The sequence below is a fragment of the Mycobacterium sp. Root135 genome, assembly GCF_001426545.1.
GTDB lineage: Bacteria > Actinomycetota > Actinomycetes > Mycobacteriales > Mycobacteriaceae > Mycobacterium.
Map to the genome: position 1 here is coordinate 515447 of NZ_LMEZ01000007.1, position 112821 is coordinate 628267.

A 112821-nucleotide genomic window follows, 5' to 3' on the forward strand; every position below is an offset into this window, starting at 1 on the left:
GGTACGACATCGGAAAGAAGCTGGCGCCCAAGGGAACCGGTGCCGTGCTCGCCTTCGAGCTGGCCGGCGGGATCGACGCGGGCAAGGCGTTCGTCAACGCCCTGACGCTGCACAGTCACGTCGCCAACATCGGTGACGTGCGGTCGCTGGTGATCCACCCCGCCTCGACGACGCACGCACAGCTCTCCCCCACCGAACAGCTCGCCACCGGCGTCACCCCGGGGCTGGTGCGGCTGGCCGTCGGGATCGAGGGAATCGACGACATCATCGCCGACCTCGAGCAGGGCTTCGTCGCCGCCAGCGCGGTCTCGGACGCCTCTCACACCACGGTCTCGGTGTGAGTTGAGAATCGTCGTGAGAGAAGAAGAGTGACGATCATCGAAGCCCCGGACACTCCCCTGCTGACGCTGCCCGCCGAAGCGCAGATCGGCATCGTCGACGTCGGCCCCCTGACGTTGGAGTCGGGGGTGGTCCTCGACGACGTCCGGATCGCGGTGCAGCGCTGGGGCGAGCTGTCGGAGGATCGCGACAACGCCGTCGTCGTGCTGCATGCGCTGACGGGCGATTCCCACGTCACCGGCCCCGCCGGTCCTGAGCACCCCACCCCCGGCTGGTGGGACGGCGTGGCAGGCCCCGGCGCGCCGGTCGACACCGAGCGGTGGTGCGCGATCGCCACCAACGTGCTGGGTGGGTGCCGCGGCTCGACCGGACCCAGTTCGCTTGCGCCAGACGGGAAACCGTGGGGTTCGCGATTCCCCACGATCACGGTGCGCGACCAGGTCAACGCCGACCTCGCGGCCCTCTCGGCGCTGGGCATCACCCAGGTGGCCGCTGTCGTCGGCGGCTCCATGGGTGGCGCCCGCGCACTGGAGTGGATCGTCGGTCATCCCGAAACCGTCAGGGCGGCACTGGTTCTGGCAGTGGGAGCCCGTGCGACCGCCGACCAGATCGGCACGCAGAGCACCCAGGTGTCGGCCATCAAGGCGGATCCCAACTGGCAGAACGGCGACTATCACGGCACCGGCCGCTCACCCCAGGTGGGCATGGAGATAGCCAGGCGCTTCGCGCACCTGACCTATCGAGGCGAGGCCGAACTCGACGAGCGGTTCGGCAACGACGCCCAGGGCAACGAAGATCCGGTCACCGGCGGGCGCTACGCGGTGCAGAGCTACCTCGAGCACCAGGGCGGCAAGCTGGCCCGTCGCTTCGACGCGGGCACCTACGTCGCGCTGTCCGACGCGCTCAGCACGCACGACGTCGGCCGCGGCCGGGGTGGGGTGGCGGCGGCCCTGGGCAGGGTCACGGTGCCGGTGATCGTCGGAGGCATCACCTCCGACCGGTTGTACCCGCTGCGGTTGCAGCAGGAACTGGCCGACCTGCTCCCGACGTGTCAGGCACTGAACGTCGTGGAGTCGGACTTCGGCCACGACGGCTTCCTCGTCGAAACCGAGGCAGTCTACGAAATGATCAGGCAGACATTGGAGTTCGCGTCCACGTGACCACCGACGAAACGCGGCAGCGCTCACTGTCATTCGGCGAGGAGGCCGCGGCCTACGAACGGGGCCGGCCGTCGTACCCGCCGGAGGCCATCAACTGGCTTCTGCAAAGCGGGGCGCGCAACGTCCTCGACCTCGGCGCAGGCACCGGGAAGCTGACGATCCGACTGGTGGAACGCGGACTGGACGTCATCGCCGTCGACCCCATCCCGGAGATGCTCGAGGTCCTCAGCCGTTCCTTGCCCGACACCCCGGCGTTGCTCGGCAGTGCGGAGGAGATCCCGCTGCCCGACGACAGCGTCGACTCGGTGCTCGTCGCGCAGGCGTGGCATTGGTTCGACCCGGAGCGGGCCATCAAGGAGGTCGCGCGGGTGCTTCGGCCCGGCGGCCGACTCGGGCTGGTGTGGAACACGCGCGACGAACGGATGGGCTGGGTCAAGGATCTCGGCCGCATCGTGGGCCACGAGGAAGATCCGTTCAGCCGTGAGGTGACGCTTCCCGCGCCGTTCGTCGGGCTGGAGCGCCAGCAGTTCGAGTGGACGAGTTACCTGACGCCGCAAGCGCTCATCGACCTGGTGGCGTCGCGGAGCTACTGCATCACCTCACCGGCCGACGTGCGCTCCAAGACCCTCGAAGACGTGCGGACGCTGCTGACCACCCACCCCGCTCTGGTGAACGCCACCGGCCTGGCGCTGCCGTACATCACGGTGGGGGTGCGGGCCACGCTGGCCTGACCCGTTCGCCGACTGCACGCATGTTTGCGGGGTCTCTTGACGTTTGCGTTCAACATGCGTGCGGTCGGCGGATGAATTGGTGCGCAACGGGCTCGCCGCCATGCCCGACGATTGGTGAGTGTCCGATCGACTCGTCGTGGCGACGGAAGCCTTGGCCGACGGCAGCCTCACCCGGCGCGACCTGAGGCGCAGCTACACCAAGCTCCATCGCAACGTGTACGTCCGCAGCGGCGTCGAGCTGACCGCCGTCGACCGGGGCCGTGCGGCGTGGCTGTGGTCGGGCCGGAACGCCACCCTGGTCGGACATTCGGCGGCAGCGCTGCTCGGCAGCCGGTGGGTGCCCGACGACGCACCCGTGGAGATCGTCCACTCCCGCCGTCCCCCGCCCAACGGAATCACCGTTCGCAGCTACGAGCTTCGCGACGACGAGGTGCGCCGGGTCGGCGAGATCGCCTGCACCACGGTCGCGCGCACGGCCTACGACCTCGGCAGGCGACTTCCGTTGGAGAGCGCGGTGATTCGGGTCGACGCACTGCTCAATGCGACGACGGTGACGGCGGAGGCGGTCGAGCTCGTCGCGCGGATGCACCCGGGTGCGCGTGGGGTTCGACGGTTGCAACGCGTCATGGACTTGGTCGACGCGGGTTCGGAGTCACCGCAGGAGACCCGCCTGCGGTTGCTGCTCGTTCGGTCGGGCTTGCCCCGCCCTTCGACTCAGATACCGATACTCGACAACTGGGGCCGTGTCGTGCGGCGGGTCGACATGGGCTGGGCCGAATGGAAGGTCGGCGTCGAATACGACGGCGAGCAGCATTGGACCGGCCCCGACGACTACGCAAACGACATCGATCGGCTGGAGTTCCTTGCCGCCCGAGGCTGGTGCATCGTGCGGGTCAGCGCCAGGCAGCTGCGCTCTGAGCGGGCCCGAGTCGTGGCCCGGGTGCGGGCGGCTCTGCGGGAACGCGGTTTCAGGGGCTGACGGGCCGCCGACTGCACGCATGTTTGCGGGGTCTCTCGACGTTTGCGTTCAACATGCGTGCGGTCGGCGAAGGGTCAGGCGGGGCCGAACCACCGGGCGAGCGCCTCGGGCAGCCCCAGCCCGTCCGGTGAGTCCGTCGCCCACGCCACGTAGCCGTCGGGGCGCACCAGCAGAGCGGCCACCGAGGTGTCGGCGCTGCCGCCCGTCACCAGGTCGACCCGGTCGGCCCACGCGCCCGCGCTCGCCGCGAACCCGCCGCCCGACAGGTCAAGCAGCACGGGCCGCGCATGGTGCAGCAGCTCCGCGAGCCGCGTGCCGTCGTTGAGCGTCAGCTCCGGCGCGAGGTAGCCCGACAGCGGGTGGGAGTCACCGACGGGATAGCGGACGTCGGAGCCCGCCAGCAGGTGCGCCATGTGGTCGCGGACCTGCGACTCGTCGAGCAGCTCGCCCAAGAGCGCCCGCAGCGCAGTCACTTCCGGGCCTGGCGCCATCAACGCCTGCTGAGCCAGCGACTGCATCATCACGCGCTCCCCCACCGGACGGCGCTCCGACTCGTAGGTGTCCAGCAGCCCCTCGGGCGCCCAGCCGTTGACCGCTGCGGCCAGCTTCCAGCCGAGGTTCACCGTGTCCTGCAGACCGAGGTTGAGGCCGGGACCACCCATCGGCGAGTGGACGTGTGCGGCGTCGCCGAGCACGAACACGCCGCCGACCCGGTAGGTCTGTGCCAATCGGGTGTTCGTGCCGTCCATCCGGCGCATCGCATGCGGGCCGGGCCCCTGCGGCAGCTCGAGCGGCACGTCCGCGCCGAGGACTCGCCGCGCGCTCTCCCGAAGGTCCTGCAGGCTCATCGGTGGCGCGTCGGCACCGAGACGTCCTGGCTCGATGGTGGCGAATAGCGTTCGACCGTGCGGCATTTGGAAGAAGACGTAGCCGCCGCGGTCCAGCCGGTTGTGCCGGTATCGAAGCGGGCCGAAGCCGGGAATCTCGTAGCTGCCGTCAGCACGACGCAGTGCGTCGGGCAGGTGGACGTCGGCAAGTCGGGTCACCGTGTCGGAGGTGCTGCCGGGGAAGGCGATGCCGACGGTCTTGCGGACCAGACTGCGACCGCCGTCGGCGCCGACGAGGTACGCGGTGTCGAGGTCATAGCGGTCACCCGGCGCGTCGACGGAGATCGTGACACCTCCGCCATCCTGGGTCAGATCACGCAGCGCGTGACCCCATCTGACGTCGACCCCCAGATCGCGGGCCCGCTTCTCGAGCAGGCGCACCAGCCTGGGCTGCTGGATCATCAGGGCGTGCATCGGGTTGTGCTCGAGCCCGGACAAGAAGATCGGCATGCCTGCGAACATCCACTCCCGCAGCGGCACCGGTGGGCCGTCGGCACCACCGAAGGCGTGGTAGAGGCCCCGCATATCGATCATCCGAACCACTTGTCCAGCAAGGCCGTTGGCCTTCGGCTCCGCCCCGGGACCGGGTTGCGGGTCCAGGACGACGGAATGCACCCCGGCAAGGGCGAGCTCGCAGGAGAGCATCAGGCCGTTCGGGCCTGCTCCGGCGATGACGACGTCGGTCTCAGTCATAGTTCTCCTCCTCGACGCGTTGGTTCCGGCAACCCCGCCGCGACGGCGGCCATGCCCTGGCGGTACAGCGCCGTGATGGCCACGGGCGGATCGGCCGTGGCGTACGTCTCCATTGCCGCGTCGCCCACCGCACCCATCACGGCAGCGACGAGGCGTGGATACATGTCGCGAGCCGGGTCGGTACCGCTGCGTTCGGCGATCGCCTGTACCCATTCGTCGAAGAGGTCCCTCGATATCGCGCTGCGAATCTCTGGATTCATTAGCATCTTTCGAATCTCGGCCAGTTCGGCACGCGACGGTGCATCGCCTCCGTCGCCGGGGTTCTCCGCGAGCTCGGCCTCCATGGGCGCCAGCATCGCCTCGGTGACCGACGTCCACAGGGGTTCGTCCGCGGGCCGCGCACGCAGCGCGTCGATGCCGAGCCGCAGACGCTCGACCTGGCGATAGGCCAACGCCTCGTACTTGCCGGTGAAGTAGTTGTTGAAGGTCCGCAGCGAGACCCCGGCCAGGTTGGCGATGGCTTCCCGCGTGACCTGATCGATGCCGTTCTCCAGGGCCAATCTCAGGGCGGCGTCGCTCAGCGCCCGTCGGGTGTCTGCCTTCTTGCGCTCCCGCAGGCCGCCTGGGGTTGGTTCTGACATGCCGACCACCGTACGCCAAATATTGCACGGTGGGCAAGATTGCCCGGCAGGCAATTCATGCCCGCGGCAGCAGCACTCCGTTGGCGATCACGTCGCGCACCAGTGGCACGCCGGGACGATAGGCCAGGTGGACGTAGGACGGGGCGTCCAGCACGGCGAAGTCCGCCCGTCGACCGACCGCGAGAACCCCGACGTCGTCGCGACGCAGGGCCTTCGCGCCTCCGGCCGTCGCCGACCACAGCGCTTGGGCGGGGGTGAAGAACATGTCGCGCACCGCGACGGCGATGCAGAACGACATGCTGGAGGTGAACGACGACCCCGGGTTGCAGTCCGTCGCCAACGCGACCGTGGCACCCGCGTCGATGAATCGCCGGGCGTCGGGCCAGGTTGCGCGAGTGGAGAATTCGGCGCCGGGGAGCAACGTCGCCACCGTGGTGTCGGCCGCGGCGGCAAGCGCCTCGACGTCCGCGTCGGAGGCGTAGGTGCAGTGGTCCACCGACGCGGCCCCCAACTCGACGGCCAACTGGATGCCCGCACCCAGCTCGAGCTGACCCGCATGCAGACGCGGCACCAGACCCGCGGCCATCCCCGCCTGCAGGATCGTCCGTGCTTCGTCGACGTCGAAGGCGCCCCTGTCGCAGAACACGTCGACCCAGCGGGCCAGCGGCGCGCAGGCCTCCATCATCGGGCCGACGACCAGGTCTACGTACGCGTCGCGGTCGTCGCGGTATTCCTGCGGCACGACGTGCGCACCGAGGAACGTCGTCTCGTCGGTGAACGCGCGCGCCAGCCGCAGTGCGCGAGCCTCGTCGGCGACGGTCAGGCCGTAACCGCTCTTGGTCTCGAACGTCGTCACCCCGCCGCGGAGCAGTTCGCCGGTGAGCCGATCCAGACCGCGGTCCAGGGTCGAGTCGTCGGCCGCCCTGGTCGCCGCGACCGTGGTGGCGATGCCGCCCACCGCGTAGGACTGCCCGCTCATCCGCGCCGCGAACTCAGCGGACCGCTCCCCCGCGAACACCAGATGCGCGTGGCTGTCCACGAATCCGGGGATGACGCTGGCGCCGGCGAGGTCGACGCGGGAGTCGGCGTCGGGGGCGTGCCCCCGTGGTCCGACCCACGCGACGCGGTCACCATCGACGACCACCGCGCCGTCGGTCACGATCCCGAGAACGCTCCCGTCGTCCTGGCTCGGATCGTTGGTGACGAGTTCGCCGATCCCGGTGTACAGCGTGGTCATCGAACGGATCCTTCCATCAGCGCCGAAATGGTCTCGGCCAGTGCGGCACCCACGTCGTCGACGTCAAAGTGCCGCCGATCGGCGACGACGACGCGGCCGTCGACGACGACGTCGGTGACGTCGGCGGCGGTGGCCGCGAACACGACGTTCTCGACGGTGGCGCCACCACCTGCGGTGCGTACCGACTCCAGGTCCACCGCGACCAGGTCGGCGCGCGCACCGACCTGCAAGACACCCGCATCCGTCCACCCCAGCGCGTGCTGGCCGTCGAGAGTGGCTGCGCCGAGCAGTCTTTCGGCCGCGACGATCCCGCGCTCACGGCGGGCCAGGCGCTCGTCGAGTTCGGTGGCGCGCGCCTCCTCGAACAGGTCGACCACCGCGTGGGAGTCCGACCCGAGACTGAACAGCCCGCGGCCCGCCAGCAGCGCGGCGGCCGGGCCGATACCGTCCCCGAGGTCGCGCTCGGTGGTCGGGCAGAAGCAGACCCCGGTCGCGGTGCGGTCGAGATCGGCGAGGTCCTCGTCGGTCAGGTGGGTGGCGTGGACCGCGGTGGTCCTCGGGCCGAGCACACCGGCGTCGCGCAGCAGCGCCGTCGGGGTGGCGCCGTGCACGGCCAGACACTGGTCGACCTCGGCGGTCTGTTCCGACGAGTGCACGTGCAGCGGCGCTTCGTGCGCGGCCGCCCATTCGACGACGGCGGGCATGTGCGCCGGCGGCACGCCGCGTACCGAATGCAGTGCGGCGCCGACGATTACCCGATCATCGGCGGACACCTGGCGGTGAAGTTCCTCGACGCGGTCGGCCCAGCGGTCGCCGCTGCCGTCGCCGAAGCGCTGCTGCGGGCCCTCGGCCAACGGCGCACCGTCGACGCCCGAACTCAGGTAGCACGTGTCGAGCAGTGTCAGCCGCACACCGGCGTCCGCGGCACCGGCGATCAGGGCCAGGCCCATCTCGTTGGGGTCGGCGTAGGGCACCCCGCCGACGTCGTGATGCAGGTAGTGGAATTCGCCGACCGACGTGATGCCGGCCAGCGCCATTTCGGCGTACACGGCGCGCGACAGCCGCCGATAGCCGTCGGGATCGAGCCGACCCGCCGCGCGGTACATCAGATCGCGCCACGTCCAGAAGGAGCCACGATCCCGCTGCGTCCGCGAGCGCAACGCGCGATGGAAGGCGTGCGAGTGCGCGTTCGCCAGACCGGGCACGACGAGCCCAGGGAGCCGCCGGGCCGAGGCAGGCGCGTCGACGCCGACCTCGATCGAGGCGATCCTGCCGTCGGACACCGAGATCGACACCCGCTCGGCGACCATGGCTCCGCCCAGCCAGGCGTTTTCACACCACCAGGTGCTCACCCCACCCACTCCGTCATGACGTCGGCCAGCGCCTCCGCACCGACGTGGCAGTCCGCGGTCTCGGCGTGCTCCGCCGGGGAGTGCGACACCCCGGTCGGGTTGCGCACGAACAGCATTGCCGTCGGCACCTTGGCCGACAGGATGCCCGCGTCGTGGCCCGCCTGGGTGGGCAGCACCGGCACGTCACCGAGACGCGACAGCGCACGCTGCAGCCGGGCCCGCGGACCTTCGGGGAATTCGACGATGGGCGTGACGGATTCGACCGTCACGTGGAGGTCGACGTCGTCAGAGGACGCGAATCCCCCGGCTTCCCTGCTGATCTGCTCGACCAGCGCCGTCAACGTCGCCTCGTCGGCGGCACGGGCGTCCAGCCACGCCCGGATCCGGGACGGGATCGCGTTGGCCCCGTTGGGCGACACCAGCACCTTGCCGAACGTCGCGACCGCCTCGTGCTTGGCCGCCGCCGACCTGGCGGCGTGCACCGAGGACGCGAAGGCCAGCATCGGATCCCGCCGGTCGGCCAGCCGCGTGGTGCCCGCGTGGTTCGCTGCTCCGTCGAAGACGAACTCCCAGCGCCCATGTGGCCAGATCGACGACGCCACGGCGATCGGTCGGTCGACGAGGTCCAGCGCCCGGCCTTGCTCGACGTGCAGTTCGACGTAGACGCCGATGCGCTTGAGCATGGCGTCGTCGACTCCGAGGTGCTCGGGCCGGCGACCGGCGCGCGTCATCGCCTCGGCGAGAGTGACCCCGTCGTTGTCACGCAGTCCACGGGCCCGGTCGGCACCGAGGGCACCGGTCACGAGTTGCGATCCGACGCAGGCGACCCCGAAGCGGGCACCCTCCTCGTCGGAGAATGCCGCCACCGCAACGGGAATCGTCGGCACCACACCGCGATCCCGCACGATGTCGACCGCCGCGAACGCGGAGACGACCCCAAGCGGCCCGTCGAAGGCGCCGCCGTCGGGCACCGAGTCGAGGTGCGATCCGGTGACGAAGGCGCCCGTCGGTTCGCCGGTCCACCCCTCCGGCAGCCACCACGCCCACAGGTTGCCGTTGCGGTCCTCCTCGAAGGACATCCCCCGCGACCCGGCGGAGTCGCGGAACCACTCCCGGAGCGTCAGGTCGGCATCCGACCAGGCGAACCGGCGATACCCCCTGGTGTTGGTGTCCTGGCCGACGTCGAGGATGGCTCCCCACATCGAGTCGAACGAGGTCATTCGCTCTCCTGCATCGGGATTCGCACTCCCCGCGTGGCGGCCACCTCGGCGGCGTACTCGTACCCCGCGTCGGTGTGCCGGATGACGCCCATGCCGGGGTCGTTGGTCAGCACGCGTTCGAGCTTCTGCGCCGCGAGTTCGGTCCCGTCGGCCACCGACACCTGCCCGGCGTGGATGGAGCGGCCCATGCCGACCCCACCGCCGTGGTGAATCGACACCCACGTCGCACCCGATGCCGTGTTCAGCAACGCGTTGAGGAGCGGCCAGTCGGCGATCGCGTCGGAACCGTCGAGCATGGCCTCGGTCTCGCGGTAGGGCGAGGCAACCGACCCCGAGTCGAGGTGATCACGGCCGATGACGATCGGAGCGGACACCTCGCCGGAGGCGACCATCTCGTTGAACTTCAGGCCGGCTCGGTGCCGTTCGCCGTAGCCGAGCCAACAGATGCGAGCGGGCAACCCCTCGAACTCGACGCGCTCACCCGCCATGGTGATCCACCGTCGCAAATGCTCGTTGTCCGGGAAGAGCTCCAGAATGGCCTTGTCGGTGGCGGCGATGTCCTTCGGGTCACCGGACAGGGCGGCCCAACGGAACGGGCCCAGCCCCTCTTCGAACTGGGGCCGAATGTAGGCGGGCACGAAGCCGGGGAAGTCGAAGGCGCGGTCGTAGCCGGCCTTTCGGGCTTCGTCGCGGATGGAGTTGCCGTAGTCGAACACCTCGGCGCCCTTGTCGAGGAAGCCGACCATGGCGGCGACCTGCTTGGCCATCGACTCCTGCGCCTGCTCGGTGAAGTACGCGGGATCCTTGTCGGCCATCTTCTTCATGTCCTCGAGGTCGATCCCGAGTGGCAGGTAGGACAGCGGGTCGTGCGCCGAGGTCTGGTCGGTGACGATGTCGATCGGCGCGTCGCGTTCGAGCAGGGCGGGAAACACCTCGGCGGCGTTGCCAACCACTCCAATCGACAGGGGCCGCTTGGCATCCCGCGCCTCGATCGCCTTGGCCAGGGCGTCGTCGAGGTCGGTGGCCTTGACGTCGAGGTAGCGCTTGGCGATGCGCCGGTCGATGCGCGTCTCGTCGACGTCGACGCAGATGGCGACGCCCTCGTTCATCGTGACCGCCAGCGGCTGCGCACCGCCCATGCCGCCGACGCCACCGGTGAGGGTGATGGTGCCGGCCAGCGTGCCGCCGAACTTCTTCTTGGCGATCGCCCCGAACGTCTCGTAGGTGCCCTGGAGGATGCCCTGGGTGCCGATGTAGATCCACGACCCGGCCGTCATCTGGCCGTACATCGTCAACCCCAGCGCCTCCAACTTGCGGAACTGTTCCCAATTCGCCCAGTCGCCAACCAGATTCGAGTTGGCGATCAGGACCCGGGGCGCCCAGACGTTGGTGCGGAACACCCCGACCGGCTTGCCGGACTGGACCAGCATGGTCTCGTCGCCCTCGAGACTGCGAAGGGTTCGGACCAGCGCGTCGAAGGCCGGCCAGCTGCGGGCGGCCCGCCCCGTGCCGCCGTAGACGACGAGGTCGTCGGGATGCTCGGCCACCTCGGGATCGAGGTTGTTCATCAACATTCGCAGGACGGCTTCCTGTTGCCAACCCTTGCAGGAGATGTCGGTCCCGCGCGGGGCGCGGACGGGGCGGGGTCCGGCGACGGAGGCAGGCCCGGAGGTGGTGCTCATGTCAAAGACGTCCTTTGTCGAATTTCCTAGGAACCGGTGATGCCTGCGCCCGCAAGCCACTTCTTCGCGATGTCGGCGAGGTTGGTGCCCGTGGCGGCCTCGGCGTTCATCGTGATGAGGTCGTCGGTGGTGAGCTTCGCGGAGACGGCGTTGAGCGTCTTGGTGATGGTGTCGGTCTCCTTAGCCGTCTTCATGACCGGGACGACGTTCTCGGAGGCGAACAGGGACTTGTCGTCGTCCAGTGCGACGAGGTCGTTGCTCTTCAGACCGGGATCGGTGCTGAACAGGTTGCCCGCCTGAATCTGGCCGTTGGTCAGCGCCGCCATCGTCAGGGTGCCACCCGCGTCGAGCGTGACGAAGTCCTTGAAGTTGATGCCGTAGACGTCACGCAGCCCGACGACGCCCTGCTGGCGGGTCTTCCATTCCGCCGCCGCACCGAGGACCATTTCGCCGCCGTGCGGTGCCAAATCCGACAGGGTCTTGAGCTGGTACTTGTCGGCGGTGGCCTTGGTGACGGCCACGACGTCCTTATCCTCGGCGGGCGAGGCCGTCAACAGCGAAAGTCCCTGCGGCATCTTGCCGGTCAGCTCGGTGATCACCGCATCCTTGGTCGCGGCGGTCGACTTCGGGTCCAGGTAGCTCAGCATTGCACCGGAGTACTCGGGGACGAGGTCGATCGACCCGTCCTTGAGCGCCGCGATGTAGACCTCGCGGCTGCCGATGTTGAACTGCTCCTTGACCTTGACGCCCTTCGCCTGCAGCGCCTGGGAGTAGATGCTGGCGATGAGCTGGCTCTCGGTGAAGTCCGCGGAGCCGATGATCACCTCGGAGCCGGCCGACCCCTTGTCGTTCCCGTCGCCGGACAGGGGGTCCGATCCCCCACCTCCACACGCGCTGAGGGCGAGCACGGACGTAAGGGCGAACGCCGAAAGGATGGCGCGTCTCTTCATGATGATTCTCCTTGTTGGGCGGTGCCGGGGTGGCACCTAGGCGGCGGCCTGAATAGCGGGATCTGTGGGGACTTTCGACGACTTCTTCGTGGAACGGCGCAGTCCCGGTGACACGACGAGCCTGCCGAACCAGGCGAACCCGAACTCCAGCAACAGCGCGAGCGCGGCGACGAGTATTGCGCCGCCTGCCATTTGGCTGAAGTTGGCCTGCGCGCGGCCGTCGAGGATGAACCGTCCGAGCCCCTGCAGACCGAGGTAGGCCGCGATGGTGGCCGTCGAGACGATCTGCAGGGTGGCGCCCCTGATGCCCGAGAGCAGCAGCGGCAAGGCACACGGCAGCTGCACCCTGACCAGGATCTGTTGCTTGGTGTAGCCCATCCCGCGGGCGGCGCCCACGGCGTCGGCGTCGGCGTTCTGGATGCCGGCGTAGGTGCCGGTCAGAATCGGCGGCACCGCGAGCAGGACGAGCACCACGATGGTCGGCAACACGTAGACGAGTTGACCGGCGACGACTGGCGAGATGATCAGGAACAGCAGGACGAGTAGTCCAAGGGACGGCAGCGCCCGCAACGCGTTCGCCGATCCGGCGACCAACGCCTCGCCGCGGCCGGTGTAGCCGATCACGATCCCCAGTGGCACCGCGATCGCCAGGGCCACCAGCAGAGCCATGCCGGAGTACAGCAGGTGATAGCCGATCTGCGTCGGAATGCCGTCGGACCCGGCCCAGTTGGCGGGGTCGGTGAGCCAGCCGAAGATGTTCACGAGGTCACCGTCCGTTGCCGCCACGGGGTGGCGAGTTTGTTGCCCCAGATGATGAGGCCGTCGAACACCACTGCCAGCACGACGCACAGGACGACACCGGTCACCAGCGGCGTGTAGAGCCGAAGCTGGAAGCCCTGCGTGAACAATGAGCCAAGCTGCGGAATGCCAAGCAGCGCAGCCATCGTCACGATGCTGACGTTGGACACCACCGCCACCCGAAGTCCGGCCGCGATGACGGGGACCGCCACGGGAAGTTCCACCAGCAGCAGTCGCTGCCAACTGCGGTAGCCCATCGCCTCGGCGGCGGCCACGGTGTCGTGCGGTACCGAACCGAGCCCGTCGGCGACCACGCGCACCAGCAGCGCCAGGGTGTACAGCGTCAGCGCGACGACGATGTTGACCGGATCGAGGATCTTGGTGCCGAGGATCGTCGGCAGGATGATGAACAGCGCCAGCGACGGAATCGTGTACAGCAGCCCCGCGGTGCCGACGATGGCCGCGTACCCGCGCCCTGACCGGTGCGCCCACCACCCCAGTGGCAGCGCGAGCAGCAGGCCGATGACGGTAGGCACCAGGGTCAACCACACGTGGCTGATGGTGAGGTCGACGATGCGACCGATGTTGGACGATATCCAGTTCATGCCGAAACTCCCGCGCTCCGAGCGTCCTTGGCCCGCGCGATCGCGTCGATCACGTCGTGGTCGGTGGCCGTGCCGAGCAGTGCCCCCGCGTCGTCGGTGACGACGCACCGGCCGCTCGGACTCGACAGCGCCGAGTTGAGCAGATCGCGAAGGGGGTCACTTCTGCGGGCAGACGTGGCGCTGAGGTTGACGTCACCGTCGGTGACGCGGTCGCCCCGCAGGTTGGCGGTGTCGACCCAGCCGATCGGCGCGTTGGCCGCGTCGACCACCAGGACCCACCTGTCGTGGGATGTCCCGATGGACGAGATGCCCTGTCCCACCTGGATCGTCGGCTCGTCGACGAGGGCGAGCAGGTCGTCGCAGGTGTGGAAGCCCAGGGCACGGTACCCACGGGCGGATCCGACGAAGTCGGCGACGAAGGCGTCCTTGGGGGCGGCGAGCAAATCGGCGGGGGTGGCGGCCTGGGCCAGCGTTCCGCCTTGGCGAAGCACCACGACCTGGTCTCCGAGCTTGAGGGCTTCGTCGATGTCGTGGGTGACCATCACGATGGTCTTGGAGATGTCGGCCTGGAGCCGAAGGAATTCGTCCTGCAACTGGTTTCGGACGATCGGGTCGACGGCGCTGAAGGGTTCGTCCATCAGCAGGAAGGGCGGATCGGTGGCCAGGGCGCGGGCCACCCCCACCCGTTGCTGCTGGCCGCCGGAGAGCTGCCACGGATATCGTTGGGCGAACTTGGCGTCCAGTCCGACGCGTTCGAGCAGTTCCATTGCCGCGGAACGGGTTTGCTTCTTCCCGCCGCCGAGCAGACGGGGCAGGGCGGCGACGTTGTCGACGACCGTGCGGTGCGGAAAAAGACCGGCGTTCTGGATGACGTAGCCGATCCTGCGCCGAAGGGCGACGCGGTCCAGGGTCTGGGTGTCGACGCCGTCGAGTTCGATTGTCCCCGAACTCGGTTCGATCAGGCGGTTGATCATCCGCATGGAAGTCGTCTTGCCGCAGCCCGACGGACCGACCAGGACGGTGATCTTGCCGTTGGGGGCCGTGACGTCGAGACCGTCGACCGCCACGGTCCCGTCGGGGTACACCTTTGAGACGTTGTGGAATGTGATCATGACGATCCTTCTGGGGTGCGTACTTCGGTGGGACTGCTCAGCCGGGCCGACACGTCTGCCGCGGCCGCGATCATCATTCGACCGTACTGCGTCCGTTGATCCGCACTGAGCCGATAGCTCGGAATGACGAGGCTCATCGCGGCGACGATCCTGCGCTGCGAGTACACCGGGCAGGCGATCGCGGTGACGTCGGCCTCGACGCCCCGTTCGACGATGACGTAACCGTCCTCGGACACCTTGCCGCGCAATGCATGTCCGGCCGCCGAGACGTCCAGCGGTACGGTGCGGCCGACCCAGCTGGCGTGACGCACCGAATGCGTGCCCTCGACGATGTTGATGTACACCGCGGTGGCGGCGTGCCCGACGACGCTGAGGTACACCGACTCGCCCGTTGCGGTGGCGAGCTCGTTCATGGCAGGCCCGGCGAGGTCGACCAGCGACTCGTCGCTGAGGGCCTGGGCGCCGAGCTGGATGATTCGGCTTCCCGGGCGGTAGTTGCCGGATTCGTCCTTGCGCACGAACCCGGTGGCCTCCAGGGTGCGAAGCAGCCGAAGGGCCGTGCTCGGGGCCAGCTCGCACTCCCTGGCGGTGTCGGCGAGATTTGCCCCGCCGCGGTCACAGACGCTTGCCAGGAGGGCGAGCGCTCGCTCGACTGTCCGGGTTGCTTGATCGGCCAACGTGACCTCCTCTCGGCACGAAGGGTACGACGGCAGCGTTTCGCGTAACTGCCCTTGTGTTGCTGCTAGGTAAAATCTCGATTCCATCTGGTGGAATCATCAGCCTTCGGTGATGATAGGTCCCGTCGCGCGCCCATGGTGGAAAAACGAGGAGATCCTTGATGATCGAGCTGAGCGGGACCATGACGGTCGGCGACGTCGTGGGGTTGGCCGACGGCCGCGCCGCCGTCTCGCTTCCGGCGGAGGTCGTCGACGCCGTCGACCGCGTGCACGATCAGGCCGCCGAACTGAGTACTCGGATCGCCACCTACGGCCGCACGACCGGCGTCGGCGCCAACCGGATGGCAGCGATCCCGACCGACGACCGAGACTTCGGGATGCGGCTGCTGCGCAGTCACTCGGTCGACGCCGGTGATCCGTTGAGCGCGAGGACGGTTCGGTCGATGCTGGCCGTCCGCCTGATCCAGTTGTGCGTTCCCGGTGCGGGTCTCGACCCCGCGATCCTGACCGGGCTCGCGCGGATGCTGAACGACGACGCCTTGCCCGAGGTGCTGCAGTACGCCTCCATCGGTACCGGTGACCTCGCGGCGCTCGCCGGCACCGCGCTCACCCTGATCGGCGAACGACCCGCCACCGCGCCACTGACGCCAATGCCCCCGTGGGGCGCCGACAGTGCGTTGCCGTTCATGAGCAGCAGCGCGCTGACGGTCGGCCGCAGCTGTCTCGCGGTCGACGAGCTGAACCGTCTCGAGCGCGCCTCGAGCGTGATCTACATGCTCAGTTTCCTTGCCCTCGACGGGAATCCGTCGGCGTTCTCCCCGGTCGCTGCCAGATCGGCCGCCGCCCCCAAGGTGGACACAGTGGCGAGCCGACTGCGGTCGCTGTTCGCCGACGACCTGACCGACCGCCCGCCCGCCCGCATCCAGGACCCCTACGGGCTCAGGGTCTATCCGGTCGCCCACGCCAGCGTCGTCGCATCGCTGGATTCGCTTGTCGCGCAACTGGAACGAACGATGAACTCCGCCCAGGAGAATCCCCTCTTCGACGTCGACGGCGACCAAGTCGTCCACCACGGCGCCTTCTACCAGGCGGCGTTGTCGCTGGAACTCGACGGAGCGACCCTGGCCCTCGCCCTGACCGCGCCCATCACCCATTCTCGGATCAGAATGCTCAACGATCCGGAGACCAACGGCGGCAACGCCTTCCTCGCCGCGGACTCGGACGGGTCGTCGGGACTGATGATGGTCGAATACGTCGCGGCCGGGGCCATCGCCGAGATCCGCAACGCCGCGCAACCGGCGTCGGTCGGGACCCTGGTGCTGTCCCGCGGCGCCGAGGAGGACGCCACCTTCGCATCCCAGGGCGTCCTCCAATTGGAGAGGTCCGTCGCCGCCTACCGCGTCCTGCTCTGCTGCGAACTGGTCGGTGCGGTGCGACTGCTGAGACAGCGGGGCATCGTGGACCGCTTCGGCGGAGTGCTCGGACGCGCGCTCGCGCTCGCCGCCGACCTGCCCCGCGGCGAGGAGGACCGTGACCTTCGAGGCGATCTCGCCACGGCGGAAACCGTTCTCGACGAACTCGGGCGCCTCATCTCGGCGCCGCCGAGCTAGCTGGTGCCGAGCGGATCGATGGTCAGCGCGATGTAGGCCAACGCCGCACTCACCGTTGCCGTGGTGACGATGTCGACCGTCCGCGAGCGCACCACCAGCAACCCGGCCCGGTCGTCGGTCAACGCCAACCGCATGGCCGCCGCCACGCCGACGCCGATCGCCAGCACCAGCGCTCCGCGCCGCCAGTAACCCGCCACCACCAGACCGAACGCGGCAAGCAGGAACAACCCGACCGTCAGGATCGGCCACTGGCCCGCGAAGACCCTGTGCGCCAATCCCCGTGCGGTCACCGGTATTTCGCCTCGTCGAGTTCCACCACGTTGCTCAGCAGGAACGCCCGCGTCAGCGGGCCGACGCCCCCCGGGTTGGGCGACACGTGACCCGCCACGTCCCAGACATCCGGGTGTACGTCGCCGACGAGCGCGCCCGCCGCGTCGCGGCTCACCCCCACGTCGACGACCGCAGCACCCGGCTTGACCATGTCGGCGGTCACCATGTGCGGCACCCCGACCGCCGCGATGATGACGTCGGCCTGCCGCGTCAACGCGGGAAGGTCACGGGTTCCGGTGTGGCACAACGTCACCGTGGCATTCTCGGAACGCCTGGTGAGCAGCAGGCCCATGGGCCGACCGACCGTGACGCCACGACCGATCACCACCACGTGCGCGCCCGCGATCGGCACCTCGAACCGGCGCAGCAGGTGCACGATGCCACGCGGCGTGCACGGCAGCGGCGCCGCTTCGTTGAGCACCAGCCGCCCCAGGTTGGTCGGATGCAGACCGTCGGCGTCCTTGGCGGGATCGATGCGCTCCAGCGCCGCGTTCTCGTCGAGATGCTTGGGCAGCGGCAGCTGCACGATGTACCCGGTGCAGTCCGGGTTGGCGTTCAGCTCGTCGATGGTGGCGTCGAGCGTCGCCTGGCTGACGTCGGCAGGCAGATCGCGTCGGATCGAGTTGATGCCGACCTTCGCGCAGTCGGCGTGCTTGCCGCGCACGTAGGCCTGGGAACCGGGATCGTCGCCGACGAGCACCGTGCCCAACCCGGGCGTGCGGCCCGCGGCGGTCAACGCCGCCACCCGCTGCTTGAGGTCGACGAATATCTCGTCGCGCGTTGCCTTGCCGTCCAACGTCATCGCACCCACGGGCACCATTCTGACACCAGCCCTCGTGAGCCCCTCATTGACACTGCGCCGCACGCCATGGTCAGCTGCCAAAATGGACACTCCCGCCAAAGTGTTCACCGACGTGTTTGGCGAGGCCAAGCTCGGCCCGGTGACCCTGCGCAACCGCATCATCAAGGCGGCGACCTTCGAGGCGTCGACCCCCGATGCGCTGGTCACCGACGATCTCATCCGCTACCACCGGCTGCCCGCCGCAGGCGGGATCGGAATGACGACCGTCGCCTACTGCGCGGTGTCCCCCGGCGGACGAACCGACGGCTGGCAGCTCTGGATGCGACCGGAAGCCGTACCGGGACTGCGCCGCCTCACCGACGCGATCCACGCCGAGGGCGCGGCGATCAGCGCCCAGATCGGCCACGCCGGTCCCGTCGCCAACTCACGGACCAACGGGGCCAAGGCATTCGCCCCCGTGCGCTTCTTCAACCCACTGTCGATGCGGTTCGCCAAGAAGGCCACCAGTGCCGACATCGACGACATCACCGCCGCGCACGCCAACGCCGCCAGGCTGGCCGTCGAATCCGGCTTCGACGCCGTCGAGGTCCACCTCGGCCACAACTATCTGGCGAGCTCGTTCCTCAGCCCGCTGATCAACCGGCGCACCGACGAGTTCGGTGGCTCGCTGGCCAACCGCGCCAAGGTGGCCCGCGGCCTGGTGCGGGCCGTGCGGCAGGCGGTCGGCGACCGGATCGCGGTGACGGCCAAGCTCAACATGTCCGACGGCGTCCGCGGCGGCATCTCGCTGGACGAGTCCCTGCAAACCGCGACGTGGCTGCAGGAAGACGGCGGGCTGGACGCGCTGGAACTCACCGCGGGCAGTTCGCTGCTGAACCCGCTCTACCTGTTTCGCGGTGACGCCCCCATCAAGGAGTTCGCGAACGCGTTCAAGCCGCCCCTGCGGTGGGGCATCCGCATGTCGGGCAAGAAGTTCCTTCGGGAGTACCCATACCGCGAGGCCTATCTGATGGATCAGGCCAAGCAGTTCCGCGCCGAACTCCACATGCCGCTGATCCTGTTGGGCGGCATCACCAATCGCGAGACGATGGACCTGGCGATGGCCGAGGGCTTCGACTTCGTGGCGATGGGCCGCGCCGTTCTCGCCGAGCCCGACCTGGTCAACCGCATCAAGGCCGACGGCGACGCCCACTCCGTGCGGTCCCTGTGCACGCACTGCAACAAGTGCATGGCGACGATCTACAGCCAAACCCACTGCGTCGTGACGGGTGCGCCGACTGCGACGGTTTAGCGAGCCCCGACCTCCGCAGGCAGCGGTGGCGGAAGCGGGGTCGACGGCGTCGTGGTCTCCGGGATCGCACTCGACTGCGTCGGGCTGGTGGAGGTCGAGGGAGCCGACGACGTGGAGGTCGAGGATGACGAGCCGGACGTCGAACTGGGTGCCGACCCGTGGAAGTCGACCATCGACTCGCTTCTGATCTGCGTGCTGCCGCTGCTGATGACCAGTGCGTTCGAGCTCACGGTGTAGGTGATCCCGTCGTTCTCGGCGACGTACCCACGATTGGTCGACGTCGCCGCGAGGATCAGCCGAGCGCCGTCGGTGACCCGAACCCCGCGGTACTGCAGCTGCCCGGAGGACTCGTCCTTGCAGATCGCCACGCGTGAGGTCGCCGTGTAGCCGTAGGCGACCGCGGTGCTCGGCGCGGCGCACCGCGCGGTGGAGTCGACGAAGCCGCGGGTGTCGGTCGCCGGGGGCGCCGCGACGCTGGTCGCCGTGGACGCCGACAGGGCGACCACGACCGCCCCCAGCGCCACTCCCACGAGCCCTAGCCGGTGTGTCTGCTGACGGTTCACGACCTCGCCCTCCACATGCGTTCGTCTCACCCGTCCCATCGTCGCACCGAAGTGGAGTGTCGTGGCGGCACGACGGGAGCGCGTCGCGAGATCAGCGGTCGTGATCGTCGGCAGACAGCTTCGTGACGGGCGCGGCGACGCGGTAGTCGAGGAACTCCGTCATCGTCTCGTCGCGCAGCACCCGAAGACCAGCCGTGAGAAGGAGTTTGCGTTCCGACACCGTGTAGTCGACCGCGTCGGAGCTGGCGCCGAAGCACCCGTTCGACATCGATTTGGCGGGCAGAATCAGTACCGCCCGGTCACTGAGCCGGATGCCGCGGTACTCGTAGTGCCCGCGCCCGTCGGAGCAGATGGCGACGAGCGACAACGCCGTCCGACCCAGCACCACGGCTGTTTGACCGGGGCCGCACCTCGCGGGCGAGTCGACGTAACCCTGGCTGTCCGTCGGCACGGTCGGCGGCTTCGCTGCCGCACTCGGCAACCCCATGCTCGTAGCTGTCGTCACCGCCGTCGCTCCGGCGACGAGAACCGCGGCAACCGCGCTGCACATCGAAGCCACCGCTCTCCCCGGAGCAATCCTCGTCGCCGACATGGCTCTACAACAGCACGCATGACGACGAACTCATAGGGATACGGACCCCGTCGGCATGAATCGTTAACCGTCCGAGACCTGGGCGCGCACATTCCCGTCCGAGCGCGACAATCCGCTCGAGGAAATTTGCCATGCAACGCATTCGAGCCGCGACCCCGGATGGCGGGCAGTGGCATTCGCCGCGGTGCCACGCGCGGGCGCCGGGACCAACCCCGCTTGCGGCAGCGCTACCGATACAGTTGGTTCCGATGACGCGACCTGTCCCGCCCGCTCTGACCGTTCGGTACGACGGCTCGCCCCGCACCTTCTCACCCGGTAACGACGTCGTCGTCGGGCGTGACCTGCGAGCCGACGTCCGCATTGCCCATCCCCTGATCTCGCGCGCGCACCTGCTGCTCCGCTTCGACCAGGGCCGCTGGATGGCCGTCGACAACGGCAGCCTCAACGGGCTGTACGTCAACGGCCAGCGCGTCCCGATGGTCGACATCGCCGACGGCATGGGCGTCAACGTCGGCAACCCGGACGGCCCCCACCTCACCTTCGAGGTCGGCCGCCACCAGGGTTCGGCGGGCACGCCGCCCCAGACCGCCAAGGTGCCGATCGCCGGACGCCCCAGCACGTCGTGGCCCACCCAGACGCCGTCGACCGGATACCCGCGCACGCAGCCGCCCCCGTCGCGGACGCAACCGTCCTACTCCCAGCCGTATCAGCCGCCGTCGCAGTCACAGCCGATGTACCCGTCGGCACCGGCGCCCGCCAGCGGACCGCAGGGATATCGCCCGCCGAGCGCGCCGCACCCGGCCCCGCCGTCCAGCGTCAACATCGATCCGACCGCCACCCAGATGGGTCCGGCCGCGACACCACGGGCACCCGAGGGCAACCTCGCGACCAGCATGCTCAAGATCCTGCGGCCAGGCAGGGCACCCGAAGTTCCGCCCGGCGGCATCAAGATCGGTCGCGCCACCGACAACGACATCGTCATCCCCGACGTCCTGGCATCACGCCACCACGCCACGCTGGTGACCGGCCCCGGCGGCACCCAGATCCTCGACAACCGCAGCATCAACGGCACGTTCGTCAACGGCCAGCGCGTCGACTCCGAGGTGCTGCGCGACGGCGACGTCGTCACCATCGGCAACATCGACCTCGTCTTCGGGGGCGGCACGCTCGCGCGGCGCAACGAAGCCGACGTCTCAACCCGCACCGGCGGCCTCGACGTGCACGGCGTCACCTGGACGATCGAGGGCAACAAGACGCTGCTCGACAACATCTCGCTCTCGGCGCGACCCGGCACTCTCACGGCGCTGATCGGCCCGTCGGGCGCCGGCAAGTCGACCTTCGCCCGGCTGATCGCCGGATACACGCACCCCACCACGGGCACCGTGACGTTCGAGGGTCACGACGTGCACGCCGAGTACGCGTCGCTGCGCTCCAGAATCGGCATGGTCCCCCAGGACGACGTCGTCCACGGTCAGCTGACCGTGCGGCAGGCCCTGATGTACGCCGCCGAACTGCGACTGCCGCCCGACACCAACCGGGAGGACCGCGAACGGGTCGTCATGGAGGTCCTCGAGGAACTCGAGATGACCAAGCACCTCGACACCCGCGTCGACAAGCTCTCCGGCGGCCAGCGCAAGCGCGCCTCGGTGGCGCTGGAACTGCTGACCGGCCCATCGCTGCTCATCCTCGACGAGCCCACCTCGGGTCTGGACCCGGCACTGGACCGCCAGGTCATGACGATGCTGCGCCAGCTCGCCGACGCCGGCCGCGTGGTCCTGGTGGTGACGCACTCGCTGACCTACCTCGACGTCTGCGACCAGGTGCTGCTGCTGGCGCCCGGCGGCAAGACGGCGTTCCGCGGGTCACCCAGTCAGATCGGTCCCGAGCTCGGCACCACGAACTGGGCCGACATCTTCTCCTCGGTCGCCGGCGACCCCGAAGGCGCCAAGCGCAAGTACCTCGAGCGCCACGGCCCTCCGCCGCCGGCACCGCCGAAGCAGGAAGCCGCCGAGCTCGGCAAGCCCGTGCACACCAGCACGATCAAACAGTTCTCGACGATCGCGCGCCGGCAGATGCGGCTCATCATCTCCGACCGCGGATACTTCGCGTTCCTGGCGATCCTGCCGTTCATCATGGGTGTGCTGTCGCTGTCCGTGCCCGGCTCCACCGGCTTTGGTCAACCCAACCCGCTTGGCGACGCACCCAACCAGCCCGGCCAGGTGCTGGTGCTGCTCAACGTCGGCGCCATCTTCATGGGTACCGCCCTGACCGTGCGCGACCTCATCGGTGAACGCGCGATCTTCCTACGAGAACAGGCCGTCGGCCTGTCCACCACCGCCTATCTGCTGGCCAAGGTCTGCATCTACTCGGTGTTCGCGATCGTGCAGTCCGGGATCGTCACGGCCATCACGCTGATCGGCGTCGGGCTGCCCAAGAACGGTCCCCTGGTGCTCGGCGGCGGTGAAGCGTCCGCCGCGCTGGAACTGTTCTTCGGCATGGCCGCCGCGACCATCTGCGCGGCGACGGTCGGCCTCGCACTGTCGGCGCTGGCGCGGACCAGCGACCAGATCATGCCGCTGCTCGTCGTGGCGGTCATGTCGCAGCTGGTGTTCTCCGGCGGCCTGATCCCGGTCACGGGCCGCGCCCCGCTGGACCAGATGTCCTGGGTGACACCGGCCCGCTGGGGCTTCGCGGCCACGGCGTCGACGGTGGGCGTCACCGACATGGTGAAACCGCCGATCATGCCCGACGACTCGCACTGGAGGCACGACTCGGGCACCTGGCTGTTCGACATGGCCATGCTCGGCGCGCTGTCGATCTTCTACCTGTGCTTCGTGCGCTTCAAGATTCGGCTCAAGGCGGGCTAAGCCTTTCCCCGCGAGCAGACGCAAAGCTGCGGGAACACCCGGCGTGTCGCGCACTTTTGCGACTGCTCGCAGGGAAGGGGTTACCCGCCGTGGACGTCCAACCCGTGCGCCACCGCGTAGGCGAGCGCCTGGTTGACGTCGATCTTCGCGCCGCGGACCGCCGCAGTCGTCCAGAACGTGGGGTCGACGCGCGCGCCGCGGAGGTCGGCCTCGTCGAGTTTGACGTTCTGCGTCCGCGCTCCGGTCAGGTCGGCACCCCGTAGCACCGCCTTGCGCAGATCGGTGCCGACCAGGTTGGCCTCGCGCAGCCGGCAATCCGACAGGTCGATGCTGCGCAGGTCGCACCCGCCCAGCACGGCCAGCGTCAGGTCCACCTCGACCATCGTCACGGGCCGCAGCCGGCACTCGCTGAACACCGACCCCAGCAGGGTGCTGTGGCGGAACGCGGTGTGCATCAGCGACGTACGCCGGAAGGTGCAGTTGCGGAAGGCCGACCCCTGGTGCTCGGATTCCGACAGGTCGACGCCGCTGAAGTCGCATTCGGTGAACACCACCCGCTCAGTGCGCAGCCGGCTCAGATCGTCATCGCGGAAGTCGTGACCGGTGTACTCACGGTCCGCCCACTCCTGGTCGAAGGTGCCCACCTGATCAGCCGTGCAACGAACTGAGGTTCATCAGCGCGTATTCGGTGACCGCGATCAGCGCGGCCTTCGCCGAGTTGCGGTCCCGGGCGTCGACGTCGAGCACCGGGATGCCCTCGCGCAGCGCCAGCGCTTGGCGTACCGCGTCCGCCGAATACCGCGGCCCACCGTCGAACACGTTGACGGCGATCAGGAACGGCAGCTTCCGCGCTTCGAAGAAGTCGACCGCGGCGAAACTGTCCTCAAGCCTGCGCACGTCGACGAGGATGATCGCGCCGATCGCGCCGCGGACCAGGTCGTCCCACATGAACCAGAACCGACGTTGCCCCGGCGTGCCGAACAGGTACAGCACCAAGTCGTCGGCCAGGGTGATGCGGCCGAAGTCCATGGCGACGGTGGTGGTGTTCTTGTTCGGGGTGGCGCCGAGCATGTCGAGACCCTGCGACGCGTTGGTCACGATGGCCTCGGTGCGCAGGGGCATGATCTCCGACACGGCGCCGACGAAGGTCGTCTTGCCTGCGCCGAAACCGCCGGAGATGACGATCTTGGTGGCGGATGAGCGCTGGCGCGAAGACCCTGTACCAGACGACGACCTCATGGCGGATGAGCGCCGCTCAGAGTGCCCGTAGGCCACGCAGTGTCCTTCCGATGAGTTCTCGTCGTTCCTCGATGGTCTCCGACGCCGCCAGGGTGGCGTCCACTCGAAGATATCCCTGCGTCACCAAATCCCCGATCAACACGCGCGCAACGCCGAGGGGCAATGCCAAGCGAGCCGCGATCTCCGCGACCGACGGACCGTCGGCGCCAAGCTCCAGGATCTTGGCCCGCACGTCGCTGCGTGGCCATCGGGGTGCGGGCGCGACCTGCAACGCCTGGATCGGCGCCTCGAGTGGAAGGTCGACGAGCGACCGAGTCCGGCCTGCAGTCAGCGTGTAGGGCCGGACGAGGCTCACCTCGGTCAGAGGCTCACTGGGCTCCCAGGCGTCGCGCGACGGAAAGTCCATCGACGCTCACGAACGCTGAGCCGTGCGGCGGGCGGACTGGATCATCGTGCCGACCCGCTCGACCAGGATCGCCATCTCGTAGCCCACCTGCCCGATGTCGCACGACTTGGTCGCCAACGTGGCGAGGTTCGAACCGTCGCCGACCCGCATCAGCAGCAGGTAGCCGTGTTCCATCTCGACGATCGACTGCAGCACGTAGCCGCCGTCGAACAGCTGCGCCGCGCCCGTCGAGAGGCTGGCCAGACCCGACGTCACCGCCGCGAGTTGATCCGCTCGCTCCACGGGCATGTGCTCGCTGGAAGCCATCAGCAGGCCGTCGGCGGACACCAGGATCGCGTGGGAGACGCCCGACACCTCGTGGGCGAACTTGGAGACCAACCAGTCAAGGGAGTCACGCTGGGTCGGACGGGTCATCCTCGAGTCAGTCCTCGTCTGTCGATCGTCCGTCGCGGGCGTGCGACCGGCCGGCGTGCACGCCGCCGAAGTGGTTGCCAATGCTGTTGCGGACGGCTTCGGGGTTGCGCGGGATCACGATCGGGCCGGTGTCGAACGTGGAGTCGTCACGCTCGTCGGGGACGTCCGGCCCGCGGTGGGACCCTCCGTTGCGCCCGTTGCGTCCGTTCTCGCCGGTGGCCGCCGCACCGGGGACCAGCCGCGCACCGGGCTCACGCACCGGCAACCCTTCAGGAGTGCGCTCCTCCACCGGGGCCTCCTCGGCCGCCGCCGCCGCCGACCAGCCCTTGTCCCATACGGTCTGCCAGTCCAGGTCGGTGCTGTTGGCCAACGTGAACGGATCGTCGATCAGCCATTCCGACAGCATGGTGTCGAATATCGAACCGCCAGTGGCTGGTTCGGGCTGGGGTCGCTGCTCTTCCCTGCCTGCGGCGAAGTACGACGAGGTGTCGACGGGGGCGGGCGTGGCCGGCTCGGCCGACGGGCGTTCCTCGGGCCACTCCCGTTCACCCCACCGATTCTCGGATTGGACGACGGGCTCGACGGGTTCGATCGGCGCCGACGGAATGCCGGCGATGCCGCTGGCTCCCGGGTTGCGTTGCGGCAGAAGCGAAATCGGAATGTCGGCATGGCCGTAGGGGTACTCCGGGGTGTCGACGACGTCCTCCTGATAGTCCACGTAATCCTCGTCGGGCGCGTGCGTGGGCACCACGGCGAGATGCGGCTCTGCGGGCATGCCGTAGTCGGCGGGAATCGGTTCCGCCGCGCCTGGGCCGTGCAGCAGCGCCTCGGCGGGAATGAAGACGCCGGCCGTCGTCCCCGAATTCGGTTCGGCGGCAATGGTGTTGCGGAGCCGGACGACGAGACCGTGCTGGGCCGCCAACCGGCCGACGACGAACAGGCCCATGTGCCGGGCGGTGTACGGGTTGACCTCGCCACCCGACTGCAGGCGGGCGTTGGCCACGCGCAAGTCGGCGTCGGTCATTCCGAGGCCGTAGTCGCTGACCTCGACGACCAGACCGCCGTTGCCGGTATGCGCCGCCGTCACCCTGACGTCGGACACCGGCGGCGAGTACCTCAGCGCGTTGTCCAGCAGCTCGGCCAGCAGATGGACGAGATCACCCGCGACGACGCCGACGACTTCGCTGTCCGGCACGGTCGCGGTGACGATCCTGGCGTAGTCCTCGACCTCGGAGGCCGCGGCGTTGACGACGGTGGCGACGGGGACCGGGTCGGCCTGCTCGCGCTGTGGCTTTGAACCGGCCAACACCAGCAGGTTGGCGCCGTTGCGCCGCATCCGCGTGGCGAGGTGGTCCAGCTTGAAGAGACTGTCCAGTCGCTCGGGGTCTTCCTCGTCGCGCTCGAGGCGGTCGATGAGTCCCAGCTGCTGGTCCACCAGAGACCGGCTGCGACGCGACAACGTCTCGAACATGTCGCCGATCTGAAGCTGAAGGCGGGCTTGCTCGCCGGCCAGGAAGACCGCCTGCTCGTGCAGCTCGTCGACGGCGTGCGCGACCTGCCCCACCTCTTCTGTGGTGTACACCGGAACCGGCTGGACCGGCCCCGGCTCGCCTCCCGTGCGCACCCGCTCGATTTCTTGGGCCAGGTCCTGGTGGGCCACCCGGAGGGCGCCGTCGCGCAGCATTCGCAGCGGCCGCACCAGCGAACGCGCCACGAAGAGCACGATGACGATCGCCAGCAGGAAGGCCACCCCGACGACCGCCGAGTCGCGAATCGCCTCCTGCCGCTTGGCGTTGGCCTGGTCCTCGACGGCGGACGTGACGGCCGCGGTCGTCGAGTCGACGACCTTCTCCGCTATGTCGTCGGTGGCCTGCAACGACTGGCTCAAGTCGGGGTTGCCCACCAACCCGACGGCGGGGTCCGACATCAGGGCCATCCGCCTGACCATCTCTTCTTGCAACTTCTGCGCGTCAGGCGAACCGACCCCAAGCACCTGGGACATCCCCGCCAACGTCGACGGTTCGGTGCCGGCCAGGGTGATCATCGAGTTGCGCAGTTCCGGCTCGGGGAGATCGCCGCCGAGGTTGACCAGAAGCTGCTCCATCGCCATCTGACCGCGCGCGCCGACAGCCCGGCTGAGGCCGAGCGCCTCGGCACGGATCTGCTCGTCGTCGACGCGTACCGAACCGTTGATCGCGTCCTCGGCGGACAACAGAATCGGGGCGTACGCGGTGATGCGACCCCGGAGGTCGACGTCGTTGGCCGTGACCCGATCCAGCAGCGCCTGGCCGTCGTCCAGCAGACCGGTCACGCCGGTACGCACGTCGGGTACGACGTCGGTGCCGTTGAGTTTGTTCTGCAGTTTCTGTTTGTCGGTGTCGAATGCGTTCAACGCGGCTTGGGCGTCGCCGCCCGCGGAATTCGCCAACAGGGCGCCTTCCAAGGCCGCCATGTATTCCTCGATCGAGGGCACCAATTCGGCACGGTCGGCGGCCAATCGGAGATTGTTTGCGTCGGCCCATCCCGACTGAACGCGCAAACCGCCGAATACGCCGACCAACACCAGCGGCACCAGGACGATTGCGAGGACCTTCCAACGAACGGGCCAATTGCTCAGCGCCCATCGCGAAGGCCGTTTCGTCTGGCCCGCCGGCTGCCGCGGTGACGTGGCCGGAAGTCCCTGCGCCGCAACGTCGTGCGGTGGTTCGACGAACGCGGTCATCGTGTCGCGGCCGTACGGCCGGTCACTCGGTGACGATTCGTTGATCGCGCGTGGTTCATAAGGCTTCCTGCATCAGTACGCCCGCGTATCGGCAGGCACCGAAGTACCAGTCCGACCGGCAATTTCTCGAGTATGACAGCGATGTGCGGGCGTTTCCACAGTTGTTACTGAACAGGCAGAGTTCGTGACCGTGGCGTTGCGTACTCGTGCGCCACGTGGGCAAATGCCGTTGCTCTTCCGAGATCCAACGTCGAATATGGGTAAAGGGAAGTAATGACCGAGCCCCATGGAGACCAACGCCCGCATGACGACACCGACGAGACGGAACCCGTCACCGGCCCGGGCGGCGACAGCCCCGACCCCGAATTCGGGGACGACGTCACCATTCCCGACCAGGAGACCTGAGTTGGGCTGATCCTCGACCGACGTAGGCTTCCCCGTACTCGCATACCGGGAGGCTCAGCGTTTTGTTCAGGGTCATGTTCAATGCACCGTGCATCGCCCCGAACACGGGCAATGCGATCAGAATGGTCGCCGCCACCGGATGCGAATTGCATCTCGTCGAACCGCTCGGCTTCGACCTGTCGGAACCAAAGTTGCGCCGCGCCGGCCTCGACTACCACGATCTAGCGTCGGTGACGGTGCACCCGGACCTACCGTCGGCGTGGACGGCGGTGATGCCGGCGCGGGTCTTCGCGTTCACCGCACACGCCGAATCGTTCTTCGGCGACGTCGACTTCATCCCCGGCGACGTGCTGCTGTTCGGCCCGGAACCGACCGGCTTGGACGCTGAGACGCTGGCGGACCCGCACGTCACCCAACGCGTGCGGATACCGATGCTGGCGGGGCGGCGTTCGCTGAACCTGTCGAACGCCGCCGCCGTCGTGGTCTACGAGGCGTGGCGCCAACAGGGTTTCAGCGGCGCCGTCTGACTACCAGGAATTCCAATGGCTGAGCTGTTCGGCAGGCAGCCGCTTGGCCTTCTTGAACTCGGTGCCCTTGGTGTAGGCAATCGGGAACAGGCCGCCCTGGGCGTACTTGTCGAACGGAATCCCCAGGATCTCGGCGGCCTGCTTCTCACCGTCGCCGACCAGGTGCAGCGTCGTCCACGCCGACCCGAGTCCGCGCGAGCGCAGGGCGAGCATGAAGCTCCACGCCGCGGGTAGCAGCGAGCCCCAGTACCCGGCGCTCGCTCCGGCGGGCGCCCCGTCCGGGCGGCCTTCCAAGCACGGGATCATCATGATCGGCACTTCGTGCAGATGGTCGTTGAGGTACTTCGCCGAGTCGACGACCAGCGGGGTCCGGTCGTCGCGGCTGTCGCCGTAGGTGGGCTTCTCGGCGTCGAGGTACGGGGTCGCCGCGGTGCGGTAGATGTCGGCGATCGCCTTCTTCTTCTCGTCGTCGTCGACGAAGACGAACTGCCAGCCCTGGGAGTTCGAGCCGGTCGGCGCCTGCAGGGCCAAGTCGAGGCATTCCATGACGATCTCGCGGGGTACGGGCTTCTCGAGATCGAGGCGTTTGCGGACCGAACGCGTGGTCGTCAGGAGTTCGTCGAGCGTCAAATCGAGGGTTTCAGAGGGCATCTTCGGAGACTACATTCGCATTCATGACTGCCGCGCTGACGTCAGAAGTCATCGATCGTCTGAACCAGGCCCACTACGGATGGCTCACCACCATCGCGAAGTCCGGCCAGCCGGTGCCAAAGCTGATCTGGTTCTACTTCGACGGCGAAGCGCTGTTCGTCTACAGCAGTCCGACCGCGGCGAAGGTCGCGCACGTCCGGCGTCACCCGCAGGTGAGCCTCAACCTGGATTCCGACGGCAACGGCGGCGGGATCATCGTCGTCGGTGGCGAGGCGACCGTCGACGCCGAGGGCGTGGACTGCCGCGACGACGGCCCGTACTGGGCCAAGTACGGGCCGGCTGCCGACCAGTTCGGCTTGACCGAATCGATGGTGGACTACAGCACCCGACTGCGGATCAGCGTCGACAAGGTGTGGACGACCCCAACGGCCTGACCCCGCCCCGGAAATACATCAGGCCCTCCCCCGGGGATTGGTCGGGGAGGGCCTGATGGGTTCTTGGGTGTTGCTGGCTACTTGCCGTTGAGGTGGGCGATGTAGGCGGGGCCGTGGTTGCCGTACCAGCCGGGGCCGACGGTGGGGGCCGGGGTGGCGTAGGTGCCGGGGCTGGCGACTCCGGCGAGTCCGAGGGCCGCCGCGCCAACGAAGGTGGCGGTGACGAGGCTGCGGGCGATGGTGTTCATGTCTTTTTCCTTTGTCCGAGTGGCCTTTTGGCCTCTTTTGGTTCCTGGCTGGCCGGTGTGTTCCGGCGATGGGATAACTATGTCTCAGCGCGGGGACGAAGTCTGTCGGGCGACTGGTGGATGGGTCGGATGAACGCCGTGTCCACCGATCGGGGGACGGACGCGCCTACTGGAAGTCGCGCGACTTCGACTTGACCCGCAGGTCGATCGGCCCGAGTCGGTCGGCCACGATGGTGACCGCTCCGGTCGCGTTCTGCACGATGCCGCGGATCACCAGCGCCGACGCCGTCTGTGCCAGCTTGCGATGCCGCGCCCACACCCCCTTGGAGCACATCACGTTGACCATGCCGGTTTCGTCCTCGAGGTTCATGAACGTCACCCCCTGAGCGGTCGCAGGCCGCTGCCGGTGGGTCACCGCGCCTGCGACGAGCACCCGGGTGCCGTCCGGTACCGACAACAGCCGGTTGGCAGGCACGACGCCCAGGTCGTCGAGGCGTTCGCGAAGGAACTGAACGGGGTGACTGTCCGGCGAGACACCGGTGGCCCAGACGTCGGCGGCGGTCAACTCGAGGTGCGTCATCCCGGGCAGGGACGGGACGTGCGAAGACGACCCGACACCGGGCAGCCGGTCGGGACGCTCGGAGGCCGCGGCTCCCGCCGCCCACAGCGCCTCCCGTCGAGTCACACCGAAACAGCCGAGCGCACCCGCGGTCGCCAACGCCTCGGTCTGCGGCACCGACAGCTGCACCCTGCCGGCAAGGTCGACCAGAGACCTGAACGCGCCGTGCGATCGGTCCTCGACGATGCGCTCGGCCAACTCGTCGCCGATGTGCCGCACCGCACCGAGACCCAGCCTCACCTCGAGGCCACGGTTCTCCAGCGTGGCGTGCGCCAGGCTGGCGTTCACGTCGGGACCGTGCACCAGCACCCCGTGCCGACGGGCGTCGGCGACCAACGACTGCGGCGAATAGAAACCCATCGGCTGCGCCCGGAGCAGCGCGGCACAGAACACCGCGGGGTGATGCAGCTTGAACCACGACGAATAGAACACCAGCGAGGCGAACGACAGCGAATGACTCTCCGGGAAGCCGAAATTGGCGAAGGCCTCCAACTTCTCGTAGATCCGGTCGGCGACGTCACCGGTGATGCCGTGCCGCTCCCTCATGCCGTCGTAGAACCGGCTGCGGAGCCGCTTCATCTTCTCGGTGGACCTCTTGGACCCCATGGCCCGACGCAGCTGGTCGGCCTCGGCGGCGGAGAAACCCGCGCAGTCGACGGCCAACTGCATCAGCTGCTCCTGAAACAGCGGAATTCCCAACGTCTTCCGCAGCGCCTGCTCCATCGACGGGTGATCGTAGGTGACCTCTTCCTCACCGTTGCGGCGCCGGATGTACGGGTGCACCGAGCCGCCCTGAATGGGCCCCGGTCGGATCAGCGCGACCTCGACCACCAGGTCGTAGAACACCCGCGGCTTCAGCCGGGGCAACGTGGCCATCTGCGCGCGGGACTCCACCTGGAACACCCCGACCGAGTCGGCGCGCTGCAGCATCTCGTAGACGGCCGCCTCGGACAGGTCGAGCTTCGACAGGTCGACCTCGAGACCCTTGTGCTCGGCGGCCAGGTCGATGGCGTAGTGCAGCGCCGAGAGCATGCCAAGCCCGAGCAAGTCGAACTTCACCAAACCGATTGCCGCACAGTCGTCCTTGTCCCACTGCAGCACGCTGCGGTTCTCCATGCGCGCCCACTCCACCGGGCATACGTCGGCGATCGGCCGGTCACAGATCACCATGCCGCCGGAGTGGATGCCCATGTGCCGAGGCAAGTCCTTGACCTGTAGCGCCAGGTCGATCACCGGTTTGGGAATCTCCTCCACGTCGGGTGAGTCCGCCAGACCGTTCCACTTGCTGAGCTGCTTGCTCCAGGCGTCCTGCTGACCCTGGGAGAATCCCAGTGCCCTGGCCATGTCGCGTACCGCGCTGCGGCCGCGGTAGGTGATGACGTTGGCGACCTGGGCGGCATAGTCACGGCCGTAGCGCTCGTAGACGTACTGAATCGCCTTCTCACGCAGATCGGATTCGATGTCGATGTCGATGTCCGGCGGTCCGTCGCGCGCAGGCGACAGGAAGCGCTCGAACAGCAACTCGTTGGCGACGGGGTCGACGTTGGTGACGCCGAGGGCGTAACAGACCGCGGAGTTGGCCGCCGATCCCCGGCCCTGGCACAGGATGTCGTTGTCCTTGCAGAACCGGGTGATGTCGTGCACGACGAGGAAGTAGCCGGGAAAGTCGAGCTTGGCGATGACGCGCAGCTCGTGCTCGATCTGGGCGTAGGCCTGCGCGGCCCGCTCTGGCGGGCCGTACCGATCCCGGGCGCCGGTCATCACCAGATGGCGCAGCCAGCTGTCCTCGGTCTGCCCCGCAGGCACCTCGAACGGAGGCAGCTTCGGGGCGATGAGTGCCAACCCGAACGCACACTGCTCGCCTAGGTCGGCCGCGGCCGCCACCGCACCGGGGTGCCTGGCGAACAGCCGGGCCATCTCGTCTCCGGAGCGCAGATGCGAACCACCCAGCGGCGCAAGCCATCCGCTGGCCTCGTCCATCGAATTGCGCGCCCGGATCGCCCCCATCGCCATGGCCAGCCTGCCGCGGGTCGGTTCGGCGAAGTGCGCGGCCGTGGTGGCGACGACGCCGACCCCGAACCGCGGCGCCAGGGCGGCGAGCTGGGTGTTGCGTTCGTCGTCGAGGGGGTGGCCGTGATGGGTGAGCTCGACGCTCACCCGGTCGGCCCCGAACCGGTCCACCAGATCGGCGAGCGCGGCGTCGGCGGCGGCCGGTCCACCCGTCGACAAGGCTTGCTGCACATGCCCTTTGCGGCACCCGGTGAGGATCTGCCAGTGCCCACCGGCGGCCTCGGTCAGCGCGTCGAAGTCATAGCGCGGCTTGCCCTTCTCCCCGCCGGCGAGGTGGGCCGTGGCGAGCTCCCTCGACAGACGTCGATACCCCTCCGGCCCGCGTGCCAGCACCAGCAGATGCGGCCCCGGCGGATCGGGCACCTCGGTGCGGGGCACGTTTCCCAGCGAGAGTTCGGCGCCGAACACCGTCTGAACGTCGAGTTCCCGTGCCGCTTCGGCGAATCGGACCACCCCGTACAACCCGTCGTGATCGGTCAGCGCGATGGCCCGCAGGTTCAGCCGGGCGGCCTCCTCGACGAGCTCCTCCGGGGTGCTCGCCCCGTCGAGGAAGCTGAACGCCGAGTGGGCGTGCAGTTCGGCATACGGGGTGGACGTGCCCGTGCGCCGGTGACCGTCGGGCCGCTCGTAGCTCCCCCGCTTGCGGGACCAGGCCGGGCTGTCCCCACCGTCGCCGGTGGGCTCGGGCAGGCGGGACCCGGCGCGGCGCGGCTTGCTGGTGAGCACGCGCTGCATCTCACCCCAGGTCGACGGACCGTCGTTCCAACCCATCCCGCAAATCTAGTCGAACATCAGTTCGAATTCTAGGCCGCGTACGTCACGACCAATGCTCCGGTGCCCGCCTGCACACAATCGAGCAGCCGCAGCGACTGCCGAACGCCAGGGCCGAACAACCGTCGGCCCTCACCCAGCACGATCGGAGCAACCATCAGCACGTACTCGTCGATCAGCCCGGCCTTCGCCAACGACTGGATCAGCACGCCGCCACCCATGATCACCAGATTGGCGTCCGAACGCTGCTTGAGCGCGGCGACCTCTGCGGCGACGTCGCCGTGCAGCAGTTCCGAGTTGGGCCACCGCAGCGTCGTCGCGGCGTTCCCGGAGACGACGTACTTGCGCGTTGCGTTCAGCGCATCCCGGAACGGCCCACCCTGCGCGTTCCAGGACTCGAGCAGATCCTCGTAGCTCCGTCGCCCCAACAACCACTCGAAGCGTGCGGACATCCGCTCGCCCATCGTCGCGGTGACCGTTTGGTCGCTGTACGGCACCGCCCAGCCGCCGTGGGTGAACCCGTCACGGGTGTCCTCGTCCGGCCGCCCTGGCGCCTGCATCACCCCGTCGAGCGTGACCCAATTCGTCACGACGACCTTGCCTGCCACTTGCCCACCAACTCCTCCCGACATGACGATGAGTAATCGCCACCCAGCTTGTCTACCCAGCAGGACTAGTGACAAGGAGACCGTGATGACATCCGCTACGCCCCCGGTCGTCGACCAGGCCACCTGGCACACCGCGCTCGACGAGCTGCGCGCCAGGGAGAAGGCCGCGACCCGCGAACTCGACGCCATCGCCGCGCAGCGCCGCCGGTTGCCGATGGTCGAGATGCCGGAGTACACGTTGACCGGCGCCGACGGACCCGTTGCGCTGGCCGACGTGTTCGACGGCAGGCGCCAGCTCATCGTCTACAACCACATGTGGACCGACGGCGCGGAGTGGCAGTGCGGTGGTTGCACCGGCTTCACGTCGCAGTTCACCCGGCTGGAGTTCCTGGCCGCCTACGACGCCCGGTTCGTCATCGTGACCAACGGTCCCTTCGAGGAGGCCCTGGCCTACAAGGCCAGGGTGGGCAACCAGATGGAGTGGTACTCGTCGTCGGAGAGTTCGTTCGGCGCCGACGTCGGGGCGGCACCCGGCACTGGCTTCGCCGTCAACGTCTTTCTCCGAGAGGGTGACACCGTCTACCGCACGTGGCACACCGACGGTCGCGGCACCGAGCAGCTCAGTCTCAGCTTCGCGCTGATCGACCTGTTGCCGTGGGGCCGCCAGGAGCAATGGCAGGATTCACCCGAGGGTTGGCCGCAGTCGCCGACGTACTCCAAGTGGCTGGACTCCCCCGACATCGCCAAGGTGTACGGCAGCGGCTAACGCAACGGAAAGTCTTGTCCCCGCTCGGATTCCGGCCGCGGGCCGAAGAAGCGCCGGTCGCCCTCGTCGATCGCGACGTCGTTGATGCTTGCTTCCCGGCGGCGCATGAGGCCGTTGTCGTCGAACTCCCAGAGCTCGTTGCCGTAGCTGCGGTACCACTGGCCGCCGGCGTTGCGGCACTCGTACTGGAAGCGCACCGCGATCCGGTTCCCGGCGAAACTCCACAGACCCTTGCGGAGCGCATAGTCCAGCTCGCGCTCCCACTTGGCCGTCAGGAAGTCGACGATCGCGGCGCGACCCGTGACGAACTGGTCGCGATTGCGCCACTGCGAATCCTCGGTATAGGCCAGGCTCACCCGGTGTGGATCGCGGGTGTTCCAGGCGTCCTCGGCCGCCTGAACCTTGACGAGCGCGCTCTCCAGATCGAAGGGCGGGAACGGGGGTTTGGAGTCGTCGGCCATGCCGACCATCATGGCCCCCGCGCTCGTGATCCTGCTGAGTTTCGTCTCGACGGTGGCGGCCCCCGCCAGGGGTGGGTCGACCTCGCACCGTGACAGCATGGACGCGTGACCGAAAACAAGCAGGGAGTCGCCCTCGTCGTCGGAGCGACCGGCATCGTCGGACAGGCACTCGCCACCCAACTCGTCGCCGCCGGCTGGCAGACCTACGGGTTGTCGCGCAGCGGGGGAAGCCCGGTGGACGGCATGACGCCCGTCGCCGCCGACCTGCTGGACCCGGCTGCGCTGCAGCAGGCGCTCGCCGGCGTCGACCCGGAACTGGTCTTCATCACCGCGTGGATGAAGAAGGACACCGAAGCCGAGAACATCGAGGTCAACAGCGCGACGGTCCGCAACGTCCTCGCCGCCACCGGGCCGAAGGGTTCGGTCCGCCACGCCGCCCTGATGACGGGCCTGAAGCACTACCTCGGGCCGTTCGACAGCTACGCCACCGGCGACATGCCCGACACCCCGTTCCACGAATACGAGGAACGCCTGGACAGCCCGAACTTCTACTACGCGCAGGAAGACGAATTATTCGCCGCCGCAGCGCAATACGGATTCGGCTGGAGCGTGCACCGCGCGCACAGCATCTTCGGGTACGCCACCGGAAACGCGATGAACATGGCGCTTACGTTGAGCGTGTACGCCGAGATCTGCCGAGAGACCAACGCTCCCTTCGTCTTTCCCGGCTCCGAAACACAATGGAACGGCCTGACGGACGTCTCCGACTCCGACCTCGTCGGCGAGCAGATGATCTGGGCGGCCACCGATCCGCAGGGCCGCGACGAGGCCTTCAACATCGTCAACGGTGACGTCTTCCGGTGGCGCTGGCTGTGGCCTCAGATCGCCGAGATGTTCGGTGTCGAGCCCGTCGGCTTCGAGGACTCGCCACGCCCGCTCGACGACAGAATGGGTGAGGCGGCAAGCATTTGGCGCACCATCGCCGAGCGGCACCACCTCGCCGAAGCCGACGTCGACCGGCTGGCGTCGTGGTGGCACACCGACGGTGACCTGGGCCGCAACATCGAGTGCCTGACCGACATGACGAAGAGCCGCATGGCCGGTTTCCTGGGTTTCCGCTCGACCGTGGACAGCTTCGCCGACAAGGTGGAGCGCTACCGCGCGTCGAACGTCCTGCCGCGGCGCTAAAGCCCCGTCAGTCCAGGTACTCGGCGGTGCCGTCGTCGAGGACCACGCGCGCGTTCGAGCCGTCGACCCCGGCGGCCTCCGTGCGGAACACCGCATGCCCGGGTTCGGTGCGCCACACCGACGTCGTCAGCGTCTCGCCGGGGAACACCGGCGAGGTGAACCGTGCGCCGACGGCCGTGATCTTCGTGGCGTCGTTGCCCCCGAGTTCGGCCACCAGCACCCGACCCGCAACCCCATAGGTGCACAGCCCGTGCAGGATTGGCTTCGGGAAGCCCGCAAGGTTCTGCGCGAACCACGGATCACTGTGCAGCGGATTGCGGTCCCCCGACAGCCGATAGATCAGCGGCTGATCCTCGGTCGTGGGTAGCGCGACCTTGGCGTCCGGCTCGCGATCCGGGATCTGCGGGGCGACGGGGCGCTCGCCGGGCTGACCGCCGAAACCGCCCTCGCCGCGGATGACGGCCGTCGAGACCGTCTCCGCCACGACCTTGCCCGTCTCCGGGTCGGTGCCGGTGCCCTTGAGCACCAGGATGGCGTTCTTGCCCTCGCCCTTGTCCTGAACGTCGACGACCTCGGAGGTCACGTTGAGCTTGCCCGACGTCGGCAACGGCGCATACAGGCGAATCTGCTGTGAACCGTGCAGCAGCATGGCCCAGTTGAACGACCCCACCTCCGCGGCCGCGGCCCACGCCGGGCACGCGATGACGGCGTAGGTCGGCAGCACCTGCTGCTGGATGTCATGGCTGTTCTCGGTGGTGAACGCCAGATCCTTGGCGCCTGCGCCGACCCCGAGTGCGTAGAGCAGCGTGTCGCGCTCGGTCCACTCGAACGGTTGCGGCGCGGACGTGGCGCCGATGGCGTCGGGGTTGATCGGCATGCTCTGCTCCCTTGAAGGCGGTGGCGGCTCAGTCGGACGATATCGCGACGGCCCCGCGCCGCCCACCGAGGGTTGACCTTTGCCGTAGCAGGGGTGACCATGACTCGCATGCGCTATGTCGTTACCGGCGGTACCGGGTTCATTGGCCGCCGCCTCGTATCCGCGATTCTCGCCAGGAACGACGACGGCGAGGTCTGGGTTCTGGTCCGCCGGGAGTCGCTGTCGCGTTTCGAGAAGCTCGCTACCGAGTGGGGTGACCGCGCGAAACCCCTGGTCGGGGATCTCACGTCGCCCAACCTGGGACTCAGCGAGGCAGCCGTCGCCGAACTCGGAACCGTCGACCACGTGGTGCACTGCGGCGCCGTCTACGACGTGACCGCCGACGACGAGGCCCAACGCGCCGCCAACGTCGACGGGACGAAGGCGGTGATCGAGTTGGCGTTGCGGGTGGACGCCACCCTGCACCACGTATCGTCGATCGCGGTGGCCGGCACCTACCGCGGCGAGTACACCGAAGACGATTTCGACGTCGCGCAGGACTTGCCGACGCCGTACCACCAGACGAAGTTCGAAGCCGAGATGCTGGTGCGCGCCGCCCCCGGTTTGCGCTACCGGGTCTACCGGCCCGCAGTCGTCGTCGGCGACTCCCGCACCGGCGAGATGGACAAGGTCGACGGTCCGTACTACTTCTTCGGGCTGCTCGCGAAGCTGGCCGTGCTGCCGAAGTACACACCAATCGTGCTGCCCGACACGGGCCGCACCAACGTCGTCCCCGTGGACTACGTCGTCGACGCGGTCGCCGAGATCATGCACGCGCCCGGCCGCGACGGTCAGACGTTCCACCTGACGGCACCGAAGTCGATTGGGCTCACACACATCTACCGCGGCGTGGCCAAGGAAGCCCACCTGCCGGACCTTCGCGGCTCGCTGCCAGGATCGCTGGCAACGCCGTTCCTCACCGCCACCGGACGGGCCAAGATCCTGCGCAACATGGCGGCCACCCAGCTGGGCATCCCGGCGGAAGTCCTCGACGTCGTCGACCTCGCTCCGACCTTCACCTCCGACAACGCCGCAGAGGCGTTGCGGGGCAGCGGAATACGGGTGCCCGAGTTCGCCTCCTACGCCCCACTGCTGTGGCGGTACTGGGCCGAACACCTGGACCCAGACCGCGCCCGCCGAGACGATCCCGCTGGTGCGCTGGTCGGTCGCCACGTCGTCATCACGGGAGCGTCCAGCGGCATTGGCCGAGCATCAGCCATCGCCGTGGCCGAACGCGGGGCGCGGGTGTTCGCCTTGGCGCGCAACGCCGAAGCGCTCGACGACCTGGTCGCCGAAATCCGCGAATCCGGCGGCGAGGCACACGCATTCACGTGTGACGTCACCGATTCGGCGTCGGTGGACCACACCGTGAAGGACATCCTCGGCCAGTTCGGTCACGTCGACTACCTGGTGAACAACGCGGGCCGTTCCATCCGGCGGTCGGTGTCGGCCTCCACCGATCGGCTGCACGACTACGAACGCGTGATGGCGGTGAACTACTTCGGCTCGGTGCGGATGGTGCTGGCACTGCTGCCGCATTGGCGTGAACGACGGTTCGGGCACGTGGTGAACGTCTCGAGCGCGGGCGTGCAGGCCAACAGCCCGAAGTACAGCGCGTACGTCCCGAGCAAGGCCGCGCTCGACGCCTTCGCCGAAGTGGTTGGCACCGAGACACTTTCCGACCACATCACCTTCACCAACATCCACATGCCGTTGGTCAAGACACCGATGATCGCCCCCTCGAGCAAGCTCAACCCGGTGCCCGCCATCACCGCGGACCACGCGGCCGCGATGGTGGTCCGCGGCCTGGTGGACAAACCCGCCAGGATCGACACCCCGCTCGGCACGCTGTCCGACATCGGCCATTACTTCGCCCCGGGCCTGTCCCGCCGGATCATGCACCAGTTGTATCTCGGCTATCCCGATTCGCCGGCCGCCCGAGGCGTCACGGCGCCGGCGGAGCACCAGCCGACGCGACGGCCGAGACGGCCCGTCCGCGTGCTCGGCCCGGGCCTGATGAACTTCCGAACGCCGGGACCCGTCAAGCGGGCGGTCCGACTGGTACCTGGTGTGCACTGGTGACGACCCCGCCCTAGTGTTGACGGTGTGACAGAAGTCGTGAGGACGGACGCGGACGCGACGACGCGATTGCCCGTCTTCGCCGACGTGGACACGGGCGTGGACGACGCCATGGCGTTGGCCTACTTGCTTGGCAGCGCCGACGCCGAAATCGTCGGCATCGCCTCGACCGCAGGCAACGTGCCCGTCGACCAGGTCTGCGTCAACAACCTGGGGCTTCTCGCACTCTGCGGTGCCGGTGACATCCCGGTGTCCAAGGGTGCCGACCGCCCGCTGGCGACGCCCTTGCGCACCGCCGAGGACACCCATGGCCCGGAGGGTCTCGGCTACGCGCAACTGCCCGCCTGCGACGGTCGACTGACCGACTACGACGCGGCCACCGCCTGGGTGCGGGCGGCCCGCGAATACCCGGGAGAGCTCATCGGGCTGGTCACCGGACCGTTGACCAATCTGGCGCTGGCCATGCGCATCGAACCGAACCTGCCCAGGTTGTTGCGCCGGCTCGTCATCATGGGCGGCGCATTCGACTACCGAGGCAACACCACGCCGGTGGCCGAATGGAACATCAGCGTCGACCCCGAATCGGGCTCGGAGGTCTTCACCGTATGGGGCGCGGCGTGGGGCTTGGACAAGCCGACACACCTGCCAATCGTGTTGGGGCTCAACCTGACCGAACACGCCGCCATGACACCTGCGATCCTCAGCCGGCTGGCGGCGGCCGCCGGGTCCGCCACCAGCCCGATGAGCGTGCTCGACGACCGAGGCACCCGATCGGCGGCCTCCAATCCGCTGATTCGCGTTCTCGAGGACGCGATGCGCTTCTACTTCGAGTTCCACTTCGACCAGGGCGAGGGCTACCTGGCCCACCTGCACGATCCGCTCGCCGCCGCGGTGGCACTGGACCCCGACCTCGTCACATACCGGCAGGCGACCGTCGACGTCGAACTGACGGGCACCCTGACCCGCGGGATGACGGTGGCCGACTGGCGTGGGCACTGGGGCCGATACCCCAACGCGCACATCGGCGTTCACGTCGACCCGGAGGCCTTCTTCGACCGGTTCATCGCCCGGGTGGGGCCCTTCGCCGCCACGGTGGGCTGACGATTGCGTACCTCCCGCTATTCATAGACCCCCTCCAGGAACCACTGCCGCTGCCGGTAGCACAGCAGCATGGCCCGGTCGACGACGTCTCCTCGACCGCCCGGCTCCTCGATCAGCACCTGCACTCGTGCCGTGCGCCCGGCCTTTCCCGACTCCTGCGGGTCCCACCACCTTTCGTCGACCGGCCATGGACCTGCCCACCATCGCAACCGCCCCGACCTGCCGTCCCCGGTCAGCCGCACCGGGTCCGCCGAGAACGCACCCCGCCCCGTCACCCGCACCGGGTTGCCCTCTGCGTCGAGGAGTTCGACCGGATCGTCGAGCAGCACGGCAGGCGACGGTTCCGGGAGCTGACCCGGCCAGGGCTGGCCGGGGTCGGCCCGAGGGACGGGTTCGTCGCCCAACGGCGTGAAGGTGATGCGCTCGGCGGGCCCACGACCACCGCTGAGCACCGGCACCTGCACCGACTCCGGCCCGAGCAGCCCTTGAACGCGCACCAGCGCCCGGCGTGCCCGCAACCGGTCGTCGTCACCGGAGGAACCCCACAGCGGCAGCTGCAACGCCGAAGCCGACACCACTTCCACCGGCCGAAGCCGCAGGGTGACGATCGGACCGCCGAGCCCTGCGGGGCGGCCCTCGCGGCGGCGGTTCAACCAGCCGTCGAGCTGCCAGCGCACCCGGTCGGCCGTGGCGTCCTCGGTCAGCGGTTCGGCACACCGCCAGACACGGTGCATCTCCTCACCGTTGGCGGTGGTCGCATGGATCGCCAACCGCGTACAGCCGACGCCCGCCGCCTCCAGGCTGCGATGCAGTTCGCCTGCCAGCGACCGGCCGGCGAACGCGGCGGCGTCGACCCGGTCCACGGGGGGATCGCAGTCCATGACCGCGTCGAGCTCCGGTGGTGTGTCGCGACCCGACGGTCCGCGCGCCGACTCCCCTCTGGCGAACCGGTGAGCGGAGATCGCATCGGCCCCAAACCGGGATGCCACGTCGGTGCGCGACAGGTCGGCGAACTGCCCGATGCTTCGAATCCCCATGCGCCACAACAGGTCGGCCAAATCGTCCCGGCCGGGTGCCGACAGACTCGGTTCGGTGGCCAGCTGCCGGATCGACAGGGCGGCCAGAAAGGCCGCGTCGCCGCCGGGTTCGACGATGTACCCGGCGCGAGCGGCGAACACCGCGGTGGCCAACTGGTCGGCGATGCCGACCTGACACTCCGCGCCCGCCGCGGCGACCGCGTCCACCAACCGCTCCGATGCCGCCTGCTCCGACCCGAAGTAGCGGGCCGCGCCCCGCACGGACAACACCAGCAGGCCCGGCCGCAACACCTCCGCGCGTGGCACGACCTCGTCGACGGCCGCCGTCACGCCTTCGAAGTGCCTGGCGTCACGGCCGGGATCGGCGGTGGCCACGTGAACACTTGGGCAGCGAGACTGAGCCTCCCTACGACGCAGACCTCTGCGCACCCCGGCCGCACGAGCCGACGCCGAACATGCCACCACGCGATTGGCCAGTGTGACCACGACGGGATCGGTCGCCGGTAGACCCGCCGCGGCGGCCGCCGCCACCGCGGGCCAGTCCATGCACCAGATGGCCAGCACTCGGCCTGGCACGTCATCCGCCCACTACTCGAGCGAGACCGACGGAGCGGCCGGAGGCCCTGGTGGCCAGTCGCACCCGGCTTATCCGTCCGCATCCGGGGGTGGGGGCCCCGGCGCCGGCGCCCGTCACCTCGAAGCCACACACCTTCGACTCCAGTCGCGCCGAGGCACCGTGCCAGTCGCCGTCGACGACCAGCAGCGTGCAGCCCTTCTGCCGCGCCCTGGCCGTCACCGCACGCGCCCTCGTCGGCGCGACCGACCGTCCGCCAAGGCCGAGCACCACCAGATCCAGCCCGTCCATCAACACCGCGGCCACTTCCACCGGATCGGCGCCGGGATCGGGGATCACCGCGAGCCTGCTCAGATCGGCACCCATCTCGACGGCAGCAAGCAGACCCACCCCGGGCTGACCCACGATCGCCGCGTGCCCACCCGCCGCCGTCACCGCAGCCACCAGTCTGAGTGGCAACGACCGGGCTCCCGACAACACCGCCACCGAACCACGCGGCAACGAGTCCGGCAGCAGTTCGGACAACGATTCCGGTACCGGTAGCAAATTTTCTGCAGCCGGAATCGCGGTGCGCGACGGCATGGATCCGCGGTGCGTCGGACCCGCCGAGGTCGACGATCTTCCGGACACCTCGGCCATCTTGCGTCGAAGGTGTTCCACCTGCTCAGCGCGGCTTTTCCCGGCCTGAGTCACATCCATCACGACTGCCACGAGAGCACCTTGCGCACCATCCGACTCGATCCCTCATTCGAAAATATGTTCGATTGAACGAGTAAACACTCACCCACCGACACCGTCAAGCGGGTCGGACTCTCCGGCAGGCCCCTGTACGCCTCCAGTGAAATACCCGGGTGGCAGTTCCCAGGGTCGGCTAGAGTTTGGTCACCGGAACCCGCTTCGGAATGGGACTGGTGCGCGCGTCCAGCACCAGGGACCGCACGGAATCGCCTCGCGATTCGCCGAAGGACAAGCGTTCGCAATTCGGGGATTAGTAAGGACAGCATCATGAGGTCACATCGCCTGGCTCGCCGTGTCGCGGCCTACGCAGGAGGTGCCGCCGTCGTCGCGATGGTCGGCCTGACAGCAGCGTGCGGCGGCAGCTCCGACAAAGCCCCCGAGACCACCACCCCCTCGACGACCACCGCGCCGTCGTCGTCGGCCCCCTCGGTGACACCCACCGAGAAGTCGATCAACCCCACGGGTGGCAACCTGTTCACGCCTCCGGTCAAGGCACCGCCCGCGCCGACGGCGATCCCCGGCGACAACTGACATCCCGCCCGTTCGCGAATCCGGCGCAGGACCGTCCCACGACCCCATGCCGTCACAGACTCTGACAGCACCACGGACCAGGCGCTCCAACGCCTGGCCGTGGCTGCTGCCCGTCATCATGCTTGCCGTTCTGGCACTGGCCTCTGACATCCGGATCACGCCGGGCACCGGGCGATCCAACATGATCGACGGACCCTTCGCCTCGTTGTTGGCCGCGTCGACCGATCTGGGACCGGCCCGCGGCGATCACGTCCAACTCACCGCGATGTTGCGCGACGACCGTCGCCCCGACGCGCTGATCGGCTGGGCGAGGCAGCACGGCCTCACCGTGCAATGGCGCACCAGCGACGGCTGGGCCGTCGTGGAGGGCGCCCCCGACCGCGTGGCAGACGCACTCGCCGTCGAGGTTCACGACTACCGCGGCCAGCGCGGTCAGGAGTTCTACGCCTCACCGCAGCAGCCGGAGGTGCCGACTCCGCTTCGGGACGAAGTCCAGCAGCTCGGCCGAATCCTCAGTTACACACCGCATCACGAATCGCGGCCGGACATCTTGCCGCTCGACGTCCCCGACCGCGGACTGACGCCAACCGCCCTGCTGAACACCTACAACGCGGCGGGCCTGGCACGCAGCGGATTCACGGGCAAGGGCACCACGATCGTGATCTTCGCGTTCAACGGCTTCGCCCAGTCCGACCTCGACACCTTCGCCGACCTCAACGGTCTTCCGCGGTTCACCCCGACCGTCGTCGGCGATCAACTGAAGGAACCGTACGGCGAGACCACGATGGATCTCGAAGTCGCCCATGCGATTGCGCCCGACGCCAAGTTGGTCGTCGTCAACGCGCGACCGACCGTCGAGGGCGACGGCGCGTTCCAGAAGATCGGGCAGATGCTCGAGGACACCAATGATCAGTTCCCCGGCGCGATTTGGAGCCTCTCGATCGGCTGGGGTTGCGACAAGCTGCTCACCGCAGCGGATTTGGAGCCGGTGCGCTCCGCGCTCGTCGATGCCCACGAGAACGGCACCACGGCGTTCAACGCCAGCGGCGACCTCGCCGGGCTGGAGTGCAAGGGCGGCGACGACTGGGACTCCCCGCCGGGACCTGCCGACGTCGGACTGGATTCCATTGCCTCCCTTCCCGAAATGACCAGCGTGGGCGGCACCACGCTGTCCACCGACGCCGAGGGCAGGTGGCTCGCCGAGCAGGCCTGGTTCGACGTCCCGCTCTCCCAGGGCACCGGCGGGGGCGTGTCGACGCTCTTCGGCCGGCCGCCGTGGCAGCAGGTCGCGTCGGGACAGATTCCGGCCGCCCGCAACACCGGCATGAGACTGACCCCCGACATCTCCGCGGTTGCCGACCCGTTCACCGGGGTGAAGATCGTGCTCAACGGCGACAACGTCGTCGGCGGTGGCACCTCGCAATCGGCACCCATCTGGGCGGGGCTGACCGCGGTGATGACCCAGTTCTTGAAGGAGAACGGCGGTCGGGAGATCGGCGACATCAACCCCCTGCTCTATCGGATCGCCCAGGGCGCGCCGCTGCCCGCCTTCCGCGACGTGACGTTGGGCGGCAACGCCGTTGACACCGCGGGGCCGGGTTACGACCTGGTCAGCGGACTCGGCACCCCCGACGTCGACAACCTCGCCCGCAATCTGCTGACCATCCAGAGGATCGTCCAATGAGTACCGAACCGGACACCGACGACCCCACCCCGGGAATGGTCGAGTGCCGGGTGTGCAAGACCGAGGTACCCGAAGGCGAGTACTGCGGTCTGTGCGGCATTCCCCTCAGCGAGCACCGCGCCGACGGGCCGGGATGGTTGCGGGCCACCGCCTACAGCGCCTCCCCCGGAGAACATCTCTTCCGACCCAACATCGTCAGCTCGTTGTTCCCGCACCTGTCTCCGGGTTCACGCAAGCCGTTCCTCGTCGGCCTCCTGGTCATCCTGGCTGCCCTGGTGGCCACCAGCTTGTTCCGGCTACCGGCGGCGTTGATCACCGTCGCCGCACTGGGTTTGCCCCTGCTGTTCCTGATCTACCTGCAGGAGTCCGACGTCTACGACGACGTCCCCACCGGAACCCTGGTCGCCACGGCGGGATTGGGCATCGGACTCGGCGTCGGATGGGTGCTCTGGACGGGCGCCGTCGTCGCGCAGGCCTACGACGTCGGGCTGGGGATGGGCATCGCCGGATCACGCATCCTGCGCGACGGGCTCGGCGTCCCCATCGGCGGGGTGATCCTCATGCTCGTCCCCGCCCTGGTGGTGAGATTGGTGCGACCCGGCCAGCGAGAAGCCCTGGACGGCTTCGCCATTGGCGCACTCGGTGCCCTGATGTTCACGGCGGCGGCCCAAATGACCCGGTTGTCACCACAATTTGCGGGCGGCATGATCGCGCGCTCACGACCGATGAACGGCTTGATCGTCGAGGCGGGCATCCGTGGCGTGGCCGTGCCGCTGACCGCGGCAGCCGTTGGCGGTCTGATCGGCACGGTGCTGTGGTTCACCCGCCCGGAGAACAAGAAGCACCAGCACCGCCACTACGTCCGACTCGTCGTAGCCGTCTTCGCACTGGTAATTCTGGTGCTCTACGCCGGCCTCGGTCTGGTCGACGTGGCCAGGATGCCCCAATTGCTGCAATTGACATTGCATCTCGGTGTGGCCGCGGCCGCGCTACTCGCGTTGCGGGTCGGGTTGCATCTGGCGCTGCTGCACGAGGCCCACGACGAGATCCTCTCCGACCAACCGTTGCTGTGCCAGCACTGCGGGCACGTCGTCCCCGACATGGCCTTCTGTGTCGCCTGCGGCGCAGCCACCAGGGCGTCCTCACGATCCTCGCGGCAGGCCCGGCGTGACATCCGACCGGTCCGCGTCGAGCCAGGGGCGGACGACGCGTGACGACGATCGTCCAGGGCTACTCGACGCACGCAGGCACGTACACCGCACCGGCGCTGCGCAAGACCTCCCACCGTCGACTCCTCGTCGTATGGGTGGCCGCCATCGGTCTGGTCGCCGCCGGACTCGTCGCAATGTCGGGCGCATTGGAGACGCCGTCGCCCCGGTACGTCTGCCCACCCGATTGCGGACGACCACCGATGGGACTGCCGGTCACGATCAATCCACGCTTCACCGCGCCGGACGGGGCGTTCTCGGTGGCCTACCCGGCGGAGGGCACGGCCTACAACGTCACCGCAGGCGATCGCGGCATTACCGCCGACCTGCTGGCCGGCGACGGCGGCACAATGCGATTGTTCAGCGAGCCAGCTGCCGGCCGCACCCCCGAACAGATCGCCAACCAGCTCGTCAAGGCGACCTTCCCCGACACGAAGATGGCCTACGAAATCCCCAACGCGATGGTCGGATACCAACCGGGCTACGGCCTGGTTGCCGATTGTTGGCCGCAGGGTTCCAACGCGAGTTACACCCGAATGCGGGTGGTCGTCATGGTGGCCGTGAAGAACGACCTCGCCTTGGTGGCCGGGGCCGTGGGTCCGTTCCACGCCTTCGGCCCCGACTTCGGGTCGGGAAAGCCGTCGGCGGCGAACCTGCAAATTGCCCTTGACATGGGCAAATACGTCAACAGCTTCCATTGGCGCGGCGACCCGCTGCGCTGACGACCACCTCCCGGACTGATGTGATCGGGATTTCCCACGGTTAAATGGTGACATTGACAAATGTCACCAATCGCTGTTGTACTTCGGGTTGTGACGACCAATACGATGCCAACGCGGGGCTCCCGGCGATCGCGCGCCGCAGCCACGGTGAGCGGCCTGACGCTGCGACAGATCAGCGCGGCACTGCCGCCCGAACGGGCGTGGGGCCTGTGGGCATCACGCCGGATCGTCGAGCGGATCATGGACTCCTTCGGCCCCTCGCTGGCCGGGACCGACGTCGAGAAGGTCGACGTCCGCCTGCCCGACGGCCGCCGCGTCGTCGGCGAATGGGTGCGAGGCGCGGGGGTGGCCAGCACGGCCGCCAGCGAGTGCATCTACTTCCTGCACGGCAGCGGCTTCGCGCTGTGCTCACCCCGCACCCACCGCAGGCTGACGGCCTGGTTGTCCCGACTGACCGGGCTCCCCGTGTTCTGCCTCGACTACCGCCTCGCCCCGCGGCATCGCTTCCCCGCTGCCGCCGTCGACGCCCGGTCCGGCTGGGACTGGCTCCTCACCGTGCAGGGCTTCGCCCCCGACCGGGTCGTCGTCGCCGGCGATTCGGCAGGCGGGCATCTGGCCGTCGACCTGCTGCTGCAGCCCGACGTCGCCCATCCGGCCGGTCTCGCCCTGTTCTCACCGCTGCTCGACCTGACGTTCGGGCTGGCGCGCGCCAGAGAAGAACTGCGGCGAGATCCCGCGATCCGCGCCGCCGACGCCGCGAAACTCGTCGGATTGTATTGCGCAGGAACGGACCTCACTCATCCCCGGCTCACCCTCGACGTCGCGGGCGGGCGGCGGATGCCGCCGACGCTGGTCCAAGCCGGTGGGGGCGAGATGCTCGTCGCCGACTCTCGGCGATTGGCCGCCGACATCACCGCCGCGGGTGGTGACTGCGAGCTGCAGGTCTGGCCCGATCAGGTACACGTCTTCCAGGCACTACCGAAGCTGACCCCCGAGGCCGTGCCCGCGATGCGGGAGGTGGCGGCGTTCATCGGAGAGTCGTTGCGGGGCAGTGTAATCAGCCGGGTGGCTGGCTAATGGGCATCTTCGGCTCCTCCCCCAAACGTAGCCACGGGGCGGCGGCCGTCATCACCGGAGCGGGTAGCGGCATCGGCGCCGCATTCGCCGCCGAACTCGCCCGTCGTGGCGGCCGGATCGTGTGCAGCGACGTCGACGAGGGGTCGTCGCAAGCCACGGCCGACGCCATCGTCGCCGCGGGCGGGCAGGCCACCTCGGTCCGTTGCGACGTCTCTCAACTCGACGACGTCCGGCAGCTGGCCGAGGTAGCCCAGTCCTGGCACGGCGGTCCGCCGACGCTGGTGGTCAACAACGCCGGTGTCGGGGCGGGCGGTGCCGCCATCGGCGACGTCGAGATGGACGACTGGAGGTGGGTTCTCGGGATCAACCTGTGGGGGCCGATCCACGGCTGCCAGGTGTTCACCCCGATCCTGCGGGAGGCGGGCCGGCCCGCCGGGATCGTCAACGTCGGGTCGGCCGCCGCGTTCGGCGCAGCACCCGGCATGGCGGCCTACAACGTCAGCAAGGCCGGGGTGCTGTCACTGTCGGAGACACTGGCCGCCGAACTGTCCGGCACCGGAATCAACGTGACGGTGCTGTGCCCGACGTTCGTCAAGACCAACATCGTGCAGGCGGGCCGGATCTCGGCGCAGTCGACGCAGTTGGCCGACAAGCTGATGCGCTGGACCGGCTTCACCCCCGAGCGCGTCGTCCGGGCCTGCCTGGACACCAACGACCGCGGTGGCCTCTACTGCATGCCGCAGCCCGACGCCCGAATCGGCTGGGGCATCAAACGATTCACACCGACGGTGTACACCCGTGCCGTCGGGCTGACCAATCGCGCGACCACTTAGGAGACCATCGTGGCAATCGACATGGATGCAATGCTGGAGAAGATCAAGGATCGCCAGTGGGCGCTGGCCGACATCGACTGGGAGGCACCGGGCGCCGAGACCATCAGCGACGAGTTCCGGCCCAAGCTCAAGGCGTTCATGGCCGACCTGTGCTGGATCGAGAACGTCGGTGCCCGTGGGTTCGCCGCGCTGGCCAAGAAGGCGCCGACGCCCGTCCTCGCCGAGATCTACCGCTACTTCCATGCCGAGGAACAGCGGCACGCCAACGCCGAACTCGCCCTGATGAAGCGGTGGGGCATGCTCGAAGACGGTGAGATGCCGGAGCCGAACATCAACATCCGGTTGGCCATACAGTGGCTGGACAAGTATTCCGACGACATGTCACTGTCGATCCTGGGGACCGTCATCCCGATGCTGGAGGTGGCGCTGGACGGCGCGCTGCTCAAGTTCCTGCTCGAAGAGGTCCACGACCCGGTGTGCCACCAGGTGTTCGAGAAGATCAACAACGACGAATCCCGGCACATCGCAGTCGACTTCGACGTGCTCAACATGATCGGCAACGCGACCGCGCGCCGGCTGGCCATCCAATTCGTCGGCAATGTCGCCTCACCGGGAGTGATCCTTGGCATGCTGATGTACGCGCCCCTGCTGAATCGGATGCGCAACAACATCGTCGAGATGGGTCTGGAACCCGAGCGGCTCTACGACGCCATGAAGCGGTTCCGGAAGATGGGCGAGCGCGCCGAGTTCACCCGCCGCGTGCCGACCTATCAGCTGCTGAAGTTCCACTCCAGGCTCGTGGTCAACCCGAACAACCCGTATCACTACCTGGCGAACTCGATGGTCTGGCTGTCCGACCGCTACCCGAACAGCTTGCTCAGCCCCATCCCCACCTGGTTCAAGGAGCTGACCTATGAGCCGGCAGCCTGAGGTGCACGTCTACGACACCCTGATCGTCGGCACCGGGTTCACCGGCATCGGGGCGGCCATCAAGCTGACCCAGGCAGGCGTGGACGACATCGTCATCGTCGAACGCGACCAGCGCGTCGGCGGGACGTGGCGGGACAACACGTATCCCGGTGCGGCATGCGACATTCCGTCGCTGCTGTACTCGTTTTCGTTCGTCGCCAACCCCACCTGGTCACGGGCCTATTCCCCCGCCGAGGAGATCCGGCTACACATCGAAGAGATGGTGGACCGCTTCGACCTGAGGCGGCGCATCGACTTCGGCGTCGAGGTGAACGGTCTGTCCTTCGACGAAGACGCCGGGGTGTGGGACGTGAGGACCACCGGCGGCACGGAGTACCGTGCCCGCACCGTCGTGCTGGCGTCGGGGCCGCTGCCCGATCACAAATGGCCGAACGTCCGCGGGATCGAAACCTACGAGGGCCACAAGATCCACAGCGCCCGTTGGGATCACGACTACGACTTCACCGGCAAGCGCGTGGCGGTCATCGGCACCGGTGCGAGCGCCGTGCAGATCGTGCCGGAACTGGTCAAGCAGGCCGCCTTCGTCAAGGTCTTCCAACGCACGCCGGGCTGGGTGATCCCGCGGCTTGACGTCGCCACCCCCGATCGTGCCCAAGAACTCTTTGCGAAAGTGCCTGCGGTGCAACGGGCAGCGCGACGGGCGTTGTTCTGGGGGCACGAGGTCAGCGCCACCGCGCTGGTCTGGAAGTCGCCGTTGAGCGGGCTCGTCGCCCGGCTCGGCAAGGCACACCTGCATCGCCAGGTGAAGGATCCGTGGTTGCGCAGACAGCTGACGCCGGACTTCACCCCAGGCTGCAAGCGCATGTTGGTCTCCAGCGACTACTACCCCGCCTTGCAACGCGACAACTGCAAGCTGATCGACTGGCCGATCGCCACCATGAGCCCGGTGGGCATCCGCACCGGCGACGGCATCGAACATCACCTGGACTGCGTCGTGTTCGCGACGGGGTACGACGTGCACCTCACCGGCCCGCCGTATGGGGTGACCGGGCTTGGCGGCCGGTCCCTCGGCGACGAGTGGACCCGCGGGGCGCAGGCGTACAAGAGCATCAACGCCAGTGGTTACCCGAATCTGTTCTTCATGACGGGTCCCAATTCCGGGCCGGGGCACAATTCGCTGCTGGTGTTCGTGGAGGGCCAGCTCGACTACGCCGTCGCGGGGATCACCACCATCCTGCGCGAGAACCTGCGCTACCTCGACGTCCGTGCCGACGTTCAGCGACGCCACAACGAGGAGCTTCAGAAGCGTTTGACCAAGACGACGTGGATGAGCGGGTGCAGCAGTTGGTACCTGACGGCCGACGGTTTCAACGCCTCGATGTACCCGGGCTTCGCCACACAGTATCTTCGACAGATGCGTGACTTCCGGTTCGGTGACTACGAGGCGGTTCCAGCGGGTAGTAGGCCTGCCGTGAGCATAAGTTCGTCGGCCTGACATGCCGCCCGCCAAGCCGCCGCGGCAACAAGCGGGCGCCATCTCGACCATCCTCAACGGGCTTCGTCGAGCACCGCGGCAGATTCGGCGGGGCTCCCGCGACGTCATCGAGAACGCGGTGTCGCAGCTGTTCGACGCCGCGGTGCAACCCCACGGCGTCGCGGCGTCCGGCGAGTACCGAATCGAAGAACTCGCACACCTGGCGGGCACGACCACGCGCAACATCCGCGTGTACCGCGACCGCGGCCTCCTGCACCCGCCGCTGCGGGTCGGCCGCATCGCGCTGTTCAACGACACCCACCTGACCCGGCTGCGCCTTATCACCTCGATGCTCGACCGCGGCTACAACATCTCCCACGTCCACGAGATGCTCAGCGCCTGGGAGCAGGGCAAGAACCTGGGCGACATGCTCGGCCTCGAGACCGCGATCGCCGGTAGCTGGGCATCGGAGAAGCCGGACCGGATGTCGGTCGCCGAGGCCAGGCAGCTGGTCGACGACGACGCGGGCTTCGACCGGATGGTCGGCCTCGGCGTCGTCACCGTCGACCACGACGTGGCAACCATCGTGCGGCCCAAGCTGATCGAGGCCTTCAATGAGATCAGGCAGTACGGCGTCAGCACCGACAAGCTGATCGACATTCACGAGCAGACCGCACCGCTCGTCGACGAGATCAGCGGAATCCTGGTGCGTGCCGGAGTCGAGCACGTCCTCACGCGGATCAATCCCGGGGCCGCCCTGCCTCCGGATACCGAAGTGGCCGAACTGATTACGATGCTGGTGCGGTTCCGCACGCAAGCCGTCGCGGCGGTGTCCGCGACGCTCGCGTTCTCGATCGAGTCGACGATCGAATCCTCGGTGAGTCAGATCCTCGGCGACTTGATCGAGAAGTCCGCCGACGAAGAAGCCTGAGCCGGCATCACTCCCACTCGATCGTGCCGGGGGGCTTGCTGGTGACGTCGAGGACGACCCGGTTGACCTCGGGCACCTCGTTGGTGATCCTGGTCGAAATCCGCTCGAGCACGTCGTACGGAACACGGGTCCAGTCGGCGGTCATCGCGTCCTCGCTGGAGACGGGCCGCAACACGATCGGGTGACCGTAGGTCCGGCCGTCGCCCTGCACGCCCACCGACCGGACGTCGGCGAGCAGCACCACCGGGCACTGCCAGATCTGGTTGTCCAGCCCGGCCGAGGTGAGCTCTTCACGGGCGATGGCGTCGGCCCTGCGCAGCGTGTCCAACCGGCTCGCGGTGACCTCGCCGACGATGCGAATCGCCAAACCCGGTCCCGGAAAGGGTTGGCGCCCAACGATTTCCTCGGGGAGACCGAGCTCGCGGCCCACTGCCCGCACCTCGTCCTTGAACAGCAGCCGCAGCGGCTCGACGAGCTTGAACTTCAGGTCGTCGGGCAACCCGCCGACGTTGTGGTGACTCTTGATGTTGGCCGCACCCGTGCCGCCGCCGGACTCCACCACGTCGGGGTACAGCGTGCCCTGGACCAGGAAGTCGATTTCGCCAGTCGACTCCTCGCGCAAGCGCTCGTCGGTGCCTCCACCGTCCTCGACCAGGGTCCGCACCGCGCCCTCGAACGCCCGGATGAACTCGCGGCCGATGATCTTGCGCTTGCCCTCCGGATTGGTCACGCCGGACAGGGCCTCGAGGAACCGTGCCTCGACGTCGACGGTGACGAGATTCGCCCCGGTGGCGGCGACGAAGTCGCGCTGCACCTGGCCCCGCTCCCCGGCGCGCAGGAGCCCGTGGTCGACGAAGACACACGTCAGCCGGTCACCGACGGCGCGCTGGACCAAGGCCGCGGCCACCGCGGAGTCGACGCCGCCGGACAATCCGCACAGGGCCCGGCCGTCGCCGATCTGCGCGCGGACCTGTTCGACCAACGCGTCGGCGATGTTGGCCGCGGTCCACGTCGAATCGATGCCGGCGAATTCGTGCAGGAATCGGCTAAGCACCTGCTGGCCGTGCGGACTGTGCATAACCTCGGGGTGGTACTGCACGCCGGCGAGCCTGCGCGCCCGGTTCTCGAACCCCGCCACCGGCGCGCCGGCGCTGGTCGCGATGACGGTGAAGCCGTCGGGCGCCTCGGTCACGGCGTCACCGTGGCTCATCCACACGGGTTGGCTCTCCGGAAGGTCGGCGTGCAGCTCGCCGCCGGACACCAACATGTCGGTACGGCCGTACTCGCTGGTGCCGGTGTGGGCTACGGTGCCGCCAAGCGCCTGCGCCATCGCCTGGAAGCCGTAGCAGATGCCGAATACCGGAACATCGAGGTCGAAGATCGCCGGATCGAGTTGCGGTGCGCCGTCGGCGTACACACTGGCCGGGCCGCCGGACAGCACGATCGCCGCCGGATCCATCGCCTTGATCTCGTCGACCGTCGCGGTGTGCGGGATGACCTCCGAGTACACCCGCGCCTCACGGACGCGTCTCGCGATGAGCTGCGCGTACTGCGCTCCGAAGTCGACCACCAACACGGGCCGGGGAGATGCCGTTTTCACCCGCTCAGTCTAGTGGCGCACATGCGGGGCCTCGCACCGCCGGACGGCTGACTACACCGCGCGGCCGCGCCACAGCACCGACACGCCCTCCTCGGTGACCTCGATCGCCCTGATGAACTCTTCGTTGTCGAAACCCGGCAGCTCCTGCAGTTCGGCCAGGAGGTCGTGGGCCTCACCGAGCGGCACCGACGTCGTGCGGCCGTCGAGGTAGGTCAGGACGAAGAACGCGTCGTCGTCCCCGGAGTCGGGCGCCGTGGTCATGAACGACACCTGCGCCAGTTCGTCGGAGCTTCGGGTGTTGGGTTGGGCCGCGCGGTGCGCTTCGAGCAGATCCTCGACCTCGCGGCCGAACGGCTGCAGGACGACGGGATCGCGCCCGGGAAGGGTGAATCGGATGGCCCGGTGGACGCCGAGTCGCACCGTACCCACCATGCGGTCGAGGCTTTCCTGGTCGAGTCCCATCAGATTCAGCGGCCACGAGCCGACGAGCCGCTCACCACGATCGGGGTCGGCCTCGTCGGTCTCGACGACGAACAGCCGGGTGGCACCCGCCCCGATCAACGTCCACATCGGCATGCCGCCTGCAAGGTCTTCACGCCCCGACTCCCCCGGCTGGGAGCCCATGCCGTTGCCCACCCAGGTGAAGTTGGCGACGGCGGTCAGCGGCTCGTCTGCGAAGGGCTGGGCCCGGTTGATCAGCAACCGTGCCCGGCGGCGCTGAAGGTAATTCACGGCGTCATTGTCTCAGCAAGGCCTCGGCGACTGCAGCGCTCTCGGTTACCAACCGATGTCGATCAGCCCGCTGAGCTGACCGGTTCGATCGGGAGCCTGCGCAGCGCGGCGGGCGCGTCAGCCGGGACGACGGGATTTCGTGGCGCGATGGGAGTAAGCCGTTCATAGGGCTGGCCCTGCGTCGGCCGCTGGTCGACCTCACCCTTGTTGGGCCACAGCGACGCCGCGCGCTCGGCCTGGGCCGTGATGCTCAGCGACGGGTTGACGCCCATGTTCGCGGAGATGGCCGCGCCGTCGACGACCGACAACGTCGGGTACCCGTGCACCCGGTGGTAGGGGTCGATCACGCCGTTCTCGACGCTGTCGCCGATCGTCGCGCCGCCGAGGAAGTGGGCCGTCAACGGAATGTTGAAGAGCTCGCCCCAGGTGCCGCCCGCAACGCCGTCGATCTTCTTGGCGATGCGGCGGGTGACCTCGTTGCCTGCCGGGATCCACGTCGGGTTGGGCAGTCCGTGGCCTTGCTTGCTGACCATCCGCCGGAAGCCGAACTTGCTCTTCTTCGTGTAGGTGGTGATCGAGTTGTCCAGGTGCTGCATCACCAGGGCGATCATCGTGCGCTCGCTCCAGCGGCGCGGGTTCAGCAGACGCAGGGTGCCCTTGGGGTCGGATTGCGCGGACTGGATCAGCTGCTTCCACCGGGGCACGCCGGTCCCGTCGGGGAGGACGCCGTCGGTCATCAGGGTCTGCAACAGACCCATGGCATTGGATCCCTTGCCGTAGCGGCACGGCTCGATGTGGGTGTCGGCGGTCGGATGGATCGACGACGTGATCGCGACGCCGTGGGTGAGGTCGAGGTCGTCGCGCACCCGGAGCCTTCCCGCGCCGACGATCGACTCGGAGTTGGTGCGGGTGAGGACGCCGAGCTGGTCGCTCAGCTTGGGCAGCCGGCCGGTGTCACGCATCTTGTGGAGCAGCTGCTGCGTGCCCCAGGTGCCGGCCGCGAGGATGACCGTCGACGCGGTGTAGGTGTGCTTCTTCTTGCGCAGCCAGCGACCGGTGCGATTGGTGTGGACCTTCCAGCTGCCGTCGGGCTGCTCGTCGAATCCCGTCACGGTGGTCATCGGGATGACCTCCGCCCCAGCGGATTCGGCCAGCCCGAGGTAGTTCTTGAGCAGAGTGTTCTTGGCCCCGTAGCGGCAGCCCGTCATGCAGGAGCCGCACTCGATGCACCCGGTCCTGGCGGGGCCTGCGCCACCGAAGTACGGATCGGGCACCGTCTTGCCCGGCTCCTTCTTGCCGTCCTCGCCGAAGAACACGCCGACCGGAGTCGGCACGAAGGTGTCGCCGACGCCCATGTCGTCGGCTACCTCCTTGAGGATGCGGTCGGCGTCGGTGAAGGTCGGGTTGGTGACGACGCCGAGCATGCGGGTGGCCTGGTCGTAGTGCGGCATCAGCTCGGCACGCCAGTCGGTGATGTGGGCCCACTGCCGGTCGGCGAAGAAGGGCTCCGGCGGGACGTAGAGGGTGTTGGCGTAGTTGAGCGATCCGCCGCCCACTCCGGCGCCCGCGAGGATCATGCAGTTGCGCAGCAGGTGGATGCGTTGGATGCCGTACATCCCGAGCTTGGGCATCCACAGGAACTTGCGGAGGTCCCAGGACGTCTTCGCCATGTCCTGGTCTTCGAACCGTCGACCAGCTTCCAGCACCCCGACGCGGTAGCCCTTTTCGGTGAGTCGCAGGGCACTGACGCTGCCGCCGAAACCCGAACCGATGATCAAGACGTCATAGTCAGCAACCATATGAACATTATGAACTTACCGGCGGGTAACTAGCTAGACAGGACACCCTAACTTGTAAAGCACCGCGTCCGCGACCAGCGAAATCATGTCAGGCCCCGACCGTCAGGCCGACCTTCTGGAACTCCTTGAGATCGCAGTACCCGGCCTTCGCCATCGACCGGCGCAGCCCACCCACCAGATTCAGCGAGCCGAACGGGTCGTCCGACGGGCCGTTGAGAACCTGTTCGAGCGACGGCCGTTCGCCGCCGGCAACCTGGAGCAGCGCGCCGCGAGGAAGCGACGGGTGCGCCGCCGCGGACGGCCAGAACCAACCGTCACCGAGCGCCTCGGCGGCTGCCGCCAGTGGTGTCCCGAGCACGACCGCGTCGGCACCGCAGGCGATGGCCTTGGCGAGTTCGCCGGAAGTGTGGATGTCACCGTCGGCGAGCACGTGCACGTAACGCCCGCCCGTCTCGTCGAGGTACTCGCGGCGGGCCGCGGCCGCGTCGGCGATGGCGGTCGCCATCGGGACGCTGATGCCGAGCACCTCGTCGCTGGTGGTCACCCCGGCGGTGGAGCCGTAGCCGACGATCACGCCCGCCGCGCCGGTCCGCATCAGGTGCAGCGCCGTCCGGTGGTCGAGCACGCCGCCCGCGACGACCGGCACGTCCAGTTCGGAGATGAAGGTCTTGAGGTTCAACGGCTCGCCGGATCCGATGCGGTCCTGGGCGACGCGCTCGGCGGAGATGATGGTGCCTTGGATGACGAGCAGGTCGATCCCGGCCGCGACCAGTGCCGGCGTGAGCGCTTGGGCGTTTTGCGGGCTGACGCGCACGGCCGTGGTGACGCCGGCTTCCCGAATGCGGGAGACCGCGCTGGCCAACAACTCCGGATCCAGTGGCGCCGAATGGAATTGCTGCAGCAGCCGGATCGCCGCCGACCAGTCGGGTTCCTTCTCGGCGGCTTCCACCACCTGGGCGACCTTGGCCTCGACGTCGGCGTGCCTGCCGATCAGACCCTCGCCGTTGAGCACCCCGAGACCGCCGAGCCTGCCCAGTTCGATCGCGAACTCCACCGACACCAGGGCGTCGGTGGGGTGCGCGACGACGGGAACCTCGAAGCGGTAGGCGTCGAGCTGCCATGCCGTCGACACGTCCTGGGAGGATCGGGTCCGCCGCGACGGCACGATGTTGATGTCGCTGAGCTCATAGGTGCGGCGGGCTGTTCTGCCCATGCCGATTTCGACCATGTCACGCATGTTTGTGTCCCGGATCCCTAGCGCGCGTAGTAGTTCGGAGCTTCAGTCGTCATCGTGATGTCGTGCGGATGGCTCTCCTTGAGCCCCGCCGCAGTGATCTGGACGAACTGCGCCTGCTGAAGGTGCTCGATCGTAGGCGAACCGGTGTAGCCCATCGCCGCGCGGAGGCCACCGGTCAGCTGATGGATGACCGTGGACAGCGGACCACGGAACGGCACCCTGCCCTCGATGCCCTCTGGCACCAGCTTGTCCTCGCTGAGCACGTCGTCCTGGAAGTAGCGGTCCTTGGAGTAGCTCTTCTGCTCGCCGCGGCCCTGCATGGCACCGAGCGACCCCATGCCGCGGTAGCTCTTGAACTGCTTGCCGTTGACGAAGATCAGGTCACCCGGCGCTTCGGCGGTGCCCGCGAGCAGCGAACCGAGCATCGCGGTCGACGCGCCTGCGGCCAGCGCCTTGGCGATGTCACCCGAGTACTGCAGGCCGCCGTCCGCGATCACCGGAACACCATGCGGCGCGCAGGCCGCGACGGCCTCGAGGATCGCGGTGATCTGCGGTGCGCCCACTCCGGCGACGACGCGCGTGGTGCAGATGGAGCCGGGCCCGACGCCCACCTTGACGGCGTCGGCGCCTGCCTCGACGAGGGCCAGGGCGGCCGCTCGGGTGGCGACGTTGCCGCCGACCACCTCGACGCGGTCACCGGCCATGGTCTTGACCCAATGGACCATGTCCAGCACGCCGCGGTTGTGCGCATGGGCGGTGTCCACGATCACGACGTCGACTCCCGCGTCGACGAGCGTCATGGCCCGTTCCCTGGCGTCGCCACCGACACCGACGGCGGCACCGACGAGCAGGCGGCCGTCCTTGTCCTTGGTGGCAAACGGGAACTGCTCGGTCTTGACGAAGTCCTTGACGGTGATCAGCCCGGTGAGCTTGCCGTTGCCGTCGACGATCGGGAGCTTCTCGATCTTGTGTCGGCGCAACAGGCCGAGGGCGGCGTCGGCGGTCACCCCGGCTTGGGCGGTGATCAGCGGCGACTTCGTCATCACCTCGGACACCGGCTTGTTCATGTCGACTTCGAAGCGCATGTCGCGGTTGGTGATGATGCCAACCAGCGAGCCGTGCGCGTCGACGACGGGAAGCCCCGAGATCCGGAACCGGGCGCACATGGCGTCGACCTCGGCCAGTGTGTTGTCCGGCGAACAGGTGACGGGGTCGGTGACCATGCCGGCCTCCGAGCGCTTAACCGTTTCGACCTGCCCGGCCTGCTCGGCCACCGGCAGGTTGCGATGAAGCACCCCCATGCCGCCGGCGCGAGCCATCGCAATGGCCATCCGCGATTCGGTCACGGTGTCCATCGCCGAGCTGACGAGCGGCACCCGCAGGCGGATGCGCTTGGTGAGCTGGCTGGACGTGTTCGCGTTGGCGGGCACCACGTCGGACGCCGCGGGCAGCAGAAGGACGTCGTCGAACGTCAACCCGAGCATTGCGATCTTGGTGGGATCGTCCCCTCCGGTTGACACCGGTACGGCGATGGGAAGTTCGCTTTCAGCGATCGACATGGTGTGGCCTCCAGGTGGCGCAGGACTAAGGGACCATCCTATCGGGGCGACGGGCGACCCTTGGCTGCCACGCACGTTGGCAACACGGTTGGAACACGCGACCCGGGGTAATAGTGCCCTTGTTTACGGCCTCGACGGCTGGCGCGACCCCCGACGTGCTGAGTAGTGTGGTGCTGTGCGTGACCATCTGCCACCGGGTTTGCCGCCCGACCCCTTCGCCGATGATCCGAGCGACCCCACCGCGGCGCTCGACGCACTGGAGCCTGGCCAGCCGCTCGACTCCCAGGAACGCATTGCCGTCGAGGCCGATTTGGCCGATCTTGCCGTGTACGAGGCCTTGCTGGCCCACAAGGGCATTCGCGGGCTCGTGGTCTGTTGCGACGAATGCCAGCAGGATCACTATCACGACTGGGACATGTTGCGGGCCAACCTGCTGCAACTCCTGGTGGACGGAACCGTTCGGCCGCACGAGCCGGCCTACGACCCCGAGCCAGACGCCTACGTCACGTGGGACTACTGCCGCGGCTACGCCGACGCCTCGCTGAACGAGGCGACGACGGAGTCCGACGGATATCGCTGACGGCGTAGTTCGCCCTCGTCACACCCCACCCTGCTAGCCCGGCGGAACCACCGTGGTGGTCGTCGTGGCTTCCGCGGGTGCCGTCGTGGTGGCTGCCTGACTCGGCTGTGCCGGTGCGGCAGGCGCCGGGGGCACCGCTGAACTGGGAGCCACGCGCGGTGCAGATGCCGGCAGTTCGGCAGCCGGCGGCGCAGGCCGTACGACGGGTGGCGCGACGACCGGCTGCGTCGCCTCGGGCTGCCGCGACACCGTCGTCGTCGTGGTGGTGGTCGGCGCCGTCGTGCTACTCGGAGGCGTCGTGGTACTGGGAACCGTCGTCGTGCTCGGAGGCGTCGTCTTCGTCGGCACCGTCGTGGCGCTGGTGGTCGCCGACGCCGAACTCGGCGCAGCGGAGGAACTGGGTGGCGGTTCCGCCACCGGTGACGACGAGGTAGGCGCCGAAGGTGAGGTGGTCGTCGACCCGTCGGACGGCGTCGTCGTGCTCCCCGGCGCATCCGAGGGCGAGGTGACGGTGGTTTCCGAAGATGACGTGGTCTCCGAAGGTGACGTGGTGGACGACTCGGACGTCGAGGACTCCGAAGATTCGGACGTCGTGGTCTGCTCGACCTCGGGCACCGGTAGCCACGTCAACGGCGACGACGGCAGGACGGGCAACGGCTCCCCCGGCGGCAAGGTGGCCGCGGGATCCTGCTCGACGACCTTGTAGGTCAACGCATTCCACTGCTCGACGAGCTGCTGCTTCTGTTCGACCTGGCCCACGTCCTGGACCGCGGTGCTGACGGCGACGAGCTTGTTCTGGGCCTCTTCCCACTGGCCGTCGTCGATGAGCTGCTGCACCTGCTGCAGCTGGGCAGACGCCAACGAGACCTGGTCGTCGCGGGTGGCTTCGTGTTGACCGAACAGGGCGGTCCGCATGCCGTAGAGACCGTCGCCGGGGCCGGCGCCGTAGACCGCGGTGCCGAAGCCGCCGATGCACAACATCGCCGCGGCCACCGATCCGACGACCGCGAGCGACCTGCGGGATCCCGAGCCCTTGCGCCTGCCGCCGTGCAGCGCCTCGACGGCGTCGCTCAGCGAGACCGGCGCGGTGACGGGTGCGTCCCGAACGTCGTCACGGAACGCAGAGAAGAGAGAGGCCAACTCGGCCTCTGCATGGTCGGTCGGATAGGCGGGTTGCTTGGCGGCGAGCGCCTCGAAGAAGCGATCGGCGCGGTTGATCTCGTTGAGTGAGGGGTCTCCGCCGTTGGCGGACCACCGACCGAAATCAGGCATCTTCGCGCCTCGTTCCGGTGAGTTCACCCTTGAGTCGGGCCAGTGCCCGGTGCTGGGCGACCCGCACGGCGCCCGCGGTGCTGCCGACGGCCTCGGCGGTCTCTTCGGCGCTCATGCCGACGACCACCCGCAGGACCAGGATCTCGCGTTGCTTCTCGGGCAGGGTCGCCAGCAATCTGTTCATGCGTTCAGCCGCGTCCGAATCCATCGCCATCTGCTCTGGACCGGCCTCGAGTGAGGGTCGGTCCGGAAGGGTGTCGGTTGCGTCGGCCTTGTTGCGCCCCTGGGCGCGGTGGGCGTCAGCAACCTTGTGTGCAGCGATGCCGTAGACGAAGGCCAGGAACGGTCGTCCCTGATCCTTGTAGCGCGGCAGCGCCGTGATGGCGGCCAAGCACACCTCCTGAGCCACGTCGTCAGCTGACAGACCACTGCGTTCCGCTGACCCGACCCTCGCCCGGCAATACCGGAAGACGATCGGCCGGATGGTCTCCAGCACTTCCCGGAGTGCATCTCGATCGCCGTTAACCGCTCTGGCAACGACACCATCGAGACTGTCTCCCGAAATTGTCATCGTGGGCAGTATCTCCAGCGTTACGGATGGGGCGGATATTGGCGGGTGTGCCAGCTAAAGACTAGTGATCGTGAAGTGACTCGCAGATTCACCGCGCCGTCCACGCGCCGCCTCGGTGGACGACGACGTCGGCCGACGCGTCGCGAACTGCGACGATCTGCGTCGGCGACTGCACCGCACTTCCGATGTCGACGAGCAGGCTGGCCACGGCCCAACTCAGCGGCACCAGCCCGAGCTCCTTGGCGGTGGCCAGCGCATCGTCGGCAACCATGCGTGACGCCTCGATGTTCCCGCTGCTGCACAGCGCGGCCGCCAGGACGACCCGAGACTTGGTGTCGTGCCGCGCCGAGCCGAGCTCCGACGCCAGGTCAACGGCGCGCTCGGCGTGCGCGACCGACGCCGGACCGTCGCCGGTGAACATCGCCAACTCGGCGCTCACCCAGGCCAGGCGGACCGCTAGGCGAGGGTCGCCACTCTCGCCGTCCGCGCGCATCAGGTCACCGGCGCGGCGCAGCAACTGCGCCGACAGCGGGAAGCGACCCAGTCCCAACGCGTCGGCGGCCAGCCCGACCAGCGCGTCGGTTCCCGCGGTGACGTCAGAACCGGCGCCGGCCCAGGCCCGGCCGTCCCATCCGCGGGCGGCGCGGTGTCCGCCGAGCTGCCGAAGGAACGACGCCCGGGTGCTGCACCCGAGCGACGCCAGGGCGCCACCGGCGTTGGTGCGTGCGAGAGTGTCGAGGTCGGTGAGCGCGGCGCCGTAACGACCCTGTCCTCCGGCCGCGACCGCGCGTAGCCACAGCTCCGTCGGGGTCGTCGCCGCAGGCAAAGGCCATCGGCCGGATAGCTCGCCGAAAGCGGCGTCGGCGAAGACACTCATCAGCGGCGACGCTATCAACGCACGAGACTTGCTGAGACCCGGGACGTCCGAGGCAACCCCTGCGCGGCCCCCGCCAACGGATGAACTTTCGTTAACAGTGAATGGTCGCCATGTTGCGTCGACGTCAACTGGAGCATCGGGCCGGTGCGGCCGCACCGAGGCCGTCCCGGGCGCGAACAGCGAAAACGCGCTTTGACGACGGTCAGCCCGTGATGTGAAGTCATCGGTCTCGTTTCGCCCGCGTCGCATTGATGAACGTGATGTAAATTCTCGGCCTGCCCATATGTGGTTGAGCACATGCGCGGGCTATTGACCCATGTTCACGAGCCCTTCTAGTTTGTGTGCACGAGTAGTCATCGGCGACACGAGCTCGGATCGGTTACATGACTCACGCTTTCGATCGTTCGCGAAAGATGCGCGTAGACAGGGGTTTTCCCAATGCCACAGCCGCAGCAGCTGCCAGGCCCCAACGCCGACATCTGGGATTGGCAGATGTCAGGACTTTGCCGGGGCGTCGACTCTTCGATGTTCTTCCATCCCGACGGGGAGCGTGGACGCGCTCGCGCCCAGCGTGAGATGCGGGCCAAGGAGATGTGCCGGAGTTGCCCGGTGGTGACTCAGTGCCGGTCGCACGCACTGGCGGTCGGCGAGCCGTATGGCATCTGGGGTGGCCTCAGCGAGTCCGAGCGCGAGCTGCTTCTCAAGCGGGGCATCCGCCGCAGCGCCTAGCCCCGCAGTGGGCTAGCGGGTGCGTCGCACTAGCCGGATGACCAGGTACGACGCCGCGCACAGCACGACCACGACGGCCAGCCACGGGAGCAACAGGCCGAACAGCAGTAGGCCGCTGCCCACCGCCGAGACCAGGCCGTCCCAGCCCCGTTCGACCTGTCCAAGGAACCCGACGTATTCCCGTGGCGCCGGGCCGCCCGGCTCCTCGGCGTAGAAGGTGACCGACACCGTGCTGTAGTCGACGCGGTCGCCGAGTTGATCACGCTGTGCGCGGAGACTGTCCAGATCCGCCTGACGTTGCGACAGCGCACTCTCCGCGGTGATGAGCGCGTCCGGATCCTTCGCGTCGCGCATGATCGCCAACAGTCGGTCCACCGAGGTCTGCAGGGCGGTGATCCTGGCGTCGAGGTCGACTCGCTGCGCCGTCACGTCCTCGGCCGTCGTCTCGGCGGTCTGAACGGTTCCCAACTCCTTCAACTCCCGCACCACGCCGTCGAGCTTCGCGGCAGGCACCCGCAGGACGATCGACGTGAGGGCGCGCCCGCTCTGAGAGCCGGCGTCCTCGGAGCGACTGTCGACCCGCCCGTTGGCGCGCTCGACGACGACCGCAGCCTTGTCCGCCGCGTCCGAGGTGTTCGCGACGTCGATCGTCATGGTCGCCGTCTTGACGACGTCGCGCTTCGACGTCAGGTCCTGCGGCGGCCCCTGTGGCGGTTCCGGGGCGCCTGCGCTCGCCGTCAATCCGCCGGTCGCAGGGGCGGGGCCCGTGCTCTGCGGTGTGCCCGAGCACGCCGCCAGCAGAATCATCGTCGTCACCGCCAGCGCCCACCGGGTGCGGCTCAACCTGCTCCTGCGGCGGTTCATACCTGGCAACCTAGCGACACGAACGCATCACGACTACTTCTCGCAGTATGTGGGTACAACGCCGGTGCGGGGCGACTACGCCCGGCATTTGCGAATCGTGAGTGTTGCCCTAGACCCAGGCGAAGATTCAGCACCGTCCTCCTTTGTCTTCGGCGACGTCCGCGGTTGTCGGGCAGGAGAGCGGCGAATGAGCACCGAAGTCGACGACAAGCGGGAGATCTACGAAGCCGTTCGCGACATCGCCGAGAAGCGGTCGGTCATCGACCAGGCCAAGGGCATGCTGATGATCGTCTACGGCACCGACGCCGACGCCGCGTTCGACCTTCTGCGATGGCACTCCCAACACCACAACGTCAAGCTGCGGCTGGTGGCCGAGCAGGTGGTGGCGGACTTCAGCCGCGCCGCCCGGCAAAGTCCAGCGGTGGACCGGCGAACGTACGACGCCCTGTTGACATCACTTCACACCCGCACCGAACCCGCCGTGCTGCGCGACGTCGTCGGGGAAATCGCCGAGCGGATCGACGGCTAGTTCGGCGGCCTTCGCTTCATCGCGCGGTCGACGGCCTGCCCAGGGTCGACGAACTCTCGCGGGCCAAGTGGGCTCTGCGCCGGACGCGCCCGACGGTTGAGCAGGCGCACCTGGAGTCGCCGCTTGCGAACCTGGAAGGAGCTCCACTCGCCAAGCGTGACGCCGGCTGCCAGGGCGGTGCCGATGGCCATCGCCCCCAGCACCGAGGCGAACCCGACCGTTTGTTGCTCGTTGAGGATCGCGTAGATGCCGTGCAGCAGCGCCAGACCGGGCAAAAGTGGGACGATCCCGGCAATCGAGACGACCAGCGGCGGCGCGAGGTTACGACGCTCCATCAAGCGGCCGACCAGGCCGATCGGCACCGCGGCGACGAACGACGCCACCACCGCGCCAAGGCCCAGACCCTGCGCAAATAGGAACACCATCGTGCCCGCGGCCCCGCCGAACGCGGCTGCCACTGCCGAGGTGCGTTCGGCGTAGCAGGCCAAGGCGTAGGCCGCCGCGCTCGCGGCACCGAAGGCCACCCGTGCAGGCATCTCGGCCAACGCCGGCGGCGCGTACGCGCCGATCGCGACGAACGGTGCGCCGAATTGGTTGGCCAAATGCAGCACCAGAGCCACGCCGGAAATGGTGGCGGCGGTCATCATGACCAATTCGAAGAAGCGGGCCGCAGCCGTCACCGGCGCACCGGTGATGACGTCGCCAACAGAACCGACCAACGAGAGCCCGGCCAAGAGGACGACGAGGCCCGCGGCGATGGCGACCGTCGGTTCGAAGTCCAGACCGATCTTGGGACCCAGCCAGTAGAGCACCAGTGGCGGCGCGGTCGCGATGGCGCCGCCGACCGCGTACTGGAAGAAGAACGGAAGTCCGTGCTTGTTCAGTTGGCGGTTGACCCGGTCGATCGTCATGGCGCTCAGCGCGCTGACGAGGCATGCCAGCAAACTGGCGCCGAGCGTTCCGGCAGTGGCGAAGGCCAGTGCGCCCCAGGCGAGGGTGGCGATCCACCGCTTGTAGGGATGCGGCGCGGTGGTGATGGCGTCGAGTTCGTCGCGGGCGGTCGTCGGCGACACCTCCCCCGCGCGGATGCGGGCGATGAGTCGGTCGACGGCGGCCAGCCGACTGAAGTCCATCGACCTGGTCTGCACGATGTGCAGAGTGCTGGCGGGCGCGGCGGTCGGGCCGCGGTAGGCGGAGACGTGAATCGTCGTGTTGATGACGTCGACCTCGCAACGCTCCAAGCCGTAGGCGAGCGTGATGGCGGTGACGTTCTCCATCGTCGCGGTGGCCGGCATTCCGGACGCCATCAAGAGTGCGCCGATCGATCCGGCCAGGTCGAGCACCTCACCCACCCGCGCGCTGTAGGCGGCGTCGAGCTTCTGGGTGTTCTCGGTGATCCGCGGGAGGCTGCCCGTCGGTGGATCCGTCTCGCGGACGAGACGATGCAGGATGTCGCGCTGACGCGCCCGCCATTGCTGGCCCGCGTGGCCACCGGGCATGTTCACTGCACTGCTCTCCTGATTCGCGTTGCCCTGACAGTAATCACATGGAGTCAGGAGCAAAAGCGATTTTACTCATGGCAAGGCTTGGTTGGCCACCATCCGCTCGTGAGTCTGGGCACACAAATGCCTAGCTCACGGTTTTCTAAGCCATCTATTAGGTTGCCTTCCTACTTTGATGGGCATCCACTGCTCAAGGAAATTGAGCACCCCACCGGAAAGGCATCGGCGATGACGTCAACCATCGAAGCCGGCACAACGCACTGCCCGCGCTGCGCGACACCCCTCGACTTTCAGCTCGACGCCGCCCACGGTGGTGGTCTGCAATACGAGGTGTCGTGCGCGCCGTGCCACCAGATCTTCTTCCACATGAGCACCTCGGAGCGTCAGCTGACCGTCGCGGCCTGACCCACCGCCCCTAGCCGTCGAGCGGGTTGGCCGCGATGCGGCGCGCGCCGGCGCTCGCCATCGACGCCGCGGCGGAACCCGCGGGCTTGCGCGTGGCCTGGTCTTGGAAGCACGCGATGAACTCGGCGCTGAACCCCTGCCTCGGATAACGCCCCACTATCTCGTCCCGCGTCTCGGCGGAGAATTCCTCGGGTCGCCGGCCCGACACATCCCAACTGGTGGCGACCTGCAGGAGGTGCGCCTCCGGGTCGACGTCCGCAGCGACGTCGTCGCGCATGTGCAGCACGATGATCTCCGTGGCCCTGGCCGCCCGCTCGGCAGACCAGCCCGCCGCAATGCCGAATACCCAGGCCAGGTCACCACCCGCCTGCTCGAAGGACACCAGATGGCTGTCGAACGAGTCGGTGAGCGCCATGTCGTGCAGCATCGCTGAGACGTAGAACAGCTCGTCGTCGACGGCGATGCCGTGCGCGGCGGCGTACGTCGTCCCCCACAGATACGAACGGACGCAGTGGTTGAGCAGCGCCGGCGACGAGAAACGGGTCGCCACCACGAGGGCGGCCGCCGCCGCCGATGTCTGAGGAAAGTCGATCACGTGTCGTCCCCTTCGGGTTGGGGTGCGTCGACGACGCGGATGATCGGCTTGCCGTGACCGCGCGTACCCGGCGCGAACGCAGCGGGCGCGTCGTCGAGAGCGTACGTCTCGCCGAGTAGCGGCCGGAGACGTCCGTCTCGAAGCCTGAGCTCCAATTCGGCGAGCCCCGCCCGGTCGGGTTCGACGACGAAGAAGACGGCCCGGCCGTCCTTCGGTGGAACGGTCGGCGGTGCCGCGATGCTGACCAGCGCCCCGCCGGGGCGGACCAGCGCCGCCGAGCGGTTGAGAAGGTCACCGCCAAAGACGTCGAACACGACGTCGACCTGGCCGACGTCCTCGAGGTGATCGTGCTCGAGGTCCACGAACGAGTCCGCGCCCAGGTCGAGCACGGCGCGCCGGTGCGCGGCGCGGCCGGTGCCGATCACCCGGGCGCCCACCTCCCGAGCCAGCTGGACGGCGAGCGAGCTGACGCCACCGGCGGCGCCGTGAACCAAAACGGTCTGGCCGGCGTTGAGGCGGCCATGGGTGAACAAGCCCTGCCACGCCGTCAGTCCCGAGATCGGCGCCGCCGCAGCGGTCACGTAGTCCACCTCCGGTGCCAGGGTGGCAAGGTTGCGCGCCTCCACCGCTACGTATTCGGCCAGCGTCCCGTCGCGGCACCAGTCGGTGATCCCGAAGACGCGCTCCCCCACCTCCAGTCCGGTTGTGCCGTAGCCCAATTCGACGACCACCCCGGCGACCTCGTGGCCGGGGACGCTCGGCGTCCTGTCCCGCCCCGCGCGGTCGGTCCAGGTGCCGGGCCAGTCGAGCTCACCGGGAGTGAAACCGGCCGCGTGCACTCGAACCACGACGTCGTTCTCGGCGGCGTGCGGGTAGGCGACGTCGGCGAGCTCGAGGCCGGTGGCGCGACTCCGCGCGACGACCGCCCGCATGGTGGTCATGCGTTCAACGCTAGCCCCGCCATGGCCCTTGAGGGGCTCGTCGAGTGCACGGTTGTTGACGGGTCATCTCGACGTTTGCGTTCAACAACCGTGCACTCGGCGCGAAAAGCGCCCCCGGCCAGATGGCCGGGGGCGCTGCTCGTGCGAACTCTCTTAGTGCGAGTGCCCGTGGTGGCCGCCGCCACCGTGGCCGTGGTCCTCGGCCTGGACGGGCTTCTCGACGATCGCCGTCTCGGTGGTCAGGATCATCCTGGCCACCGACGCCGCGTTGAGCACCGCGGAGCGGGTCACCTTGACCGGGTCGACGACACCGTCGGCCAGCAGGTCGCCGTAGGTCAGCGTCGCGGCGTTGAAGCCCTGACCCGCCGACAGCTCCGACACCTTGTTCACCACGACCGCGCCGTCGAGCCCGGCGTTGGTGGCGATCCAGAACAGCGGCGCCGAGAGCGCCGAGCCGAAGACGTCGACGCCGAGCGCCTGGTCACCGGTCAGCGATGCGCGCAGGTCCTTGAGAACCGCGCCGGCCTGGACGAGGGCGCTGCCACCGCCGGTGACGATGCCCTCTTCGACGGCCGCCTTGGCCGCGGAGACCGCGTCCTCGACGGCTTCCTTGCGCTTCTTCAGATCGGTCTCGGTGGCCGCGCCGACCTTGATGACCGCGACGCCGCCGGACAGCTTCGCCAGCCGCTCCTCGAGCTTCTCGCGATCCCAGTCGGAGTCGGTGGCCTCGATCTCGGCGCGCAGCTGAGACTTGCGACCCTCGATCGCGTCCGCACTGCCGCCGCCGTCGACGATCACGGTGCTGTCCTTGCTGACGACGACGCGACGGGCGGTGCCCAGCACCTCGAGGCCAACCTCGCGCAGCAGCAGTCCGACGTCGGGGTTGACGACCTGTCCGCCCGTGACGACCGCGAGGTCGTCGAGGAACGCCTTGCGACGGTCACCGAAGAACGGCGCCTTGACGGCGACGGCCTTGAGCGTCTTGCGGATGGCGTTGACGACCAGGGTCGACAGTGCCTCGCCTTCGACGTCCTCGGCGATGATCAGCAGCGGCTTGCCCGACTCGGCAACCTTCTCCAGCAGTGGCAGCAGATCCGGCAGCGAGCTGATCTTCTCGCGGTTCAGCAGCACCAGCGCGTCTTCGAGGACGGCTTCCTGGGAATCGAAGTCGGTGACGAAGTACGCCGACGTGAAGCCCTTGTCGAAGCCGACACCCTCGGTGACCTCGAGCTCGGTGTTCAGCGTCGAGGACTCCTCGACGGTGACGACGCCGTCGTGGCCGACCTTGGTCATGGCCTCGCCGACCAGTGCGCCGATGACCTCGTCACGCGAGGAGACGGTGGCGACCTGCGCGATGCCGTTCTCGTCGGTGATCGGGGTGGCGGCGGCCAGCAGTGCCTCGGACACCGCGTCGGCGGCCTTGGCGATGCCGAGCCCCAACTCGATGGGGTTGGCACCGGCGGCGACGTTGCGCAGGCCGGCCTTGATGATCGCCTGGGCGAGCACGGTGGCGGTGGTGGTGCCGTCGCCCGCGACGTCGTTGGTCTTGGTGGCCACGGACTTGACCAGCTGTGCACCGAGGTTTTCGAACGGATCCTCGAGGTCGATCTCGCGGGCGATGGTAACGCCGTCGTTGGTGACGACCGGGCCGCCGAACGCCTTGGCCAGCACGACGTGCCTGCCGCGCGGACCCAGCGTGACGCGGACCGCGTCGGCGAGCTTGTCGACGCCGGCTTCCATGGCCCGGCGCGCAGTCTCGTTGAACTCAATCTGCTTGCTCATGATTGTTCTTTCTGTCTACGTAGATGAGACACAACGCATGCCGCCCCGGACGTCACCCGTGTTGACGGGGACCTCCGGGGCGGAATGCTGATGCTTACTTGGAGACGACTGCCAGCACGTCACGTGCAGACAGAATGAGGTACTCCTCGTTGTTGTACTTGATCTCGGTGCCGCCGTACTTGCTGTAGATGACGGTGTCGCCTTCGGCGACGTCCAGAGGAATGCGCTTCTCGCCATCCTCGTCCCAGCGGCCGGGGCCAACTGCGACGACGGTGCCTTCTTGCGGCTTTTCCTTGGCGGTGTCGGGGATGACCAGACCAGAAGCGGTCGTAGTCTCGGCCTCATTGGCCTGAACGAGGATCTTGTCCTCGAGTGGCTTGATGTTCACGGCCACGATTAGCCCTCCACATTGATAGGGGTGCGATCCGGGACGATTCCCGGACCTTCACGGATTTCCTGCAGTTGTCATGTCGATCGGCACGCGTCCTGGCCCTCAACACCGTCGTCGCGGGAGCCGGAGCGGGGTTTGGCCGCCTGCCACTTAGCACTCTATACACGCGAGTGCCAGTACTCAAGGGTGGGTCCGCGGTGGTGTCGATCTTGATCCGAGTAGCAACCAAGAACGACCGGTCGTAGCCTCGAAACGATGTTGGTGTGGATCAACGGCGCGTTCGGTGCGGGCACGACCCAGACCGCCCACGAGCTGCACCGCCGGCACCCTGCGTGACGCCGAGTCGGTCCACGACGGTCCGGCGATCGTGCCGATGACGCTGGTGCGCGACGATTACTTCGACGAGATCGTCGGACAGTTGCCGGCCGGCGGCGTCGACGTGTGGCACTACGCCTGAGGGCGCGGCTGGCCTACGCGAGAGGCCGCCTGCTCGGCCGTGACGAAACCTGGGCGATCCAGCAGATCGACCGCTGTGTGTCGGCCCTGTCCGATGCGCGGAATGACACCAACTTGTCGTACCCCCTATCTATAATCGAACACATGAGCGAACAGGGTGCGGTGGCGGTGTTGCTGCAGCGGATGTGCTCCGCCGCGCGAGCCGAAGCCTGCGCCGCCGCCGAACGACTCGTCGCCATCGGAGAACTGGTCTCCCTGCGACTCGCCGAGGACGCCGGGGCCACCGACCTGTGGGTCGTCGACGCCACCGACGCCGTCTAATCGAACACATGAGCGAACAGGGTGCGGTGGCGGTGTTGCTGCAGCGGATGTGCTCCGCCGCGCGAGCCGAAGCCTGCGCCGCCGCCGAACGACTCGTCGCCATCGGAGAACTGGTCTCCCTGCGACTGTCCGAGGACGCCGGGGCCACCGACCTGTGGGTCGTCGACGCCACCGACGCCGTCACCCTCGAAGTCGCCGCCGCCCTCAACATCAGCCGCGACCTGGCCGCCAGCCACGTCCGCTACGCCCACGCCCTACGGTTCTCCCTGCCCCGGCTGGGGCGGGCGTTCATCGCCGGCGACATCCCCTCGAAGTCGCCGCCGCCCTCAACATCAGCCGCGACCTGGCCGCCAGCCACGTCCGCTACGCCCACGCCCTACGGTTCTCCCTGCCCCGGCTGGGGCGGGCGTTCATCGCCGGCGACATMGACGAAGCAGTGTTCCGGGCGTGTGTGTTCCGCACCGGGCTGATCGTCGACGAGGACACCCTGGCCATGGTCGACGCCGAACTGGCGATCAYCGCCCCACGCTGGGGATCGTGCAGCCGCTCCCAACTCGCCACCCGCATCGACCAGGTAGTCGCGAAGGTCGACTTGGATGCGGTGCGGCGCCGCCGCGACCGGGTTACCGGCCGGGACGTGGTCGTCGGGGACGTCGACAACGGGCTGACCGAGATCCACGCCATCCTCACCGCACCCGACGGGCACGCCTTCGACGACCGCCTCACCGCACTGGCGCAGACGGTGTGTGACGCTGACGGGCGCACCCTGGCCCAGCGCCGCTCCGACGCCGTCGGGGTGCTCACCGCCGGCGGGGACCGGCTCGGCTGCCGCTGCGGCCTACCCGACTGCCCGGCCGTCGGTGCGGTGGCCAGTGCGGTGGTGATCCACGTCATCGCCGAACAGACCACCATTGACGGGACGGGTGGCGCGCCGGCGGCGATGATCGGGTTGGAGGGGTTGATCCCCGCGGAGATGATCACCGAACTGGCCAAGGCCGCCCGGTTGCGGCCGTTGGTGCACCCCAGGGACTGCCGGGCCGAGGGTGGGTACGTGCCGTCACGGGGGTTGGCGGACTTCGTGCGGTGCCGGGATCTGACGTGCCGGTTCCCCGGCTGCAGCGCCCCGGCCACCCGCTGCGACCTCGACCACACCGTCCCGCACGGTCGGGGCGGACCCACCCAGGCGTCGAACCTGAAGTGTCTGTGCCGTTTTCATCATCTGGTCAAGACGTTCTGGGGGTGGTCCGACGAACAACTCGTCGACGCCACCATCATCTGGACCTCACCGGCCGGGGACCGATACGTCACCCACCCCGGCAGCGCCATCGTCTTCCCATCGCTGTGCGCACCGACCGCCCCGATGATCCTCGACACCCGAGATCGGGTCCGCGACAAGTCCGACCGGACCGCGAAGATGCCGCGCCGCCGGCGCACCCGCGCCCACCAACGGGCCCACGACATCGCCGCCGAACGAGCCACCAACCACCGCCTCCGCACCACCACACCCACGGCCCCGGCCCTCATCGACGCGGACACCTTCGACAACGATCCAAGCCCGCCACCCTTCTAAGCGGGCCTACGCCGCCACGGCTGGGATCCGATCACGTCGTCAGTGCCACGTGCCCACCGACGACCGCAGCGTCGACGAGGTCGTCGAGGCCGTCGCCGCGGATGCGGACCTGACCTTGAGTCGTGGCCGTCTGTCCCCGCTGCGCTTCCAGGCGCGGCGGGTTTCCGTGGCGGCACGCCACATTCGGTTGTAGCGGCGTCAGGCGACCTGACCACGGACCACCGGCAGCCCGGGGTCGGTCGCCACCGACAGCTGCGACGGCGGCGCACCCGCCGCGATCAGGTGCGCGGCGAACGAGGCGATCATCGCGCCGTTGTCGGTGCACAACCGGGGCCGTGGCACCCGTAGCGTCAAACCTGCTGCCGCGCAACGTTCCTCGGCGAGTTCACGCAGTCGGGAATTGGCTGCGACACCGCCCGCGATCAACAGCGTCGACACGCCGAGGGCGTCCGCGGCGCGGACGGCCTTCTTCGTGAGCACGTCGGCGACGGCCTCCTGGAAGCCCGCCGCGACGTCGGCGGTCGCGGCGTCCGGGTGCGACTCCACATACCGGGCGACGGCCGTCTTGAGCCCCGAGAAGCTGAACGCGTAGGGGTCGTCGCGGGGACCGGTCATGCCCCGCGGGAAGACGATGGCGTTTCGGTCGCCCGTGCGGGCGAGGTCGTCGAGCACCCTGCCGCCCGGGTAGCCGAGGCCGAGCAGTCTGGCGATCTTGTCGTACGCCTCACCGGCCGCGTCGTCGACGGTGCTGCCGATCTCTTCGATCGGCTCCCCCAGCGACCGCACGTGCAGCAGGTTGGTGTGCCCACCCGAGACCAGCAGCCCGACGCTCTCGGGCAACGGTCCGTGGTCGTAGACGTCGGCGGCGAGGTGCCCCCCGAGGTGGTTGACCGCGTAGAACGGCACCTCCCACGCGGCCGAATAGGCCTTGGCGGCAGCAACACCCACCAGCAGGGCCCCAGCCAGACCGGGGCCGATGGTGGCGGCGACGACGTCGGGCTTCGACACTCCGGCGGTGGCCAGCGCCCGGCGCATCGTCGGGCCAAGCGCCTCGAGGTGCGCGCGGGACGCGATTTCGGGGACGACGCCGCCGAACCGGGCATGCTCGTCGACGCTGGAGGCGACTTCGTCGGCCAACAACGTGACGGTGCCGTCGTCGTCGAGCGAGCAGATCCCGACTCCCGTTTCGTCACAGGAACTTTCGATTGCCAAGACGATCATCGTGCCTCTTTCCCCGCTACTCGACGCATCGTGTAGGCGTCGGCACCGCTGACCCGGTAGTACCGCTTGCGGACGCCAAGCACGGTGAAACCGACGCTCTCGTACAGGCTGATGGCCGCGACGTTGTCCGTGCGCACCTCGAGGAATGTGTCTCCCCCGTCGGCGATGGCGAGCAACTGGTCGAGGAGGGTGCGGCCGATGCCCCGTCCTTGGAACCGCTCGTCGACGCCGATGGTGTGCACCTCGTATTCGAACGGTGGTTTGCGGCCCAGCCGGCTCACACCGGCGTAGCCGACCAGTTCGCCGTCGAGACGTGCTGACACGTAGTGGTTGTGCGCCGACTCCAGCTCGCGGATGAACGCCACCGCGGGCCAAGGGTCGTCGCCGGGGAACAGCTCGGCCTCCAGGGCGGCGCAGCGGTCGGCGTCACCGATCGTCAGCGGTCCGTACTCGACGGTCACGGCCGAACCGACTGCTGCTGGGGCTTGGCGTCGGGACGACGAAGGTACAACGGCACCAACGGTTTTGGCGGCGTGTCCCAGTCGACGGCGCGCACCAGCCCGGACGCGGTCGGCACGGTGGGTGGCAATCGCGGCAGGCCGAAGAGCGCAGCGTGCTCGGGAGAACCGGCCACCGCCGACGCGTCGGAGGGCACGTCGCCCGGCGCGTTGACCGCCGGACCGTCGACCCGGACTCCGTCGCGGTAGCGCGCCCAGTACACCTCGCGGCGGCGGGCGTCGGTGACCACCAGCACGTCGCCTGCGGTGTCCACCCCGATCGCGTCGAGACTGCAGACGCCGAACACCGGCAGGCCAAGGGCGTGTCCGTACGCCGCGGCGGTCGCCATGCCGACGCGCAGCCCGGTGAACGGGCCGGGGCCGCACCCGACGACCACGGCCTCGAGGTCGGCCATCGACAACCCGGCATCGGCCAAGGCGCCCAACACATTCGGGGTCAGTTGCTCGGCGTGGGCCCGTGGGTCGACGGTGACCCGCTCGCCAAGGACCTCGACGCCGGACGGTCCGCGGCGGACCACCCCCGCGGTGACGGCAGGGGTGGCGGTGTCGATCGCCAAGACGACGGTCATCTTCCCGCCCACTTCCAGGTTGCAATTCGGACGTCCGTGTCGCCCCCACGCTCGAGCCTGATGTCCAGATGACGGTCGGACAGCCGCTCCACGAGGCCCTCGCCCCACTCGACGACGACGACGGCATCCTCGAGATCGGTGTCCAGATCCAGGGAGTCGAGTTCGGCGAGCAGATCCGTCCCGGCGTGGTCGAGCAGTCGGTAGACGTCGACGTGCACCATGGCGGGTGCGCCGTCCCGCAGCGCCGGATGGACTCGCGCCAACACGAACGTCGGCGAGGTGACCGCACCACCCACGTTCATCGCCTTGGCGATTCCCTTGGCCAGCACCGTCTTCCCCGCCCCCAGTGGTCCCGACAACACGACGACGTCGCCGGCGACGAGGTCGGTTCCCAGGCGGGCGCCGAAGGCGAGGGTGTCCTCCGCGGTCGGCAGCTCGGCCGTTCCCTCGAGAATCTCAGCCATGGCTGCGCACCCGATCCCGCAGCCGGCGCGTCATCGCGACGAGCTTGGACGGCGTCGCCCGCTCGACGAGTCGCACCAACGCGTCGTCGACGATCTCCGGCCGCTCGAGTTGAACGAGATGTCCTGCGCCGCCGATGATGACGAGCTCGGACTTCGGCAGCTCAGCGGCCATGGCCTCGGAGTACTCCTTCGGTGTCAGCAAGTCGTGGTCACCGCAGACGATCAGCGTCGGCACCTTGGCCAGAACGGGTAGGGCCGCCGTCTCGTCGTGCACCTCGAGGGCGTGCAGAAAGCCGACCAGGGTGGCGATCGGCGTGTCGTGCATCATCTTCTCGGAGAACGCGACGACGCTCCTGCTGACCTTCTCGTCACCGTAGGACGCCGCCCGCAGCACCGGGCCGATCACCGAGCTCGCCGCACCACGGGTGCGGTGGACCATCTTCGGTGCGTACCGCACGGCGAAGCGGGCGGCCTCGAGCACGGGGTTCTTCAGGATCTCTCCGAGTGGAGAACTCGAAACCCCTTCGGCTGCCGAGGAAATCAGGGCGACACCGACGATTCGGCTGGGATAGCGCTGCGGATGCTGGCGGGCGTGGGACAACACCGTCATGCCGCCCATGGAGTGTCCGACGAGGACCACCGGCCCGCGGGGCGCCATCACCGAGAGCACCGTTTCGAGGTCCTGTCCCAGCTGGGGGACGGTGTAGGACTCGGGTGGGGCCTCGCCGGATCGACCGTGCCCGCGCTGGTCGTAGAACACCATGCGGACCTGTGATCCCCACTGTTCGGTGAGCCGCGCCCGTTGAAAGTAGAACGCTCCCATGCGAAGACTGAAACCGTGGGCGAAGACCACCGTCAGCGGCGCGTCCTCCGGGCCGACCTCCCTGACCGCGAGGGGCACGCCGTCCGACGTCGTCACCACGAATCCGCGGTCGGCGTCGAGAATCTCGAAGTCCTCGTCCAGGTGTGGGTCGACGTCGGTGACGCGCCGGGTCAGCGACCGCGCCACGGTGGCACCGGCCAGCCCGCCGACCGCCGAGATACCGGCAACGCCGGCCAACCACTGACCTCTTCGCTTGCGGCTCAACGACTTCCGCCCGACTCGTCGACGTATACCCGGGACACCCGGCGACGTGGGCTGGTGACGACCTCGTAGTTGATGGTGCCCAACGCCGACGCCCAGTCCTGCGTCGTCGGTTCACCGCCGTCGCCGGGCCCGAAGAGGACGGCGTCGTCACCCTCGCTCACGTCGACCGGTCCCGGCCCGAGGTCGACCACGAACTGGTCCATGCAGATTCGGCCGACGTTCGGTCGGAGTTTGCCGTTGATCAGCACCGACATCCGACCGCTCAGGGCACGGAATACCCCGTCGGCGTACCCCAGCGGGATGAGGGCGACGGTGGTGTCGGTCTCCGCGACCCACGTGTGGCCGTAGGAGACCCCGTCGCCCGCCGCGAGCCGGCGAACGAGGGCCACCGGGCTCTTCAACGTCATGGCGGGTCGCAGGCCCATGTCGCCCCTGGCGGGGATCGGCGTCTGCCCGTACACCGCGATGCCGGGCCGGACCATGTCGAACGCCAGGTCCGGCCGCGTCATGGCCGCAGGCGAGTTGGACAGGTGGTGGACCTCGAACGCGACGCCCGCCTCGTGCGCCTGCGTGCGCATCTCCGCGAAGCGTTGGGCTTGCCGGTCGTTGACCGGGCTCGTCGGATCGTCACCGCAGGCGAGGTGAGACATCAGGCCCCGGAGCCTGATCGCCCCGTCGGAGGCGGCTTGGCGCAGCGCAGGCAGCAGGGCCGGGAACTCGGCGGCGCCGACGCCGTTGCGGCTCAAGCCGGTGTCCACCTTGACCGTGACCGTCGCGGTGCGGCCCGTGCGTCGGGTCGCGTCGAGCACCTCGCCTAGCTGCCGGGTCGACGACACCCCGAGTTGGACGTCGGCCGTCAGGGCGGGGGCGAAGTCGGTACCCGGGGCATGCAACCAACACAGCACCGGGGCGGTCACGCCCTCCCTGCGCAGGTCGAGCGCCTCGGCGAGGGTCGCGACGCCGAGTTCGGAGGCTCCTGCCTCGAGGGCGGCCTGGCCGACGCGGGCCGCGCCGTGGCCGTAGCCGTCGGCCTTGACGACGGCCATCACCTCGGCCGACCCGGCGAGCTCGCGCAACAGGCGCACGTTGTGCCGGATCGCGCCGAGATCCACCACCGCGGTCGGGACGGCGGTCGAGGTCGGCAGTTCGGTCGGAGGCACGGTCATCTCGCCACGATTGTCTCAGAACCGCTCGCGGCGGCGTTCGAGCCGCCCTAATGCGCGAACGGCTGGAGCTCGTCGAAGTGCCCGTTGGGCTTCAGTTCGTCGAGCGTCTTGATCACCGTCAGGGTGTCCTCCTTGAGCGCCCTGGCCAGGTCGGTGGAGAAGCCCTCGCGGACCACGACCCGCAGCACCGTGACGTCGGTGGCGTCGGCGGGCATCGTGTAGGCGGGCACTTGCCAACCGTAGGCCCGCAACGCGTGTGAGACGTCGAACTCGGTGTAGCCGCGGTCGCCCTTGAGCTTGAAGCTGACCACCGGGATCGCCGAGCCGTCGGAGATCAGCTCGAAGTGCTCACTGTCCCGCAGTTGGTCGCCCAGCCACCGCGCCGTCGTCGACAGGCACGACATCACCTGACCGTAGCCGGCTCGGCCGAGGCGCAGGAAGTTGTAGTACTGGCCGATGACTTGGTTGCCGCCCTTGGAGAAGTTCAGCGTGAAGGTGGGCATGTCGCCACCCAGGTAGTTGACGCGGAACACCAACTCCTCGGGAAGGTAGTCGGCGTTGCGCCAGACGACGAAGCCGATGCCCGGGTAGGTCAGGCCGTACTTGTGGCCGCTGACGTTGATCGACACCACGCGGGGCAGGCGGAAGTCCCAGATCACGTCCGGGTGTAGGAACGGGACCACGAAGCCACCGCTGGCGGCGTCGACGTGCACCGGAACATCCACTCCGCCTTGTGAAGCCAGCTCGTCGAGGGCCGCGCAGATCTCGGCGACCGGCTCGAGTTCGCCGGTGTAGGTGGTGCCGAGGATGGCGACGACGCCGATGGTGTCCTCGTTGACCACGCCGAGAACCTGCTCGGGGGTGATGACGTAGCGCCCCTCCTCCATGGGGAGGTAGACGGGTTCCACGTCGAAGTAGCGGCAGAACTTCTCCCACACCACCTGAACGTTGGAGCCCATCACCAGATTTGGCCGCCGCGTGCGCCAGCCGTTCTTTCCGTCGCCGACTTTCTGCCGCCACAGCCAGCTCATCGCCAGACCGGCCAGCATCACGGCTTCACTCGAGCCGACCGTCGACACTCCGACGGCGCTGCTCGGGTCGTCGTCGCGGAGGTTCTCGGCGTGGAAGAGGTCGGCGACCATGCACACGCAGCGCTGCTCGATGGCGGCCGTGGCCGGATATTCGTCCTTGTCGATCATGTTCTTGTCGAACGTCTCGGCCATCAGCTTCTCGGCCTCGGGGTCCATCCACGTCGTGACGAACGTCGCGAGGTTCAGGCGCGAGCTGCCGTCGAGCATGAGCTCGTCGTGGATGAAGCGGTAGGCCGCCTGCGGTTCCATCGATTCCTCAGGCATGCGCAGCGTCGGCACGGGCGAGTTGGAGAGCCGGCCGGTGTATGCCGGAGCGATCGAGGTCGACGGTGTGTGCCTGTGTGACATCTGGTGTCCCTTCTAGAGATTCGCGATAGACGAACGGATGTGGCCGAGGATTCCCGAGGCCGACGTTGGGGCGGGCCGTGGTCCCGGGCTGGCAGCCGACAGACCGGCGGCGCGGGCGTGGACGAACGCCGCCATCGCGGCCGCCTCACCGCTGGGCAGTCCGGCGGCCAGCAGCGTCCCGATGACGCCCGACAGCACGTCGCCCGAGCCTGCGGTTGCCGCCCAGGACTGGCCCGCCGGATTCAGGTAGACGGGCCGCGTTCCGGGTTCGGCGATGACGGTCACGTTCCCCTTCAGCAGCACGGTCGCGCCGAACTGGTCGGCCAACGCCCGCGTTGCGGCCACCCGGTCGTCGCCAGGCGGATGGCCGGCCAGACGGGCGAATTCGCCGGCATGCGGGGTCAACACCGTGGGCGCCGTGCGACCGCGAAGGAGCTCCGGGTGGGCGGCGAGGATCGTCAGCGCGTCGGCGTCGACGACGACCGGCAGGTCCGTGTCGAGCACGAACCGCAGGGCGCCCTCGCCGGCGTCGTCGGTGCCGATCCCCGGGCCCACCACCCACGCCTGCACGCGGCCCGCGTCCTCTGCCGACGACGTGGCGATCACCTCGGGCCAGTGCGAAACCACCTCGGCCGCAGCGGTTCCCGCGTAGCGGACCATGCCGGAGGTGGCGGCGACGGCGGCGCCCGTGCAGAGGATCGCCGCGCCGGGGTAGGTGCTCGAGCCGGCCAGCACGCCGGTCACGCCCTGGGTGTACTTGTCGTCGCGGGGTCCGGGGATGGGCCACCGGGCGGCGACGTCGTCGGCTTCCAGGCTGACCAGGTCGCCGTCGGGCAGGTCGAGACCGATGTCGACCAGGTCGACCCGTCCGCAGTCGCCGAGGGCGTGCACCGGTTTGCGGCCGCCGAAGGTGACGGTCAGCGCGGCCCGGACGTGGGGACCGTCTGCCGCGCCGGTGGTGACGTCGACCCCACTGGGCAGGTCGACCGCCACGACGGGGATGCCGGCATGCTCGACCTCGGCGAAGACGGCTTCGGCGTCGGGTCGCAGGGAGCCGCTGGCGGAGATGCCGACGACGCCGTCGATCACCAGATCGGTTGTCGACGGGACGCTTTCGACCAGCCGACCTCCGGAGCGGGTGAAGGCGGCGAGGGCGACACGATGTACGCGGTCGGGGTTGAGGACGACGGCCGAGGCGGCCACCCCACGCCGGCGCAGGAAGGTCGCGGCCCAGAGGGCGTCACCACCGTTGTCGCCGGACCCGATCACCGCGCACACGTGACGGCCCGCGATAGCGGCGGTCCGGGCGCGCAGTTCGCGGGCGACGGCACCCGCGAGACCGTGGGCGGCCCGCCGCATCAGCACGCCGTCGGGAAGGCTCTTCAGCAGCGGCGCCTCCGCCGCACGGATCGTGTCCGCGGAGTAGTAGTGCCGCACCGCGTCTACGTTACGGGGTGGGCCCCGTCTTCCGGCCCGTTCCGGCGCTTAGCGAACCGCTGTTTCCACCGTCGGCTCCGAGGTCCGGGCGGGCCGCAGGATCCGAGCCGAGATCAACGCCGAGATCCATCCCGGCGTGACCCGACCGCTCGCTGCCATCGTCTTGTTCGGCCACCCTGGGACGACGACCGCGCGCCCGCGGTCCAGGCCGCGCAGACCCGCAGTGACGACTGGTCCGGGGGCGGCGAGGTGGCGGTAGATCCCGACGTGGGAGACGTCGGCGTCGAGCGCGTCGACGAAACCGGTGTCGGTCGGTCCGGGGCAGAGGGCGGTCACGGTGACACCCGAACCCCGCGTCTCCGCCCAGAGCGCCTGGCTGAAGGACAGCACGAACGCCTTTGTCGCGCCGTAGCCCGCCTGATAGGGCGCGGGCTGGAAGGCGATGACGGATGCGACGTTGAGGATGCCGCCGCTCCCCCTGGCCAGCATCCCGGGGAGCAGCGCGTGGGTGAGACCGACCAGCGCGTCCACGTTGACCCCGATCATGCCGTGTTCGCGGGTGGCGTCCGCGTCGGCGAAGGGTCCGTAGGTGCCGAACCCGGCGTTGTTGACCAGCACCTCGACCGGGCGGCCGTCCAGGTGCGCCAGCAGCGCGTCGACGCCGGACGGCGTGGCGAGGTCGCCGACGACGAGCTCGACGTCGACCTTGGTGAGGTCGAGAACCCGTCGGCGTACGGCCTCGAGGCGGGGGCGGTCGCGGCCGGTGAGCACCAGCGGCAGACCCCGTTACGCGAGTTGCTCGGCGAAGAGGGCGCCCAGCCCGGAGCTGGCTCCGGTGACGACGGCCCAGCTCCCGTCGGTGTGTGGTTGGTTCGGCATGCGTGGCCCCTAACCGTTGATGTTTATCTCGTTAACATAGGCCTCAATGTTAAGGTCGTCAACATGTCGGACGGGGTGGCCAAGTCCTCACGGTCTACGTATCACCACGGCGATCTCAAGCGGGCCTTGATCGAGGCGGCGCTGACCCTCGTCGCGGAGAAGGGACCGAGGGGCTTCACCCTGACCGAGGCCGCGCGGCGCGCAGGCGTCAGCCCCGCGGCGCCGTACCGACACTTCCCCGACAAGGCCCATCTGCTCGCCGCCGTCGCCGAACAGGGCTTCGTCGAACTGCACGAGGCCCTCGTCGCAGTCGGCTCCGGCGTTCCCGACGCGCGGGCGCGGGTAAACGCCATGGCCCGCGGCTACGTGCGCTGGGCCGTGGCGCATCCCGAGTACTACCAGGTGATGTTCGGCGGCGACACCAACAAGAGCGAGCACCCGGGACTGCTGGAGGCAGGCGGCCGTACGTTCGGCTGCCTGCTCGAAGTCATCACCGAATGCCTGTCGTCGGGGCTGATCCAGGGTGACGATCCGTTGCGGATCGCGGGCCCGATGTGGTCGACGATCCACGGGACCGCCACCCTGGCCATCGGAGGCGACCTGGGCCAGGTCGGCATCGACGAACAACCCGAGGACCTGGTGCAGCGGTCGGCGAACGTGTTGCTGGCGGGCCTGGCCCTGGGCGTCGACTAGCGCGCGCCGGGACCTCGGTCCCCCGCCGTCCGCCCGTAGTGCCGACGCGCCTTCATCCGGTTGCCGCAGCCACTCATCGAGCACCACCGACCCGTGCCGCCACGGCTGCGGTCGAGCAGGAACAGGTGACATTCGCCGTTGGCGCACGGCCGTAGCCGGCCCGGCATGGCTGCCTGCAGCTCGCCCCAGGCGAGCACCATCCGCGCCGGCCACCCGGCGTCGAGGCGCCACGTCACGGCGCCGCCGACGATCTCGGGCGTCTGGCTGACGCCGCGCAAATAACCGTCGAGGACGTCGCCGGGAACCTCACCGCGCACCACCCGCTGCAGGTCGTCGCGAATGCGGCGGGCGTCGTGGACCCGTTGCCCGGCGGCTCCGTTGGCGCGCAACCACGCACCGTCGAGCGCCTCGGTGGGCGCGCCGTCGACGACGGGCGTGGTGTTCAGCAGGTCGAGAAGCGCCTCCGACCAGTCGCGATGCATGCTAACCACCATAGACCACTTGACAGGTTAGATGCCAACGCGTTCACTGCTAACCACCAAATGAATCCAAAGGGGTTAGACATGAGCACCACGCACCACCGTTACGCCGAGATCGCCGGCCGCCAGATCTTCTACCGCGAAGCGGGACGAACGGACGCGCCCGCCGTCGTCCTGCTGCACGGCACCCCGGCCAGTTCGCACATGTACCGCAACCTCATTCCCGCCCTGGCGGACCGCTACCACGTCATCGCGCCGGACTACCCGGGGTTCGGCCACTCCGAGCGGCCGCCGGTCGGCGAATTCGACTACACCTTCGACTCACTGGCAGACCACGTCGACGCCCTGCTCGACCACCTCGGGCTGACGCGCTACGCGCTGTACGTCCAGGACTACGGCGCCCCCGTCGGGTGGCGGCTCGCGCTACGGCACCCGGAGCGCATCGCCGCGATCGTCACGCAGAACGGCAACGCCTACGTCGAGGGCTTCGTCGGCGACGCAATGGAACCGCTGTTCGCCTACGGCCGGGACCGTTCCGAGGCCAACGCCAAGCCCCTACGCGACCTCATCGGCATCGACGGCTTGAAATGGCAATACACCCATGGGGTTTCGGACCCGACCGTGGTCGACCCCGACGTCTGGGTCAACGCGCACGTTGCCGTCGCCGACACCGAGGAGGCCGTCGAGGTGCAGCTGGCGTTGTTCGCCGACTACATCACCAACGTCGAGCTGTATCCCCGCGTCCACGAGTACTTCCGCACTTCGAACGTGCCGCTGCTCGCGGTGTGGGGCCGGAACGACGCAATCTTCGGCCCCGACGGCGCATTGGCCTTCGGACGTGACCTGCCCGCCGCCGAGGTCAACCTGCTGGACGGCGGCCACTTCCTGCTGGAGAGCAAGCTCGACGCCGCCGTCGCACTGATCCGCCCGTTCCTGGCGCAGCACCTCTCCTAGCGGATCTCCGACGCTGCAACCCATTCAGTCGGCCGAAGCAAGACGATCTCGGGAATGATGCAGGCCCGCGACAGACGCGTCGTGAGACGGATGGTCTCGGCCACGTCGCGTGGACTGATCATCTCGTTGGCGCCGCCGGTGCGGTACGGGTCGGCCATCGGCGTGTCGACCAGACCCGGGCAGATGGCGGTCGCCTTGATGCCTTCGCCTGCCAGTTCATCGTGAAGCGCCTCGGTGAATCCGATCACCGCGGCCTTCGTCGCCGAATACGTCGCGAGGCTGGCCTCGCCCCGCTTCCCGGCGTTGGAGGCCGTGTTGACCACCTGCGCGCTCCCGCGCACACCGACGGCATTCCTCAACAGTGGCAAGCACTTGTCGGTGAGCAGGATGACGGCACGGATGTTCACCGACAGGTGGGCGTCGACGAACGCCGCGGTCTGCTCGCCGACGGGCCGGGTCTCGGCAATGCCGGCGTTGTTGACGAGGAGGTCGAGGGATCCGAACTCCTCGGCGTGGTGCTTCACGACCTCGTCGAGGAATCCCTCCTCGGCGATCGAGCCAGACAGCCAACGAGGCTGCGGCCCAACGATTCCCGACCCGACTTCAGCTACCGCGCGCAACTTGTCGGCGTCGCGCCCGACCATCGTGACGGCGAACCCCTCCTCCCGCAACACCTCGACGATGGCTCGCCCGATCCCGCCAGAGGCTCCGGTCACGATGGCACTGCGGATTTCACTAGTCATAGTGCAGGCTTACCAGAATGCATCGGTGCGCCCGACGACGACTCGACGGCGGCCACTTCCTACTGGAGAGCAAGCTCGACGCAGCCGTCGCGCTGATGCGCCCGTTCCTGGCACAGCACCTCTGAGCATCCGCCGAGACGTCAACGCGGAGGTCGGCCGTCGACCTGATCCCAGAACGCGGCCGACCGCTGGGCGATCTCCCTCGGGTACTCGCCGTTGATCGCATGCGAGGCCTGACGCCACAGCTCGACCTGGCCGTCCGCCAACAGGTTTCGGGCCCGCTCAGCGGCGCGGTCCGCGTCCAGCATCACACTGCGCCCCGCAATGAACGTCAACACCGGGACGTCGACGGATTGCAACTGCTGGTCGGTGAAGCGCCTGGGCATCGGCTGGCACAACACGAAGTCGGTGCTCGCCGCGGAGATCAGCGCCGCCTCCGGCACCGAGTCGTCAGCCGCGGCGCCGCCGGCGATCCAGCCAAGGATCCTGCGGCGCAACGTGTTCGGTAACCTGGAGCTGAACATCGCCGTCGAGACCGCGATCGTCCTGAGCGGGACAGGGGCAAAGGTCAGAACCGGATCCAACAGCGTGGCGGACGTGACGCGGGCCGGTCGTCCCACGGCCAAATTCATCGCCGTCCAGCCGCCGATCGAGACGCCCATCAGATGCACCCCGGCCAGGTCGAGTCCAGCCAAAGTCTCGTCGAGCCACTGCGCCTGGTCGGCGGGACCCGCCACGGGTCGCGTCTGTACCGAGAGCCCGGCCTCTCCAAGGAGATCCACGCAGTAGACGGTGCGCGTCCGAATCAGGTCTGGCAGATTCGCGCGCCACATCGGAGTGGAGGCGTTGCGGCCTGGCAGCAGCACCACCGGTGTCGCATCGGACGGTCCGTCGAAGCGGTACACCCGCACGCTGCCGAAGGACGTCGACACGTCGACCGTGGCCGCGACGGTTGGCAGTGCGGCCATCCCGGCGTCATAGGCCTCGAGGAAGTGGGCGCGTGCGGCGTCGCCGCGGAAGTGCCCGACTCCGCGCACGGCTACTCGACGGTGACCGATTTGGCCAGGTTCCGGGGCTTGTCGACGTCGTAGCCACGAGCCTGGGCCACCCCAGCGGCGAACACCTGCAGCGGGATCGTCGACAGCAAGGGCTGGAAAAGCGTTGACACGGCGGGCATCTCGATGAGGTGATCGGCGTAGGGCGCGACCGTGTCGTCGCCCTCCTCGGCGATGACGATCGTGACCGCGCCACGCGCCTGAATCTCGCGAATGTTGCTCAGCAGCTTGCTGTGCAGCAGGGCGGCGTTCTTCGGCGACGGCATCACGACGATGACGGGCAGGCCGTCCTCGATGAGAGCGATCGGCCCGTGTTTGAGCTCGCCGGCCGCGAAGCCCTCGGCGTGCATGTACGCGAGCTCCTTGAGCTTCAACGCACCTTCGAGCGCGACGGGGTAGCCGACGTGGCGACCGAGGAACAGCACCGTCTGCGACTGCGCGAACTGGTGCGCCAGCGCCGTCACCGGCTCCATGCACGTCAGCACCCGCGCGATCAGGTCGGGCATCGCCTCGAGTTCGGCGAATTCGCGCGCCACCTCGTCGGGGTACTTCGTACCGCGGGCCTGCGCCAGCGCGAGGCCGACCAGGTAGTTGGCGGCGACCTGCGCCAGGAACGTCTTGGTGGACGCGACGCCGATCTCCGGACCGGCGCGGGTGTAGAGCACCGCGTCGCATTCGCGGGGAATCTGCGAACCGTTGGTGTTGCAGATGGCCAACACCTTGGCCTTTTGGTCCTTGGCGTGCCGGACCGCCTCTAGCGTGTCGGCCGTCTCGCCGGACTGCGAGATGGCGATCACCAGCGTGCTGCGGTCCAGCACGGGGTCGCGGTACCGGAACTCACTGGCGAGCTCGACCTCGACGGGCAGTCGCGTCCAGTGTTCGATGGCGTACTTGGCCAGCAGCCCCGAGTGGTATGCCGTGCCGCAGGCGACGATGAAGACCTTGTCGATCTCGCGGAGTTCCTGGTCGCTGAGGCGCTGCTCGTCGAGCACGATGCGACCGTCGGCGAAGTGTCCGAGCAGGGTGTCGGCGACCGCCGCGGGCTGCTCGGCGATCTCCTTGAGCATGAAGTACTCGTAGCCGCCCTTCTCGGCGGCGGACAGGTCCCAGTCGATGTGAAAACGACGGGTGGGGACGTCCTCACTGCCGTAGAAGTCGGTCACCCGGTAGCCGTCCGCGGTGATCACGACGGCCTGATCCTGGCCGAGTTCGACGGCCTCGCGGGTGTGCTCGATGAAGGCGGCGACGTCGGACCCGAGGAACATCTCGCCGTCGCCGACGCCGATCACCAGCGGCGTCGACCGCCTCGCGGCCACGATGGTGCCTGGCTCGTCGGCGTTGGCGAAGACCAGCGTGAAGTGGCCCTCAAGGCGCGGAAGGACGGCCATCACCGACGCCACGAAGTCACCGGCCGTGGCGCCGTGGTGGTACTGCCAGGACACCAGGTGGACGGCGACCTCACTGTCCGTGTCGCTCGCGAACTCGACACCCTCGGCCTCCAGCTCGGCGCGCAACGCCGTGAAGTTCTCGATGATCCCGTTGTGGACGACCGCGATCTTGCCCGCGGCGTCGCGGTGCGGGTGGGCGTTGCGGTCGGTCGGCCTGCCGTGGGTGGCCCACCGGGTGTGCCCCATGCCGGTGCTACCGGTCATGCCCTCGGAGTCCGACTCCGCGAGGGCCGCCTCGAGGTTGGCCAGCCGTCCCGCGCGCCGACGCACTTCCATGCCGCCGTGGCCGTCGAGCAGTGCGACACCCGAGGAGTCGTAGCCCCGGTATTCCATCCGACGCAGGGCGTCGACGACGATGTCCCGGGCAGGACGCTGTCCGACGTAGCCGACGATTCCGCACATGGGCTATCAGGGTAGTGCAGCCGCCGCCCCAAGCTGGTGTGAGCTACGGTCATCGGGTGGCCAAGACGAAGAAACTCTTCGCTGCGTTGACCCGTCGGGGACCGCATCGTGTACTGCGCGGTGACCTGGCCTTTGCCGGTCTGCCCGGGCTCGTCTACACCCCCGAGAAGGGGATGAACCTGCCCGGCGTGGCATTCGGGCACGACTGGCTGGTCGCCGCCGACCGGTACGCAGGAACACTCGAACACCTGGCGTCGTGGGGCATCGTCGCCGCCGCGCCGAGTACCGAGACCGGCTTCGCCCCCTCGGTGCTGAATCTGGCGTTCGACCTGGGTACGACACTGGACATCATCACCGGCGTGCGGCTGGGCCCCGGCAAGATCAGCGTGCACCCCACCAAACTCGGCGTCGCCGGACACGGTTTCGGCGGCTCGGCGGCCGTCTTTGCCGCTGCGGGGATGACCGGCCGGGTCAAGGCCGCCGCCGCGCTGTTCCCGACCGTCACCAAGCCGGCCGCCGAGCAGCCCGCGTCGTCTCTGCGGGTGCCCGGCCTGATCCTCGCCGACCCCGGCGACCCCATGTCGCTTCGCTCCAACGCCGTCGAGTTGGCCAGGGCGTGGAAGCCGGCGACCCTGCGCGACGTCAAGAAGGTGACCGCAGGCGGGCTCGTCGAAGGCCGCCGCATCGCCAGGGCGCTCAAGTTGCCGGGCGCCGACAAGGGCACGCAGAAGATCGTCCGCGCGCTCCTGACGGGCTACCTGCTGCACGAGCTCACCGGCGACAAGGCCTACCGGGACTTCGCCGACCCCGAGGTGGCGTTGCCCAAGGCCGACGTCCTCGACCCGTTCTCCGACGACCCGGTCGCCTTGGAGAACAAGGTGGTCGCGCTCCTCAAGCCGTAGGCGCGCCGACACTCCGCGTGATGACGACGCAATCGGCGCGTCGTCGCAACAACCGAAGTCTCGCGCGCTCATCGAGGGCGGACCGACTCGCCCTTTCCCTCTATGGCCATAGCGGGTGACTCGTCGCCGCCGACCGCGCGGGCGCCCAGCGCCGCGGCAGCCACGGCGACCAGTGGCAGCAGCAGGGCGAGGTTCAGCGTCACCAGTTCCGAGAGCCAGCCGATCAACGCCGGGCCGGCGAGCAAGCCGACGTATCCGCAGCCGACCACCCGGGAGAAGTCGGTGCCGGTCGCCCCGGCCACGTTGCCCGCCGCGGTCAACACCTGCGGCAGGCTGCCGGACAGCCCGAGACCGAAGATCACCCAGCCTGCCACCGTCAACGGGAGCGCGGGCGACGCCACCACGATGCCCAGCCCGACGACGGCCGCCAGACTGCCGTAGCGCAGCACCCAGGCGGGTCCCCTCTTGGCGCTGACGATGTCCGCGGTAAACCGCCCGACCGTCATGGCCGTGACGAAACCGCCGAACACGAGGGCGCCCAAGGAGTTCGAGACTCCGAGGCGCTCCTGGGCGTGCAGGCTGCTCCAGTCCATCGCGCAGCCCTCGGCAAGCAGCAGGACGAACGCCAGCGCACCGAGTAGCACCAGGCGGCGGCGCTTGCTCAGGGGTTTGGAAGGCGCCCCGTCCGGCGGCGCCCCGACCCCAGTAGTCGGGTCGGCTCGCACGCTGAACAGATTGGGCGCGGTCACGGCGACGAGCAACAGGCACGCGCCGCACATCACGGCCGTCGTCGACGACATGCCCCACGCGGCGGCCAGGGTGGCGGCACCGACCAGCGAGCCGATGACGCTGCCGACGGAGAAGATCGCATGGAATGCGGACATGATCGGCTTGCCCGCCTGCTGCTCGACGGCGACCGCGCGCGCGTTCATCCCGACGTCGGTAATACCGGTCGCACCGCCGAAGATCAGTAAGGCGCCACCCAGCGTCGCGGGCGTCGGGGCGTTGAGTGGAAGGGCCAGCGTCGCGGCCATGGCCGCGGCGCCGACGAGAGCGATCCGCGCGCTGCCCCACCGGTTGATCAGCGGACCGCAGGCCTGCATTCCGATCAACGCTCCGGCACCGTGCAGGAGCAGCAGGCTCCCTAGCGTGCCCACCGAGACTCCGGTGCGTTCCTGAACCGACGGGATGTGCACCGCCCACGTGGAGATGCACAACCCGAAGACGGCGAAGACCAGAAACACCGCCGCGCGGGACCACTTGAGTGAATTCACGTGCCTCCAGTTACCCACTCGGCGTCGCGTTCTCCCCCGCGCACGTCGTCCATCATCGTCACAGTCGCGGGCGGCTCCCCAGGCCCCGACTTCCCAACCAACTGGTTGATCGTGATATAAACCCCCATGCGCACCGGAATCTTCATGAGTTACGCCAGCGGCTTCAAGGAGGCAGCCAACCAGGTCGTCGAACTCGAGAAGTGCGGGGTCGACATCGCGTTGGTCGCCGAGGCCTACTCCTACGACGCGATCAGCCAGCTGGGCTACCTCGCGGCCAAGACCTCCACCATCGAACTGGGCTCCGGCGTCGTGCCGATCTACACCCGCACGCCCACACTGCTGGCGATGACCGCCGCCGGCGTGGACTACGTCTCCGACGGCCGCTTCCGCCTCGGCATCGGCACCTCCGGCCCCCAGGTGGTGGAGGGCTTCCACGGCGTCCCCTTCGACGCACCACTCGGGCGCACCCGCGAGGTCGTCGAGATCTGTCGCCAGGTCTGGCGCCGCGACAAGGTCGACTTCGACGGCAAGTACTACCAGGTGCCCCTGCCCGCCGACCGTGGCACCGGGCTCGGCAAGCCACTCAAGCTCATCAATCACCCTGTCCGCGATCGCATTCCGATCACCATCGCCGCACTCGGCCCGCAGAACGTCAAGCTCACCGCCGAGATCGCCGAAGGCTGGCAGCCGGTGTTCTACTACCCCGAAAAGGCTGACGACGTCTGGGGTGACGACTTGCGCGCCGGTGCCGCCAAGCGCGACCCCGCTCTCGGTCCGCTCGACGTCATTGTCTCGGCCAGCCTGGCCATCGGCGACGACGTCGACGACCGGCTCGCCTGGGCGAAACCCCAACTGGCGCTGTACATCGGCGGCATGGGCGCGCGCGGCAAGAACTTCTACCACAACCTGGCCACTCGCTACGGCTTCGGTGAGGTCGCCGACCGGATCCAGGACCTGTACCTCGCGGGCAAGAAGGAAGAGGCCGTCGCCGCGGTACCCGACGAGCTGGTGCGGAACATATCCCTGGTCGGCCCAAGGGGTTTCGTCAAGGAACGGTTGGCCGCCTACGCCGAGGCCGGCGTCACCACGATGCTGGTGAACCCGCTCTCCGGCGACGACCGCGAGACGGTGAAGTTCTGCGAGGAGCTCGTCGAGCTTTCGCACTGAGTCACCGCGGGCACGAGCGAAGATGGTCTCGTGCCCAGCTCGTTTCCGCCCGCCCTGCCGACCGGCTCCTTCTCGACGTCGGACCACCCTCGCATCGCTGTCGGCGACGCGGTGTTGAGACCGTGGATCCGGGACGACGCCGCGGCCCTGGTCGAGGCGTTCGACCACCGTGCGATCCGGCAGTGGCACGTCAGCCGCGCGGACACCGTCGACGAAGCACGCGAACTGATCGTGCGCTGGCAGGGCGGCTGGACCGCCGAGCGCGAGTTCAACTGGGCGATCGTCGGGGCCGACGACTCCCTGCTGGGTCGCATCGCGTTGAAGGGCGTCGACCTGTTCGAGGCCAGCGCTGAAGTCGCCTACTGGATGTGCCCCGCGTCGCGCGGGCGCGGACTGTGCCCGCGTGCCGTCGTCACGCTGTCGGAGTGGGCCTTCGCAGCCGGCTTCCATCGCCTCCAGTTGCAACACTCGACCCGCAACCTGCCCTCCTGCCGGGTGGCCACCAAGGCCGGGTTCCGCGAGGAGGGCACACGACGGGGTGCGGCGCTGCACTCCGACGGCTGGCACGACATGCACGCCCACGCCCGACTGAGCGGGGACGTCGGCTACTCCCCGACCTGAGGCAGCTCGTCGGCGGCGATCTCGCACGGCGTCGGCTCCGAGTCCCCGACGAGGGGCTGCGCCGTGGCGTCTGGCAGATCCTGGACGGCGGGCGGTGGAGTCGGCGCGGGTTCCGGAGCCGGCGGCGGCTCGGCTGCCACGTCGGCGGCGGCCTCCTCGGGCTCCTGCGGCTCCGCGACTCCCTCGCCCTCCTCGGCCTTGCCGTCCTCTTCGCCCGATTCGGTCTCCTCGTCCTCTTCGGGATCTTCGTCGTCCGGTGGCTCGTCCAAGTCCTCGTCGAGATCGGCGGGGTAGGAAGGGTCGCTGGAGCCCGCCAGATCGCCGCCCGAGCCGACGAGCCCACCGATGAGGTCGGCCAACTGCTGTCCGAATCCCCCGAGGCCGGAGCCCGCCGACCCCATGGACCCCAACGACGGGGCGCCCGCGCCGAGGTCACCCGACGAGGGCACCGGCGGCGGACTCAATGGTGGGGCAGGCGGCGGAGCCGTCGCGGCCTCCGTGCCCGACCACGGCGCGGCGGCCGGAGCGACCGCCGCCGGAGCCGACCCCACCGCCGCGGCGGGCACGGTCTGAACGGGCATGGCCTGGACTGCCACGGGTTCGGGCCGGGACGCGACCGCGGGCGTCGTCTGCGGCCGCTCCGTCGCGACCCGATCATCCCGCGGGCCCAAGACGCCGGGCACGCCGAACACGGCGACCGGCGCGGTGATCCGCGCAATCGCCGCGCCATAGGCGGAGTCGACGGCGGCGGCGGCCTGGCGCATCGCCGCCACCCACTCGGCTCCGACCTCGAGGTCGACGAACGGTGTGACCTCGAGGTCGATCAGCTCACTGGCGGCGGCCACGTCGCCGACCCCGGTCGTCACCGTCGCGGCGGCGGCCATCCACTCGGCTCGCCGTGGTTGCTGCGTGCCGTCGACCGCCTCGGTGGCGAGCACCTTGGCGTCGACCGCCTGCCACAGGGCGTCCCGCAGGGCCGCCACCGCGTCCGCGGCCGTCCGTACCGCCGCGCTGACGGCCGTCGCCGATTGACAACTGCGGTAGAGGAATTCGTGGGCGGCGGTCGCGCCGCGGCCCGACCAGGCGCCGTCGAGCTCGGTCATCAGGTCGGCCTGCATGCGGGCGGCGTCCTCGGCAGCCGACGCGGCAGCGGCCAAGACGACGTGATCGGAGTCCAACGCGCGCAGGTCGAGGCCGTCGTCACCGGAGTACCAGTCGCGTACCTGCGCGCTGTGAGTCGTCAGGTCGGGGTGCTGGTATCCGAGCCGACGGCACGCCGCCACGTACTCCTCGACGTCGTCGACTGCGGGTCGACCCTCGACGAGTCGGGCCGCGACGTCGTATGGGTTGGCCACCGTCACCCCATCCGTGCGGCGCCGCGCGCGTCGACGTCGACGTAGCGGTCGGCGGAGGCCCGCAGCGCGGCGGCGATCTCGCGCATCGCCCTGGCCCACGCGTGCGTCTGGTCCACGACGTCGTCGACCGCGCGTCGCACCGCGTCCCCGCGGGCTACGTGGTCACGACCGGCGAGGGCTCCGTCGAAGGCGAGGCGGTCGAGCCGGCCGCGGGCCAACCCGTCGACGACGTCGGCGATCGCGTCGCATCGGCCTGCGACGCCGAGGACCGCTCCGACGTCGACGTGCGCGGACTCAATTTCTCCCATGCCCGGTTAGGACGCAGGGCGCGGCCGTCCGGTTCCCCGGTAGATCAGACGAGCGTCAGGCCAGGTCCATGTCGAGCCCGGCGAGATGGCCGCGGGCCCGGGCCTGACCGACCGATCCGGCGCCTGCGCCGTCGTGCAGAAGGCGCCACCCGTCGCGGTCGTCCTGGCCCTCCGGCAAATCCAGCCAGTGCCGCAGAACGGCGAGATCACCGGTCGCGATCACCGCGGTGCGCAGGCTGGTGCTCAATTCCGTCCGCAGACGCGCCACCGCCGGCGACATCGACTGCGGCAACAGCGCCCCGGTGTAGACGTCCAGCGCCGCCGCGACCCGCCCGGCCCGCAACTCGTCGAACACCTGGGTGACGTCACTGACGACCGGCTCGAGCAGCCGGTAGGGCCGCGAACCCACCGCGACCGGTTTGATGACGCGCCGCAGACGCGACATCTCGGCACGGACCGTCACCACGTCGAGGTCCTTGTCGTCCAACATCATCGCGAGATGGTCGGCGCTGAGGCCCTCGGGGTGCTGGGTGAGCAGAACCAGGATGTCGGCATGACGCGGGGTCAGGCTGGAGGTTCGGCGGTTGCCCCGCTCGTCGGTGAACTGCCACCGCGGGCGGCCTGCGCCAAGCACCCGAAGCCGGGCGTTGACCTGATCCCCAACGGCGACAACAGGTTTAGTGAGCCGGAGCAACGCCAGGTGGTTCTCCACGGCGACGGCAGTGGCGCGCACCAGGGCCAATGCCTGGGCCGATGCCACCTCGACACCACCGGTCAGGTCGATCGCACCGATGAGGTCGCCCGTGCCGGGGTCGTGGACGGGCGCCGCAGTGCAACTCCAGCGCTGAGCCACCCGGGAGAAGTGTTCGGAGCTACGGATCTGCAGCTCGCGGTCGAGGGCGAGCGCGGTACCCGGCGCGTTGGTCCCGACGCGGCGTTCGCTCCAGTCGGCGCCGGGAACGAAGTTCATCGCCTCCGCCTTGCGGAGTGCTTCGGGATCGCCCTCCACCCACAGCAGCGTGCCGTCGGCGGCGGTGATGGCCACGACGACGCCGGAGTCCCTCGCGTCGTCGACGAGGAGCCGCCGGATTACCGGCAGTGCCGAGGCAAGCGGGTGCGTGTCGCGCATCCGTGCCAACCGCAACGTGGCGGCCGACGACTCCGCCCCCTCCCAGTCGGGGTCGACGCCCTTGGCCAGGCTGCGGCGCCAGCTCTCGGCGACGATGGGTCGAATCGAGGTGGAGTCGAGGTAGGTCGAGTCGACCTCGCCTGCGACGAACAGGTCGTGCACCGCACGCAAGGCGGTCGGAGGCGACCACGCAGACGCGTGGGCGTCCAGCGCCTTCGACGACACCACTCGCTACCACGCTCCTTGCACCGGCGAACTTCACGGTCCCGAGCCTCGAGGCCAGACCGCCCCCCGTTCGTGCCAACAGTAGTCCTCCTGCCCGGCCCCGTAGGGAAACTACCGACAACCGTGCACGCGGCGCTCATATGAGCGCGGCCCAGGCCCAACCGCTCCGAACCGGGGGTGGTTTATCATCGGTTTGCGCTTGGCGTACAGGAATCTGGTGCAAGCCCAGAACGGACGCGCCGCTGTGAACACGACTGGTGAAAGCCTGTGTGTGAGTCAGATGTTGGGCCAAGAGCATCCTGAATCGAACGGGGTCGCGAGACGCCCCGAAAGGAACCCGATGACGACGATCCACCCGGGCCTCGCCGCCCGTCCACCGCGCGTGCCGGTTCCTGCGGCCTTCTGATGGACTTCCCCACCGTGCCGGCACCGGATGCCGACGCCGAGCACGCCGCCCGTTCCCGGCAGGACGTCCTGACCAAACCGCGGGGCGCACTGGGCAGGCTGGAAGACCTCTCGATCTGGGTGTCGGCGTGCCAAGGGGTGTGCCCGCCACGGCAGTTCACCCGCGCCCGCATCGTCGTCTTCGCCGGTGACCACGGCGTGGCGAAGTCAGGGGTGTCGGCCTACCCGCCCGAGGTGACGGCGCAGATGGTCGCCAACATCGATGCGGGCGGTGCCGCGATCAACGTGCTCGCCGGCAATGCGGGGGCGACGGTGCGCGTCGTCGACGTCGCCGTCGACTGCGATGAACCGTTGTCCGAACAGATCGGTGCCTACAAGGTCCGACGTGGCAGTGGTGACATCTCCGTCGAGGACGCCATGACCGACGAGGAGACGCTCGCAGCGGTGACAGCGGGTCGTCGCATCGCCGACGAGGAGGTCGACGCCGGCGCGGATCTGCTGATCGCCGGCGACATGGGCATCGGAAACACCACCCCGTCGACGGCGCTGATCGCGGCCCTGGCGGGCAAGGAGCCGGTCGCACTGGTCGGCCGCGGCACCGGTGTCGACGACTCCGGCTGGATGCGCAAGACGGCTGCGGTGCGCGACGCGCTGTACCGCACCCGCGGCCACACGGCGGATCCGCTTGCGCTGCTTCGTATTTGCGGTGGCGCCGACCTGGCCGCCATGGCGGGCTTCTGCGCCCAGGCCGCCATCCGGCAGACGCCCGTCCTGCTCGACGGCGTCGTCGTGACCGCGGCCGCACTGGTCGCCGAACGGTTGGCTCCCGGCGCCAAGCAGTGGTGGCAGGCGGGCCACCGGTCCACCGAGCCCGCCCACGACGTCGCGCTCGCGCAGTTGGGCCTCGTACCCGTCGTCGACATGGGCATGAGACTCGGCGAGGGTTCCGGTGCCGCGGTGGCACTGCCCCTGCTGCGCGCGGCCGTCGCCATCCTGTCGTCGATGGCGACGTTCGGCGAGGCCGCGGTGTCCGACCGCGACGACACCGACGACCGGTCGGCGGTGATCGGATGAGCACCGAGCCCGGCAAGCTCTGGGCGGTCGGCATCGGCCCCGGCGACAGCGAACTGGTGACGTTGAAGGCCGCCAGGGTCATCGGCGCCGCAGACGTGGTCGCCTTTCACTGCGCGCGCCACGGGCGAAGCGTCGCACTGTCGGTCGCGGAACCGTTCCTGCGCGACGGCCAAATTCACGAACGGTTGACCTACCCGGTGACCACCGAGACCACCGACCATCCAGCGGGCTACCGCGGTGCGCTCGACGACTTCTACACCAGCGCCAGCGAGGTTCTCGCCGACCATCTGACGGCGGGCCGCAGCGTCGCCTTGCTCGCCGAGGGCGACCCGCTGTTCTACAGCTCCTACATGCACATGCACAAGCGGCTGGCCCACCGGTTCGACACCGAGATCATTCCCGGCGTCACGTCGGTCAGCGCGTCGGCCATGGCGGTCGGCACTCCCCTCGTCGAGGGCGAGGAGACGTTGACGGTGCTCCCCGGCACGATGCCCGCCGACGAGCTGGTCCGCCGGCTGCGCGACGGTGACGCCGTCGCCATCATGAAGCTCGGCCGCACCTTCCCCAAGGTTCTCGCCGCACTGGAGACGGCCGGCGTTGCCGAAAGGGCCTGGTACGTGGAGCGGGCGTCGACGTCGGCGCAGCGGGTGATGCCGGTTCGGGACGTGGATCCCGTTACGGTGCCGTACTTCTCGATGATCGTGGTTCCCGGCCCGCTGAACAACCCGGTACCCGAGCCGACCGAACCGACCATGGGTGAGGTGGTCGTCGTCGGCCTCGGCCCCGGCGCGGACAGGTGGACGACCCCCGAGGTGCACGGCGAACTGGCAAGGGCCACCGACATCGTCGGCTACAAGACCTACCTGGCGCGGATCTCACCACGGCCCGGGCAGCGGCTGCACCCAAGCGACAACCGCGTCGAATCCGAACGCGCCTGCATGGCATTGGATCTGGCCAAGAACGGCGCCAGGGTCGTCGTCGTGAGCTCCGGTGATCCCGGCGTCTTCGCCATGGCCGCCGCCGTCGTCGAAGTCGCGGCCGAACCAGCGTGGAGTGACGTGCCGGTGCGCGTGGTGCCGGGGATGACTGCCGCCAACGCGGTGGCGGCTGCCGTGGGCGCGCCGCTGGGCCACGACTACGCGGTTATCTCGCTCTCCGACCGGCTGAAGAGCTGGGACGTGATCGAGCGACGCCTGCACTCGGCGATCGACGCGGACATGGTGATCGCCATCTACAACCCTGGCTCGGAGAGTCGGAGGTGGCAGGTGAGCGCGCTGAAGGACATTCTGACCCAACGCCTTTCGGCCGGCCGTCCGATCGTCCTCGGCCGCGACGTCGGCGGGCCGGAGGAAAGCGTGGTGGTGACGACGGTGGCCGCCTTCGATCCCGCCGTGGTGGACATGCGGACTCTTCTCATCATCGGCTCGACGACGACGACGGTGGTCGAGCGAGGGGCGGGGCAAGCGGTCTTTACGTCGCGACGGTACGACGCGTCCGCCGACTGATCACCGGGGGCAGTGCGCTCCGATGAAGTAGACGGTCACGTCAACCCGCTGACGCGCACGATTCGGCGGCGTCGCGGTCTCCCAGGTTCTGTTCCGCGAGCTCGATCATGTTGCGCCAGAATCTCTTCCGCTCGAGTCGAGTCTGCCCGATGACCGCCGAGCGCCACTCGTCGATGAAGGGCGCGAAGTAGCGACTCTCGTCGAGCAGGTCGGCGGTGTCGGAGACGAGTTCGCTTCCGACGGATTCGGTGGGGCTCAACGTCCGCCACATCCGAGCGGTGATCCGCACGCGGCGCCGATGTTCGACCAGCGCCGAGAGCAGCCAGCGGATCGCCCGGCGTTCGTCATCGCTGATCCACGTCGCGTCCCCGCAGCTGTTGAGAAACGCCTGTTGCGCCTTGGTCGACTCGTTGAGCTCGTGCAGGACGCGTACGGCCTCGGTGCGCATCTGCGCGGCGGGCACCTCGCGTATCTCCTGGTTGATCGTCACGACAGTCGTTCTGTGCGAAGGGGAATGCCCACGACGATGCGTGCTGCGTTGTGACCGAGGATGCGAGCGATCACCGGTTCTGCCGGGCCGTCGGAGGCCAGTTCCGACAGCGGTGCCGGAAGCTTGTCCTGCTGCACCGACACCCGCCCGTGTGCGTCGATGCCCACCCCGACGCTCAACGACGAGCGACCCGCCGCCGTCTGCGCAAGCTCCATGGCGTCGGCCTGCGTGCGGGGCCGCTCCACGATCGACGGCACGCCCTCTTCCTCTATCCCGGCCAGCACCTCGTCCTCCACCCGACCACCCGCGCAACTGAGCACCAGGATGGCAGGCTTCTCCGCCTGGCCGCCCTCAAGCACGGGCACCCACCTGCGGTTCCGCCTGCGCATGGGACGCCACGTAGGACGCGACGAGACCAGAGGCCACCGCGTTGCGCGGGCCCTCGGTGCCGCGCACATTGCCCGTCCCGCAGACGATTCCGAAGGGAGCCACGGCGTCGGCGATCAGCTCGGGGATCTCGAAGTCCAGCGCGCAGCCGCCGAGCAGCACGACGAAGCCGATCTGACGCAGATCGCCACCGGGGGCGATGCTGCGGAGCGCCCTCAGTGCGTTGACCACGAACACCCGCTCCTTGGCGGTCCTGCGCACGGCGCGAATCCGGTCGAGAGAGTGTCTGGTGGGAATGGGGTTCATCCCGGTCTCCCCCAGGGCCACGACGCGTGCGAACGCCGTTGGCGGAAGGGGCTTCTCGAAGAACTGAACGGTGCCGTTCTCCAATCGGATGTGGAAGAAGCTCTCGGCCTTGCCGAGCGGGCAGCGCTTGATCTCCTCGGCCAACTCCAGGTTGTCCAAGCCCAGTTCGGCGTCGATGAGCTTGGTGACCAGATCGCCTGCACCGGCCAGATGGGTGGCGTCGGTGTGGTCGTCGGTCTCGATCACCGCAGCATCGGTCGACCCACCGCCGAGATCGAGCACCACCAGCGGCTTGTCGGTGCCCGGGGTCGTGAGGGCCCCGAGGACCGCCATCTCCGCTTCGACGCCGCCGACGGCGACGTCGACCTTGGTCGCGCCCGCCGCACGCAGATGACTGGTGACCGCCTCGGCGACGGCCTTCATGCCGCTCTCCTTGGTGCGGACCATGGCCGCAAGCGCGACGGCGTTCTCCAGCGCCACCTCGCCCGCCATCCCACCTCGAACCTCCTGCGGCACAGCGGTATCGATGGCGAGTAGATCCCCGATTCGGACATCGGCGAGGGCGTGGTTGGACAAGTCGGCCATGCTCTGGCGGACGTTGGCGATCATGCCGCCGGTGTTGGTGCCCGCCTCGCCCATGACGTCGACCAGCGGGCTCACCCGCTGCACCTCCGCCATGATGTCGGCGGCGCCCCTGGACACGTCGACCTTCGCCTTCTTGGTCTCCCCCTGCAATTCGAGCGACCCAGCAGGAATGGTCCGGTCCTCGACATCACCCGATGGTGTCCGCACGACGACCGCGGACCGGTTACCCGTCAGCGCGCGGGCGACCGGCGAGACCACCTTCGTCTGGTCGGGGTCCAGTCCGAAGATGGTCGCCAGGCCATAGGCATTCGACAAAGTGCGGATCGACTGACCCGGTCCGGCGACCTCGACGGCCGCCACCATGCCCACCGGAACCAGCTCGATCCGCGATACCTCGTCGATGATCGGGATCTTGACGTTCAGCCGGTTGGCGACCAGCACCGCATCGTCGTTGCACAGGATCGCCCCGGTGACGTCGACGCCACTCTCGACGGCGGCGTTGATCGCCTTGGCGGTGACGTCGAAGTCGGTACCCCGCGGCACCAAGACGATGATCGGTGTCTCCGTGTCGCTTTCGGCGAGCGACTCGAAGTCGACGATGGTGCCGACTCCGAGACCTCGACCGCCTGGCGTACGCGGATCGTGTCCGATCATCGTCGACTCGGTGATGATGGTCTCCGTGATGGTCTCCATCGCGAGCCCGCTGATCACCGGAGTGGCTTCGTTGAGCAGGATCAGATCGAGATCGGCCAGCGCCATGCCAGCACCCTCCAGCGCCCGCATCACCGATTTCGCCACGCCCTCGACGTTCTTGACGGTGCCCTTGATTCCCGTCGTGCGGGTCAATGCCGCACCGACGTACTCGACCGACCCGTCGGGGTCGATCGTGGCCAGACTGGCCTCCGTCGTGGAGTTGCCGATGTCGACGCCGACGACCGTCCGAAACACCCGTGCCAACTTCCTGCTTCTCTCGGTCAGACCGCCGCGTCGGAGAACACGGGCGTCACCTCGACGGTCTTTGCGCCCTTGCGCACCAGCTCGGTCTCCTTCAGATGTAGGAGAGCCGCCTTGGCCTGCCACCTGGGCCGAGCCATCTGGTCGTTGAGGGTCGGAACCGGCTCCGGTGATTCACCTTTCGCGTACTGCGCGGCATTCGAACCGATGCTCCGGTACGTCTCCAACGTCAGCAGCGGACACTGCGGGAACAGCTCCAGGCTGGACAGTCGCGGAAGGTCACGCTGATGGATCATCGACGTGCCACGGGCCAGGATGCCGATTCCGATTCCCGATCCCGACAGCTTCGCCGCGGTGTGCGACATCAGCGCCAGGTCGGCGCTGTGCTGGACCCGGATGATCCGTGCGCTGACCTCCTGCTCCTCGATGCCTGCGAGCAGCTGACGGATGACCTCGGCATGCGGGATGTCGACGATGGTCTGGCTGAAGAGGCTGCCGAACGCCGGCGAGATCGCAATCACCACCTCGTCGGGTCGCTTACCCCGCTCCGCCGTCCCGACCTCGCTGAACGAGAGCGTCCGCTGGGCACCTTCGGTCTTGGTCGACACGGTCATTCCACCTCTGTTTCTGGGTTCGATGCGCTGGTCACGTGGCGCAGCTTCTTCATTTCTTCCCAGCGCGCGCCAGACGGCCGGTAGCCGGTGCCAGGACCCGCGTAATCGTTCGCGTCGTTGACGGCCGACAGCGGGACGAGCGACGGCGTCATGATCGCGGAGGTCTGCAGCAGATCACCTGAAACCCGCTGGCGGAGAACGGCAAGCACGTTCTCCGCCATATCGGTGAAGCCGGTCGCCTCCAGGGCCTTCACCAGATCCAGACCCGTCACGTTTCGGTCCATCACCTGCTGGGCGCCCTTGAGGTCCTCCAGCACGTCACGCGGCAGAAGATCCTTACTGCCGTTGGCGTACACCGCGGCATCGATCTCGGCGTCGGTGATCGGCGGCAGATCCAGGTATCCGAAGACGGCCTGCAGGGCCTTGGCTGCACGGGTGCGCGCTGCCAGGATGTCGGACTCCTTCACGTGCCGGAGTCCACCGTCGATCTGAAAGTCGCGCTGGATGGTGTTGAAGTCGTCGAAGTCGTCACTGTCGAGGTTCGAACCCGCAAACATGTTGTCGTAGTTGGGCACCGCCGAGTAGCCGGAACATACGAAGTCGGTTCCCGGCATCATCTGCGGCATCAACCGCGCCGTGCGGCGCATCGGCGAGTGGGAGAACGACTGGTCGTTGCCCGAAGCGCACTCGAGGTCCACCGCGGAGGCGATCAGGTTTTCCGCGGCCACCGCGCGTAGCCCGCCGGGCACCGCACCTGGAACGCCGATGCACGAGATGGAGCCGTTCTGCAGACCCTGCACGCCGGCACCCTTGGCAATCAGGATGCAGCGAATCTCCAGGTACAGCATGGACTTTCCCTGCGCGTTGCCCATCTGCACCTCGGACCCGGTGCCAGAGGTGAAGCGCATCTTGATACCGCGCGACGCGTAGGCGGCTGCCAGGAATGCCTTCGACCACGGCGTGTCGTCACCGTCGACGAAGACCGGCTCGGTGCCGTACACCGAGATGGTCTCGGCGTAGCCCGTGATACCGCGCATGCCGAGATCGAGCTCGGTCGCCTCTTCCAGCGCGCACTGGGTCAGTGGGCCGCCGACGTTCACCTGGCTGCCGATCTGCTGCGCCAACGCCACCAGTGGCGCATACCGCACGACGCCCAAAGTGGTTTCCACCTCGGAGAATCCGCGAAGTGCAGCCTCGGCCGCCTCGCAGGCCACCTGCAGCGGGTTGTCCCTGGCGCTGGTGCAGTGCGCCTGGTTCGCCGGAGTACGCCTGGCGCGCATCTTCTGGATGCCCATCATGATCTCGACGATGTTGAGTGTCTTGGCAACGGCCAGCAGTTTGGCCGGCGTCAGACCGTTTGTCACCGCGATGACGTCCTTGCGGGTCACGCTCGGATCGATCAGCATCCGGGCGATCTCGACCGCAGGCAAAGCCATCGACTCTTCGGTCGTCTCAGCGTCGATGGCCTTGTCGGCGATGAACTGATCGATGAAGTCGAAGTCCGCGCGCTGCACGCCGTCCATCTCGACGATCAGTCCGTTCTCCACCCGGACACTCGGTTCGGGGTCGAAGGCGCTGTCCATCGCAACCATGCCCACCTCGGGCCATTCCTCGACGAAACCGTCCAGGTTGACCGGGCGGTCCTCGAGAAGCTGCGTCCGCAGGGAGTGCCGAACGTCGTTCTTCGCAGTGCCCGTGTTCTGAATCGCCTCTGCTGTCATGGCTTTCTCCTATTCGCTTTCCGCGAGCACGTCGCGTCGCTCGTAAACCTCGGCGGCCTCGCGCACCAATTCGGCGAGTAGACCTGCGTTGTATTGCGATTCCAATTCCTCGGCAATCGCTTCGAGTTCGGCCTTGGACGACGCATTCGGGCGTAAGGAGTTGTAGATCTGCAACACCCGCTCATCGGAGATGGCGGTCATTTCAGCAGCGCGACGCAGGTTGGCGCCGAGTTGCTTTCGGCCGTCCTTCTCCGAGACCTGCGCCTGCAGCCGGAGCGTGTCGGGAGTGATTCGCAGATCAGCGGCCTGAACCTCGCCGGAAACGACGGCTTCGAGAGTGATGTCGTCGATCGACTTGCCGGTGGGCGTGAAGAGCAGATCCTTCCGGTTCACACTCAGCGGATAGTCCACCGCGGGATCGAGGGTCGGTTGCGTCATGCACTGCTCCAAGAGGTGAGGGGTGGCTCGCGGCCACCCAACGTCCACGTACGTGACCTGGTCGGCCCCGTGCGACCCATTGTGGCTGACATCACGTTGCATCAACGTTGCAGTGACGAGGTCGGGCGTCTGGCCTGGTGAAGGTCGTTTTCTGCCGCTACCGTGAAGGCACCATGACCGTCTCTCCAGACTCGTCGGACGGACCCGCCCTACTGTCGGCCACCGCGACACTGGGTGGCTACTTCGCCATTGCCCCACAGGGCGCGGCCGAGGGTTCTCACCTCGCCGCGCTGCTGAACGCCGAGACGCTGACCACGTTCGTCGATCGCACCCGGTCGGCCATCGCGACGTCGACGGCATGCGAACCGAGCCGCATCCCCCGCCGGCTGGCGGCGTCGTCGTTCCAGTTGAACGTGGTGTCGCGACTCGTCTCCCCCGTGCTGGGATCGGCCGTCGTGGGTGGTGCCGTTCCTCTGTTCACCCCGGAGTCGGTGAGATGGATTGAGACGGACGGACATTCGCCGCACTTCGAGACCGCCAACGTCGAATGCGCGTCGGCACCGACTCCGGTTCGAGCGGCCGAGTTGATCTCCGACTCCCTGCTCGCCACCATCGTCGGCCCGTTGAACGAGACCCTCAAGACGACGGCGTCGCTGTCGGATCGCGTCAGTTGGGGCAACACGATCTCAGCGGCCAACGGCGCGGTCACGGTGATGGCGATGTCCCGACCCGACCTGGAGCAGTCGGGCCGGGCCCTGGTGCGGGCACTGCTCGACATCGGCCCCCTGCACGACACCGGCGACTTCGACGGAGGCCGGTTCGTCCGGCACAGCTGCTGCCTGTTCTATCAAGCGCCGTCCGGGGGTCTCTGCGGGGACTGCGTGCTCACGGCATCCGGCGGGTCACAACAGACCCAGGTGCACTGAGTTCGTCTCTTTGCAACGTCACTGCAACGCACGTCGAGTTAACATTCGCCCGCCGATCGGCAGGACGGAGTCACACATGGGTTGGTCACAGCCGCACTACTCGCCGATTCACCCGGCACGACGCGGATCGGAGGGTGGCCCGCCGCACGGAATCGCCGATGTACGTGCAGGTCTCGTCGAGAGCCCGAGGCTTCGCACCGCGTTCGTGATGAACGACGAGCTGCTGTTGCACGGGCTGGTGCACGTGTTGGGACAGGCCGATGGCGTTCAGATCGTCGGCGACGTCCGCCACGGCGACGGTCTAATCGAGCGGCTCCAGTTGATGCGTCCGGAACTGCTGGTGGTCGACGTCGACCGTGACCTACCGCTGTCGACTCTCCTCACAGAACTCGATCCGGTCCCCAAGGTGATCGTCGTGATCGACCGAGAGGAATCCCCCGCGCGGGCGCTCGACCTGATCCGGGCCGGTGCCGACGCGCTGGTGGACCGTCGATCTCCGTCGACGGAGCTTCTCAATACCGTGGCGAGGGTCCTCGACGGTCAGAGCGCGCTCGACGCCTACAGCGTCAATACCCTTATCGCAGAACTGCGTTCCCAGAACACCGAGCACGAACTCGACTATGCGCGCATCCTCACGCGCCGGGAGAAGGAGGTGCTGGCCCTGCTGACCGATGGTTTGGACAACCGGGCGATCGCGGCCGACTTGTTCATCTCCGAGGCGACGGTCAAGTTCCACCTTCACAACATCATGGACAAGTTCGGCGTCCACAAGCGTGCGGCGTTGGTGTCGGCCGCGCTACGAGGACAAAGCCGACAGACGCGAGGGGGTGCCGGTGGCTTCCGGTCCGCGACGAGCACCCGCTGACGACGACGCATCCTCGGATGCCCTGGCGGTCCGGCTACCAGTCCGTGGGCGACGGGTCACGGTGATGGGTTCCTCGGGCCGAGCCATCGCCACCACCGGATCACTGATGCGCGCGGGCGCGGTGGTGACCGTGGTGTCCCCCGCACCGACGGCGTATCTGTCCGACCTCGCCGACCGTGGGCTGATCGCCATCCACGAGCGCGACGTCGCCAATGAGGACATCGATTCTGCCGCACTGGTATTCGCGTGCACTGGCGATCAGGAAGCGGACGGTCGCATTGCCGCCCGAGCTCTTGACCGAGGCGTGTTCTGCATCGTCGACGAGCCACGGAGGCCCCCGACCACGAACGGTCACTCTCGGGTTGGCCGGGTCACGCTGGTCGGCGGGGGGCCCGGCGATCCGGGCCTGCTCACCATCGCGGGCCGTGACGCGATCGCGCGCGCGGACGTCATCGTCGCCGACCGGCTCGCCCCGGTGTCGGTTCTTGGCGAGCTAGCGCCGCGGGCGCTCGTGATCGATGCGGCCAAGATTCCCGGCGGCCGACGGATGGAGCAGAGCGAGATCAACTCCCACCTCATCAGCCACGCGCTGGCCGGTCGGGACGTCGTAAGACTCAAGGGCGGAGACGGATTCGTCTTCGGCCGCGGCGGCGAGGAGGTCGACGAGTGCGTACGTGCGGGCATCACGGTCGACGTGATTCCCGGTGTGAGCTCTGCCATTGCGGCGCCCGCCTCGGCAATGATCCCCGCCACCCACCGCGGTCTGACCCAGGGTTTCACGGTGATCTCCGGACACGTGCCCCCCGAACATCCCGAGTCGGCGGTGAACTACGCGGCGCTCGCGCGCGCGAACACCACGATCATCCTGATGATGGCAGTCGCGAATCTCGACGCCATCGCCCGCGCGCTGATGGACGGCGGGATGAGTGCCGACACCCCGGCCGCCGTGGTCGCCGACGGCAGCCTGGCGAGCCAACGAGAAGTTCGGGGCACTCTCGGTTCGATCGCCGAGATCGCCCGCGCCGCCCACATCGGCGCACCCGCCACGACCGTGATCGGCGCCGTGGCCGGATTCGTCCCAGGCCGGGCCGCCCCACAGAGGACCGTGGAACTCAACGTTCGATGATCGAACTGGTTGGCACACCGCGCAGCCACCTGTTGTGGGTGGTCCGCCACGGTGAGTCAACATGGAACGCCATCGGTCGCTCGCAGCGTGAGATCGCACATCCACCGCTGACCGCCCGGGGTACCACCCAAGCCTACGCGGCCGGATACACGTTGCGAAACAAGAAGATCGACCGCGTCGTCAGCTCGGATGCCGTTCGCGCCAAGCAGACTGCCCAGGCCATGGCGACGGTGCTCGGCGTCCGAACGACGGTCGACGGCCGCCTGCGCGAGCGCGGTTGGCGGCGCACCGGCACCCTCACCGACGTCGACTCGCACCACCCGGCGCAATTGGAAGATCCGACCGAACGCGTCCGGGCGGTACTGCTCGATCTCGCCGCAATGCAGGGGTGCACGGCGGTGGTGACGCACGGCGACATCGTCTGCGCGATCCTCGACATGCTGCACGCCCGCGACGCCACCACCCACCAATGGCGCACGGGGACCGATGTTCCGAACGGATCGGTGACCGGCATCAACCTGCGAAGGCTGAGCCGTTTCGTCGACTTGCCCTAGCTGCTCAGGCGTGACCTCCACGGTCGCCGCCGGGACGCCAAAGGACGTCACCGTCGGGATTTTCGAATCGGGCCAGGATGAACAGGAGGTCCGACAGCCGATTGAGGTAGCGCAGGGCACAGTCGTTGACCGGTGCCGCTTCGGCGAGCAGCCACGCGCTACGTTCGGCACGTCGCGCCACGGTGCGAGCATGGTGCAGGTGGGCGGCGGCGACCGTGCCACCGGGCAGGATGAAGCTGCTCAGCTTCGTCAGGCCCTCGTTGAAGTCGTCGCACCACGATTCCAATTGCGTCACTTGACCTTCGGTGACCCGCAGCGGCTCGTACTCGGGTGCGTCGATGATCGGCGTGCACAGATCGGCGCCGACGTCGAACAGATCGTTCTGAATGACGCCGAGGACTTCTGCGGTCCGCCCGCCGATCCCACCGGAGGCGATCGCCATCCCGATCACCGCATTGGTCTCGTCGCAGTCCGCGTAGGCGCCGACGCGGACGTCGGACTTGGGAACCCGGGACATGTCGCCTAGTGCCGTCGTCCCGGCGTCACCCGTTCGGGTGTAGATCCGCGTCAGATGAACGGCCACGTCTCACCCCTCGGGTCTCCACGCCACGCGTCACCCGCCGCCTTCATGCCGACGGTGCCCAGCCACCGTGCTCCGGCGCGCAACCCGAGGGCGACGGGGAACACCAGCCCCACCATGTGGACACTCACGACGCCACCGCGGGCAGGATCGCCGCCAGACCAGCCGCGAGGCCGGCTCCGATGAGGGGCGCCACGATCGGCACCCAGGAATAGCCCCACCCTGGATCGGCCTTGCCGGGGATGGGCAGGACGGCGTAGGCGAGTCGCGGCCCGAGGTCGCGGGCCGGGTTCACCGCATATCCCGTTGGCCCGCCGAGCGCAAAGCCGATGGTGATGATGACGAACGTGACGCCGGCAAAGCTCAGCGACTGGTTGGACAATGGGTTGAGCAGAACGAAGATGACCAGGACGAACGTCGCGATGATCTCGGTCACCATGTTCCACGGCTTGTTGGGGATCGACGGTGTGGTGCAGAAGATGCCGCGCGTCCCTGAGTTGTCGTCGTTGTTGTCGAATTGCAGTTTGAAGGCCGCCCAAGCCAGGGATGCCCCCACGAAGCCGCCGAGCAATTGCGCCGCCCAGTAGACGGGCACGCTCGACCACGGAACTCCGCCGGACAGGGCCACCGCAAAGGTCACGGCGGGGTTGATGTGACCACCCGACGGCGCTGCGATGCTGGCGCCTGCGAAGACTCCGAAGCCCCAACCGAGGACGATGATCAGCCAGTCACCCCCGCCTCCGTGGGAGTAGGAGTTCTTCAGCACCACCGCGGCCACCGAGCCGCTGCCCAGCAGACAGAGCACTGTGGTACCCAAGAACTCCCAGATGAAGATGTCGATGTTCGACACTGACCACAACCTCTCTGACGGGTCGTCGTTGACGCCTGGCGGCGCGAATCGGCCACAATCCGTCGACCTTGCCCAGTAAGTGTTTTCGCGCGCGGGTCGCGCGCGGGCAGTTATGGCCTGGTCCCGCCCAATTACTGATCCGGAGGTGAGCTTTTTGGCTAGGCTCTGGGCAGCCGAGCACGAAACGTCGGTGAAACGTCGCCGAGCCCCGACGCGGCGCACTATCATCGGCCGCACCGCCCTAGGTCGTCTGGGCATGGTCAAATCCGTTGCTGGGAAACCCATTCGAAAGGCCCGTTCATGACAGCCATCACCCTGTCCGCCGCCTCCAAGGTCGTCGAAGCAGCGATCGCGAAGGCAGCCGAGATCGGTCAGCCCATGAACATCGCCGTCGTCGACGATGGCGGTCACCTGGTGGCATTCGCCCGCATGGACGGGGCGATCAAGGCAAGCATCGACATCTCCACCAAGAAGGCCCGCACGTCGATTCTGATGAATGCGCCCACCGCGGCGTTGACGCCGTTGGTGCAGCCCGGTGCCGAGCTCTACGGTCTAGAGCAGCTGTCCGGCGGTCTGGTCATCTTCGGCGGCGGCATCTTGCTGACCGACGGCGACGTCGTCATCGGAGCCATCGGCGTCAGCGCGGGCAGCGTGGAGCAGGACGTCTCCGTCGCCGAGGCCGGCGCCGCCGCTCTGGGCTCGTAAACCTCAGAGCACCCCGACGATCCGACGCACCAGGTACGCCGAGATCGCGGCCACCTCCGCAACGAACGCGGAGAAGTCCAGCGCCGAGTCTCGCCCGGCGAGATCGGACAGCGCGCGGATCACGACCCAGGGAATGCCGACGTTTTCGCACACTTGGGCGACGGCCCCACCCTCCATTTCGACTGCCCGCCCGTCCAATTCGCGGTGCAGCCGCTGACGAGTGATCTCACAGTGCACGTACTGGTCGCCGGTGAGAATGGTGCCGTAGACGACGCGTGGTGGGCGGTCCCGTCCGCCGGCGGAGTTCGACAACGGGGGTAGCTCGACATCGGCCAGGTTGTCGCGCACCCTCGTCAACAGGTCGGCATCCATCGAATAGCCAAGGGCGTCAGTCGGGTTGATGAAGGAGACGTGCCCCGCCTGATATCTCAGCAGTGCGTCGTTCTCGATCCTGCCGACGTCGTGCTGAACGATGCGGTCGGCGACCACCACGTCACCGATGTGCAGCGCCGGATCGAGTCCGCCTGCCACCCCGGAGAATACGACCACCCGGCAGCCGAACGTCTCGGCCAACAGCGTCGTGACGACCGCCGCGTTGACCTTGCCCATGCCGGTACCGGCCAACACCACGCGATGGCCGTCGAGCAACCCCTCGTCGAACCGGATGCGCGCCAACTCCCTCGTGCTGGTGGTGGTCATCAGCACGCGAAGGTGTTCCAGCTCGTCGGGAATGGCGCACAGGAGCCCGATGGTCATGGCGGCGCTGCTCTAGGACTTCAGGAGACGTCGACCCAGTCGAGGGTGCGCTGGACGGCTTTCTGCCAACCCTCGTATCCGGTCGCACGCTGATCGTCGCTCCACGACGGCGTCCAGCGCTTGTCCTCCTGCCAGTTCGCCCGCAGGTCGTCCGGGTTGTCCCAGAACCCGACGGCCAACCCGGCCGCGTAGGCGGCGCCCAGCGCGGTGGTCTCCGCCACGACGGGCTTGACCACGTCGACGCCGAGCACGTCGGACTGAATCTGCATGCACAGATCGTTGGCGGTGATACCGCCGTCGACCTTCAAGACCTCAAGGTGCACACCGGAATCGGCTTCCATCGCATCGACGACGTCGCGGCTCTGATAACAGATCGCCTCCAACGTCGCCCGCGCCACGTGCGCGTTGGTGTTGAACCGCGACAACCCGACGATGGCGCCACGGGCATCCGAGCGCCAGTACGGCGCGAAAAGCCCGGAGAACGCGGGGACGAAGTACACCCCGCCGTTGTCGTCGACCTGGCGCGCCAACGACTCGCTCTGGGCGGCGCCGCTGATGATGCCCAGCTGGTCGCGCAGCCACTGCACGGCCGATCCGGTGACGGCTATCGAACCCTCAAGGGCGTAAACGGGTTTCGCGTCGCCGAACTGATAGCAGACGGTCGTCAGCAGCCCGTTCTCGGAGCGCACGATCTTCTCGCCGGTGTTGAGCAGCAGGAAGTTGCCGGTGCCGTAGGTGTTCTTGGCCTCACCGGGGGCCAGGCACACCTGCCCGACCATGGCGGCCTGCTGGTCGCCGAGGATGCCCGTCACCGGCACCTCGCCGCCCAGCGGACCGGTGTCGAGGGTCATCCCGTAGGGCTCCGGGGAGGACGACGGCACGATCTTGGGCAGCATCTGCCGCGGAATGTTGAAGAACGACAACAGCTCGTCGTCCCAGTCGAGGGTCTCCAGATCCATCAGCATGGTCCGGCTGGCGTTGGTCACGTCGGTGACGTGCACGCCGCCGCGCGGACCACCGGTCAGGTTCCACACCACCCAGCTGTCACTGGTGCCGAAGATCGCGTCGCCGCGCTCGGCGGCCTCGCGGACGCCGTCGACGTTCTCGAGGATCCACTGCACCTTGCCCGCGGAGAAGTAGGTGGCGGGCGGCAGACCGGCCTTGCGCCTGATCACGTCGCCACGCCCGTCGCGGTCCAGCGCGGTGGCGATGCGGTCGGTGCGGGTGTCCTGCCAGACGATCGCGTTGTAGTACGGCCTGCCGGTCTTGCGGTCCCACACCAGCGCCGTCTCACGCTGATTGGTCACACCGAGGGCGGCCAGATCGGTGGTCTGCAGCTTGGTCTTGTTGAGCACCGAGGACAGGACCGACGCGGTCCGCTCCCAGATCTCGACGGGATTGTGCTCCACCCAGCCGGCCTGCGGCAGGATCTGGTCGTGTTCGAGCTGGTGCCTGCCCACCTCGGCACCGTCGTGATCGAAGATCATGGCCCGGGTACTCGTGGTGCCCTGGTCGATCGCAGCGACGAACTTGGTCAACGGTGCTCCTTTGCTTGCCGGCTGCCGCTTCGCGGCACCGACGCCCGTGTGTCTGTCGTCACACACGCTAGGCGGTCCGGGGTTGCAGCATGGTTGCAACACGCGAACCGGCCGTGGCTCAGCGCTGTTCGCTCACCGAATCCGCCACCCGCGAGGCCAACAGCCGCGCGGTGTCCTCGTCGGCGGCCTCCACCATGACCCGGACTACCTGCTCAGTTCCGGAGGGACGCAACAGAATTCGCCCGGTGTCACCGAGCTCTGCCTCCGCCTCGGCGACCGCGGACTGCACCGACGGCGCCTCCGCGACCGTGGCCTTGTCGGCCACCTGGACGTTGATCAGGACCTGCGGCAGCGTGTGCATCGGTGCCGACAACTCGGCCAACGTCGAACGGGTCTGCGCCATCCGCGCCATCAGGCGCAACCCGGTGGCCACCCCGTCGCCGGTGGTTCCGAGCGACGGCATCACGATGTGGCCGGACTGCTCGCCGCCAAGGGAGTAACCGCCGGCCCGCAGCTCCTCGAGCACATAGCGGTCGCCGACGGCGGTGGTGCGCACCTCGATGCCCTCCGCCCGCATCGCGATGTGCAGCCCGAGGTTGCTCATCACCGTGGCGACCAACGTGTTCGACGTCAGTTCGCCGGCGTCGCGCATGGCCATCGCGAGGATCACCATGATGGCGTCCCCGTCGACGACCTCACCCGCAGCGTCGACGGCGAGGCACCGGTCGGCGTCCCCGTCGTGCGCAAGGCCCAGGTCGGCGCCGTTGGCGAGCACCGCCCGCTGCAGCACGTCCATGTGCGTCGACCCGCAGCCGTCGTTGATGTTGAGCCCGTTGGGTTCCGCGTTGATCGCGATGACGGTGGCGCCCGCGGCGCGGTAGGCCAGCGGGGCGGCCGCCGACGCGGCGCCGTGCGCGCAGTCGACGACGACGGTCATCCCGTCGAGCGGGGCGGGGGCGGCGGTGGCAACGTGCCCGAGATAGCGCGCGAGCGCGTCGTCGGCGTCGCGCACGCGACCGATCGCGGCGCCAACCGGACGATGCCCTGGTCCGGCGGCGAGGAGTTCTTCGATGCGGTCCTCGGCGTCGTCGTCGAGCTTGTGTCCGCCGGGACCGAAGATCTTGATGCCGTTGTCGGGCATCGGGTTGTGCGACGCCGAGATCATCACGCCGAACTCGGCGCCGTAGACACCCGTCAGATGGGCGACGGCGGGGGTCGGCAGCACGCCGACGCGCAGCACGTCGACGCCCTCGCTGGTGATTCCGGCGATGACGGCGGCTTCGAGCATCTCACCGCTGGCGCGCGGATCGCGGCCGACGACGGCAATCCGGCGCTGGCCGCCGGAGCTGCCCAGTCGTCGAGCGGCTGCCGACCCGAGGGCCAGTGCCAACTCTGCGGTCAGATCCGTATTCGCGACGCCGCGGACTCCGTCGGTGCCAAACAGGCGACCCATGCAACTCCTAGATAAACCGAGAGCGTGCGCGCCTTTGGAGAACAGACGCGCACGCTCGCGGACAAACCGTGCTGGGGATCAGCGCTTCGAGTACTGAGGCGCCTTACGGGCCTTCTTCAGGCCGTACTTCTTGCGCTCGATCGCACGCGGGTCACGCGTGAGGAAGCCGGCCTTCTTCAGCGGCGGCCGGTCTTCGGGCTGGACGATGATGAGCGCACGGGCGATGGCCAGACGCAGGGCGCCGGCCTGTCCGGACGGTCCGCCACCGTCGAGGTGGGCGAAGATGTCGACGGTGTCGAGCCGGTCGACGAGCACCAGCGGCGCCTTGATGAGCTGCTGGTGCACCTTGTTCGGGAAGTACTCCTCGAGGCTGCGGCCGTCGAGCATGAACTTGCCGGTGCCGGGGGTCAGGCGAACCCGCACCACGGCTTCCTTGCGGCGGCCGACGGTCTGAACCGGGCGGTCGAGCAGGAGCGGCTCGCGAACGGGGGCCTCGTCGGCCGCCTCGGTCTCGACGGTCTCGTCGGCGGCTTCGGTCGCTTCTGCGGCCTCAGGCGCTTCTGCCACCTCTTCGACCTCGGTCGATTCGGTCACGTCTGTCGTTTCGGTCACTGGGCCACCTGCTTGATCTCGAACGGAACCGGCTGCTGCGCGATGTGC

General features: G+C 68.4%; 116 protein-coding genes, 1 pseudogene and 1 riboswitch (2 of these 118 only partly in view). Of the genes and pseudogenes, 44 read left to right on the plus strand and 73 right to left on the minus strand.

The window, feature by feature from the left end; all coding sequences use genetic code 11:
• From ASD37_RS22630 to ASD37_RS22645, 4 genes are all read left to right on the plus strand, one after another.
• A protein-coding gene (locus ASD37_RS22630) for a bifunctional o-acetylhomoserine/o-acetylserine sulfhydrylase (protein ID WP_056556785.1) crosses the window boundary here: on the plus strand, positions 1-341 show its end. The gene continues 994 nt to the left of window position 1, outside the view; only the last 341 of its 1335 coding nucleotides appear in the window; its start codon lies off the left edge, out of view; the stop codon is at positions 339-341.
• A 27-nt stretch (positions 342-368) separates the two neighbouring features.
• Complete coding sequence (locus ASD37_RS22635) at positions 369-1499, plus strand: homoserine O-acetyltransferase (RefSeq protein ID WP_056556789.1); 1131 nt, start codon at positions 369-371, stop codon at positions 1497-1499.
• A complete protein-coding gene (locus tag ASD37_RS22640; RefSeq protein ID WP_056556792.1) occupies positions 1496-2230 on the plus strand; it encodes a class I SAM-dependent methyltransferase in 735 nt (244 codons plus the stop codon). Before ASD37_RS22635 ends, ASD37_RS22640 begins: the two co-directional genes overlap by 4 nt.
• Before the next feature lie 118 nt (positions 2231-2348).
• Positions 2349-3209 (plus strand): endonuclease domain-containing protein, encoded by an 861-nt coding sequence (locus ASD37_RS22645; protein ID WP_056556795.1) that lies wholly within the window; start codon positions 2349-2351, stop codon positions 3207-3209.
• 74 nt (positions 3210-3283) lie between these two features.
• Here ASD37_RS22645 and ASD37_RS22650 read toward each other — a convergent pair whose 3' ends face one another.
• Genes ASD37_RS22650 through ASD37_RS22700 form a run of 11 tightly spaced genes read right to left on the minus strand, consistent with a single transcriptional unit; the run spans position 3284 to position 15063 of the window.
• A complete protein-coding gene (locus ASD37_RS22650; protein WP_056556798.1) occupies positions 3284-4789 on the minus strand; it encodes an FAD-dependent monooxygenase in 1506 nt (501 codons plus the stop codon).
• Complete coding sequence (locus tag ASD37_RS22655; protein ID WP_056557531.1) at positions 4786-5430, minus strand: TetR/AcrR family transcriptional regulator; 645 nt, start codon at positions 5428-5430, stop codon at positions 4786-4788. The genes ASD37_RS22650 and ASD37_RS22655 overlap by 4 nt, the downstream gene beginning before the upstream one ends.
• Before the next feature lie 55 nt (positions 5431-5485).
• Positions 5486-6667: an imidazolonepropionase gene (hutI, locus tag ASD37_RS22660; protein ID WP_056556801.1), complete on the minus strand. Its 1182-nt coding sequence runs from the start codon at positions 6665-6667 to the stop codon at positions 5486-5488.
• Positions 6664-8019: a formimidoylglutamate deiminase gene (locus tag ASD37_RS22665; protein WP_200959962.1), complete on the minus strand. Its 1356-nt coding sequence runs from the start codon at positions 8017-8019 to the stop codon at positions 6664-6666. The genes hutI and ASD37_RS22665 overlap by 4 nt, the downstream gene beginning before the upstream one ends.
• A complete protein-coding gene (locus ASD37_RS22670; RefSeq protein ID WP_056556804.1) occupies positions 8016-9239 on the minus strand; it encodes an allantoate amidohydrolase in 1224 nt (407 codons plus the stop codon). The genes ASD37_RS22665 and ASD37_RS22670 overlap by 4 nt, the downstream gene beginning before the upstream one ends.
• The gene (gene hutU / locus ASD37_RS22675) at positions 9236-10921 is read right to left on the minus strand and encodes a urocanate hydratase (RefSeq protein ID WP_056556807.1); all 1686 of its coding nucleotides are present in this window, start codon (positions 10919-10921) and stop codon (positions 9236-9238) included. Before hutU ends, ASD37_RS22670 begins: the two co-directional genes overlap by 4 nt.
• A gap of 26 nt (positions 10922-10947) precedes the next feature.
• Positions 10948-11871, minus strand: coding sequence for an ABC transporter substrate-binding protein (locus tag ASD37_RS22680; protein WP_056556811.1), 924 nt, complete (start codon positions 11869-11871; stop codon positions 10948-10950).
• Between the two features lie 36 nt (positions 11872-11907).
• The gene (locus ASD37_RS22685) at positions 11908-12657 is read right to left on the minus strand and encodes an ABC transporter permease (protein ID WP_082570338.1); all 750 of its coding nucleotides are present in this window, start codon (positions 12655-12657) and stop codon (positions 11908-11910) included.
• Positions 12630-13274: an ABC transporter permease gene (locus tag ASD37_RS22690; protein WP_056556814.1), complete on the minus strand. Its 645-nt coding sequence runs from the start codon at positions 13272-13274 to the stop codon at positions 12630-12632. Before ASD37_RS22690 ends, ASD37_RS22685 begins: the two co-directional genes overlap by 28 nt.
• Positions 13271-14386 (minus strand): ABC transporter ATP-binding protein, encoded by a 1116-nt coding sequence (locus tag ASD37_RS22695; RefSeq protein ID WP_056556817.1) that lies wholly within the window; start codon positions 14384-14386, stop codon positions 13271-13273. The genes ASD37_RS22690 and ASD37_RS22695 overlap by 4 nt, the downstream gene beginning before the upstream one ends.
• Entirely contained in the window at positions 14383-15063 is a 681-nt protein-coding gene (locus ASD37_RS22700) for an IclR family transcriptional regulator (RefSeq protein WP_056556820.1), read from the minus strand. Before ASD37_RS22700 ends, ASD37_RS22695 begins: the two co-directional genes overlap by 4 nt.
• A 161-nt stretch (positions 15064-15224) precedes the next feature.
• Between ASD37_RS22700 and ASD37_RS22705 the strand changes: the two genes are divergently transcribed.
• On the plus strand, positions 15225-16673 hold the full coding sequence (locus ASD37_RS22705; RefSeq protein ID WP_056556822.1) for an aromatic amino acid lyase: 1449 nt from the start codon (positions 15225-15227) through the stop codon (positions 16671-16673).
• On the opposite strand, the gene ASD37_RS22710 is transcribed toward ASD37_RS22705, so the two are convergent.
• Entirely contained in the window at positions 16670-16963 is a 294-nt protein-coding gene (locus ASD37_RS22710; protein ID WP_056556825.1) for a DUF3017 domain-containing protein, read from the minus strand. The genes ASD37_RS22705 and ASD37_RS22710 overlap by 4 nt on opposite strands.
• Entirely contained in the window at positions 16960-17814 is an 855-nt protein-coding gene (locus tag ASD37_RS22715; RefSeq protein WP_156721029.1) for a bifunctional methylenetetrahydrofolate dehydrogenase/methenyltetrahydrofolate cyclohydrolase, read from the minus strand. The genes ASD37_RS22710 and ASD37_RS22715 overlap by 4 nt, the downstream gene beginning before the upstream one ends.
• A 73-nt stretch (positions 17815-17887) precedes the next feature.
• Here ASD37_RS22715 and ASD37_RS22720 point away from each other — a divergent pair, with 73 nt between their 5' ends.
• Positions 17888-19096 (plus strand): NADH:flavin oxidoreductase, encoded by a 1209-nt coding sequence (locus tag ASD37_RS22720; protein WP_056556832.1) that lies wholly within the window; start codon positions 17888-17890, stop codon positions 19094-19096.
• Here the strand turns inward: ASD37_RS22720 and ASD37_RS22725 are convergent.
• The gene (locus tag ASD37_RS22725; RefSeq protein ID WP_156721030.1) at positions 19093-19689 is read right to left on the minus strand and encodes a hypothetical protein; all 597 of its coding nucleotides are present in this window, start codon (positions 19687-19689) and stop codon (positions 19093-19095) included. The genes ASD37_RS22720 and ASD37_RS22725 overlap by 4 nt on opposite strands.
• A gap of 61 nt (positions 19690-19750) precedes the next feature.
• Positions 19751-20209 carry a hypothetical protein gene (locus ASD37_RS31630; protein WP_156721031.1) on the minus strand — a complete coding sequence of 153 codons (459 nt, stop codon included), beginning with the start codon at positions 20207-20209 and terminating at the stop codon, positions 19751-19753.
• Positions 20210-20499: 290 nt separating this feature from the next.
• Here ASD37_RS31630 and ASD37_RS22735 point away from each other — a divergent pair, with 290 nt between their 5' ends.
• Positions 20500-23118 (plus strand): ATP-binding cassette domain-containing protein, encoded by a 2619-nt coding sequence (locus ASD37_RS22735; RefSeq protein WP_056556840.1) that lies wholly within the window; start codon positions 20500-20502, stop codon positions 23116-23118.
• A gap of 80 nt (positions 23119-23198) precedes the next feature.
• On the opposite strand, the gene ASD37_RS22740 is transcribed toward ASD37_RS22735, so the two are convergent.
• From ASD37_RS22740 to ASD37_RS22760, 5 genes are read right to left on the minus strand one after another with little or no spacing between them, the layout of a single operon-like run.
• Complete coding sequence (locus ASD37_RS22740) at positions 23199-23762, minus strand: pentapeptide repeat-containing protein (RefSeq protein ID WP_056556842.1); 564 nt, start codon at positions 23760-23762, stop codon at positions 23199-23201.
• Between the two features lie 4 nt (positions 23763-23766).
• Positions 23767-24357 (minus strand): ATP/GTP-binding protein, encoded by a 591-nt coding sequence (locus ASD37_RS22745; protein ID WP_156721032.1) that lies wholly within the window; start codon positions 24355-24357, stop codon positions 23767-23769.
• A gap of 16 nt (positions 24358-24373) precedes the next feature.
• Positions 24374-24763: a DUF742 domain-containing protein gene (locus ASD37_RS22750; protein ID WP_056556846.1), complete on the minus strand. Its 390-nt coding sequence runs from the start codon at positions 24761-24763 to the stop codon at positions 24374-24376.
• Positions 24764-24769: 6 nt separating this feature from the next.
• A complete protein-coding gene (locus tag ASD37_RS22755; RefSeq protein WP_056556851.1) occupies positions 24770-25177 on the minus strand; it encodes a roadblock/LC7 domain-containing protein in 408 nt (135 codons plus the stop codon).
• A gap of 7 nt (positions 25178-25184) precedes the next feature.
• The gene (locus tag ASD37_RS22760; protein WP_056556853.1) at positions 25185-27899 is read right to left on the minus strand and encodes a HAMP domain-containing sensor histidine kinase; all 2715 of its coding nucleotides are present in this window, start codon (positions 27897-27899) and stop codon (positions 25185-25187) included.
• Between the two features lie 273 nt (positions 27900-28172).
• Between ASD37_RS22760 and ASD37_RS32545 the strand changes: the two genes are divergently transcribed.
• Both ASD37_RS32545 and ASD37_RS22765 read left to right on the plus strand, forming a co-directional pair.
• On the plus strand, positions 28173-28304 hold the full coding sequence (locus tag ASD37_RS32545) for a hypothetical protein (RefSeq protein WP_255354929.1): 132 nt from the start codon (positions 28173-28175) through the stop codon (positions 28302-28304).
• 62 nt (positions 28305-28366) lie between these two features.
• The gene (locus ASD37_RS22765; RefSeq protein ID WP_056556856.1) at positions 28367-28831 is read left to right on the plus strand and encodes a tRNA (cytidine(34)-2'-O)-methyltransferase; all 465 of its coding nucleotides are present in this window, start codon (positions 28367-28369) and stop codon (positions 28829-28831) included.
• Here the strand turns inward: ASD37_RS22765 and ASD37_RS22770 are convergent, their stop codons facing one another.
• Positions 28832-29482, minus strand: coding sequence for a nitroreductase family protein (locus tag ASD37_RS22770; protein ID WP_056556859.1), 651 nt, complete (start codon positions 29480-29482; stop codon positions 28832-28834). It abuts the gene before it with no gap.
• A gap of 23 nt (positions 29483-29505) precedes the next feature.
• Here ASD37_RS22770 and ASD37_RS22775 point away from each other — a divergent pair, with 23 nt between their 5' ends.
• Positions 29506-29916 carry a TIGR03667 family PPOX class F420-dependent oxidoreductase gene (locus tag ASD37_RS22775; protein ID WP_056556863.1) on the plus strand — a complete coding sequence of 137 codons (411 nt, stop codon included), beginning with the start codon at positions 29506-29508 and terminating at the stop codon, positions 29914-29916.
• Positions 29917-29993: 77 nt separating this feature from the next.
• Here ASD37_RS22775 and ASD37_RS32040 read toward each other — a convergent pair whose 3' ends face one another.
• The 3 genes from ASD37_RS32040 to ASD37_RS22785 form a co-directional block, all read right to left on the minus strand.
• Positions 29994-30164, minus strand: a complete 171-nt coding sequence (locus tag ASD37_RS32040; RefSeq protein WP_200959963.1) for a hypothetical protein — start codon at positions 30162-30164, stop codon at positions 29994-29996.
• A gap of 166 nt (positions 30165-30330) precedes the next feature.
• Entirely contained in the window at positions 30331-33624 is a 3294-nt protein-coding gene (locus ASD37_RS22780) for an error-prone DNA polymerase (protein WP_056556866.1), read from the minus strand.
• 32 nt (positions 33625-33656) lie between these two features.
• Complete coding sequence (locus ASD37_RS22785; RefSeq protein ID WP_235568509.1) at positions 33657-34232, minus strand: dihydrofolate reductase family protein; 576 nt, start codon at positions 34230-34232, stop codon at positions 33657-33659.
• Positions 34233-34317: 85 nt separating this feature from the next.
• Here ASD37_RS22785 and ASD37_RS22790 point away from each other — a divergent pair, with 85 nt between their 5' ends.
• Positions 34318-34998 (plus strand): DUF899 family protein, encoded by a 681-nt coding sequence (locus ASD37_RS22790; RefSeq protein WP_056556872.1) that lies wholly within the window; start codon positions 34318-34320, stop codon positions 34996-34998.
• On the opposite strand, the gene ASD37_RS22795 is transcribed toward ASD37_RS22790, so the two are convergent.
• Positions 34995-35459, minus strand: a complete 465-nt coding sequence (locus tag ASD37_RS22795) for a nuclear transport factor 2 family protein (RefSeq protein ID WP_056557536.1) — start codon at positions 35457-35459, stop codon at positions 34995-34997. The genes ASD37_RS22790 and ASD37_RS22795 overlap by 4 nt on opposite strands.
• A gap of 105 nt (positions 35460-35564) precedes the next feature.
• On the opposite strand from ASD37_RS22795, the gene ASD37_RS22800 reads away from it, so the two are divergent.
• A complete protein-coding gene (locus ASD37_RS22800; RefSeq protein WP_056556875.1) occupies positions 35565-36647 on the plus strand; it encodes an SDR family oxidoreductase in 1083 nt (360 codons plus the stop codon).
• Between the two features lie 7 nt (positions 36648-36654).
• On the opposite strand, the gene ASD37_RS22805 is transcribed toward ASD37_RS22800, so the two are convergent.
• Positions 36655-37524 carry a MaoC family dehydratase gene (locus ASD37_RS22805; protein WP_056556878.1) on the minus strand — a complete coding sequence of 290 codons (870 nt, stop codon included), beginning with the start codon at positions 37522-37524 and terminating at the stop codon, positions 36655-36657.
• Positions 37525-37632: 108 nt separating this feature from the next.
• On the opposite strand from ASD37_RS22805, the gene ASD37_RS22810 reads away from it, so the two are divergent.
• Positions 37633-39645: an SDR family oxidoreductase gene (locus ASD37_RS22810; protein WP_200959964.1), complete on the plus strand. Its 2013-nt coding sequence runs from the start codon at positions 37633-37635 to the stop codon at positions 39643-39645.
• Between the two features lie 66 nt (positions 39646-39711).
• The gene (locus ASD37_RS22815; protein WP_082570377.1) at positions 39712-40743 is read left to right on the plus strand and encodes a nucleoside hydrolase; all 1032 of its coding nucleotides are present in this window, start codon (positions 39712-39714) and stop codon (positions 40741-40743) included.
• A gap of 17 nt (positions 40744-40760) precedes the next feature.
• Here the strand turns inward: ASD37_RS22815 and ASD37_RS22820 are convergent, their stop codons facing one another.
• Both ASD37_RS22820 and ASD37_RS22825 read right to left on the minus strand, forming a co-directional pair.
• On the minus strand, positions 40761-42326 hold the full coding sequence (locus ASD37_RS22820) for a DNA polymerase Y family protein (RefSeq protein ID WP_056557542.1): 1566 nt from the start codon (positions 42324-42326) through the stop codon (positions 40761-40763).
• Between the two features lie 31 nt (positions 42327-42357).
• Entirely contained in the window at positions 42358-43065 is a 708-nt protein-coding gene (locus ASD37_RS22825) for a hypothetical protein (RefSeq protein WP_370073076.1), read from the minus strand.
• A gap of 294 nt (positions 43066-43359) precedes the next feature.
• On the opposite strand from ASD37_RS22825, the gene ASD37_RS22830 reads away from it, so the two are divergent.
• The 9 genes from ASD37_RS22830 (at position 43360) to ASD37_RS22870 (ending at position 52482) form a co-directional block, all read left to right on the plus strand.
• Complete coding sequence (locus tag ASD37_RS22830; protein ID WP_056556881.1) at positions 43360-43623, plus strand: hypothetical protein; 264 nt, start codon at positions 43360-43362, stop codon at positions 43621-43623.
• Between the two features lie 118 nt (positions 43624-43741).
• Complete coding sequence (locus ASD37_RS22835; RefSeq protein ID WP_156721061.1) at positions 43742-45307, plus strand: S53 family peptidase; 1566 nt, start codon at positions 43742-43744, stop codon at positions 45305-45307.
• On the plus strand, positions 45304-46521 hold the full coding sequence (locus tag ASD37_RS22840; protein ID WP_056556888.1) for a hypothetical protein: 1218 nt from the start codon (positions 45304-45306) through the stop codon (positions 46519-46521). Before ASD37_RS22835 ends, ASD37_RS22840 begins: the two co-directional genes overlap by 4 nt.
• Positions 46518-47237 (plus strand): hypothetical protein, encoded by a 720-nt coding sequence (locus ASD37_RS22845; RefSeq protein WP_056556891.1) that lies wholly within the window; start codon positions 46518-46520, stop codon positions 47235-47237. The genes ASD37_RS22840 and ASD37_RS22845 overlap by 4 nt, the downstream gene beginning before the upstream one ends.
• 105 nt (positions 47238-47342) lie before the next feature.
• Entirely contained in the window at positions 47343-48314 is a 972-nt protein-coding gene (locus ASD37_RS22850; protein ID WP_056557546.1) for an alpha/beta hydrolase, read from the plus strand.
• The gene (locus tag ASD37_RS22855; protein WP_056556893.1) at positions 48314-49147 is read left to right on the plus strand and encodes an SDR family NAD(P)-dependent oxidoreductase; all 834 of its coding nucleotides are present in this window, start codon (positions 48314-48316) and stop codon (positions 49145-49147) included. Before ASD37_RS22850 ends, ASD37_RS22855 begins: the two co-directional genes overlap by 1 nt.
• A gap of 9 nt (positions 49148-49156) precedes the next feature.
• Positions 49157-50077 (plus strand): hypothetical protein, encoded by a 921-nt coding sequence (locus ASD37_RS22860; RefSeq protein ID WP_056556896.1) that lies wholly within the window; start codon positions 49157-49159, stop codon positions 50075-50077.
• Positions 50061-51572: an NAD(P)/FAD-dependent oxidoreductase gene (locus tag ASD37_RS22865; protein ID WP_056556899.1), complete on the plus strand. Its 1512-nt coding sequence runs from the start codon at positions 50061-50063 to the stop codon at positions 51570-51572. Before ASD37_RS22860 ends, ASD37_RS22865 begins: the two co-directional genes overlap by 17 nt.
• Position 51573: 1 nt before the next feature.
• Positions 51574-52482 (plus strand): MerR family transcriptional regulator, encoded by a 909-nt coding sequence (locus ASD37_RS22870; protein ID WP_056556902.1) that lies wholly within the window; start codon positions 51574-51576, stop codon positions 52480-52482.
• A 7-nt stretch (positions 52483-52489) separates the two neighbouring features.
• Here the strand turns inward: ASD37_RS22870 and guaA are convergent, their stop codons facing one another.
• The 5 genes from guaA to guaB all read right to left on the minus strand — a co-directional run bounded on the left by guaA (position 52490) and on the right by guaB (position 59409).
• Positions 52490-54082, minus strand: coding sequence for a glutamine-hydrolyzing GMP synthase (gene guaA / locus ASD37_RS22875; RefSeq protein ID WP_056556905.1), 1593 nt, complete (start codon positions 54080-54082; stop codon positions 52490-52492).
• A gap of 51 nt (positions 54083-54133) precedes the next feature.
• Positions 54134-54814, minus strand: coding sequence for a hypothetical protein (locus tag ASD37_RS22880; RefSeq protein WP_056556909.1), 681 nt, complete (start codon positions 54812-54814; stop codon positions 54134-54136).
• 62 nt (positions 54815-54876) lie between these two features.
• Positions 54877-56613 (minus strand): GMC oxidoreductase, encoded by a 1737-nt coding sequence (locus ASD37_RS22885; RefSeq protein ID WP_056556912.1) that lies wholly within the window; start codon positions 56611-56613, stop codon positions 54877-54879.
• 88 nt (positions 56614-56701) lie between these two features.
• Entirely contained in the window at positions 56702-57841 is a 1140-nt protein-coding gene (locus ASD37_RS22890; protein WP_200959980.1) for a GuaB3 family IMP dehydrogenase-related protein, read from the minus strand.
• Positions 57842-57867: 26 nt separating this feature from the next.
• Positions 57868-59409, minus strand: a complete 1542-nt coding sequence (gene guaB / locus ASD37_RS22895; protein ID WP_056556917.1) for an IMP dehydrogenase — start codon at positions 59407-59409, stop codon at positions 57868-57870.
• A gap of 175 nt (positions 59410-59584) precedes the next feature.
• Between guaB and ASD37_RS22900 the strand changes: the two genes are divergently transcribed.
• On the plus strand, positions 59585-59989 hold the full coding sequence (locus ASD37_RS22900; protein ID WP_056556921.1) for a DUF5319 domain-containing protein: 405 nt from the start codon (positions 59585-59587) through the stop codon (positions 59987-59989).
• Between the two features lie 33 nt (positions 59990-60022).
• Here the strand turns inward: ASD37_RS22900 and ASD37_RS22905 are convergent, their stop codons facing one another.
• From ASD37_RS22905 to ASD37_RS22915, 3 genes are all read right to left on the minus strand, one after another.
• Entirely contained in the window at positions 60023-61261 is a 1239-nt protein-coding gene (locus ASD37_RS22905) for an anti-sigma-D factor RsdA (RefSeq protein ID WP_056556924.1), read from the minus strand.
• A complete protein-coding gene (locus ASD37_RS22910; protein WP_056556927.1) occupies positions 61254-61832 on the minus strand; it encodes a sigma-70 family RNA polymerase sigma factor in 579 nt (192 codons plus the stop codon). Before ASD37_RS22910 ends, ASD37_RS22905 begins: the two co-directional genes overlap by 8 nt.
• Before the next feature lie 88 nt (positions 61833-61920).
• The gene (locus tag ASD37_RS22915; RefSeq protein WP_056556931.1) at positions 61921-62709 is read right to left on the minus strand and encodes a hypothetical protein; all 789 of its coding nucleotides are present in this window, start codon (positions 62707-62709) and stop codon (positions 61921-61923) included.
• 438 nt (positions 62710-63147) lie between these two features.
• On the opposite strand from ASD37_RS22915, the gene ASD37_RS22920 reads away from it, so the two are divergent.
• A complete protein-coding gene (locus ASD37_RS22920; RefSeq protein WP_056556934.1) occupies positions 63148-63438 on the plus strand; it encodes a WhiB family transcriptional regulator in 291 nt (96 codons plus the stop codon).
• Positions 63439-63450: 12 nt separating this feature from the next.
• Here the strand turns inward: ASD37_RS22920 and ASD37_RS22925 are convergent, their stop codons facing one another.
• The gene (locus tag ASD37_RS22925) at positions 63451-64242 is read right to left on the minus strand and encodes a DUF4349 domain-containing protein (protein ID WP_370073087.1); all 792 of its coding nucleotides are present in this window, start codon (positions 64240-64242) and stop codon (positions 63451-63453) included.
• A gap of 247 nt (positions 64243-64489) precedes the next feature.
• Here ASD37_RS22925 and ASD37_RS32775 point away from each other — a divergent pair, with 247 nt between their 5' ends.
• The gene (locus ASD37_RS32775; protein WP_056556937.1) at positions 64490-64831 is read left to right on the plus strand and encodes an ANTAR domain-containing protein; all 342 of its coding nucleotides are present in this window, start codon (positions 64490-64492) and stop codon (positions 64829-64831) included.
• On the opposite strand, the gene ASD37_RS22935 is transcribed toward ASD37_RS32775, so the two are convergent.
• Entirely contained in the window at positions 64828-66330 is a 1503-nt protein-coding gene (locus ASD37_RS22935; protein ID WP_235568524.1) for a threonine/serine exporter ThrE family protein, read from the minus strand. The two genes, ASD37_RS32775 and ASD37_RS22935, sit on opposite strands and share 4 nt — an antisense overlap.
• Before the next feature lie 231 nt (positions 66331-66561).
• Between ASD37_RS22935 and ASD37_RS31635 the strand changes: the two genes are divergently transcribed.
• Positions 66562-66738: a hypothetical protein gene (locus ASD37_RS31635; protein ID WP_156721033.1), complete on the plus strand. Its 177-nt coding sequence runs from the start codon at positions 66562-66564 to the stop codon at positions 66736-66738.
• Positions 66739-66748: 10 nt separating this feature from the next.
• On the opposite strand, the gene ASD37_RS22940 is transcribed toward ASD37_RS31635, so the two are convergent.
• The 4 genes from ASD37_RS22940 to groES all read right to left on the minus strand — a co-directional run bounded on the left by ASD37_RS22940 (position 66749) and on the right by groES (position 70453).
• Positions 66749-67333 (minus strand): hypothetical protein, encoded by a 585-nt coding sequence (locus tag ASD37_RS22940; RefSeq protein ID WP_056556940.1) that lies wholly within the window; start codon positions 67331-67333, stop codon positions 66749-66751.
• Complete coding sequence (locus ASD37_RS22945) at positions 67330-68265, minus strand: NADP-dependent oxidoreductase (protein WP_056557548.1); 936 nt, start codon at positions 68263-68265, stop codon at positions 67330-67332. The genes ASD37_RS22940 and ASD37_RS22945 overlap by 4 nt, the downstream gene beginning before the upstream one ends.
• Before the next feature lie 162 nt (positions 68266-68427).
• Positions 68428-70056, minus strand: a complete 1629-nt coding sequence (gene groL, locus ASD37_RS22950) for a chaperonin GroEL (RefSeq protein ID WP_056556943.1) — start codon at positions 70054-70056, stop codon at positions 68428-68430.
• Positions 70057-70150: 94 nt separating this feature from the next.
• Positions 70151-70453, minus strand: a complete 303-nt coding sequence (gene groES / locus ASD37_RS22955; RefSeq protein WP_056556946.1) for a co-chaperone GroES — start codon at positions 70451-70453, stop codon at positions 70151-70153.
• A 277-nt stretch (positions 70454-70730) separates the two neighbouring features.
• On the opposite strand from groES, the gene ASD37_RS31640 reads away from it, so the two are divergent.
• From ASD37_RS31640 to ASD37_RS31650, 5 genes and pseudogenes are all read left to right on the plus strand, one after another.
• On the plus strand, positions 70731-70904 hold the full coding sequence (locus ASD37_RS31640) for a hypothetical protein (protein WP_156721034.1): 174 nt from the start codon (positions 70731-70733) through the stop codon (positions 70902-70904).
• A gap of 143 nt (positions 70905-71047) precedes the next feature.
• Positions 71048-71224, plus strand: a complete 177-nt coding sequence (locus ASD37_RS31645; RefSeq protein ID WP_156721035.1) for a hypothetical protein — start codon at positions 71048-71050, stop codon at positions 71222-71224.
• Positions 71225-71271: 47 nt separating this feature from the next.
• Positions 71272-71394 (plus strand): annotated as a pseudogene (locus tag ASD37_RS32550) (hypothetical protein); the annotation flags it as partial.
• A complete protein-coding gene (locus tag ASD37_RS22965; protein WP_082570342.1) occupies positions 71379-72794 on the plus strand; it encodes an HNH endonuclease signature motif containing protein in 1416 nt (471 codons plus the stop codon). The pseudogene ASD37_RS32550 and the gene ASD37_RS22965, both read left to right, overlap by 16 nt.
• Positions 72795-72843: 49 nt before the next feature.
• On the plus strand, positions 72844-72987 hold the full coding sequence (locus ASD37_RS31650; protein ID WP_156721036.1) for a hypothetical protein: 144 nt from the start codon (positions 72844-72846) through the stop codon (positions 72985-72987).
• A gap of 5 nt (positions 72988-72992) precedes the next feature.
• Here the strand turns inward: ASD37_RS31650 and tsaD are convergent, their stop codons facing one another.
• From tsaD to ASD37_RS23010, 9 genes are read right to left on the minus strand one after another with little or no spacing between them, the layout of a single operon-like run.
• Positions 72993-74015, minus strand: a complete 1023-nt coding sequence (gene tsaD / locus ASD37_RS22970) for a tRNA (adenosine(37)-N6)-threonylcarbamoyltransferase complex transferase subunit TsaD (protein WP_056556956.1) — start codon at positions 74013-74015, stop codon at positions 72993-72995.
• Positions 74012-74476 (minus strand): ribosomal protein S18-alanine N-acetyltransferase, encoded by a 465-nt coding sequence (gene rimI, locus ASD37_RS22975; RefSeq protein ID WP_056556958.1) that lies wholly within the window; start codon positions 74474-74476, stop codon positions 74012-74014. The genes tsaD and rimI overlap by 4 nt, the downstream gene beginning before the upstream one ends.
• The gene (gene tsaB, locus ASD37_RS22980; protein WP_056557549.1) at positions 74473-75102 is read right to left on the minus strand and encodes a tRNA (adenosine(37)-N6)-threonylcarbamoyltransferase complex dimerization subunit type 1 TsaB; all 630 of its coding nucleotides are present in this window, start codon (positions 75100-75102) and stop codon (positions 74473-74475) included. The genes rimI and tsaB overlap by 4 nt, the downstream gene beginning before the upstream one ends.
• A complete protein-coding gene (tsaE, locus tag ASD37_RS22985; RefSeq protein ID WP_056556961.1) occupies positions 75099-75566 on the minus strand; it encodes a tRNA (adenosine(37)-N6)-threonylcarbamoyltransferase complex ATPase subunit type 1 TsaE in 468 nt (155 codons plus the stop codon). The genes tsaB and tsaE overlap by 4 nt, the downstream gene beginning before the upstream one ends.
• Positions 75559-76626, minus strand: coding sequence for an alpha/beta fold hydrolase (locus tag ASD37_RS22990; protein ID WP_235568510.1), 1068 nt, complete (start codon positions 76624-76626; stop codon positions 75559-75561). The genes tsaE and ASD37_RS22990 overlap by 8 nt, the downstream gene beginning before the upstream one ends.
• Before the next feature lie 23 nt (positions 76627-76649).
• On the minus strand, positions 76650-77819 hold the full coding sequence (gene alr, locus ASD37_RS22995) for an alanine racemase (protein ID WP_056556967.1): 1170 nt from the start codon (positions 77817-77819) through the stop codon (positions 76650-76652).
• Positions 77820-77866: 47 nt separating this feature from the next.
• A complete protein-coding gene (locus ASD37_RS23000) occupies positions 77867-79258 on the minus strand; it encodes a glutamate decarboxylase (protein ID WP_056556970.1) in 1392 nt (463 codons plus the stop codon).
• A gap of 12 nt (positions 79259-79270) precedes the next feature.
• Positions 79271-80695, minus strand: coding sequence for an NAD(P)H-hydrate dehydratase (locus ASD37_RS23005; protein WP_056556973.1), 1425 nt, complete (start codon positions 80693-80695; stop codon positions 79271-79273).
• A 48-nt stretch (positions 80696-80743) separates the two neighbouring features.
• Complete coding sequence (locus ASD37_RS23010; RefSeq protein WP_056556975.1) at positions 80744-81466, minus strand: SDR family oxidoreductase; 723 nt, start codon at positions 81464-81466, stop codon at positions 80744-80746.
• A gap of 171 nt (positions 81467-81637) precedes the next feature.
• Here ASD37_RS23010 and ASD37_RS23015 point away from each other — a divergent pair, with 171 nt between their 5' ends.
• On the plus strand, positions 81638-82267 hold the full coding sequence (locus ASD37_RS23015) for a TetR/AcrR family transcriptional regulator (protein WP_200959965.1): 630 nt from the start codon (positions 81638-81640) through the stop codon (positions 82265-82267).
• On the opposite strand, the gene ASD37_RS23020 is transcribed toward ASD37_RS23015, so the two are convergent.
• A complete protein-coding gene (locus tag ASD37_RS23020) occupies positions 82264-82749 on the minus strand; it encodes a CGNR zinc finger domain-containing protein (RefSeq protein ID WP_156721037.1) in 486 nt (161 codons plus the stop codon). The two genes, ASD37_RS23015 and ASD37_RS23020, sit on opposite strands and share 4 nt — an antisense overlap.
• Before the next feature lie 81 nt (positions 82750-82830).
• On the opposite strand from ASD37_RS23020, the gene ASD37_RS23025 reads away from it, so the two are divergent.
• A complete protein-coding gene (locus tag ASD37_RS23025; protein WP_056556981.1) occupies positions 82831-83700 on the plus strand; it encodes an alpha/beta fold hydrolase in 870 nt (289 codons plus the stop codon).
• On the opposite strand, the gene ASD37_RS23030 is transcribed toward ASD37_RS23025, so the two are convergent.
• From ASD37_RS23030 to glmS, 3 genes are all read right to left on the minus strand, one after another.
• A complete protein-coding gene (locus tag ASD37_RS23030; protein WP_056556985.1) occupies positions 83697-84443 on the minus strand; it encodes an SDR family oxidoreductase in 747 nt (248 codons plus the stop codon). The two genes, ASD37_RS23025 and ASD37_RS23030, sit on opposite strands and share 4 nt — an antisense overlap.
• Before the next feature lie 140 nt (positions 84444-84583).
• A complete protein-coding gene (locus ASD37_RS23035) occupies positions 84584-85480 on the minus strand; it encodes an alpha/beta fold hydrolase (RefSeq protein ID WP_200959966.1) in 897 nt (298 codons plus the stop codon).
• A gap of 2 nt (positions 85481-85482) precedes the next feature.
• The gene (gene glmS / locus ASD37_RS23040) at positions 85483-87348 is read right to left on the minus strand and encodes a glutamine--fructose-6-phosphate transaminase (isomerizing) (RefSeq protein ID WP_056556988.1); all 1866 of its coding nucleotides are present in this window, start codon (positions 87346-87348) and stop codon (positions 85483-85485) included.
• Positions 87349-87404: 56 nt separating this feature from the next.
• Between glmS and ASD37_RS23045 the strand changes: the two genes are divergently transcribed.
• Complete coding sequence (locus ASD37_RS23045; protein WP_056556991.1) at positions 87405-88250, plus strand: dienelactone hydrolase family protein; 846 nt, start codon at positions 87405-87407, stop codon at positions 88248-88250.
• Positions 88251-88318: 68 nt separating this feature from the next.
• Here the strand turns inward: ASD37_RS23045 and ASD37_RS23050 are convergent, their stop codons facing one another.
• Entirely contained in the window at positions 88319-89542 is a 1224-nt protein-coding gene (locus tag ASD37_RS23050; RefSeq protein WP_056556994.1) for an MFS transporter, read from the minus strand.
• A 108-nt stretch (positions 89543-89650) separates the two neighbouring features.
• Here ASD37_RS23050 and ASD37_RS23055 point away from each other — a divergent pair, with 108 nt between their 5' ends.
• The gene (locus ASD37_RS23055) at positions 89651-90691 is read left to right on the plus strand and encodes an LLM class F420-dependent oxidoreductase (protein WP_056556997.1); all 1041 of its coding nucleotides are present in this window, start codon (positions 89651-89653) and stop codon (positions 90689-90691) included.
• A gap of 30 nt (positions 90692-90721) precedes the next feature.
• Positions 90722-91312: a GNAT family N-acetyltransferase gene (locus tag ASD37_RS23060; protein ID WP_056557000.1), complete on the plus strand. Its 591-nt coding sequence runs from the start codon at positions 90722-90724 to the stop codon at positions 91310-91312.
• Here the strand turns inward: ASD37_RS23060 and ASD37_RS23065 are convergent.
• The 3 genes from ASD37_RS23065 to ASD37_RS23075 are packed head-to-tail and all read right to left on the minus strand — an operon-like array spanning position 91297 to position 94332.
• On the minus strand, positions 91297-92667 hold the full coding sequence (locus tag ASD37_RS23065; RefSeq protein WP_056557556.1) for a hypothetical protein: 1371 nt from the start codon (positions 92665-92667) through the stop codon (positions 91297-91299). The genes ASD37_RS23060 and ASD37_RS23065 overlap by 16 nt on opposite strands.
• Positions 92668-92669: 2 nt before the next feature.
• The gene (locus ASD37_RS23070; RefSeq protein WP_056557002.1) at positions 92670-92975 is read right to left on the minus strand and encodes a type VII secretion target; all 306 of its coding nucleotides are present in this window, start codon (positions 92973-92975) and stop codon (positions 92670-92672) included.
• A gap of 55 nt (positions 92976-93030) precedes the next feature.
• On the minus strand, positions 93031-94332 hold the full coding sequence (locus ASD37_RS23075; protein ID WP_370073077.1) for a GAF domain-containing protein: 1302 nt from the start codon (positions 94330-94332) through the stop codon (positions 93031-93033).
• 180 nt (positions 94333-94512) lie between these two features.
• A riboswitch (cobalamin riboswitch) is annotated at positions 94513-94637 on the plus strand.
• 97 nt (positions 94638-94734) lie between these two features.
• Between ASD37_RS23075 and cobT the strand changes: the two genes are divergently transcribed.
• Positions 94735-95808 carry a nicotinate-nucleotide--dimethylbenzimidazole phosphoribosyltransferase gene (gene cobT / locus ASD37_RS23080; protein ID WP_056557005.1) on the plus strand — a complete coding sequence of 358 codons (1074 nt, stop codon included), beginning with the start codon at positions 94735-94737 and terminating at the stop codon, positions 95806-95808.
• The gene (locus ASD37_RS23085; RefSeq protein WP_056557008.1) at positions 95805-97313 is read left to right on the plus strand and encodes a precorrin-2 C(20)-methyltransferase; all 1509 of its coding nucleotides are present in this window, start codon (positions 95805-95807) and stop codon (positions 97311-97313) included. The genes cobT and ASD37_RS23085 overlap by 4 nt, the downstream gene beginning before the upstream one ends.
• A 40-nt stretch (positions 97314-97353) precedes the next feature.
• On the opposite strand, the gene ASD37_RS23090 is transcribed toward ASD37_RS23085, so the two are convergent.
• The 6 genes from ASD37_RS23090 to ASD37_RS23115 are packed head-to-tail and all read right to left on the minus strand — an operon-like array spanning position 97354 to position 102808.
• Positions 97354-97803 carry a hypothetical protein gene (locus tag ASD37_RS23090; protein ID WP_056557011.1) on the minus strand — a complete coding sequence of 150 codons (450 nt, stop codon included), beginning with the start codon at positions 97801-97803 and terminating at the stop codon, positions 97354-97356.
• Positions 97800-98168, minus strand: a complete 369-nt coding sequence (locus tag ASD37_RS23095) for a glycerol dehydratase reactivase beta/small subunit family protein (protein ID WP_235568511.1) — start codon at positions 98166-98168, stop codon at positions 97800-97802. Before ASD37_RS23095 ends, ASD37_RS23090 begins: the two co-directional genes overlap by 4 nt.
• Positions 98155-100029 (minus strand): diol dehydratase reactivase subunit alpha, encoded by a 1875-nt coding sequence (locus tag ASD37_RS23100; RefSeq protein WP_156721038.1) that lies wholly within the window; start codon positions 100027-100029, stop codon positions 98155-98157. The genes ASD37_RS23095 and ASD37_RS23100 overlap by 14 nt, the downstream gene beginning before the upstream one ends.
• 26 nt (positions 100030-100055) lie before the next feature.
• Positions 100056-100649 carry a propanediol/glycerol family dehydratase medium subunit gene (locus tag ASD37_RS23105; protein ID WP_056557017.1) on the minus strand — a complete coding sequence of 198 codons (594 nt, stop codon included), beginning with the start codon at positions 100647-100649 and terminating at the stop codon, positions 100056-100058.
• Entirely contained in the window at positions 100646-102370 is a 1725-nt protein-coding gene (locus ASD37_RS23110) for a propanediol/glycerol family dehydratase large subunit (RefSeq protein ID WP_056557020.1), read from the minus strand. Before ASD37_RS23110 ends, ASD37_RS23105 begins: the two co-directional genes overlap by 4 nt.
• Before the next feature lie 9 nt (positions 102371-102379).
• Positions 102380-102808 carry a diol dehydratase small subunit gene (locus ASD37_RS23115; RefSeq protein ID WP_056557561.1) on the minus strand — a complete coding sequence of 143 codons (429 nt, stop codon included), beginning with the start codon at positions 102806-102808 and terminating at the stop codon, positions 102380-102382.
• 173 nt (positions 102809-102981) lie between these two features.
• Between ASD37_RS23115 and ASD37_RS23120 the strand changes: the two genes are divergently transcribed.
• The 4 genes from ASD37_RS23120 (at position 102982) to ASD37_RS23135 (ending at position 106279) form a co-directional block, all read left to right on the plus strand.
• The gene (locus tag ASD37_RS23120; RefSeq protein ID WP_156721039.1) at positions 102982-103734 is read left to right on the plus strand and encodes a (2Fe-2S)-binding protein; all 753 of its coding nucleotides are present in this window, start codon (positions 102982-102984) and stop codon (positions 103732-103734) included.
• Positions 103735-103810: 76 nt separating this feature from the next.
• Positions 103811-104599: a DNA-binding response regulator gene (locus tag ASD37_RS23125; RefSeq protein WP_056557030.1), complete on the plus strand. Its 789-nt coding sequence runs from the start codon at positions 103811-103813 to the stop codon at positions 104597-104599.
• The gene (gene cobA / locus ASD37_RS23130) at positions 104568-105725 is read left to right on the plus strand and encodes a uroporphyrinogen-III C-methyltransferase (protein WP_200959968.1); all 1158 of its coding nucleotides are present in this window, start codon (positions 104568-104570) and stop codon (positions 105723-105725) included. Before ASD37_RS23125 ends, cobA begins: the two co-directional genes overlap by 32 nt.
• The gene (locus tag ASD37_RS23135) at positions 105722-106279 is read left to right on the plus strand and encodes a histidine phosphatase family protein (RefSeq protein ID WP_056557037.1); all 558 of its coding nucleotides are present in this window, start codon (positions 105722-105724) and stop codon (positions 106277-106279) included. The genes cobA and ASD37_RS23135 overlap by 4 nt, the downstream gene beginning before the upstream one ends.
• A gap of 4 nt (positions 106280-106283) precedes the next feature.
• On the opposite strand, the gene ASD37_RS23140 is transcribed toward ASD37_RS23135, so the two are convergent.
• Genes ASD37_RS23140 through ASD37_RS23145 form a run of 3 tightly spaced genes read right to left on the minus strand, consistent with a single transcriptional unit; the run spans position 106284 to position 107709 of the window.
• Positions 106284-106862, minus strand: coding sequence for a cob(I)yrinic acid a,c-diamide adenosyltransferase (locus ASD37_RS23140; protein ID WP_056557040.1), 579 nt, complete (start codon positions 106860-106862; stop codon positions 106284-106286).
• Positions 106847-106990: a hypothetical protein gene (locus ASD37_RS31655; protein WP_156721040.1), complete on the minus strand. Its 144-nt coding sequence runs from the start codon at positions 106988-106990 to the stop codon at positions 106847-106849. Before ASD37_RS31655 ends, ASD37_RS23140 begins: the two co-directional genes overlap by 16 nt.
• The gene (locus ASD37_RS23145; protein WP_056557043.1) at positions 106987-107709 is read right to left on the minus strand and encodes an MIP/aquaporin family protein; all 723 of its coding nucleotides are present in this window, start codon (positions 107707-107709) and stop codon (positions 106987-106989) included. Before ASD37_RS23145 ends, ASD37_RS31655 begins: the two co-directional genes overlap by 4 nt.
• Positions 107710-108009: 300 nt before the next feature.
• Here ASD37_RS23145 and ASD37_RS23150 point away from each other — a divergent pair, with 300 nt between their 5' ends.
• Positions 108010-108414, plus strand: coding sequence for a heme-binding protein (locus ASD37_RS23150; RefSeq protein ID WP_056557046.1), 405 nt, complete (start codon positions 108010-108012; stop codon positions 108412-108414).
• A gap of 3 nt (positions 108415-108417) precedes the next feature.
• Here ASD37_RS23150 and ASD37_RS23155 read toward each other — a convergent pair whose 3' ends face one another.
• The 5 genes from ASD37_RS23155 to rplM all read right to left on the minus strand — a co-directional run.
• Positions 108418-109170, minus strand: coding sequence for a 5'-methylthioadenosine/adenosylhomocysteine nucleosidase (locus ASD37_RS23155; RefSeq protein WP_056557049.1), 753 nt, complete (start codon positions 109168-109170; stop codon positions 108418-108420).
• A 20-nt stretch (positions 109171-109190) separates the two neighbouring features.
• Complete coding sequence (gene glpK / locus ASD37_RS23160) at positions 109191-110708, minus strand: glycerol kinase GlpK (protein WP_056557052.1); 1518 nt, start codon at positions 110706-110708, stop codon at positions 109191-109193.
• 118 nt (positions 110709-110826) lie between these two features.
• Positions 110827-112161: a phosphoglucosamine mutase gene (gene glmM, locus ASD37_RS23165; protein ID WP_056557056.1), complete on the minus strand. Its 1335-nt coding sequence runs from the start codon at positions 112159-112161 to the stop codon at positions 110827-110829.
• A 78-nt stretch (positions 112162-112239) separates the two neighbouring features.
• Complete coding sequence (gene rpsI, locus ASD37_RS23170; RefSeq protein ID WP_200959984.1) at positions 112240-112728, minus strand: 30S ribosomal protein S9; 489 nt, start codon at positions 112726-112728, stop codon at positions 112240-112242.
• Between the two features lie 41 nt (positions 112729-112769).
• Positions 112770-112821 carry the end of a 50S ribosomal protein L13 gene (gene rplM, locus ASD37_RS23175; protein WP_056557059.1) on the minus strand. The gene runs 392 nt beyond the window's last position, so only the last 52 of its 444 coding nucleotides appear in the window; its start codon lies beyond the right edge, outside the window; it ends in the stop codon at positions 112770-112772.

What these genes read in the sequence shown, in the direction of transcription:
- ASD37_RS23105 (WP_056557017.1), bottom strand. Translation starts at nt 100,649, where the DNA reads ATGACCGTGTCGACCAAGACCGAAGGTGCCCAGCGGACGCTCTCGTTC.
- ASD37_RS22775 (WP_056556863.1), top strand. Translation starts at nt 29,506, where the DNA reads ATGACTGCCGCGCTGACGTCAGAAGTCATCGATCGTCTGAACCAGGCC.
- glmM (WP_056557056.1), bottom strand. Translation starts at nt 112,161, where the DNA reads ATGGGTCGCCTGTTTGGCACCGACGGAGTCCGCGGCGTCGCGAATACG.
- ASD37_RS22655 (WP_056557531.1), bottom strand. Translation starts at nt 5,430, where the DNA reads ATGTCAGAACCAACCCCAGGCGGCCTGCGGGAGCGCAAGAAGGCAGAC.
- ASD37_RS22870 (WP_056556902.1), top strand. Translation starts at nt 51,574, where the DNA reads ATGCCGCCCGCCAAGCCGCCGCGGCAACAAGCGGGCGCCATCTCGACC.
- ASD37_RS31630 (WP_156721031.1), bottom strand. Translation starts at nt 20,209, where the DNA reads ATGTGCAGCGCGGTTGCCGCGGTTCTCGTCGCCGGAGCGACGGCGGTG.
- tsaD (WP_056556956.1), bottom strand. Translation starts at nt 74,015, where the DNA reads ATGATCGTCTTGGCAATCGAAAGTTCCTGTGACGAAACGGGAGTCGGG.
- ASD37_RS23110 (WP_056557020.1), bottom strand. Translation starts at nt 102,370, where the DNA reads ATGACAGCAGAGGCGATTCAGAACACGGGCACTGCGAAGAACGACGTT.
- ASD37_RS22905 (WP_056556924.1), bottom strand. Translation starts at nt 61,261, where the DNA reads ATGCCTGATTTCGGTCGGTGGTCCGCCAACGGCGGAGACCCCTCACTC.
- ASD37_RS22790 (WP_056556872.1), top strand. Translation starts at nt 34,318, where the DNA reads ATGACATCCGCTACGCCCCCGGTCGTCGACCAGGCCACCTGGCACACC.
- ASD37_RS22840 (WP_056556888.1), top strand. Translation starts at nt 45,304, where the DNA reads ATGAGTACCGAACCGGACACCGACGACCCCACCCCGGGAATGGTCGAG.
- ASD37_RS22820 (WP_056557542.1), bottom strand. Translation starts at nt 42,326, where the DNA reads ATGGACTGGCCCGCGGTGGCGGCGGCCGCCGCGGCGGGTCTACCGGCG.
- ASD37_RS22850 (WP_056557546.1), top strand. Translation starts at nt 47,343, where the DNA reads ATGCCAACGCGGGGCTCCCGGCGATCGCGCGCCGCAGCCACGGTGAGC.
- ASD37_RS23070 (WP_056557002.1), bottom strand. Translation starts at nt 92,975, where the DNA reads ATGGGAGAAATTGAGTCCGCGCACGTCGACGTCGGAGCGGTCCTCGGC.
- ASD37_RS32545 (WP_255354929.1), top strand. Translation starts at nt 28,173, where the DNA reads ATGACCGAGCCCCATGGAGACCAACGCCCGCATGACGACACCGACGAG.
- guaB (WP_056556917.1), bottom strand. Translation starts at nt 59,409, where the DNA reads ATGTCGATCGCTGAAAGCGAACTTCCCATCGCCGTACCGGTGTCAACC.
- tsaE (WP_056556961.1), bottom strand. Translation starts at nt 75,566, where the DNA reads ATGGCTGAGATTCTCGAGGGAACGGCCGAGCTGCCGACCGCGGAGGAC.
- ASD37_RS22755 (WP_056556851.1), bottom strand. Translation starts at nt 25,177, where the DNA reads ATGACCCGTCCGACCCAGCGTGACTCCCTTGACTGGTTGGTCTCCAAG.
- ASD37_RS22745 (WP_156721032.1), bottom strand. Translation starts at nt 24,357, where the DNA reads ATGAGGTCGTCGTCTGGTACAGGGTCTTCGCGCCAGCGCTCATCCGCC.
- ASD37_RS23120 (WP_156721039.1), top strand. Translation starts at nt 102,982, where the DNA reads ATGACCGTCTCTCCAGACTCGTCGGACGGACCCGCCCTACTGTCGGCC.
- ASD37_RS22805 (WP_056556878.1), bottom strand. Translation starts at nt 37,524, where the DNA reads ATGCCGATCAACCCCGACGCCATCGGCGCCACGTCCGCGCCGCAACCG.
- ASD37_RS22695 (WP_056556817.1), bottom strand. Translation starts at nt 14,386, where the DNA reads ATGATCACATTCCACAACGTCTCAAAGGTGTACCCCGACGGGACCGTG.
- ASD37_RS22680 (WP_056556811.1), bottom strand. Translation starts at nt 11,871, where the DNA reads ATGAAGAGACGCGCCATCCTTTCGGCGTTCGCCCTTACGTCCGTGCTC.
- ASD37_RS22910 (WP_056556927.1), bottom strand. Translation starts at nt 61,832, where the DNA reads ATGACAATTTCGGGAGACAGTCTCGATGGTGTCGTTGCCAGAGCGGTT.
- ASD37_RS22915 (WP_056556931.1), bottom strand. Translation starts at nt 62,709, where the DNA reads ATGAGTGTCTTCGCCGACGCCGCTTTCGGCGAGCTATCCGGCCGATGG.
- ASD37_RS22835 (WP_156721061.1), top strand. Translation starts at nt 43,742, where the DNA reads ATGCTTGCCGTTCTGGCACTGGCCTCTGACATCCGGATCACGCCGGGC.
- ASD37_RS22760 (WP_056556853.1), bottom strand. Translation starts at nt 27,899, where the DNA reads ATGACCGCGTTCGTCGAACCACCGCACGACGTTGCGGCGCAGGGACTT.
- ASD37_RS22945 (WP_056557548.1), bottom strand. Translation starts at nt 68,265, where the DNA reads ATGCGGGCGGTCGTCGCGCGGAGTCGCGCCACCGGCCTCGAGCTCGCC.
- alr (WP_056556967.1), bottom strand. Translation starts at nt 77,819, where the DNA reads ATGACCGTGCCTCCGACCGAACTGCCGACCTCGACCGCCGTCCCGACC.
- ASD37_RS22830 (WP_056556881.1), top strand. Translation starts at nt 43,360, where the DNA reads ATGAGGTCACATCGCCTGGCTCGCCGTGTCGCGGCCTACGCAGGAGGT.
- ASD37_RS22810 (WP_200959964.1), top strand. Translation starts at nt 37,633, where the DNA reads ATGCGCTATGTCGTTACCGGCGGTACCGGGTTCATTGGCCGCCGCCTC.
- ASD37_RS22890 (WP_200959980.1), bottom strand. Translation starts at nt 57,841, where the DNA reads ATGGTCGAAATCGGCATGGGCAGAACAGCCCGCCGCACCTATGAGCTC.
- ASD37_RS31635 (WP_156721033.1), top strand. Translation starts at nt 66,562, where the DNA reads ATGACGTCAACCATCGAAGCCGGCACAACGCACTGCCCGCGCTGCGCG.
- ASD37_RS22650 (WP_056556798.1), bottom strand. Translation starts at nt 4,789, where the DNA reads ATGACTGAGACCGACGTCGTCATCGCCGGAGCAGGCCCGAACGGCCTG.
- ASD37_RS31645 (WP_156721035.1), top strand. Translation starts at nt 71,048, where the DNA reads ATGAGCGAACAGGGTGCGGTGGCGGTGTTGCTGCAGCGGATGTGCTCC.
- ASD37_RS23055 (WP_056556997.1), top strand. Translation starts at nt 89,651, where the DNA reads ATGCGCACCGGAATCTTCATGAGTTACGCCAGCGGCTTCAAGGAGGCA.
- groL (WP_056556943.1), bottom strand. Translation starts at nt 70,056, where the DNA reads ATGAGCAAGCAGATTGAGTTCAACGAGACTGCGCGCCGGGCCATGGAA.
- hutI (WP_056556801.1), bottom strand. Translation starts at nt 6,667, where the DNA reads ATGACCACGCTGTACACCGGGATCGGCGAACTCGTCACCAACGATCCG.
- ASD37_RS23150 (WP_056557046.1), top strand. Translation starts at nt 108,010, where the DNA reads ATGACAGCCATCACCCTGTCCGCCGCCTCCAAGGTCGTCGAAGCAGCG.
- ASD37_RS32040 (WP_200959963.1), bottom strand. Translation starts at nt 30,164, where the DNA reads ATGAACACCATCGCCCGCAGCCTCGTCACCGCCACCTTCGTTGGCGCG.
- ASD37_RS23015 (WP_200959965.1), top strand. Translation starts at nt 81,638, where the DNA reads ATGTCGGACGGGGTGGCCAAGTCCTCACGGTCTACGTATCACCACGGC.
- ASD37_RS23025 (WP_056556981.1), top strand. Translation starts at nt 82,831, where the DNA reads ATGAGCACCACGCACCACCGTTACGCCGAGATCGCCGGCCGCCAGATC.
- ASD37_RS22795 (WP_056557536.1), bottom strand. Translation starts at nt 35,459, where the DNA reads ATGGCCGACGACTCCAAACCCCCGTTCCCGCCCTTCGATCTGGAGAGC.
- tsaB (WP_056557549.1), bottom strand. Translation starts at nt 75,102, where the DNA reads ATGACCGTCGTCTTGGCGATCGACACCGCCACCCCTGCCGTCACCGCG.
- ASD37_RS22855 (WP_056556893.1), top strand. Translation starts at nt 48,314, where the DNA reads ATGGGCATCTTCGGCTCCTCCCCCAAACGTAGCCACGGGGCGGCGGCC.
- ASD37_RS22705 (WP_056556822.1), top strand. Translation starts at nt 15,225, where the DNA reads ATGATCGAGCTGAGCGGGACCATGACGGTCGGCGACGTCGTGGGGTTG.
- ASD37_RS22865 (WP_056556899.1), top strand. Translation starts at nt 50,061, where the DNA reads ATGAGCCGGCAGCCTGAGGTGCACGTCTACGACACCCTGATCGTCGGC.
- ASD37_RS22720 (WP_056556832.1), top strand. Translation starts at nt 17,888, where the DNA reads ATGGACACTCCCGCCAAAGTGTTCACCGACGTGTTTGGCGAGGCCAAG.
- ASD37_RS22885 (WP_056556912.1), bottom strand. Translation starts at nt 56,613, where the DNA reads ATGGTTGCTGACTATGACGTCTTGATCATCGGTTCGGGTTTCGGCGGC.
- ASD37_RS23020 (WP_156721037.1), bottom strand. Translation starts at nt 82,749, where the DNA reads ATGCATCGCGACTGGTCGGAGGCGCTTCTCGACCTGCTGAACACCACG.
- ASD37_RS22750 (WP_056556846.1), bottom strand. Translation starts at nt 24,763, where the DNA reads ATGGACTTTCCGTCGCGCGACGCCTGGGAGCCCAGTGAGCCTCTGACC.
- glmS (WP_056556988.1), bottom strand. Translation starts at nt 87,348, where the DNA reads ATGTGCGGAATCGTCGGCTACGTCGGACAGCGTCCTGCCCGGGACATC.
- ASD37_RS22670 (WP_056556804.1), bottom strand. Translation starts at nt 9,239, where the DNA reads ATGACCTCGTTCGACTCGATGTGGGGAGCCATCCTCGACGTCGGCCAG.
- cobT (WP_056557005.1), top strand. Translation starts at nt 94,735, where the DNA reads ATGGACTTCCCCACCGTGCCGGCACCGGATGCCGACGCCGAGCACGCC.
- ASD37_RS22770 (WP_056556859.1), bottom strand. Translation starts at nt 29,482, where the DNA reads ATGCCCTCTGAAACCCTCGATTTGACGCTCGACGAACTCCTGACGACC.
- ASD37_RS23115 (WP_056557561.1), bottom strand. Translation starts at nt 102,808, where the DNA reads ATGACGCAACCGACCCTCGATCCCGCGGTGGACTATCCGCTGAGTGTG.
- ASD37_RS22735 (WP_056556840.1), top strand. Translation starts at nt 20,500, where the DNA reads ATGACGCGACCTGTCCCGCCCGCTCTGACCGTTCGGTACGACGGCTCG.
- ASD37_RS23000 (WP_056556970.1), bottom strand. Translation starts at nt 79,258, where the DNA reads ATGTCACACAGGCACACACCGTCGACCTCGATCGCTCCGGCATACACC.
- hutU (WP_056556807.1), bottom strand. Translation starts at nt 10,921, where the DNA reads ATGAGCACCACCTCCGGGCCTGCCTCCGTCGCCGGACCCCGCCCCGTC.
- ASD37_RS22690 (WP_056556814.1), bottom strand. Translation starts at nt 13,274, where the DNA reads ATGAACTGGATATCGTCCAACATCGGTCGCATCGTCGACCTCACCATC.
- ASD37_RS22935 (WP_235568524.1), bottom strand. Translation starts at nt 66,330, where the DNA reads ATGCCCGGTGGCCACGCGGGCCAGCAATGGCGGGCGCGTCAGCGCGAC.
- ASD37_RS23135 (WP_056557037.1), top strand. Translation starts at nt 105,722, where the DNA reads ATGATCGAACTGGTTGGCACACCGCGCAGCCACCTGTTGTGGGTGGTC.
- ASD37_RS23155 (WP_056557049.1), bottom strand. Translation starts at nt 109,170, where the DNA reads ATGACCATCGGGCTCCTGTGCGCCATTCCCGACGAGCTGGAACACCTT.
- ASD37_RS32775 (WP_056556937.1), top strand. Translation starts at nt 64,490, where the DNA reads ATGAGCACCGAAGTCGACGACAAGCGGGAGATCTACGAAGCCGTTCGC.
- ASD37_RS23030 (WP_056556985.1), bottom strand. Translation starts at nt 84,443, where the DNA reads ATGACTAGTGAAATCCGCAGTGCCATCGTGACCGGAGCCTCTGGCGGG.
- ASD37_RS22780 (WP_056556866.1), bottom strand. Translation starts at nt 33,624, where the DNA reads ATGGGTTGGAACGACGGTCCGTCGACCTGGGGTGAGATGCAGCGCGTG.
- ASD37_RS22920 (WP_056556934.1), top strand. Translation starts at nt 63,148, where the DNA reads ATGCCACAGCCGCAGCAGCTGCCAGGCCCCAACGCCGACATCTGGGAT.
- ASD37_RS23125 (WP_056557030.1), top strand. Translation starts at nt 103,811, where the DNA reads ATGGGTTGGTCACAGCCGCACTACTCGCCGATTCACCCGGCACGACGC.
- ASD37_RS23085 (WP_056557008.1), top strand. Translation starts at nt 95,805, where the DNA reads ATGAGCACCGAGCCCGGCAAGCTCTGGGCGGTCGGCATCGGCCCCGGC.